115 protein-coding genes, 1 tRNA gene, 4 pseudogenes and 1 riboswitch (2 of these 121 only partly in view) are annotated in these 113306 nt (G+C 54.6%); of the genes and pseudogenes, 43 read left to right on the top strand and 77 right to left on the bottom strand.

Features of this window, described 5'->3' with window-relative positions; genetic code table 11:
- The 3 genes in view from PUZ33_RS04955 to PUZ33_RS04945 are tightly spaced (each overlapping or abutting the next) and all read right to left on the bottom strand, a layout consistent with a single transcriptional unit that may run on beyond the window.
- Positions 1-250: the beginning of a hypothetical protein gene (locus tag PUZ33_RS04955; protein ID WP_017384059.1), read on the bottom strand. The gene continues 1868 nt to the left of window position 1, outside the view; only the first 250 of its 2118 coding nucleotides appear in the window; its start codon is at positions 248-250; its stop codon lies beyond the left edge, outside the window.
- A complete protein-coding gene (locus PUZ33_RS04950) occupies positions 238-2004 on the bottom strand; it encodes a hypothetical protein (protein ID WP_007897920.1) in 1767 nt (588 codons plus the stop codon). The genes PUZ33_RS04955 and PUZ33_RS04950 overlap by 13 nt, the downstream gene beginning before the upstream one ends.
- On the bottom strand, positions 1991-3238 hold the full coding sequence (locus PUZ33_RS04945) for a tyrosine-type recombinase/integrase (RefSeq protein WP_007897923.1): 1248 nt from the start codon (positions 3236-3238) through the stop codon (positions 1991-1993). Before PUZ33_RS04945 ends, PUZ33_RS04950 begins: the two co-directional genes overlap by 14 nt.
- 613 nt (positions 3239-3851) lie before the next feature.
- Here PUZ33_RS04945 and PUZ33_RS04940 point away from each other — a divergent pair.
- Positions 3852-4487 carry a hypothetical protein gene (locus PUZ33_RS04940; protein ID WP_012477419.1) on the top strand — a complete coding sequence of 212 codons (636 nt, stop codon included), beginning with the start codon at positions 3852-3854 and terminating at the stop codon, positions 4485-4487.
- A gap of 135 nt (positions 4488-4622) precedes the next feature.
- Here PUZ33_RS04940 and PUZ33_RS04935 read toward each other — a convergent pair.
- A pseudogene (locus tag PUZ33_RS04935) lies at positions 4623-5798 on the bottom strand (YgiQ family radical SAM protein); the annotation flags it as partial.
- A gap of 200 nt (positions 5799-5998) precedes the next feature.
- On the opposite strand from PUZ33_RS04935, the gene PUZ33_RS04930 reads away from it, so the two are divergent.
- Complete coding sequence (locus tag PUZ33_RS04930; RefSeq protein ID WP_013098720.1) at positions 5999-7474, top strand: TrkH family potassium uptake protein; 1476 nt, start codon at positions 5999-6001, stop codon at positions 7472-7474.
- 30 nt (positions 7475-7504) lie between these two features.
- Here PUZ33_RS04930 and ftsP read toward each other — a convergent pair whose 3' ends face one another.
- The 4 genes from ftsP to PUZ33_RS04910 all read right to left on the bottom strand — a co-directional run bounded on the left by ftsP (position 7505) and on the right by PUZ33_RS04910 (position 12657).
- Positions 7505-8917 (bottom strand): cell division protein FtsP, encoded by a 1413-nt coding sequence (ftsP, locus tag PUZ33_RS04925; protein ID WP_013098721.1) that lies wholly within the window; start codon positions 8915-8917, stop codon positions 7505-7507.
- Between the two features lie 59 nt (positions 8918-8976).
- Positions 8977-9714, bottom strand: coding sequence for a 1-acylglycerol-3-phosphate O-acyltransferase (gene plsC / locus PUZ33_RS04920; protein ID WP_013098722.1), 738 nt, complete (start codon positions 9712-9714; stop codon positions 8977-8979).
- 164 nt (positions 9715-9878) lie between these two features.
- Positions 9879-12137, bottom strand: a complete 2259-nt coding sequence (parC, locus tag PUZ33_RS04915; protein WP_274205302.1) for a DNA topoisomerase IV subunit A — start codon at positions 12135-12137, stop codon at positions 9879-9881.
- Positions 12138-12255: 118 nt separating this feature from the next.
- Entirely contained in the window at positions 12256-12657 is a 402-nt protein-coding gene (locus tag PUZ33_RS04910) for a YgiW/YdeI family stress tolerance OB fold protein (protein WP_020689494.1), read from the bottom strand.
- A 139-nt stretch (positions 12658-12796) separates the two neighbouring features.
- Here PUZ33_RS04910 and qseB point away from each other — a divergent pair, with 139 nt between their 5' ends.
- The 5 genes from qseB (at position 12797) to lysM (ending at position 16348) form a co-directional block, all read left to right on the top strand.
- Positions 12797-13456: a quorum sensing response regulator transcription factor QseB gene (gene qseB, locus PUZ33_RS04905; protein WP_020689493.1), complete on the top strand. Its 660-nt coding sequence runs from the start codon at positions 12797-12799 to the stop codon at positions 13454-13456.
- On the top strand, positions 13453-14790 hold the full coding sequence (qseC, locus tag PUZ33_RS04900; RefSeq protein ID WP_023621849.1) for a quorum sensing histidine kinase QseC: 1338 nt from the start codon (positions 13453-13455) through the stop codon (positions 14788-14790). Before qseB ends, qseC begins: the two co-directional genes overlap by 4 nt.
- A gap of 105 nt (positions 14791-14895) precedes the next feature.
- Positions 14896-15477 (top strand): NAD(P)H-dependent oxidoreductase, encoded by a 582-nt coding sequence (locus PUZ33_RS04895; protein WP_013098727.1) that lies wholly within the window; start codon positions 14896-14898, stop codon positions 15475-15477.
- A gap of 30 nt (positions 15478-15507) precedes the next feature.
- Entirely contained in the window at positions 15508-15822 is a 315-nt protein-coding gene (locus PUZ33_RS04890) for a putative quinol monooxygenase (protein ID WP_013098728.1), read from the top strand.
- 85 nt (positions 15823-15907) lie between these two features.
- The gene (gene lysM / locus PUZ33_RS04885) at positions 15908-16348 is read left to right on the top strand and encodes a peptidoglycan-binding protein LysM (protein WP_013098729.1); all 441 of its coding nucleotides are present in this window, start codon (positions 15908-15910) and stop codon (positions 16346-16348) included.
- A gap of 30 nt (positions 16349-16378) precedes the next feature.
- On the opposite strand, the gene PUZ33_RS04880 is transcribed toward lysM, so the two are convergent.
- Genes PUZ33_RS04880 through PUZ33_RS04870 form a run of 3 tightly spaced genes read right to left on the bottom strand, consistent with a single transcriptional unit; the run spans position 16379 to position 20684 of the window.
- Entirely contained in the window at positions 16379-17566 is a 1188-nt protein-coding gene (locus PUZ33_RS04880; protein WP_058680870.1) for a glycoside hydrolase family 88 protein, read from the bottom strand.
- A gap of 17 nt (positions 17567-17583) precedes the next feature.
- The gene (locus tag PUZ33_RS04875) at positions 17584-18849 is read right to left on the bottom strand and encodes an oligosaccharide MFS transporter (protein WP_023621853.1); all 1266 of its coding nucleotides are present in this window, start codon (positions 18847-18849) and stop codon (positions 17584-17586) included.
- A gap of 32 nt (positions 18850-18881) precedes the next feature.
- On the bottom strand, positions 18882-20684 hold the full coding sequence (locus tag PUZ33_RS04870) for a DUF2264 domain-containing protein (protein ID WP_058680869.1): 1803 nt from the start codon (positions 20682-20684) through the stop codon (positions 18882-18884).
- Positions 20685-20850: 166 nt separating this feature from the next.
- Here PUZ33_RS04870 and PUZ33_RS04865 point away from each other — a divergent pair, with 166 nt between their 5' ends.
- A complete protein-coding gene (locus PUZ33_RS04865; RefSeq protein WP_047351846.1) occupies positions 20851-21690 on the top strand; it encodes a helix-turn-helix transcriptional regulator in 840 nt (279 codons plus the stop codon).
- Between the two features lie 23 nt (positions 21691-21713).
- Here the strand turns inward: PUZ33_RS04865 and PUZ33_RS04860 are convergent, their stop codons facing one another.
- The 5 genes from PUZ33_RS04860 to PUZ33_RS04840 are packed head-to-tail and all read right to left on the bottom strand — an operon-like array spanning position 21714 to position 26387.
- Positions 21714-22601 carry a MurR/RpiR family transcriptional regulator gene (locus PUZ33_RS04860; protein WP_058660681.1) on the bottom strand — a complete coding sequence of 296 codons (888 nt, stop codon included), beginning with the start codon at positions 22599-22601 and terminating at the stop codon, positions 21714-21716.
- Positions 22598-23548 carry an iron-siderophore ABC transporter substrate-binding protein gene (locus PUZ33_RS04855; RefSeq protein WP_045293715.1) on the bottom strand — a complete coding sequence of 317 codons (951 nt, stop codon included), beginning with the start codon at positions 23546-23548 and terminating at the stop codon, positions 22598-22600. Before PUZ33_RS04855 ends, PUZ33_RS04860 begins: the two co-directional genes overlap by 4 nt.
- Positions 23549-23557: 9 nt before the next feature.
- On the bottom strand, positions 23558-24598 hold the full coding sequence (locus PUZ33_RS04850) for a FecCD family ABC transporter permease (protein ID WP_058680868.1): 1041 nt from the start codon (positions 24596-24598) through the stop codon (positions 23558-23560).
- Positions 24595-25578, bottom strand: a complete 984-nt coding sequence (locus PUZ33_RS04845) for a FecCD family ABC transporter permease (protein ID WP_058680867.1) — start codon at positions 25576-25578, stop codon at positions 24595-24597. The genes PUZ33_RS04850 and PUZ33_RS04845 overlap by 4 nt, the downstream gene beginning before the upstream one ends.
- Positions 25575-26387: an ABC transporter ATP-binding protein gene (locus PUZ33_RS04840; RefSeq protein ID WP_058680866.1), complete on the bottom strand. Its 813-nt coding sequence runs from the start codon at positions 26385-26387 to the stop codon at positions 25575-25577. Before PUZ33_RS04840 ends, PUZ33_RS04845 begins: the two co-directional genes overlap by 4 nt.
- A 381-nt stretch (positions 26388-26768) precedes the next feature.
- Here PUZ33_RS04840 and PUZ33_RS04835 point away from each other — a divergent pair, with 381 nt between their 5' ends.
- Positions 26769-28910, top strand: coding sequence for a TonB-dependent siderophore receptor (locus PUZ33_RS04835; RefSeq protein ID WP_058680865.1), 2142 nt, complete (start codon positions 26769-26771; stop codon positions 28908-28910).
- 59 nt (positions 28911-28969) lie between these two features.
- Here the strand turns inward: PUZ33_RS04835 and parE are convergent, their stop codons facing one another.
- Genes parE through nudF form a run of 5 tightly spaced genes read right to left on the bottom strand, consistent with a single transcriptional unit; the run spans position 28970 to position 33378 of the window.
- Positions 28970-30862 carry a DNA topoisomerase IV subunit B gene (gene parE / locus PUZ33_RS04830; protein ID WP_013098740.1) on the bottom strand — a complete coding sequence of 631 codons (1893 nt, stop codon included), beginning with the start codon at positions 30860-30862 and terminating at the stop codon, positions 28970-28972.
- A 28-nt stretch (positions 30863-30890) separates the two neighbouring features.
- Entirely contained in the window at positions 30891-31472 is a 582-nt protein-coding gene (yqiA, locus tag PUZ33_RS04825) for an esterase YqiA (protein WP_058680864.1), read from the bottom strand.
- A complete protein-coding gene (gene cpdA, locus PUZ33_RS04820) occupies positions 31472-32299 on the bottom strand; it encodes a 3',5'-cyclic-AMP phosphodiesterase (protein WP_058680863.1) in 828 nt (275 codons plus the stop codon). The genes yqiA and cpdA overlap by 1 nt, the downstream gene beginning before the upstream one ends.
- A 27-nt stretch (positions 32300-32326) precedes the next feature.
- Positions 32327-32749 carry a DUF1249 family protein gene (locus PUZ33_RS04815; RefSeq protein ID WP_058680862.1) on the bottom strand — a complete coding sequence of 141 codons (423 nt, stop codon included), beginning with the start codon at positions 32747-32749 and terminating at the stop codon, positions 32327-32329.
- Positions 32746-33378: an ADP-ribose diphosphatase gene (gene nudF / locus PUZ33_RS04810; RefSeq protein ID WP_058680861.1), complete on the bottom strand. Its 633-nt coding sequence runs from the start codon at positions 33376-33378 to the stop codon at positions 32746-32748. Before nudF ends, PUZ33_RS04815 begins: the two co-directional genes overlap by 4 nt.
- Before the next feature lie 203 nt (positions 33379-33581).
- Between nudF and tolC the strand changes: the two genes are divergently transcribed.
- From tolC to PUZ33_RS04795, 3 genes are all read left to right on the top strand, one after another.
- Positions 33582-35048 (top strand): outer membrane channel protein TolC, encoded by a 1467-nt coding sequence (tolC, locus tag PUZ33_RS04805; RefSeq protein ID WP_045902679.1) that lies wholly within the window; start codon positions 33582-33584, stop codon positions 35046-35048.
- A gap of 190 nt (positions 35049-35238) precedes the next feature.
- Complete coding sequence (locus PUZ33_RS04800) at positions 35239-35904, top strand: DUF1190 family protein (protein WP_013098745.1); 666 nt, start codon at positions 35239-35241, stop codon at positions 35902-35904.
- Positions 35905-35906: 2 nt separating this feature from the next.
- The gene (locus PUZ33_RS04795; RefSeq protein ID WP_058680860.1) at positions 35907-37067 is read left to right on the top strand and encodes a glutathionylspermidine synthase family protein; all 1161 of its coding nucleotides are present in this window, start codon (positions 35907-35909) and stop codon (positions 37065-37067) included.
- An 83-nt stretch (positions 37068-37150) separates the two neighbouring features.
- Here PUZ33_RS04795 and ygiD read toward each other — a convergent pair whose 3' ends face one another.
- Positions 37151-37939 (bottom strand): 4,5-DOPA dioxygenase extradiol, encoded by a 789-nt coding sequence (ygiD, locus tag PUZ33_RS04790; protein ID WP_252107678.1) that lies wholly within the window; start codon positions 37937-37939, stop codon positions 37151-37153.
- Positions 37940-38135: 196 nt separating this feature from the next.
- Between ygiD and zupT the strand changes: the two genes are divergently transcribed.
- The 9 genes and pseudogenes from zupT (at position 38136) to PUZ33_RS04745 (ending at position 49415) form a co-directional block, all read left to right on the top strand.
- A complete protein-coding gene (gene zupT / locus PUZ33_RS04785) occupies positions 38136-38909 on the top strand; it encodes a zinc transporter ZupT (protein ID WP_013098748.1) in 774 nt (257 codons plus the stop codon).
- A 424-nt stretch (positions 38910-39333) separates the two neighbouring features.
- Entirely contained in the window at positions 39334-39909 is a 576-nt protein-coding gene (locus PUZ33_RS04780) for a fimbrial-like protein (RefSeq protein WP_013098749.1), read from the top strand.
- 78 nt (positions 39910-39987) lie between these two features.
- Positions 39988-42510 carry a fimbria/pilus outer membrane usher protein gene (locus PUZ33_RS04775; protein WP_058680859.1) on the top strand — a complete coding sequence of 841 codons (2523 nt, stop codon included), beginning with the start codon at positions 39988-39990 and terminating at the stop codon, positions 42508-42510.
- Positions 42511-42525: 15 nt separating this feature from the next.
- Positions 42526-43260, top strand: a complete 735-nt coding sequence (locus PUZ33_RS04770; protein WP_252107677.1) for a fimbrial biogenesis chaperone — start codon at positions 42526-42528, stop codon at positions 43258-43260.
- Positions 43261-43262: 2 nt separating this feature from the next.
- Positions 43263-44324, top strand: a complete 1062-nt coding sequence (locus tag PUZ33_RS04765; protein WP_058680858.1) for a pilus assembly protein — start codon at positions 43263-43265, stop codon at positions 44322-44324.
- A 214-nt stretch (positions 44325-44538) separates the two neighbouring features.
- Entirely contained in the window at positions 44539-45096 is a 558-nt protein-coding gene (locus PUZ33_RS04760) for a fimbrial protein (protein ID WP_058680857.1), read from the top strand.
- A 73-nt stretch (positions 45097-45169) separates the two neighbouring features.
- Positions 45170-47608 (top strand): annotated as a pseudogene (locus tag PUZ33_RS04755) (fimbria/pilus outer membrane usher protein).
- A 9-nt stretch (positions 47609-47617) separates the two neighbouring features.
- Entirely contained in the window at positions 47618-48373 is a 756-nt protein-coding gene (locus PUZ33_RS04750) for a fimbrial biogenesis chaperone (protein WP_058680856.1), read from the top strand.
- Positions 48357-49415, top strand: coding sequence for a type 1 fimbrial protein (locus PUZ33_RS04745; RefSeq protein WP_058680855.1), 1059 nt, complete (start codon positions 48357-48359; stop codon positions 49413-49415). The genes PUZ33_RS04750 and PUZ33_RS04745 overlap by 17 nt, the downstream gene beginning before the upstream one ends.
- 45 nt (positions 49416-49460) lie before the next feature.
- On the opposite strand, the gene ribB is transcribed toward PUZ33_RS04745, so the two are convergent.
- Positions 49461-50114: a 3,4-dihydroxy-2-butanone-4-phosphate synthase gene (gene ribB / locus PUZ33_RS04740; RefSeq protein ID WP_008502964.1), complete on the bottom strand. Its 654-nt coding sequence runs from the start codon at positions 50112-50114 to the stop codon at positions 49461-49463.
- Between the two features lie 106 nt (positions 50115-50220).
- Positions 50221-50371, bottom strand: a riboswitch (FMN riboswitch).
- Between the two features lie 121 nt (positions 50372-50492).
- Here ribB and ubiK point away from each other — a divergent pair.
- Positions 50493-50789 carry a ubiquinone biosynthesis accessory factor UbiK gene (gene ubiK / locus PUZ33_RS04735; RefSeq protein ID WP_014833304.1) on the top strand — a complete coding sequence of 99 codons (297 nt, stop codon included), beginning with the start codon at positions 50493-50495 and terminating at the stop codon, positions 50787-50789.
- A 79-nt stretch (positions 50790-50868) separates the two neighbouring features.
- On the opposite strand, the gene hldE is transcribed toward ubiK, so the two are convergent.
- From hldE to PUZ33_RS04720, 3 genes are read right to left on the bottom strand one after another with little or no spacing between them, the layout of a single operon-like run.
- On the bottom strand, positions 50869-52299 hold the full coding sequence (hldE, locus tag PUZ33_RS04730; RefSeq protein WP_013098758.1) for a bifunctional D-glycero-beta-D-manno-heptose-7-phosphate kinase/D-glycero-beta-D-manno-heptose 1-phosphate adenylyltransferase HldE: 1431 nt from the start codon (positions 52297-52299) through the stop codon (positions 50869-50871).
- Between the two features lie 40 nt (positions 52300-52339).
- On the bottom strand, positions 52340-55198 hold the full coding sequence (gene glnE, locus PUZ33_RS04725; RefSeq protein ID WP_114078616.1) for a bifunctional [glutamate--ammonia ligase]-adenylyl-L-tyrosine phosphorylase/[glutamate--ammonia-ligase] adenylyltransferase: 2859 nt from the start codon (positions 55196-55198) through the stop codon (positions 52340-52342).
- 18 nt (positions 55199-55216) lie between these two features.
- The gene (locus tag PUZ33_RS04720; protein WP_029883051.1) at positions 55217-56518 is read right to left on the bottom strand and encodes a CYTH domain-containing protein; all 1302 of its coding nucleotides are present in this window, start codon (positions 56516-56518) and stop codon (positions 55217-55219) included.
- A 238-nt stretch (positions 56519-56756) separates the two neighbouring features.
- Here PUZ33_RS04720 and PUZ33_RS04715 point away from each other — a divergent pair, with 238 nt between their 5' ends.
- Positions 56757-57377, top strand: coding sequence for a TIGR04211 family SH3 domain-containing protein (locus PUZ33_RS04715; protein WP_013098761.1), 621 nt, complete (start codon positions 56757-56759; stop codon positions 57375-57377).
- A 61-nt stretch (positions 57378-57438) separates the two neighbouring features.
- Positions 57439-58680, top strand: a complete 1242-nt coding sequence (locus PUZ33_RS04710) for a multifunctional CCA addition/repair protein (protein WP_023620520.1) — start codon at positions 57439-57441, stop codon at positions 58678-58680.
- A 10-nt stretch (positions 58681-58690) separates the two neighbouring features.
- Here the strand turns inward: PUZ33_RS04710 and bacA are convergent, their stop codons facing one another.
- Complete coding sequence (gene bacA / locus PUZ33_RS04705; protein ID WP_014833310.1) at positions 58691-59512, bottom strand: undecaprenyl-diphosphate phosphatase; 822 nt, start codon at positions 59510-59512, stop codon at positions 58691-58693.
- A 106-nt stretch (positions 59513-59618) separates the two neighbouring features.
- A complete protein-coding gene (folB, locus tag PUZ33_RS04700) occupies positions 59619-59987 on the bottom strand; it encodes a bifunctional dihydroneopterin aldolase/7,8-dihydroneopterin epimerase (RefSeq protein ID WP_013098764.1) in 369 nt (122 codons plus the stop codon).
- A gap of 107 nt (positions 59988-60094) precedes the next feature.
- On the opposite strand from folB, the gene plsY reads away from it, so the two are divergent.
- The 9 genes from plsY to ureG all read left to right on the top strand — a co-directional run bounded on the left by plsY (position 60095) and on the right by ureG (position 66884).
- Complete coding sequence (gene plsY, locus PUZ33_RS04695) at positions 60095-60709, top strand: glycerol-3-phosphate 1-O-acyltransferase PlsY (RefSeq protein ID WP_013098765.1); 615 nt, start codon at positions 60095-60097, stop codon at positions 60707-60709.
- 689 nt (positions 60710-61398) lie between these two features.
- On the top strand, positions 61399-62226 hold the full coding sequence (locus PUZ33_RS04690) for an urease accessory protein UreD (protein ID WP_058680853.1): 828 nt from the start codon (positions 61399-61401) through the stop codon (positions 62224-62226).
- A gap of 10 nt (positions 62227-62236) precedes the next feature.
- On the top strand, positions 62237-62539 hold the full coding sequence (locus tag PUZ33_RS04685) for an urease subunit gamma (protein ID WP_003862556.1): 303 nt from the start codon (positions 62237-62239) through the stop codon (positions 62537-62539).
- A gap of 10 nt (positions 62540-62549) precedes the next feature.
- Positions 62550-62864, top strand: coding sequence for an urease subunit beta (locus tag PUZ33_RS04680; RefSeq protein WP_013098767.1), 315 nt, complete (start codon positions 62550-62552; stop codon positions 62862-62864).
- On the top strand, positions 62857-64560 hold the full coding sequence (gene ureC / locus PUZ33_RS04675; protein ID WP_058680852.1) for an urease subunit alpha: 1704 nt from the start codon (positions 62857-62859) through the stop codon (positions 64558-64560). The genes PUZ33_RS04680 and ureC overlap by 8 nt, the downstream gene beginning before the upstream one ends.
- Positions 64561-64569: 9 nt before the next feature.
- Complete coding sequence (ureE, locus tag PUZ33_RS04670; protein WP_058680851.1) at positions 64570-65034, top strand: urease accessory protein UreE; 465 nt, start codon at positions 64570-64572, stop codon at positions 65032-65034.
- Between the two features lie 9 nt (positions 65035-65043).
- Positions 65044-65583 carry a HupE/UreJ family protein gene (locus PUZ33_RS04665; protein WP_020689458.1) on the top strand — a complete coding sequence of 180 codons (540 nt, stop codon included), beginning with the start codon at positions 65044-65046 and terminating at the stop codon, positions 65581-65583.
- Complete coding sequence (locus PUZ33_RS04660) at positions 65583-66257, top strand: urease accessory protein UreF (RefSeq protein ID WP_058680850.1); 675 nt, start codon at positions 65583-65585, stop codon at positions 66255-66257. Before PUZ33_RS04665 ends, PUZ33_RS04660 begins: the two co-directional genes overlap by 1 nt.
- 9 nt (positions 66258-66266) lie before the next feature.
- Positions 66267-66884 (top strand): urease accessory protein UreG, encoded by a 618-nt coding sequence (gene ureG, locus PUZ33_RS04655; RefSeq protein ID WP_058680849.1) that lies wholly within the window; start codon positions 66267-66269, stop codon positions 66882-66884.
- 33 nt (positions 66885-66917) lie between these two features.
- Here ureG and PUZ33_RS04650 read toward each other — a convergent pair whose 3' ends face one another.
- Positions 66918-68909, bottom strand: a complete 1992-nt coding sequence (locus tag PUZ33_RS04650; RefSeq protein ID WP_058680848.1) for a S8 family peptidase — start codon at positions 68907-68909, stop codon at positions 66918-66920.
- Positions 68910-69214: 305 nt separating this feature from the next.
- Between PUZ33_RS04650 and PUZ33_RS04645 the strand changes: the two genes are divergently transcribed.
- Complete coding sequence (locus PUZ33_RS04645; RefSeq protein WP_023620526.1) at positions 69215-69877, top strand: LuxR C-terminal-related transcriptional regulator; 663 nt, start codon at positions 69215-69217, stop codon at positions 69875-69877.
- A 16-nt stretch (positions 69878-69893) separates the two neighbouring features.
- Here the strand turns inward: PUZ33_RS04645 and tsaD are convergent, their stop codons facing one another.
- On the bottom strand, positions 69894-70907 hold the full coding sequence (gene tsaD, locus PUZ33_RS04640; protein ID WP_023620527.1) for a tRNA (adenosine(37)-N6)-threonylcarbamoyltransferase complex transferase subunit TsaD: 1014 nt from the start codon (positions 70905-70907) through the stop codon (positions 69894-69896).
- Between the two features lie 236 nt (positions 70908-71143).
- Between tsaD and rpsU the strand changes: the two genes are divergently transcribed.
- The 3 genes from rpsU (at position 71144) to rpoD (ending at position 75234) form a co-directional block, all read left to right on the top strand.
- Entirely contained in the window at positions 71144-71359 is a 216-nt protein-coding gene (gene rpsU / locus PUZ33_RS04635) for a 30S ribosomal protein S21 (RefSeq protein ID WP_001144069.1), read from the top strand.
- Between the two features lie 116 nt (positions 71360-71475).
- Complete coding sequence (gene dnaG, locus PUZ33_RS04630) at positions 71476-73221, top strand: DNA primase (protein WP_014833324.1); 1746 nt, start codon at positions 71476-71478, stop codon at positions 73219-73221.
- 165 nt (positions 73222-73386) lie between these two features.
- Positions 73387-75234 (top strand): RNA polymerase sigma factor RpoD, encoded by a 1848-nt coding sequence (gene rpoD / locus PUZ33_RS04625; protein WP_013098777.1) that lies wholly within the window; start codon positions 73387-73389, stop codon positions 75232-75234.
- Between the two features lie 102 nt (positions 75235-75336).
- Here rpoD and mug read toward each other — a convergent pair whose 3' ends face one another.
- The gene (gene mug / locus PUZ33_RS04620) at positions 75337-75843 is read right to left on the bottom strand and encodes a G/U mismatch-specific DNA glycosylase (RefSeq protein ID WP_020689452.1); all 507 of its coding nucleotides are present in this window, start codon (positions 75841-75843) and stop codon (positions 75337-75339) included.
- 125 nt (positions 75844-75968) lie between these two features.
- Here mug and PUZ33_RS04615 point away from each other — a divergent pair.
- Positions 75969-76044, top strand: a tRNA-Ile gene (locus PUZ33_RS04615).
- Between the two features lie 136 nt (positions 76045-76180).
- Here PUZ33_RS04615 and PUZ33_RS04610 read toward each other — a convergent pair.
- The 26 genes from PUZ33_RS04610 to PUZ33_RS04485 all read right to left on the bottom strand — a co-directional run bounded on the left by PUZ33_RS04610 (position 76181) and on the right by PUZ33_RS04485 (position 93851).
- Positions 76181-76399: a DNA-binding transcriptional regulator gene (locus PUZ33_RS04610; RefSeq protein ID WP_024146528.1), complete on the bottom strand. Its 219-nt coding sequence runs from the start codon at positions 76397-76399 to the stop codon at positions 76181-76183.
- A gap of 69 nt (positions 76400-76468) precedes the next feature.
- Entirely contained in the window at positions 76469-77569 is a 1101-nt protein-coding gene (locus tag PUZ33_RS04605; protein ID WP_057057191.1) for a phage late control D family protein, read from the bottom strand.
- The gene (locus PUZ33_RS04600) at positions 77566-78051 is read right to left on the bottom strand and encodes a phage tail protein (protein WP_001528562.1); all 486 of its coding nucleotides are present in this window, start codon (positions 78049-78051) and stop codon (positions 77566-77568) included. The genes PUZ33_RS04605 and PUZ33_RS04600 overlap by 4 nt, the downstream gene beginning before the upstream one ends.
- On the bottom strand, positions 78048-81497 hold the full coding sequence (locus PUZ33_RS04595; RefSeq protein WP_274205301.1) for a phage tail tape measure protein: 3450 nt from the start codon (positions 81495-81497) through the stop codon (positions 78048-78050). The genes PUZ33_RS04600 and PUZ33_RS04595 overlap by 4 nt, the downstream gene beginning before the upstream one ends.
- Positions 81490-81609, bottom strand: a complete 120-nt coding sequence (locus tag PUZ33_RS04590) for a GpE family phage tail protein (protein WP_023206368.1) — start codon at positions 81607-81609, stop codon at positions 81490-81492. Before PUZ33_RS04590 ends, PUZ33_RS04595 begins: the two co-directional genes overlap by 8 nt.
- Positions 81610-81623: 14 nt before the next feature.
- Entirely contained in the window at positions 81624-81926 is a 303-nt protein-coding gene (locus PUZ33_RS04585) for a phage tail assembly protein (protein ID WP_058671282.1), read from the bottom strand.
- Between the two features lie 54 nt (positions 81927-81980).
- Positions 81981-82496 carry a phage major tail tube protein gene (locus tag PUZ33_RS04580; protein ID WP_024552851.1) on the bottom strand — a complete coding sequence of 172 codons (516 nt, stop codon included), beginning with the start codon at positions 82494-82496 and terminating at the stop codon, positions 81981-81983.
- A 9-nt stretch (positions 82497-82505) separates the two neighbouring features.
- A complete protein-coding gene (locus PUZ33_RS04575; protein WP_045334072.1) occupies positions 82506-83678 on the bottom strand; it encodes a phage tail sheath protein in 1173 nt (390 codons plus the stop codon).
- 133 nt (positions 83679-83811) lie between these two features.
- Complete coding sequence (locus tag PUZ33_RS04570) at positions 83812-84411, bottom strand: tail fiber assembly protein (RefSeq protein WP_058671284.1); 600 nt, start codon at positions 84409-84411, stop codon at positions 83812-83814.
- Positions 84411-85550, bottom strand: a complete 1140-nt coding sequence (locus tag PUZ33_RS04565; protein ID WP_058671286.1) for a phage tail protein — start codon at positions 85548-85550, stop codon at positions 84411-84413. Before PUZ33_RS04565 ends, PUZ33_RS04570 begins: the two co-directional genes overlap by 1 nt.
- On the bottom strand, positions 85547-86152 hold the full coding sequence (locus PUZ33_RS04560) for a phage tail protein I (RefSeq protein ID WP_045415214.1): 606 nt from the start codon (positions 86150-86152) through the stop codon (positions 85547-85549). Before PUZ33_RS04560 ends, PUZ33_RS04565 begins: the two co-directional genes overlap by 4 nt.
- Complete coding sequence (locus PUZ33_RS04555; RefSeq protein WP_058671288.1) at positions 86145-87053, bottom strand: baseplate assembly protein; 909 nt, start codon at positions 87051-87053, stop codon at positions 86145-86147. Before PUZ33_RS04555 ends, PUZ33_RS04560 begins: the two co-directional genes overlap by 8 nt.
- Positions 87040-87399: a GPW/gp25 family protein gene (locus PUZ33_RS04550; protein WP_058671290.1), complete on the bottom strand. Its 360-nt coding sequence runs from the start codon at positions 87397-87399 to the stop codon at positions 87040-87042. The genes PUZ33_RS04555 and PUZ33_RS04550 overlap by 14 nt, the downstream gene beginning before the upstream one ends.
- Positions 87396-87974, bottom strand: a complete 579-nt coding sequence (locus PUZ33_RS04545) for a phage baseplate assembly protein V (RefSeq protein ID WP_032636616.1) — start codon at positions 87972-87974, stop codon at positions 87396-87398. Before PUZ33_RS04545 ends, PUZ33_RS04550 begins: the two co-directional genes overlap by 4 nt.
- Before the next feature lie 68 nt (positions 87975-88042).
- Positions 88043-88489: a phage virion morphogenesis protein gene (locus PUZ33_RS04540; protein WP_058671292.1), complete on the bottom strand. Its 447-nt coding sequence runs from the start codon at positions 88487-88489 to the stop codon at positions 88043-88045.
- Positions 88482-88913 (bottom strand): phage tail protein, encoded by a 432-nt coding sequence (locus PUZ33_RS04535; protein WP_058111945.1) that lies wholly within the window; start codon positions 88911-88913, stop codon positions 88482-88484. Before PUZ33_RS04535 ends, PUZ33_RS04540 begins: the two co-directional genes overlap by 8 nt.
- Positions 88876-89124 carry an Rz1-like lysis system protein LysC gene (gene lysC / locus PUZ33_RS04530; RefSeq protein WP_223151184.1) on the bottom strand — a complete coding sequence of 83 codons (249 nt, stop codon included), beginning with the start codon at positions 89122-89124 and terminating at the stop codon, positions 88876-88878. The genes PUZ33_RS04535 and lysC overlap by 38 nt, the downstream gene beginning before the upstream one ends.
- Positions 89009-89437, bottom strand: coding sequence for an Rz-like lysis system protein LysB (gene lysB / locus PUZ33_RS04525; protein WP_195892755.1), 429 nt, complete (start codon positions 89435-89437; stop codon positions 89009-89011). The genes lysC and lysB overlap by 116 nt, the downstream gene beginning before the upstream one ends.
- A complete protein-coding gene (locus tag PUZ33_RS04520) occupies positions 89434-89811 on the bottom strand; it encodes a DNZ54_00345 family protein (RefSeq protein ID WP_058671295.1) in 378 nt (125 codons plus the stop codon). The genes lysB and PUZ33_RS04520 overlap by 4 nt, the downstream gene beginning before the upstream one ends.
- Before the next feature lie 4 nt (positions 89812-89815).
- Positions 89816-90325, bottom strand: coding sequence for a lysozyme (locus PUZ33_RS04515; protein ID WP_001069919.1), 510 nt, complete (start codon positions 90323-90325; stop codon positions 89816-89818).
- A complete protein-coding gene (locus tag PUZ33_RS04510) occupies positions 90306-90521 on the bottom strand; it encodes an HP1 family phage holin (protein ID WP_000171565.1) in 216 nt (71 codons plus the stop codon). Before PUZ33_RS04510 ends, PUZ33_RS04515 begins: the two co-directional genes overlap by 20 nt.
- 3 nt (positions 90522-90524) lie before the next feature.
- On the bottom strand, positions 90525-90728 hold the full coding sequence (locus tag PUZ33_RS04505) for a tail protein X (protein ID WP_000868184.1): 204 nt from the start codon (positions 90726-90728) through the stop codon (positions 90525-90527).
- Positions 90728-91192, bottom strand: a complete 465-nt coding sequence (locus tag PUZ33_RS04500; protein WP_058671297.1) for a head completion/stabilization protein — start codon at positions 91190-91192, stop codon at positions 90728-90730. Before PUZ33_RS04500 ends, PUZ33_RS04505 begins: the two co-directional genes overlap by 1 nt.
- A gap of 93 nt (positions 91193-91285) precedes the next feature.
- A complete protein-coding gene (locus PUZ33_RS04495; protein ID WP_058671299.1) occupies positions 91286-91936 on the bottom strand; it encodes a phage terminase small subunit in 651 nt (216 codons plus the stop codon).
- A 3-nt stretch (positions 91937-91939) separates the two neighbouring features.
- Positions 91940-93001, bottom strand: coding sequence for a phage major capsid protein, P2 family (locus tag PUZ33_RS04490; protein WP_013098795.1), 1062 nt, complete (start codon positions 92999-93001; stop codon positions 91940-91942).
- Positions 93002-93017: 16 nt separating this feature from the next.
- A complete protein-coding gene (locus PUZ33_RS04485) occupies positions 93018-93851 on the bottom strand; it encodes a GPO family capsid scaffolding protein (protein WP_052939296.1) in 834 nt (277 codons plus the stop codon).
- Positions 93852-93993: 142 nt separating this feature from the next.
- Here PUZ33_RS04485 and PUZ33_RS04480 point away from each other — a divergent pair, with 142 nt between their 5' ends.
- A complete protein-coding gene (locus PUZ33_RS04480; RefSeq protein WP_058671301.1) occupies positions 93994-95760 on the top strand; it encodes a terminase ATPase subunit family protein in 1767 nt (588 codons plus the stop codon).
- Positions 95760-96800 carry a phage portal protein gene (locus PUZ33_RS04475; RefSeq protein WP_058671303.1) on the top strand — a complete coding sequence of 347 codons (1041 nt, stop codon included), beginning with the start codon at positions 95760-95762 and terminating at the stop codon, positions 96798-96800. The genes PUZ33_RS04480 and PUZ33_RS04475 overlap by 1 nt, the downstream gene beginning before the upstream one ends.
- Before the next feature lie 37 nt (positions 96801-96837).
- Here the strand turns inward: PUZ33_RS04475 and PUZ33_RS04470 are convergent, their stop codons facing one another.
- The 14 genes from PUZ33_RS04470 to PUZ33_RS04405 all read right to left on the bottom strand — a co-directional run bounded on the left by PUZ33_RS04470 (position 96838) and on the right by PUZ33_RS04405 (position 105221).
- Complete coding sequence (locus PUZ33_RS04470) at positions 96838-97686, bottom strand: hypothetical protein (protein ID WP_013098799.1); 849 nt, start codon at positions 97684-97686, stop codon at positions 96838-96840.
- A 9-nt stretch (positions 97687-97695) separates the two neighbouring features.
- Positions 97696-98358 carry a hypothetical protein gene (locus PUZ33_RS04465; protein WP_024552869.1) on the bottom strand — a complete coding sequence of 221 codons (663 nt, stop codon included), beginning with the start codon at positions 98356-98358 and terminating at the stop codon, positions 97696-97698.
- Positions 98359-98377: 19 nt separating this feature from the next.
- On the bottom strand, positions 98378-99187 hold the full coding sequence (locus tag PUZ33_RS04460; protein WP_044593269.1) for a TIGR04255 family protein: 810 nt from the start codon (positions 99185-99187) through the stop codon (positions 98378-98380).
- Positions 99188-99303: 116 nt separating this feature from the next.
- A complete protein-coding gene (locus PUZ33_RS04455) occupies positions 99304-99453 on the bottom strand; it encodes a hypothetical protein (protein ID WP_013098802.1) in 150 nt (49 codons plus the stop codon).
- Positions 99454-99548: 95 nt separating this feature from the next.
- Positions 99549-99782 (bottom strand): DinI family protein, encoded by a 234-nt coding sequence (locus PUZ33_RS04450; RefSeq protein WP_001217561.1) that lies wholly within the window; start codon positions 99780-99782, stop codon positions 99549-99551.
- A gap of 11 nt (positions 99783-99793) precedes the next feature.
- Positions 99794-99982, bottom strand: coding sequence for a hypothetical protein (locus tag PUZ33_RS04445; RefSeq protein ID WP_001154443.1), 189 nt, complete (start codon positions 99980-99982; stop codon positions 99794-99796).
- A gap of 161 nt (positions 99983-100143) precedes the next feature.
- Positions 100144-102552, bottom strand: coding sequence for a replication endonuclease (locus PUZ33_RS04440; RefSeq protein ID WP_274205300.1), 2409 nt, complete (start codon positions 102550-102552; stop codon positions 100144-100146).
- The gene (locus PUZ33_RS04435; protein ID WP_024552872.1) at positions 102543-103403 is read right to left on the bottom strand and encodes a DNA adenine methylase; all 861 of its coding nucleotides are present in this window, start codon (positions 103401-103403) and stop codon (positions 102543-102545) included. The genes PUZ33_RS04440 and PUZ33_RS04435 overlap by 10 nt, the downstream gene beginning before the upstream one ends.
- Positions 103400-103627: a TraR/DksA family transcriptional regulator gene (locus tag PUZ33_RS04430; RefSeq protein WP_013098805.1), complete on the bottom strand. Its 228-nt coding sequence runs from the start codon at positions 103625-103627 to the stop codon at positions 103400-103402. The genes PUZ33_RS04435 and PUZ33_RS04430 overlap by 4 nt, the downstream gene beginning before the upstream one ends.
- Entirely contained in the window at positions 103627-103860 is a 234-nt protein-coding gene (locus tag PUZ33_RS04425) for a DUF2732 family protein (RefSeq protein ID WP_274205299.1), read from the bottom strand. The genes PUZ33_RS04430 and PUZ33_RS04425 overlap by 1 nt, the downstream gene beginning before the upstream one ends.
- A gap of 67 nt (positions 103861-103927) precedes the next feature.
- A complete protein-coding gene (locus PUZ33_RS04420) occupies positions 103928-104269 on the bottom strand; it encodes a DUF5347 domain-containing protein (RefSeq protein WP_013098807.1) in 342 nt (113 codons plus the stop codon).
- Positions 104233-104433, bottom strand: coding sequence for a phage filamentation protein Fil family protein (locus PUZ33_RS04415; RefSeq protein WP_015386352.1), 201 nt, complete (start codon positions 104431-104433; stop codon positions 104233-104235). The genes PUZ33_RS04420 and PUZ33_RS04415 overlap by 37 nt, the downstream gene beginning before the upstream one ends.
- A gap of 7 nt (positions 104434-104440) precedes the next feature.
- A complete protein-coding gene (locus PUZ33_RS04410; protein ID WP_023206291.1) occupies positions 104441-104950 on the bottom strand; it encodes a phage regulatory CII family protein in 510 nt (169 codons plus the stop codon).
- Positions 104951-104984: 34 nt separating this feature from the next.
- Positions 104985-105221 (bottom strand): regulator, encoded by a 237-nt coding sequence (locus tag PUZ33_RS04405; protein ID WP_075606845.1) that lies wholly within the window; start codon positions 105219-105221, stop codon positions 104985-104987.
- 100 nt (positions 105222-105321) lie between these two features.
- Between PUZ33_RS04405 and PUZ33_RS04400 the strand changes: the two genes are divergently transcribed.
- The 3 genes from PUZ33_RS04400 to PUZ33_RS04390 are packed head-to-tail and all read left to right on the top strand — an operon-like array spanning position 105322 to position 107533.
- Positions 105322-105945 (top strand): phage repressor protein CI, encoded by a 624-nt coding sequence (locus PUZ33_RS04400; RefSeq protein WP_058671318.1) that lies wholly within the window; start codon positions 105322-105324, stop codon positions 105943-105945.
- A 23-nt stretch (positions 105946-105968) separates the two neighbouring features.
- Positions 105969-106514: a hypothetical protein gene (locus PUZ33_RS04395; protein ID WP_058671311.1), complete on the top strand. Its 546-nt coding sequence runs from the start codon at positions 105969-105971 to the stop codon at positions 106512-106514.
- Positions 106515-106519: 5 nt separating this feature from the next.
- Positions 106520-107533, top strand: a complete 1014-nt coding sequence (locus tag PUZ33_RS04390; RefSeq protein WP_023206295.1) for a phage integrase — start codon at positions 106520-106522, stop codon at positions 107531-107533.
- A gap of 272 nt (positions 107534-107805) precedes the next feature.
- Here PUZ33_RS04390 and PUZ33_RS04385 read toward each other — a convergent pair whose 3' ends face one another.
- The 6 genes and pseudogenes from PUZ33_RS04385 to PUZ33_RS04360 form a co-directional block, all read right to left on the bottom strand.
- On the bottom strand, positions 107806-109257 hold the full coding sequence (locus PUZ33_RS04385; RefSeq protein ID WP_058680847.1) for an ATP-dependent nuclease: 1452 nt from the start codon (positions 109255-109257) through the stop codon (positions 107806-107808).
- A gap of 198 nt (positions 109258-109455) precedes the next feature.
- Positions 109456-109647, bottom strand: coding sequence for a hypothetical protein (locus PUZ33_RS04380; RefSeq protein ID WP_136484985.1), 192 nt, complete (start codon positions 109645-109647; stop codon positions 109456-109458).
- Positions 109648-109655: 8 nt separating this feature from the next.
- On the bottom strand, positions 109656-110006 hold the full coding sequence (locus PUZ33_RS04375) for a hypothetical protein (RefSeq protein WP_103142694.1): 351 nt from the start codon (positions 110004-110006) through the stop codon (positions 109656-109658).
- Positions 110003-110218 (bottom strand): annotated as a pseudogene (locus PUZ33_RS04370) (tail assembly protein); the annotation flags it as partial. The gene PUZ33_RS04375 and the pseudogene PUZ33_RS04370, both read right to left, overlap by 4 nt.
- A gap of 34 nt (positions 110219-110252) precedes the next feature.
- Positions 110253-111626, bottom strand: a pseudogene (locus tag PUZ33_RS04365) (two-partner secretion domain-containing protein); the annotation flags it as partial.
- Between the two features lie 9 nt (positions 111627-111635).
- Positions 111636-113306, bottom strand: the 3' portion of a protein-coding gene (locus PUZ33_RS04360; protein ID WP_274205303.1) for a ShlB/FhaC/HecB family hemolysin secretion/activation protein. 3 nt of this gene lie beyond the right edge of the window; the window shows 1671 of its 1674 coding nt (coding positions 4-1674); its start codon lies off the right edge, out of view; its stop codon occupies positions 111636-111638.

Raw genomic sequence — 113306 nt, 5'->3', positions numbered from 1 at the left:
TGACATAGCGATTGGTCCAGACATCATCCCTGAAATAAATATTCAGCGTCTCCTCATTGATAAAACGCATATCATGTTCATCTGAGCTGGCGATAACCAGGCAGTTATTCAGACGTTCAAAGCTTTTGTTTTCTAGTGCCTCACAGATGATATCCTCAGTCGGAAACTCATCCCCTGAACGAAGCGGCGTTCCGGCAGGAAACTCCGCCATTCGACTACGGCTTACCTCTTTTTTCTTCAAATCTGCCATACCGGAGCCACACCTTCTCGCTGAAGTTTAACGCGCGCTTTTTTCAGGGTCGCCTCATCTACCAGCCCAAGCCGTAAATCAATCTTCAGGAGTAACGTTTCATAACGCTCCACAGCATTGACCGAACCGATGTACAACGGTTTTCCATACTCGATAGCATGCCTGAATGACAGCAGGAGCCATACAGACTCCAGCGTTTCCACAACGCAACTTTTTGAACATTCGACACAATGAGAAAAATCCGCACAAGCCTTTGGTGTCCGGCCAAATCGTTTTTGCTTTTTTATAAAGCGCAATTCAATATCTGTAGGCGGCTCCTGCGATCGACATCCCAGGCCATTCAATAAAAGATCCACACCCTCATCGCTTCCACGCAGATCGATCCCCAGCTCATCAGCAACTTTTACCCGCTCGGATAACGCACGTGTCGCAATCCCCTGATTCATAAGCGTATCAAGTGCAGCACTGAAGTTTTCCTTCGCCCCCTGTGGGTTACCTGCAGCATAATTCCGCCTGTAAGTGCCCCAGTTATGCTGTGCTTTTTCCGCCGTAATCAGACCATTCTTTAATGTTCTGTCCGTATACTGCTCAGACGTTTTGCGCAAGCCAGAAACGGTAATTGATGGAAGCGAGGGATTAAGCTGCCGCATCGTGGCCCACGCCCCCTCAGAGTTAGAAAATTTAGTCAGATGACTGGGATTAAGAGAATAAAGCTTACGGAATTTCACCTGCGGCTCACTCAGAAACAGCGCCTGTACCGGAGGGAAGTTATCTGCGGAAACCAGATAGTTAACGATGTCGTCCCTGAGCCTGATAAAAGACAGAAACCAGTAATAGCCCGCACGTTTGGTCACATACTCCGATTTACCTATCGTCAGACGTATATACTTATTCGCTCTCCCCTTATAAACATAATCAGTGCTGATACCCTTTTCATCCAGATGTATATCATCCCGCGTCAGACCCAGAACCTGAGAGGTGTTTCCCCATGTGTGGTAACAGAACAGAAAAAAAGAAGTAAGAAAGTAATTTTCCAGAACGTCCCTGATGATGATCTCTGCCCTGCTGACCCCGTTCTCTCCCGGATACCGGAAATACGCTTCATAAACAGGTGCCAGCAAAGACGGTGAGAAATGCCGCACCCCTTTTTCCGATTTAGCGATATGCTCCCGGATACATCCCGCAAGGAACTCATTCATGGATGACAACTGCCTCAGGATCTCGGAAAGTTCATTCCTGGTATAGCTATCCCTTCCCTGCTGCTGATACGTTCCTTTCGGTAAGAATTCATATTCATACCGCCTCTGAATCTGCCCGCCCGTAAGCAAAAACCGGTTGACCACGGACAAGTAGTGTCTTGCCATCCTGACTGAAATTTTTCGCCGACGAATATCGTTCATGAGATGTTTAATATACATTTCAACGCCTTCAGCCGTGCCATAGTCATACTGATTGACTGACTGCCATATAAAAAACATATTGAGATAACGGAAAATGGTTAACCTTCCGGCGGGACGGTAAGACAGAAGAAATCGTTTCAGAGAGGCAATAAAATCGCGTTTTTCAGGGCGGGCAAGATGCGAATGTTCACTAAACCATCCGGGGAGCAACACATAATCTGAAAAATGAGCCTGAAGATAAACGTCAAGTAAATAATATCGGTTCAGATCCCGCTGAGTGATGTGTCCGCTGACCGTCTCCCATGACAGCACATTTTCGGCCATCCACGTTATCTGCGTTTCACTCCGGCTCATATATGGCTCCATCGCGACCTGCAGCACCGTCAATCAATGCGTCCATGACCCCGGCGACTGCATCAGAAATCTGGTTTTGCTGAAGAAAGACGATGTATTTCATCGTCGTATTTTCGCTTTTATGGCCCATCCAGTATTTTACTGTACCCAGCGCATTTGCGGCCTGATCGGGATAGCAACTCAGTGCCGAGCGTAAAAAATGGGTCGCAAACGTTGCCCGCAAATCATGGGGTTTATGTCTGAACACATTTCCCGGAGCAGACCGGGCCAGGCGATGGCGAAAACTGTACCAGCGGGAGTAAAAGGCTTTTTCAGACATCCGTTTCCCGTTTGCCATTAAAAATAAAGGCTCGTGCCGCCCTTCCCCACCCTGTCGTGCACGCCATTTTTGGATCTTCTTTTCATACTCCTCATCCGCCAGATAATCCAGAACCTGCTCGTACAATCGTCTGGTGATGAAGAGTTCTCGCGTCATCCCAAACTTCGTATGAACTCCGCATCTCGGACCAATATGAAGCCCCCTGATGGTCAACTCAGATACAGGGACACTGGCAAGGTACTCTTCAGTAAAGAGTGACGACGGCAGGGTCAGCATTTCATCCAGCCGTAGCCCACAATTTTTCATCAGCACAATCATTAAACTGAACAACCCGGACTCAGATTTCAGTGCCTCATCCAGGATATGAACCTCTGCATCATTCAGTGGGTTGATTGTCCTTTTTGTTGTGCTGGTTATCCTGATGGCAAGATCCGAACTTATCACCTTGCGTCGCCCGTCAACGACTTTTTCGACCAACGTAAAAAATGAGCTGGCAGCCAGCTCACCACACTTGCCCAGAAATACGTAAAACCGTCGGATAACGCTGATGTACACCGCCGCGGTGGATGAGGCGATGCGCCCCTGCCTTACGGCCCCCAGAAGATACTCCCTGAAGCCATATGTAGGGCTTTGGTATTTCAACGTTCCCGGGGTGAAAGGGTCAAGTCCGTTATCCTCCAGCCACCTTATCCAGCGTAAAAATGCCCGGGCTAAAGGCTTTAAATCCCTGGCCTGCAGGATAGCTTTATCCATAAGATAAAAGTGTACATATCGGCTCAGTTTTCGATTCTGGATGCCGCTAATATAAGGTATTTCAGCATACAGAAATCCGGGTTCAAATTTCAGTTTCGGCTCTGTTGCATCCAGTTTGCTGACACGCCCATAACGCGCATGAATGTTAGTGATTATCCTCACAGTCTGTCGCCCTGAAACGCCACCTCATGCCTACACTATAAATCCGGAAGAAGAAAAAACAAACAACCAGGTTGCCGGGAGTGAATATGCAAATCAGGAGGAAAGTAAAAGATGTAACGACACCATCACGATGCAATACATTGACCTCAACACGTTACCCGGACCATACGTGATAAACATCACAAATCCTTTGAGTGAAGAACTTAAGATGTGATTTTCATTTCCCGGCACAAACCGTGCCCTTAAAAAACAGGCAACGGATACATCTTAATGCCAGAAGTAAACCTTAATTGATTGAATACAGCCTGAGTCCATTGCAAAAATAACACACAGGGTAAATTCGCATATACAGAACCCAACGAAAAGCAAAAGAAACCTGTAACACATTTCGTTTACCTGTCACTTTCAATTGTAAAAGCCAGCAGAAAAAGCGCATATAACTATATTTATCCCTGCGGGGACTTTTGTTTGTGCTATATATTTTTTACAGAGAACCGCAACGCGTCCAAACACAAGAATATATTTACCTCTGGAAAATGGTCTGACTCCCTTTCACGTGGTTGTAGTGACCTGTTCTGTGATTCATGTAATGTCTTTTCTGGATGAGGAAAATATGTCATCACTGATATTTTATACAGACGAAGCACAAGCACTGATTGTAACAGATACCCTTGCCGTCACCGATAATGGGGAGCCGTTATCTTTTGTTTCCAAAGCAGGTTACATCCCCCAGCTAAGAACCATCATAGCAGGAACGGGGGCAGGTGGATTTTCTAACACCTGGTTGCTTGAAGCATCAACCAGAATGGTCGTATCAGGTATACAAAATCTCAATTATCATACATCGGCCTGTCTAAGGAGGCTGTGGAAACAATACAAGCATGACCATGCAATTCCCTCTTCTTCAACGGTGACAACCAGTGTTTATCAGTTCGCAATTTGCGAGGAAACAGGAAATATCGTTTCGTTCGCCTATCGCTCAGTCCATGATTTCGAATCAGAGCAATTACAATACGGAACAGGAGTAAAACCTGAGTGCCAAATCTTGGATGGGGATTTGTTGCAGACAATTCCTGTAATGATGAATGAACAAAGGGCTATACAGGCGACATACCCACACCCGGAACGGATCCATATTGGCGGTGAGATGATTGCGCATTATCTGACATCATCTATGTATCAATGCTTTAAGATTGGGGAATTTGAGGATTTCAGAACTCAGGGAGAGTATATATTGAGCAGGATTTAGGCAAAACGCGGTTCAGATAAAGTGCTTTTAACAGGCTTGCTGAACATTAAAAGGATATCTCTCAATTACGATGAATAGCTTGAATTCTAAAAATAGAAAAGTAGAGTTTAACTCTAAATACATAAAAACAAGAGTAAAGGAACAGCCGCCGAAGCAGCCGCGCATGATGTTGATCGAGAAGCGGATCATCTCATACGCCGGGATACGGGCGTTGCCGTACGCCGGGTGCGGCACGCGTTTGTACGGCAGCGCAAAGACGCTGTCCATCTCTTCGGTGGAGAGCGGGATCGCCGGTGGGTTGATCCAGATAAAACGCTCGCCGTGCTTCTGCATCAACGCACGCGCACAGCCGGGGTTGGTTTCATGGTGCAGAATACGGGACGCGTGGGCGTAGAGCACCTTATCGGCTTTCACCTTCTCGTAGGACGGCAGCAGCACATAGGTCTTTTCCCACGGTTTCGGGCGCGGCGGCTGCACGACGATAGCCTTCGCTTCCGCTTTCTTTGGCTCAACCGGTTTGTTATCGGCGCACGGCAGATCTTCGCCATACGGGTGCGGGATAGGATCGATTTTGCCCGGCATATCGATGATGCGGGAATCCACCCCGCGCCAGCCCGGCAGCGCTTCTTTCACCATGATGGCGGTGTTGCGCACGTCGCGGATGCTGCTCACCGGCTCGCCCTGCGACAGACGGTGCGCCACTTCTACCAGTGGACGCTCGCCGTTACCGTAAATCAGCATGTCGGCTTTGGAGTCCACCAGCACCGAGCGGCGCACGGTATCAGACCAGTAATCATAGTGCGCGGTACGACGCAGGCTCGCCTCGATGCCGCCCAGGATCACCGGCACATCTTTCCAGGCTTCTTTACAGCGCTGGGTGTAGACCAGCGTGGCGCGGTCAGGGCGTTTGCCCGCCACGTTATCCGGTGTGTACGCATCGTCATGGCGCAGCTTACGGTCGGCGGTATAGCGGTTGATCATCGAGTCCATGTTGCCGGCGGTCACGCCGAAGAACAGGTTCGGTTTACCCAGACGCATAAAGTCGTCTTTGCTGTTCCAGTCTGGCTGGGAGATGATCCCCACGCGGAAGCCCTGCGCTTCAAGCATGCGGCCGCAGATGGCCATACCGAAGCTCGGGTGGTCAACGTAGGCATCGCCCGTGACCAGAATGATATCGCAGCTATCCCAGCCCAGTTGGTCCATCTCTTCCCGGGACATCGGCAGGAACGGCGCCGGTCCAAAGCAGGCCGCCCAGTACTGGGGCCACGAGAAAAGGTCACGATCCGGCTGGATCAGGGAAATTGCGCTCATAATGCTTCCGAAGAAAAAATAGACAAAAGGAGCCGGATTATACGCTGTTCATCCGCCAGATTTGAAGAAAAGGATGCAAGAGGCAGACAGATATTCACAGAAGTCGTTAAAATACAGCGCCCTGATTATTTTGGCTCATAATATTCACTCAAACTTCCGGTGATTTTCCCCCGGAACAGGTTCTTGCGCGGAGTTCTGTTGTGAAGTTCAACGATTCGTTACATGTCTCCCAGCTGCGGGTTGTGCTTCATCTCTGCGGGTTTCTGGTTCTTCTGTACAGCCTGTCTATGCTGCCGCCGATGGTTATCGCTCTGCTGAATAAAGAGCGAACCTATTTTGCTTTTTTGACCACCTTTTTGACTTTTTTCAGCCTCGGCGGCCTGGCCTGGCGGGCAACCCGTCACGCCGGTATACAGCTACGCACCCGCGACGGATTCGTGATTATCGTCCTGTTCTGGCTGCTGTTCTCATTAATCAGCGCCATGCCGCTCTGGATGGACGATGGTCTGCAACTCTCCTTTGCTGACGCACTTTTTGAAGGCGTTTCCGGGATCACCACCACGGGCGCAACGGTGATCGGCGACGTCAGCGCCCTGCCCAAATCGTACCTCTATTATCGCGCGCAGCTCAATTTCATTGGCGGGCTGGGCGTCATCGTGCTGGCCGTCGCGGTCCTGCCGCTGCTGGGCATCGGTGGCATGAAGCTTTACCAGTCAGAAATGCCCGGCCCGTTTAAAGAGGAGCGTCTGACGCCCCGGCTCGCCGATACCGCACGCACCCTGTGGGTCACCTATCTGGCGCTGGGGATAACCTGCACGCTGGCGTACTGGCTGGCGGGGATGCCCTTTTTTGATGCCGTTTGTCACGGGCTCTCCACCGTATCCCTGGGCGGCTTTTCAACCCGCAGCGAGAGCATCGGTTTTTATGACAGCCACGCGATTGAGCTTGTCGCCGGCACCTTTTCGCTGCTTTCGGCGTTTAACTTTACCCTCTGGTATGTCGCCCTTGTCAGACGCACGCTGAAGCCGATTCGCCGCAGCCCGGAGGTGAGATTCTTTCTGGCCGCTGCCGCGGTGCTTATCGCCATTACCGCCTGGCAGGTCTGGCACGCGGGAATGTATAACCCTCTCGACAGCCTGGTGCACGCCTTCTTCCTGGCAAGCTCAATGATGACCGATAACGGCCTTTCAACGGCCGATTACGCCCACTGGCCTGCCCACACTATATTCCTGCTGCTGAGCGCCAGCTTCTTTGGTGGCTGCGTGGGTTCGACCTGCGGTGGGATTAAGGCCCTGCGTTTTCTGATGATGTTCAAGCAGAGTATTCAGGAGATGAATCAGCTGGCGCATCCGCGGGCGCTGCTGACCATCAAGGTTGGCAACAGCGTGGTGAATGAGCGCGTCCTGCGTTCAGTATGGAGCTTCTTCTTTCTCTACGTGATGATCACAGGCTTTTTCGTCTGGGCGCTCAATCTGATGGGCTATGACCTGTTTACATCATTTGCGACGGTGGCTGCCTGTATCAACAATATGGGTCTGGGCTTTGGCGAAACGGCATCAACCTTCGGGACGTTAAAGGAAGAAGCCAAGCTGTTGATGTGCGCGGCGATGATCTTAGGACGTCTGGAAATTTATCCGGTGTTGATCCTGTGCTCGCGCTTTTTCTGGCGGGCATAACGCATTCCCGGCGCACCGGGAATGATGTGCTTACGGCGCCGGGTTAACCAGCATTTGCCCTACGGAGCCCCTGTCCATCATCTCCAGCGTCTGGCTGTGGAACAGGAACGGGAAGTGCGGCCAGGAAGGCTGGCCGTAGTAGACAAGCAGTTCAACCTGACCATCCACCCAGACGGTGTCTTTCCAGCCCCTGTCTTCCGGGAACGGCATCGCGCCGTTCACGTTGCGGATCAGGAATGACACACCTTCAATATGGAACGACTGCGGCATGTCGGAGCGAACGGTCCAGCGCTCCCAGGTGCCCTGCTGGGCGGTAATGTCGATACGGTTAACGTCCCACAGCGCGCCGTTGATGCCCGGGTCGTCGCCGAGGCTGATATCACGGCTGCGTACCGGCGAACCGCTCATGATCTCCTGCGGCAGCAGGCGCATGGGCAGGCTGTCGGTCACCAGCGGCAGCAGGCCGGTTGGGCGCAGGGTCAGCACCAGCGTGGAGACCAGAATGCTCGACGGCTCAAAGAAGCCACGAATGCGATCCACAATGCTCGCCGCTTCGCCGCAGGTCACCGAGACTTCATCGCCGTTGGTCATATCCACGAGGATTTCACGGCGTTCACCCGGGGCAAGCGCCAGCTGTTTAACGGACACCGGCGCCGGTAAAAAGCCCTGGTCGCCAGAGATCACATGCAGCGGGCGGCCATCGCTCATCTGCAACAGATAGCGGCGCGAGTTAGAGGCGTTCAGCAGACGCAGGCGAACCCAGCCGCGCGAGACTTCGACATACGGACTTTGCGCGCCGTTGACCAGCAGCGTGTCGCCAACAAAGCCACCGCTACCCGGCTCGCTGTATTCCGGTGTGCCAAAGTTATCCAGACGCTTGTCCTGGATAATGACCGGGAAATCATCCACGCCGTAGTGGTTTGGAATGGGCAGAGATTTACTGACTTCGTCTTCTATCAGCCACATCCCGGCCAGGCCGTTATAAACCTGCTGGGCAGTGCGGTTAGGGGTATTAGCGTGATACCACAGCGTCGCCGCGCTCTGACGGATTGGCAGTACGGGAGCCCAGTCGGCGTTAGGCGACATCATGCGCGCGGCCCCGCCAATCAACGGGCCGGGAACCTGCAACCCGCTGATGGTCATCGCCACATTTTCAGGCGTGCGGTTGCTGTAGATGAGCTTTACGTCATCGCCATTCCACACGCGGATGGTCGGCCCAAGGTAGCGCCCGTTAATGCCCCAGACCGGCGCGCGGGTTCCCTGGGTAAACGACCAGTGGCTTCGCTGTAGCGTCAGGAATAGCGGCTGCCCGCGACGGGATTCAATCAACGGCGGAATGGGCAGCGGCTGTTGCTGCCCGGCGGCGCTGGCTGTCAGCGGCATCGCACCCGCACAAAGGGCGATCCCTGAAGCCTGAATAAACTGACGCCGACTGAGTGACATATAAGCTCCATCTGAAACGACTAACAACGCGGGAATTCGTTTTCCCTTTTAACGCCGGATTAGATCTTCCCGGCGGCTTCTCTCTCTGCGACTTCTTTGTCGAGCTGAGCAATATGCTGAACCATCAGTTCACGGCAGTGCGCTGCCAGCTCGCGCACCTGATCTTTACCGTATTTGCTGGTATCAACCGGCGGCAGCATCTCGACAATCACCAGCCCGTTATTCAGGCGGTTAAGATTAATCTTATTCGATGTATTGGAAACACACACGGGAATAATTGGAACGCCCGCCGCAATTGCGGCATGAAACGCCCCAGTTTTAAACGGCAGCAGACCGCGACCGCGGCTGCGCGTGCCTTCCGGGAACATCCAGATAGAAATGCGGCGCTTTTTGAAGTGGTTCACCACTTCCGCAATGGTACCGTGCGCTTTTGCGCGGTTATTACGGTCAATCAGCAGGTTACCCGTCAGCCAGTAGAGCTGGCCGAAAAAGGGGATCCACAGCAGGCTCTTCTTACCCACCGTCACGGTCGGCGGCAGCACGATGTTAGAGGCAGTCACCATATCGTAGTTATTTTGATGGTTTGCGATATAGATGGCGTTACCAAAATTCTCTGCCCCTTCCGGCAGACGCTTTTCAACCTTCAGGCCAAACAGCGGCGCAAGACGACCAAACATGTGGCCGAAGGTGGCGACATGCTTCGGGTTACGCGGGCTGAACAGGCAATAAATGCAGCCGAAAACACAGACCAGAATGCAGTAGATAACGGTAAGAATAAGACGAACAATGTATAGCATAGCGACCTCTGAAGCCCTGACAGCTGACAATTATACTTCACCTGTGGCCAGGTAAGGACTTTATTACGAGCGCGTATTGTTAATCGCAACGCACGAATTAACAACGGTTTTACGGGAAATTTTATTGGATATCCCCCTCCGGAACAGAGGGGGATCGAAACGCGTTACTCTTCGCTGTCGCCCGCGCTGCTGCGTGCAGGAGAATCGATCTCCACGCGGTCGATACGCTGCAGGCCGCGCATCAGCGAACCGCGGCGTCCGCGCTCGCCGACCACCTTCTGCAACTCTTCCGGACGCAGCTTGATTTTACGCTTGCCGACATGAATGGTCAGCGTGCTCTGCGGCGGCAGAATGAAGAGATGCGCCAGGCCATCTTCACCTTTCGCGGCTTCCGCCGACAGGATGTTGATGATCTTATTGCCCTTCCCTTTTGACAACTCCGGCAGGTCGCTGACCGGGAACATCAGCATGCGCCCGGCAGATGTAATGGCCAGCAGCATGTCGCTCTCGTTCTCGACCACCAGCGGCGGCATAACGTGCGCGTTATCCGGCAGGCTGATCATGGCTTTACCGGCACGGTTACGTGACACGAGATCGTTAAAGGTACAGATAAAGCCGTAACCCGCATCAGAGGCCAACAGCAGTTTCTGGTCGTCGGCTTCCATCAGCATGTGGTCAACCGTCGCCCCAGGCGGCAGCGTCAGCTTGCCGGTCAGCGGTTCGCCCTGACCGCGCGCGGAAGGCAGCGTGATCGGATCGATGGCGTAACTGCGGCCCGTGGAGTCAATAAACGCCACCGGCTGGTTGCTCTTGCCTTTCACGGCCGCCTTGAAGCTGTCGCCCGCTTTGTAGCTCAGCCCCGGCGCATCGATATCATGGCCTTTGGCGCTACGCACCCAGCCGCTCTGGGACAGGACGATGGTGACCGGCTCTGAAGGCTGCATGTCATGCTCGTTCATCGCCTTCGCTTCTTCGCGCTCATGCAGCGGAGAACGGCGGTCGTCGCCGAAGGCATCGGCATCGGCCTGCAACTCTTTCTTCAGCAGGGTGTTCATTTTGCGTTCGGACGCAAGGATCGCCTGCAGCTGATCGCGCTCTTTTTCCAGCTCGTTCTGCTCACCGCGGATCTTCATCTCTTCCAGCTTAGCGAGATGGCGCAGCTTCAGTTCGAGGATCGCTTCAGCCTGGGTTTCACTGATACCAAAGCGCGACATTAACGCGGGCTTCGGCTCGTCCTCGGTACGGATGATCTCAATGACTTCATCGATATTGAGGAACGCGACCAGCAAACCTTCGAGGATATGCAGGCGCTTAAGCACTTTCTCCAGACGGTGGTTCAGACGACGGCGCACCGTATCGCGACGGAAGGTCAGCCATTCGGAGAGGATCTCCAGCAGGTTTTTCACCGCCGGGCGTCCGTCCAGACCGATCATGTTCAGGTTGATGCGGTAGCTTTTTTCCAGGTCGGTGGTGGCGAACAGGTGGTTCATCACCTGCTCCATGTCCACGCGGTTAGAGCGCGGCACGATCACCAGACGGGTTGGGTTTTCGTGGTCGGATTCATCGCGCAGGTCGTCCACCATCGGCAGCTTTTTATTGCGCATCTGGGAGGCGATCTGCTCCAGCACCTTGGCGCCAGAGACCTGATGCGGCAGCGCGGTGATCACCACGGCGCCGTCCTCTTTGGTCCACACGGCGCGCATGCGTACGGAGCCACGGCCGTTCTGGTAGATTTTGCGGATTTCCGCACGCGAGGTGATGATCTCAGCTTCGGTCGGGAAGTCCGGCCCCTGAACGATATCCAGCAGCTCGTCCAGCGAGGTTTTCGGCTGTTCAATCAGGGTGATGGCGGCTTTCGCCACTTCACGCAGGTTGTGTGGCGGGATGTCCGTCGCCATACCGACCGCGATACCGGTGGTGCCGTTCAGCAGGATATTCGGCAGACGCGCAGGCAGCATTTTCGGCTCCTGCAGCGTGCCGTCGAAGTTTGGCACCCAGTCCACCGTCCCCTGGCCGAGTTCGCCCAGCAGCACTTCGGCATATTTAGACAGGCGGGATTCGGTATAACGCATCGCCGCGAAGGATTTCGGATCGTCCGGTGCCCCCCAGTTGCCCTGACCGTCCACCAGCGGGTAACGATAAGAGAACGGCTGGGCCATCAGCACCATCGCTTCATAGCAGGCGCTGTCGCCGTGCGGATGGTATTTACCCAGTACGTCACCGACGGTACGGGCGGATTTCTTGAACTTGGCGGTGGCGTTCAGCCCCAGCTCGGACATCGCATAGACGATGCGACGCTGAACGGGCTTCAGGCCATCCCCGATAAACGGCAATGCCCTGTCCATGATGACGTACATGGAGTAGTTCAGGTAGGCGTTTTCCGTGAATTCATGTAGCGCGAGGCGCTCTGCCATATCGCTCATTACGTGTGATTCCTCAACTCAGAAACCGATGGGTTTCAGGCAATATTGCCGCAGATACTACCCTATCTGGCGAGTTGAGTCACAAAGAAAAAGGGCCGGATAAGCGGCCCTTTCTGGGTTATTTCGTCAGCTTGATAACCTGCTTCACATCGATTTCAAATTCGTTCCAGTCTTTATCGACCTTACCCTGCAGCTCGACTTTATCTTGCGGGGACACGGTCACACCGTTCCAGCGCTTATGATCAATCTCAACCACCACCGTGCCAGTCTCGTCGCGGAAGGTGTAGCGGTCATCGGACAGGCGTTCGGTGATGTTCCCACGCAGCTTCACCCAGGCGTCGTCCTTAAGGTCTTTGACTTTCGCGGCCGTGGTCAGGTTGGCGTTGTTATCAACAAAACCGCCTGCCTGCGTCTGAGTCTGGGGTTGGGTAGCTGATGGGCCCGTAAAACCGCCCTGAGCAGCGAAGACCGGTGCGGTGGTCATCATCATGATAGCAGCCATTGCAGCGAATTTTTTCATATTCATCTCTCCCTTTAATGTGGTGTCGCAATCCATTAAACAGGGTAATCCTTAACAACTTCTTAAGGGGAAAATTTATATTTTTTTACTGTACAGCAGGCGGATCCAGAGGGTTTACTGACGCCATCAAGGAGGGGATATGCGCATATTACTGGTAGAAGACGACAAGCTGATAGGTGATGGCATCAAAGCGGGCTTAAGCAAAATGGGCTTCAGCGTGGACTGGTTCACCGACGGAAAAACCGGCCAGGCGGCGCTCTGTTCTGCCCCTTACGATGCGGTAGTGCTTGACCTGACGCTACCGGAGATCGACGGTCTGGCGATCCTGCGCGCCTGGCGCGAAAGCGGGCGCAGCGAGCCGGTGCTTATCCTGACCGCGCGGGATGCGCTGAATCAGCGCGTCGAGGGGTTACGCCTGGGGGCCGATGATTATCTCTGCAAACCCTTCGCGCTGATCGAAGTGGCCGCCCGCCTTGAGGCGCTGGTGCGTCGCAGCCACGGTCAGACGCGCAGCGAGCTGCGTCATGGCAAAGTGACGCTCGACCCGACAAGCCTCGTCGCCACGCTGGAGGGGGAAACGCTGGCCCTCAAGCCCAAAGAGTTCGCCCTGCTGGAGTTACTGATGCGCAATGCGGGCCGCGTCCTGCCGCGTAAAGCGATCGAAGAGAAGCTCTATACGTGGGACGATGACGTCTCCAGTAACGCCGTGGAAGTTCACGTCCATCATCTGCGGCGTAAGCTGGGCAGCGAGTTTATCCGCACGGTTCATGGCATCGGCTATACCCTGGGTGACGCATGAAACTGAGCCTGAAACTCCGTCTGACGCTTCTTTTTCTGCTGCTGTCGCTGACGGCCTGGTTTGCCGCAAGCCTTGTCGCCTGGCAGCAGACGACCCACAAGCTCGATAAGCTGTTTGATACCCAGCAGATGCTGTTTGCTAAACGGCTGCTGACGATGGATCTGGATGAGATCCGCGCTCCGGAGCGGATGCGCGAGATCCCCAAAAAAGTGAAGCACGGTCGCCTGGACGACGATGCTCTGGCCTTCGCCATTTACGCTACCGACGGCACGATGATCCTCAATGACGGGGAAAACGGCCGCGACATCCCGTATCACTATCGCCGCGATGGGTTTGATGACGGCAGGCTCAAAGACGACAACGATGACTGGCGTTTCTTATGGCTGACCTCGCCGGACGGGAAGTACCGCGTGGTGGTCGGTCAGGAGTGGGAATACCGGCAGGAGATGGCGCTGGATGTGGTCAGCTCGCAGCTGACGCCGTGGCTGGTGGCGCTACCGGTGATGCTGCTGTTGCTGATTGTCCTGCTGAGCCGGGAGCTTAAGCCATTGAAAAAACTGGCTCAGACGTTGCGCCTGCGCTCGCCGGATGCCACCGACACCCTGCCGACACAGGGCGTGCCATCAGAAGTGCGCCCCCTTCTGGACTCCCTGAACCACCTCTTTACCCGAACCCAGGAGATGATGAGCCGCGAGCGCCGCTTTACCTCCGATGCCGCCCACGAATTACGTAGCCCGCTGGCGGCGCTGAAGGTGCAAACCGACGTGGCGCAACTCTCTCTGGACGACCCGCAGGCGCAGGAAAAAGCGCTCTCGCAGCTCCACGCGGGGATCGACCGGGCATCCCGGCTGGTGGATCAACTCCTCACTCTCTCGCGTCTGGACTCTCTGGAAAATCTCGACGATGTCGAACCGATAAAGATGGCCGATTTGCTGCAATCAGCGGTTCTGGACATCTGGCATCCGGCGCAGCAGGCGGGTATCGATGTTCGCCTGAACATCAACGCCCCGCAGGCTGAACGCACGGGTCAGCCGCTGCTGTTGAGCCTGCTGGTGCGTAACCTGCTGGATAACGCCGTGCGTTACAGCCCGCACGGCAGCGTGGTTGACGTTACGCTGGACGCCCGTTGCTTCTCCGTACGCGACAACGGACCGGGGATCGCCCCCGAGGCGTTGGCCCGTATTGGCGAGCGTTTTTATCGTCCACCCGGCCAGGATGCCACGGGCAGCGGGCTGGGGTTATCAATTGTAAAACGCATTGCTGCCCTGCACGGTATGCGCGTTTCACTGGATAATGCTGCGGAAGGCGGCGTTGATGTGAAGGTGTGCTGGTAAGGGATTATTGCATTTAACGCAAAAGACTTTGCACATTTTGCTCATTTTACCGTATCGCCCTCGCGCGTAGAATACTCGCCATACTCTCATCGACGAGGACAAATAATGAGCAACATTCTGATTATCAACGGTGCGAAAGAATTCGCCCACTCTAAAGGCCAGTTGAATGACACCCTGACCGAGGTCGCGGACGGCTTCCTGCGCGACGCCGGGCATGATGTTAAGGTTGTGCGCGCAGACAGCCATTACGACGTGAAAGCCGAAGTGCAGAACTTCCTGTGGGCTGACGTGGTTATCTGGCAGATGCCGGGCTGGTGGATGGGCGCACCGTGGACCGTGAAAAAATACATGGATGACGTGTTCACTGAGGGCCACGGTTCACTGTATGCCAGCGACGGCCGTACCCGTTCAGACGCGTCTAAAAAATATGGCTCTGGCGGCCTGATTCAGGGCAAGAAATATATGCTCTCCCTGACCTGGAACGCCCCGCTGGACGCGTTCACCGATAAAGATCAGTTCTTTGAAGGCGTAGGGGTAGACGGCGCATACCTGCCGTTCCACAAGGCTAACCAGTTCCTCGGCATGGACCCGCTGCCGACCTTTATCGTCAACGACGTGATTAAAATGCCTGACGTCCCGCGCTATATCGCAGAATATCGCAAGCATCTGGCTGAAATTTTTGCTTAACTGGTAACCTGGAATTAGAAGGAGTTAATTATGCTTACCGTTATTGCTGAAATCCGTACGCGTCCTGGCCAACATCACCGCCAGGCGGTGCTGGATCAGTTCGCGAAAATTATCCCAACCGTACTGCAAGAAGAAGGCTGCCACGGCTATGCGCCGATGGTTGACGCCGCAACCAACGCCAGCTTCCAGGCCACCGCGCCGGACTCCATCATCATGGTTGAGCAGTGGGAAACCGTGGCGCATCTCGAAGCGCACCTGCAGACAGCACACATGAAAGCGTGGAGCGATGCGGTAAAAGGTGACGTGCTGGAAACCCACATCCGTATTCTGGAGCAAGGGGTGTAAAACCTGCCTTCCCTCTCCTTTCGGAGAGGGAAATATCTCTGACCTGCTATGCTTATTCTGACTTCATGATTAACAGGAGGATGGAATGGGACTTTTTAACTTCGTAAAAGAAGCAGGCGAAAAGCTGTGGGACAACCTGACCGATCATAAAGGCCAGAGCGACAAAATCACCGAGCATCTCAAGAAACTCAACATTCCCGGCGCGGATAAAGTGCAGGTCAACGTTACCGACGGTAAAGCCAGCGTAACGGGCGACGGGCTGACCCAAGAGCAGAAAGAAAAAATCCAGGTCGCCGTCGGCAATATTGCGGGCGTCAGCGAGGTGGAAAACAACATCACCGCCACTGATGCCAAAGATGAAGCCACCTACTATACGGTGAAATCAGGCGACACCCTCAGCGCCATCTCCAAAACCGTGTACGGGGATGCCAACCAGTACAACAAGATTTTTGAGGCGAACCGCCCGATGCTCTCCAGCCCGGACAAGATTTATCCCGGCCAGACGCTGCGTATTCCTAAGGCGTAACCCACACGTCGGGGGCGCGCCCCCGACCTTTTACCAGTACGGCTTCCAGCTCTGGGTGAACCGCACCAGCGCCTCAACGTAGAAGTAATCGCCCCAGCTCGCACACTCATCCACGCCTTTGTTGCTCGCCAGGTGATAGACAGCGTGCTTAAGCAGCCCGTTCCCCTTCTCGTCTTTGCCCATCAGATAGTACTTTGTCAGTGACGACATAATCCCTTTAGCCCAGTCCAGATAACGTTCACGATCCGGATCCGTGACCGGCAACTGTTTTACCAGTTCCAGCAGCCCGCAGACGGCAATGGCCGCCGAGGAGGAATCCCGCAGCGCATCTGTCCCCAGCAGCGCCAGATCCCAGTGGCAGACATAATCCTCCGGCAGACGATTAAGAAAGTAGTTTGCCAGGCGTTTTGACAGCACAATCATCGTCTTATCGCCGGTATAGAGATAGCTCAGCATAAAACCGTAGATCCCCCACGCCTGCCCGCGGGACCAGCAGGAGTCGTCCGCGTATCCTTGCTGCGTGTTGCCGTAACGAGGCGCGCCGGTAACCACATCCATGTAGTAGGTGTGGAACGTCGAGGCATCTTCACGAATCAGGTACCTGGCGGCCTGCATCACGTGGGCTTTTGCGGCGTCAGCAAAGCGCACGTCGCCGGTTTGTTCCGTCGCCCAGTAGAGCAGCGGCAGATTCATGTTGCAGTCGATAATCATCCGCCCGGCCTGCTCCGGGTCTGACAGATCGCCCCAGGCCTGAATAATCTTCGCCTTCGGGTGAAAGCGCTCCAGCAGGGCTTCAGCCGCCAGCAGGGCGAACCCGCGCGCCTCGCGGTTGCCGGTCAGTCGCCAGGCCGCCACGCAGGAGAGCGTATACAGGAACCCCAAATCATGAGTGTTGGTATCATTACGCCCGGCGATGCGCAGGCCAAACGAGCGCACGTGTTTTTCAGCCATCTCGCGGAACGTTGTCTCACCGCTCATCTCCCACGCCAGCCATAGCTGACCGGTCCAGAAGCTGGTGGTCCACTCCACATTCTCCGTCAGCTGATAAACCCCGTTCTGGCAGGTTTCTGCCGGGAATCGGTCACCAAACGCCACCAAATGACGGCTAATCAGCTCAAGCACGTGGCTGCGGGCAGAGCTGAGTTCATCACGTAATGTCCGCGATTCAACGGGGACAGGAATAGCCTGCAGGTGTTCCTCTTTGATACGACTTAACATGTTTCGAGTCCTTTAAATTACCGGGATGAGGGTTCTGCTGCGTTCAGCAAGCGGGTACCGCGCCATTTGCTCTGGCAGGCGGATAACGTAAAGGCAGAGATAAACGTAAAGGTCAGCGCCGTGGCTCCCATAATGATATAGGTGTGCTCAAAGCCGATGCGGTCATACAGATAGCCGGCAGGCGAAGAGACAACCACGTTGCCCACGTAGAGCATGGCCTGATAGCCCAGCAGATACATGGTGGCGTTAACGCGTTTATCGAAATGCTCAGCAATATATTTAAAGACCGATACCAGCAGCAGACATATTTCCAGGCCATACAGCGGTTTCAGTACGGAAATTAACAGATGGGAATCGCACAGGCCGGAAATAATCAGTCGCGCACCAACCACCAGCCCGACAATTAACAGCCCACGCTTGGCACCAATACTATTCACCAACAGCGGGATCACCATATACATCACAAATTCCATACCCGACTGTACGGTTCCCAGATAACCGAACACCGCGTTACCCTGGTGAATATCATCAAAGAACGTGACGAAATAGCGTGAGAACTGCTGCTCGGCAATAAACATCATCCACGCCACGCCCGCCACATACAGGCAGAACGCCCAGAACTTGCGGTTACGCAGCAGGGCATAGACATCCGCAGGGGCGATTTTCTCTTTGGTCAGCACCTCGCTGGCGTGAGCGGAGTTAGTGTTCACTTTCAGGCTCACAAGGACGATCAGCATGATGATGGATGCGACGCTGCCCAAAATAAAGTTATACGCCGGAGAGAGATTAAACAGCAGACCGGAGAACGAGGACGCCACGGCCCAGCCAAGCGATCCCCACATGCGAATTTGCCCGAACTCCATACCGTTTAAACGGCTAAAGCGGTCAGAATAGGATTCACACGCCGCCACGCCCGCGTACCAGGCAAAGCTTAAATAGAGCGCGCCAATGATGATCCCTACCAGAGTATTGGACATCAGCAGCGGCTGATAAACATAAATAAAGAACGGCGCCATCAGCGCGGACATGGCAACCACAAAATAGAGCAGGTATTTACTCATGCCGATCTTATCGAGAATATAGCCGTAGATCGGTTTAAGAATGACTGAGAAGACACCGTTGACCGCAAAGACAGTGCCAATTACCGAGCCGCTGAGATTCGCCTTTTGGCCGAGCCAGATGGCTAATAGCCCAATACTGGCGGACCAGGTAAAGAAATAGAGAAATATAAAGCTGCTGATTTTGTAATATTCGGTTCTGTTCGTTGTAGATGCACTTTTCATATCATCCTCGCCGACGTGTAGGGTCAGATTTTTTATAATGTGAACGACAGCTTTCGTTCGCCTCCGGGTTCGCGGATCGCGACCTGGTCAGGGGTCATCTTCAGTTCAGGTGCCAATGCCGCGGGGGGTTTCTCGCTGGCCACGACGGCGCAACAGAGCCAGCTCTCTCCCTGAGGGAGATCGGTTTTTAACAGCGGAATGGATGCGCATTCCGGGAACATAATGCTGCTGTTCGGCGGCGTGACGATGCTGTCTGGCTCCCGGGCAATGGCCGGGGAGAGATCGACAATCACGCTGCTGCCGTTGCTGGCCGTCAGGTAACAGCCACGCTCATGAATGTGGTGTTCGGTTTTCATCACCGCAAAACCGCCCTCCACTGCCTGAAGGGTGCGAGCGCTGTTAATGCGGTGCAGACGCACGTGCCACTCGCCAAAGGGAATTTGCCAGGTTTCGACATGGACATCATGCCAGGGTGACCAGCGTGAATAGAGGTAGTTCTCATCCACCCGCACCTCCGCGCATTCACGACGCCCGCGGAAGTAGTTATCCCCCTCCGCCAGCAGTAACATCGAGTCGCAGGCGGCATGTTTCAGGCCAAAGCGTCCCCGTTCAAGGGTGAAGCCAAAGCGGCTTGAGTACGCAAATTTGGTGTATTTGGCTTCGGTGTTGACGTAGTTATTCAGCTCAAGCTGACCGGCAGTGAGCATCGTGACGTGCTGTGAGTAATCCGCATGCATCAGGATGTGCTGCGCTGGGTGGATCACACGTTTTTCCGCCAGCGAGGGGAGCGGCTGCTCTTCTGCCTGCCAGAACGGGTGTGACTCCGGCAAGGCCAGCATCAGGTACGTTTTCAGCGCCCAGTACGGCGAGCCGGGGGCGTTATAATCCTCGCACATCACCAGGTTGGGATATGTAAAACCGAGGGTCAAAATACCGTCGCGATCGGTCATCGGCTGCCGCTGCCACCAGCGAAGATGGCGCAGCACAATGCCCTTCACGATGCCCGGCGAGAAGACATTCAGCCCGGAAAAGGCCACGGCGCTCCAGAAAGCGACCATCGCGAAGCGATAGGTGAGGCTCCGGCCAAACGGTACCGACGCGCCGTCGGCGGCAGACCAGTAAATAAAATCTTCGGCGAACTGACGGGCACGCTCACGTAACACCTCCGCCCTTTTTTCATCACCGCTGAGGGTGGCATAAATCAGGCCGTAGAAGTGGAACGCCATTGAGATGTAGTAATCCTTCGGGCGGCCCGGACCGTCAGAATACCAGCCGTCACCCAGATAATACGCCTCCATCATCGCAAACCGACGGTCGATGGCGCGCGGATCATACGGCAGCCCGGCACATTTGAAACCAAGCTGCACCATAATTGCAAAGTAGTTCCAGTTGCTGTCCGGCATCTGCGCATCGGTGATCTGGTTGAGCCACGTGTGCAGGTTCATTACCTCACGTTCGCTGAAGCGGCGGGTGAGCTTATCCCCCAGCAGCGCCAGCCCCAGGCCGTAAGCCGCCATCTCCACCAGACGCTGGTCGTACGGGCCGGTTTCCCCCCAATAGCCCGGGCTCTGCGGATCGGTGCCGAGCTTAATGGCGGTCAGGAACTTCTCACTAAACGGCTCGTCCCCGCCGCCCGCCATCAGCGGAAACAGCCCCCACAGCGCACGGGATAGCCCTTCCATCTGCGCAATCTCCGTGGGGTAGTGCGCACAGGTTTCTCCCAGCGAGAACCGGGAACAATCCTGCGGAAAGGACTTATCCAGCGCGCCCAGCAGGTCATGTAACGACGCCACTACCTCCTGGCGCGAAGACAATGGATTTGATTTTTTAGACATACGCTCGCCCTCGTCATCAACTGCGACGAAGGATAGTGAATCCGCAAGGGGGATAAATGTTAGCCACGTCACAGCCGTGAAGGCTAAATAAACCTCCAGTTGAGAAAATTTAAAAAGGTGGTTTATAACGAGAAGATAACGGCAGAAAATTGAGTTTTATTGCACTATGCGCGACACGCCCACCTCCGACCGGCTGGAACTGATCACCTTAAATGACACCGTCGTGTCATTCAGCCGTCTGTTTGCCAATACCGTGCGTTACCATCACTGGCATCAGTGTCTGGAGATTCTGTATGTAGAAGAAGGATTTGGCGTCGCCATTGTCGATAACCGTCACTACACCATGCGCCCCGGGCGGCTGTTTTTCTTTCCGCCGTTTACCCTGCATAAAGTGAGGGTGGATGAGCAGGCAGAAGCGATTTACCGACGTACCATTATTCATCTCGACCCTCACGCGGTGCTCACAGCCCTGCGCGATTTTCCCCACACGCAGCAGCGGCTGCAGAAACTTTCCGCCCGCGGCGCCGGAGCGTGGGTCGCCGATCTGGCGCACTGTCATCACCATGTCGATCATCTGCTCGGCTGTTACCCGTCGCCTTTAACCCGCGAGGGAATAGCCGCGCTGTTGATTGGATTATTCGCCATGCTCCCGGACGATAATGCCAGTGCGCCGGGCAGCAGCCTTGGGCTCGCCAGCCAGGTGATGTTCTGGCTGGACGAACATTACCAGGAGAAATTTCGCCTGGATGCACTGGCAGAAACGCTGGGGAAATCCCGCAGCTACGTATCGCGAAAATTCCATGCGGAAACGGGCGAGAAGATCCATGATTACCTGAATACGCTAAGGCTGCGCAAGGCCTGCGAGCGCCTGCTGCACAGCGAGGCGAGCGTACGCGAGATTGCCACCCAGGTGGGATTTTCCGACGTGACGTGGTTTATCAGCGCGTTTAAGAAGGGAATTGGCGAGACGCCGTTGCAGTACCGGAAGAACCATGCTGACCGATGAACGGCGTGAGCGCCCGGCATGCTTTAACCGCTCTTCTTCCCTGGCTTTAACCCACGATGAAACTCGTTGATGCGCTTCATGGATTTGATGGTGCGCTGCGGCTCGGTGGAGGCGACGGACAAAATAATCATCTCCAGGCACAGCAGCACCGTACCGTGCAGCGGGATTTTGCCCTTTTCTCCGCCGCGCGGCACATGGATCACCACGCTGGCCTCTTTGCTGAAACGTGAGTCCAGAGCGTTGGTCAGCAAAATCGTCGGGATCCCCAGACGTTTGGCTTCCCGCAACGTGGTTTGTCCTTCCCGGTGTGCAGATTTTTGCGCCATCATCACCAGCACATCGCCGCGCTGGAGCGCAATCAACTGTTCGGCAAGGCCTATCCCGGTGCGGTTGAGCGGCATAGCGGGGAGCCCCATCCGGCTGAATAATCTGGCGGTGTACTCGGCCAGAATGCCGGAGGCACCAATGCCGAAGATCGCCACCTGCCTGGCCTGTGCCAGCAGCGACACCGCCTGCGCCATCGCATAACGGTTGTGCGGTTGCGACAAGACCTCACAGGTGTGCTGATGCCCTTCCAGCACAAAATCGATGCTCGCGTTAACGTCGCTGGTGAGCGTGTTAACCGTCGAGGAGATTTTTTCGCTGGATGTCACCACCGGACCAAACCACTGCTCCAGCGTCTGCTTCAGATCGCGCAGCCCGGCAAAACCCAGCGCCTGGATCGCGCGGACCACGGTGGCGTCCGAGGTTTTTAGCAGCGTGGCGATCTCCATTGCCGTCTGCTCCATCACCGCTTCCCGGTTCTCGTTGATGTAGCGCGCCACCTGCAGCAGACGCGGCGTCAGGTGATGCGCACGTGCGCGAAAGCGCTCCCCGTAAATATCCACGCGCCCTTTCTCTTTACGGATCACGGTGATACCTCCGGCAATGGCCGCCCGGCAATCTGCGACTGTACCTGCGCGGCCATCAGCCCTAAAGAGGCGAAGGAGTTCGAAATGGCCTCTTCGCGTGAAATCAGCACGTAGTGGCCGGTCCGACAGGCGTTCAGGAACTGGCACCAGCCCGGCATCACCGCCTCCATCGCCGCCAGCTCGTCCTGCGGTTTACCCCCGGTGTCGCCGCGCCAGGTGGCAAAGACAAAATCGGCGTCCAGCTCCGGCAGACGTTCGGCGCTGACGTCAATCCGTCCCCCTTCCGGGATACTCTCAATCAGCGGCGGGAAGGTAAATCCGGCGTCACGCAGCACGCGGCCTAAAGAGTGATAGCTGTGCATGGCATTGATTTTTCCCTGGTTAGCCTGAATCACCGACACGGTGATTTTGCGCGTATCGATGGTCGCCTTCAGCGCCTTGATTTGCTCCTGATAGCGGCGCTCCAGGATTTTCAGCCGCGCCTGCGTACCGGTGAGCTGCGCCAGCTTGCGGTAGATCTCCGGTGCACCGCCGTCGAGATGGTCGATACTCACCGTCGGGGCAATCTTTTCCAGCTGTTCCACCGGCGTGTTGCGGGTCGGCTCAGTGATGATCAGATCGGGTTTGGCGGCGGCAATGGCTTCAATGTCGATATCCGCCGTGCCGATGAATTTGATGTCGGAATTATCGAAATCCACCCCCGTCAGCATGCCGCTGGCGCGCAGAAAATGGCTGCCGTCCGGGCGCGTGCGGCCGTGGCTGGCGACGGGCGGTACGCCAAGCTCAATCAGTGGAATGGTGATATCCAGGTCGTGCAGCGAGACGATCCGCTTCGGGTGAAGCGGCACCTCCACCTTACGCCCCAGATCGTCAGTGAACGTCTGCGTCGGCTCCGCCGCACCCACCGCAAACCCTATCAGCAACAGCATCGAAACAAGTACGCGCATCTTAGTCCTCTAAAATCTGTCCCGACGCTGCCAGAGCAGCAGCAGGAAAAACGGTCCGCCAATCAGTGAAATCACAATCCCCGCCGGTAACTGCAACGGCAGGAATGCCAGCCGCCCGACGGTATCCGCCAGCAGCACCAGCAGCGCCCCCAGCACGGCACTGCCCATCAACAACGCGGTTTGCCCACCGCGCATCACCAGACGCGCCATATGCGGCGCAATCAGCCCCACAAAACCAATACTCCCCACGCAGGAGACACAGGCCGCCGTGAACACCACCGGCGCGAGAACGCGCAGTAGCGCTAATCGTGCGGTGCGAACCCCGAGCCCCGTTGCGGCGTGGTTACCCAGCAATGCCACGTCAGCCGCGCGGGCAGTAAAGAGCAGCAGCGCAAACGCCGGGGCCGCCCAGGCTGCGGCGATACCGACCAGCGTCCAGTTTGCCGCGTGCAGGCTCCCCGCCAGCCACAGCATCGCCGTCTGCACATCGCGCACGTCGGCGGTGGTCATAAAGATCCCCATTGCCGCAGAGAAAGCCCATGACACGCCAATCCCAATCAGAATAAAACGCGGACGCGAGATATCGCGGGCCAGCGCCACCACCAGCAGCGCGGTAATGAGACCACCGGCCATCCCGACCAGCGGACGCCAGGCCAGCCCCAGCGCCGGGAACTGAAAAATCAGCAGCAGCACCGCCGCGCTGCAGCCTTCTTTCACGCCAATAAGCCCCGGATCGGCCAGGCCATTGCGGGTGATGGACTGCATCGCCGCCCCCGCCATGCCCAGCATCGCGCCGCTTAAAATGGCCATCAGCAGCCGTGGCAGGCGGATATCCATCACGATATAGCGCGCATCCGCCTCCAGGGGTTCTCCGGAGAACAGCGCGCGCCCGATGGCGGAAGTGGGAATGGGAAGCGAACCGTGCGTCAGGCCAAACCCCAGCAGGAGAATGCCCATTAGAGCGATAAGCGTAACGCGCGCCACTGCCGCCGGGCGTACCTGCCCGGAAAACGGCCCGACACGCCATGCACGCAGTCCGGCCCGGCTCATTTGAACATCCTTGATGCCATCAGGATAAAGAGAGGAGCACCCACCAGCGCGGTCATGATCCCGGTCGCCAGCTCATACGGCGTAAACAGCGTACGGGCCGCGATATCCGCCAGCAGTAACACCAGTGCCCCGCACAGGGCAGAAAGCGGCACCATCACGCGTAAGTCCACCGACACCAGACGGCGGATAAGCTGCGGCACGACCAGGCCAATAAAACCAATCGGCCCGGCAATGGAGACGGCTGCGCCGCAAAGCAGCGCAATCGCCAGCAGAGCCAAAAGGCGAGTTTTGAGCAGCGACACGCCCAGCCCCTGCGCCATCTGGTCGCCCAGGGCCAGCATATTGAGCGATGGCGACAGCCAGAGCGCCAGAGCGACCCCCACAGCGGCAACCCAGGATGCGCTGCGAACGATTTCCGCGTTAAGCCCGGCAAGATCTCCCGCCAGCCAGGTGCGCATGGCAAGCAGCGTCTGTTCATCCAGAATCAGCACCGTGGCGGTAATCGACGACGCAAACGCCGACATCGCCACGCCGCATAAGGTAATTTTCATTGGCGTGAGGCCGGTTCGCCCTGAAGAGGAGAACGTCAACACCAGCATAAACAGCGCGGCGGCACCCACAGCGGCAATCAGCGGGCGGCCAAACGGCAAGGTAAACCCGAGCGCGCTGGTCAGCACCACGGCCAGCGCCGCCCCCGCGTTAAGCCCCAGAATATGCGGCTCGCCCAGCGGGTTACGGATCACCGACTGTAACAACACGCCCGCCACGCCCAGCGCCGCCCCGGTGACCATGGCGGCAGCCAGCCGTATCAGGCGTAATCTGACAATCACGTTGTGATCGAAATTGCGCGGGTCGAAATGAAGCAAGGCCTGCACCACCGTCTGGGGAGCAATGACACGCGCACCGATACCCAGGTGGGCAATCGCGCCCATCACCAGCAGCAAGGCAAACAGCAGGAAAGCCAGTGACGTTCGCATCATAATTTTTCCGCCGCCTGGCGGAATGGCATAAAGAACGGCTTACCGGTCAGGGGATTAACCGACATATGGACATCGACATCAAACACCGCTTTGATGAGTTCCGGCGTGCAGACGTCGCCTTCATGCAATACCCCCTCGACTTTGCCCTGGCGTAAAAAGACCAGGGAATCGCCATAGTTAACGGCGAAGTTGAGATCGTGGAGCACCACCACCACCGTACGGTCATGCTGGCGGGTCAGGGTATGCAGCAGCTCGAGGATCTCCACCTGATAGCGAAGATCGAGAAAGGTTGTCGGTTCATCCAGCAGGATATAGGGCGTTTGCTGGGCCAGGGCCATTGCGATCCAGCAGCGCTGGCGCTGGCCGCCGGAGAGGCTTTCGACGGGCTGATGTGCAAACTCTGCCGTACCGGTCAGGTGCAGAGCCTCTTCAACGGCCTGCTCGTCTTCATCGCTCCACTGGCGCATAAAATTTTGCCAGGGAAAACGGCCGCGTGATACCAGCTCAAACACGGTCAGCCCTTCCGGCAGCAGCGGAGATTGCGGCAGGATCCCCAGCTGGCGGGCTACCGCTCTGGTTGGTTGCTCGTGAATGGCTTTGCCATCAAGCAGTGCGGCCCCGCCAAGCGGTTGCAGCAGACGCGCGATAGTGCTCAGCAGCGTGGATTTTCCACAGCCGTTCGCCCCTACCAGCACGGTCATTTTCTGCCGGGGGATCGCAAGGGAGATATCATCGACGATGATTTTTTTCTGGTAGCCCGCGGAGAGGTTCTCCAGAACCAGCCCCGGTTTATGGGTGTTGTGCGCCACGTGAATGCCAACTTAATAAAAATCGAACAAATAAAAATAAAACTCATTCTCTTTTGAGAGTTTGCCGCTGCGCCATGTAGTAGTCAAGGGGATAAACACCCTGATAAAGCCAGGGTTAAATAACAGGTACTACAGCGGCGGTTTTAGTTTTTATTTTAGCGTTTTCAATGAATTATATGGAATCTACTTATATCAGGACGGGAGGTTTCAGGCTGTAGCCGATTTTTGCTTTTTTCCATTTACTACTACATTGCCGCATGATTGAATGATTCTCAATTACATGTTCGATGCCACGCGGCTAACGAGCAGACAATTAAGGGCAATGACTCATACATTCTTCCGCGCCCTTCATGCGCGGGATCTTTTGGGAAAACAGATGTAATGGCTACGTTCACACCTTCTCTCTCTGGGGTAAAAGGGCGCGCGCTCTTTTCACTGCTGTTTATGGCACCGCTGGTGCAGGCAGCCGACACCGCAACGGCTAACGACGGCGAAACGCTGACCGTCACCGCCGATCCCCATGCCGTGGCTGAGGCCACAAACGGCTATCAGCCGCTTAACACCTCTACCGCCACGCTAACCAACATGCCAATGCTGGATATTCCGCAGGTGGTGAATACCGTCAGTGATAAAGTGCTGGAAGATCAACACGCTACTTCGCTTGATGAAGCCCTTTATAACGTCAGCAACGTGGTGCAGACCAACACCCTGGGCGGTACGCAGGATGCGTTTGTGCGCCGGGGATTTGGCGCGAACCGCGACGGGTCAATAATGACCAACGGTCTGCGCACCGTGCTGCCGCGCAGCTTTAATGCCGCGACCGAGCGCGTGGAGGTGCTGAAAGGGCCGGCCTCAACGCTGTATGGCATTCTCGATCCTGGCGGCCTGATCAACGTGGTTACCAAACGCCCGGAAACCCGCTTCGGCGGCTCAATTTCCGCTACCTCCTCAAGCTTTGGCGGCGGCACCGGGCAGATTGATGTCACCGGCCCGATTGACGGCACACGGCTGGCGTATCGCCTGACGGGCGAGTATCAGGATGAAGATTACTGGCGTAATTTTGGCAACGAGCGCAGCACCTTTATCGCCCCGTCGTTGACCTGGTTTGGTGATGATGCCACCGTGACCGTGCTCTATTCACATCGCGACTATAAGACGCCGTTCGATCGAGGAACCATTTTCGATCTCAGCACCAAACAACCGGTAAACGTAGATCGTAAAACCCGCTTTGACGAGCCGTTTAACGTTACCGACGGGCAGTCCGATCTGGCGCAGCTTAACGCCGAATACCGTCTTAACAGCCAGTGGACCGCGAAGTTTGACTACAGCTTTAGCCAGGATAAATACAGCGATAACCAGGCGCGCGTGATGGCCTATGACGCCAAAACGGGTAACCTGACCCGCCGCGTGGATGCAACCCAGGGCTCGACTCAGCGTATGCACAGTACGCGTGCGGATCTGCAGGGGAACGTGGATATCGCGGGCTTTTACAATGAGATCCTGACCGGTGTGTCGTATGAGAATTACGATCTGCTGCGTACGGACATGATGCGCTGTAAGAACGTTAAAGATTTCAACATCTACCATCCGACCTACGGCAATCTCAGCAAATGCACCACCGTCTCCGCCGCTGATAGCGACCAGACGCTCAAACAGGAAAGCTACTCCGCCTACGCGCAGGACGCCCTGTATCTCACCGATAAATGGATTGCCGTTGCCGGGCTGCGTTACCAGTATTACACCCAGTATGCGGGCAAGGGCCGCCCGTTCAATGTGAATACCGACAGCCGCGACGAACAGTGGACGCCGAAGCTGGGGCTGGTCTACAAGCTCACGCCATCCGTCTCGCTGTTTGCTAACTATTCCCAGACGTTTATGCCGCAATCATCCATTGCGAGCTACATTGGTGACCTGCCGCCGGAAACGTCTAATGCTTACGAAGTGGGGGCTAAATTTGACCTGTTCGATGGCATTACCGCCAACATTGCGCTGTTTGATATTCACAAGCGCAACGTGCTGTACAACGAAAGCGTGGGGGGTGAAACCATCGCCAAAACCGCTGGCCGCGTACGCTCGCAGGGTGTGGAGGTGGATCTTGCCGGATCGCTGACTGAGAATACCAATATTATCGCCAGCTACGGCTACACCGATGCCAAAGTGCTGGAGGATCCAGACTACGCGGGTAAGCCCCTGCCGAACGTGCCGCGTCATACCGGTTCCCTGTTCCTGACTTACGACATTCATAACGCGATCGGCGGGAATACCCTGACGCTTGGCGGCGGTGGGCACGGCGTGAGCCGTCGTTCAGCGACCAACGGTGCGGATTATTATTTGCCGGGATACTTTGTTGCCGATGCCTTTGTGGCCTACAAAATGAAGCTGCAGTATCCGGTGACGCTGCAGGTGAACGTGAAGAACCTGTTTGATAAAACCTACTACACCTCGTCCATTGCGACCAACAACCTGGGCAACCAGATTGGCGACCCGCGCGAAGTGCAGTTTACGGTGAAGATGGCGTTTTGATGTAAAAAAGCCCGGTGGCGCTAGCGCTTACCGGGCCTACGATTGCTATGGCTGAGGCATCAGGCCTCAATATCCGCCATATCGCCTTTCTCCTGCAGCCAGTTGCGTCGGTCTTCTGAACGTTTTTTGGCCAGCAGCATATCCATCATGGCGTTGGTTTGCTGTTCATCTTCATCGCTGATGGTCAGTTGAACCAGACGACGAGTGTTAGGATCCAGCGTGGTTTCGCGCAGTTGCATTGGGTTCATCTCGCCCAGCCCTTTAAAGCGCTGAACGTTTGGTTTGCCCTTCTTGCGCTTGAGCTGCTCCAGCACACCCGCTTTCTCTTCTTCCGTCAGCGCGTAGTACACCTCTTTGCCGAGATCGATACGGTAGAGCGGCGGCAGCGCGACGTAGACGTGGCCGTTTTTCACCAGCGTGCGGAAGTGCTTCACGAAGAGTGCGCACAACAGCGTGGCGATGTGCAGACCATCGGAGTCCGCATCCGCGAGGATACAGATCTTGCCGTAGCGCAGTTGGCTAAGATCTTCGCTGTCCGGATCGATACCGATCGCAACAGAGATATCATGCACTTCCTGCGAGGCCAGCACTTCATCAGACGAGACTTCCCAGGTATTCAGGATTTTACCTTTAAGCGGCATGATCGCCTGGTATTCACGGTCGCGCGCCTGCTTGGCCGATCCGCCTGCCGAGTCCCCTTCCACCAGGAACAGCTCGGTACGGTTAAGATCCTGCGCGGTACAGTCCGCCAGCTTGCCCGGCAACGCAGGACCGCTGGTGAGCTTTTTACGCACCACTTTCTTCGCCGCACGCAGACGACGCTGCGCGCTGGAGATCGCCATTTCCGCCAGCATCTCTGCAGCCTGAACGTTCTGGTTCAGCCACAGGGTGAAGGCATCTTTGACCACGCCGGAAACAAAGGCCGCGCACTGACGCGAGGAGAGACGCTCTTTAGTTTGCCCGGCAAACTGCGGATCCTGCATCTTCACGGAAAGCACGTAGGCGCAGCGATCCCAGATATCTTCCGCCGACAGCTTCACGCCGCGCGGCAGAATGTTGCGGTATTCGCAGAATTCACGCATCGCATCCAGCAGCCCCTGACGCAGCCCGTTAACGTGCGTACCGCCGAGCATGGTTGGGATCAGGTTGACGTAACTTTCGGTCAGCAGCTCACCGCCTTCCGGCAGCCACAGCAGCGCCCAGTCCACCGCTTCGGTGTCACCAGTGAAATTACCGACGAACGGTTTTTCCGGCAGCGTCGGCAGGCCGTTTACCGCTTCGCACAGGTAGTCGTTCAGGCCGTCGGCATAGCACCAGCTCTGCTCGGTATTGTTGACGTTATCTTTAAACGTGATTTCCACGCCAGGGCACAGCACCGCTTTGGCTTTCAGCAGGTGCGTCAGGCGAGAAACGGAGAAACGTGGGCTGTCGAAGAAGCTTTCGTCAGGCCAGAAGTGGACGCTGGTGCCGGTGTTGCGTTTACCGCACGTGCCGACAACCTGCAGATCCTGCACTTTCTCGCCGTTTTCAAACGCGATGTTATACACCTGGCCGTCGCGGCGAACGTTTACTTCCACGCGCTTAGACAGGGCGTTAACCACGGAGATCCCCACGCCGTGCAAACCACCGGAGAACTGGTAGTTCTTGTTGGAGAACTTACCGCCCGCATGCAGTCGGCAGAGGATCAGCTCAACGGCCGGTACGCCCTCTTCCGGGTGGATATCCACCGGCATGCCGCGACCGTCGTCGATAACTTCCAGCGACTGATCGGCATGCAGGATAACGTCGACGCGTTTGGCATGGCCTGCCAGCGCTTCGTCGACACTGTTATCAATAACTTCCTGGCCCAGATGGTTTGGGCGCGTCGTATCGGTGTACATCCCCGGGCGGCGGCGAACCGGCTCAAGCCCGGTGAGTACCTCAATGGCATCAGCGTTATAGGTTTGCGTCATGATTTAAACTAGCAATTCGCATTGATTGTCAGAGGCTGTGCAGTCCAAGAAAATCGACAATCTGGGTGAAATGATCTTCAAAGCCCGTGAAAGCATGGTTTCCGCCCTCTTCTATAGTCTGGCGGCAGGAGGCGTAATACGCCACTGCCTGGCGGTAATCCAGCACTTCATCACCCGTTTGTTGCAGCAGCCAGATCAGGTCCGGTGCTTCAAGCGGGTCGACCTGCATAACTTTGAGATCGTAAATATGGCGTGACTCTAGCACATATTGTTGGCCGGTGTAGGGGTTCTCGTTTTCGCCAAGAAAGTCCCGCAGCAGCTCAAACGGTCGAATCGCCGGGTTAACCACAACGGCGGGCAGCATAAAGCATTGCGAGAGCCATGTGGCGTAATACCCTCCCAGCGAGGAACCCACCACGCCGAAAGATTCGCCGCCGTGTTCCAGAACAATGGATTCCAGCATCTCCGCCGCCTCTGCCGGATAAGGCGGCAGCTGCGGGATAATCATCTCAACGTGCGGATGATGCTCGCTCAGCCACTGGCGTAACTGTGTCGCTTTGGCAGATCGCGGCGAGCTGTTGAACCCATGCAGGTAGAGGAGCGTAGACATCAATAGCCTTCTGAAGCGGTATCGGGGCGGAATTGCGCGCCTGCCAGACGGCAGACTTCCGTGGTCAGTGAACCATCCGCATGCAGTTCCAGCCAGCGCCAGCCCGGCGCGATGGTATCCAGGGTAAAGTTCGCGCAGTGCGGCTTAAACTGAACGCAGGTCGACGGCGTCGCCAGCAGACGGCGGCCATTCCAGTCGAGATCCTGTTCCTGATGAATGTGTCCGCACAGCAGATTCTTCACGCGCGGGAATTTCACCAGCACGCTATCCAGGGCGGCAGAATTGCGCAGGCTGTGTTGATCGAGCCAGCTACAGCCCGCCGGAAGCGGATGATGATGAAGCAAAAGCAGCGTATGTCGCGCCGGTTCGGCGGCCAGTTTGGTCTCCAGCCAGTCGAGCTGAAACTCGCTTAACTCACCGTGCGGGACGCCAAACACCTGGCTGTCGAGCAGCAGGATCTGCCACTGCTCACCGGCAAACACACACTTCGCCGAAGAGATCCCCGCCTCCTGAAGAGAGCTGTACATCGCAGGCTGAAAGTCGTGGTTGCCCGGAAGCCAGACGCACGGCACGCTAAAGCTCGCGATGCCTTCAGCAAAATGCTGGTAGGCCGCGGAGGATTGATCCTGCGCCAGATCGCCCGTTGCAACGATCAGATCGCAGGCACGATTTTCAGCGTGAATAGCGCTAAGTACAGCCTGATAACTCTCCCAGGTGTTCACCCCCAGCAGCGTTTCATGCTTTTCGGCAAAAAGGTGAGTATCGGTGATTTGTAATATCCTGACTGGTGCCCCACCAGCAACAGTCAGGTTCAACAGGCTTTCCAAATGGTGTCCTTAGGTAGGTTTATGACGCTAACAAACCGGAATCGCCATTGCTCCATGTGCTAAACAATATCTTAGCCAGTCGGCTAAAAACTGGTTAATTTGATGCTTTTCGTCGCGTTGATGCAACTTTTTATTCGGGTAATCATACCGCGCTTTAAAACGAAAGATCTGCTGACTTGAACACACTTCAGCGACCATCGCGTCGTGGTAGAGCCGCACCGTCATTGACGGCAGGCTCCAGTAGCTAATGCTGGGTGCCGTTTGTTCGATTTCCACCAGCGTAGTGTAGCGCGTTGATTCTGTTATCGTTAATCGATACTGCGCGTTGCTCACCTGATAGCTTACCGTTTCGCCGGGTACGTCGTTTCTCGGCAGCAGGCGGCGCAATTGTGCGAAATTGGTTTCGCACAGGCGCATCATTTCTGGGAAGTCAGGTGTATAACGCTTCATTTTTTCCACTCGTTTCGTAATGTCTGATAATGCAGTTGCAGCCATTGCAGGGCGATGACAGACGCTGCGTTGTCGATTTTCCCCTCTTCTACCCACTGGTAAGCCTGCTCCCGACTCACCACATGAACCCGAATATCTTCGTTTTCATCTGCCAGACCGTGGATCCCATCCGCGGTCGTGGCGTCCACTTCGCCCACCATGATGGACAAGCGCTCGCTGGTGCCTCCCGGACTGGCCAGATAGCTGAGCACCGGTTTTGTGCGGCCAACGATCAGCCCCGCCTCTTCCAGCGCCTCGCGGCGGGCAACGTCTTCAACCGACTCGCCCTCTTCGATCATGCCGGCGACCATCTCCAGCAACCACGGGCTTTCACTGACGTCATACGCCGCAATGCGAATCTGCTCAACCAGTACGACTTCATCACGCACTGGGTCAAAGGGTAGCAAGACTGCTGCATGCCCGCGCTCAAAAATTTCGCGCCTGATTTCGCCGCTCATCTCACCGTGAAACAGGCGATGCCTGAAACGGTAAAGTTCCATTGAAAAAAAACCGCTATAAAGCGTTTCTCGTGCAATAATTTCTACATCGTTTTTGGCGAATGTCACGGGCAACTTATCTGGTTTTTGCATGAGTCGAGTCCTGGTAGCAATGGTGATGAAATTATGAATTTCAAGGCTGTTTGGCTGCCGTTTGTAAGGCTATATGGTAGATTGGTGCAAATTAACGCCACATGGCACATTACGCCAACCTTTTGGTGTGGATGATTCTGTTAGAATCGGCAATTATTTTTAATTAGATCAGCGCTAATACTGCTTCACAACAAGGAATGCAAATGAAGAAATTGCTCCCCATCCTTATCGGCCTGAGCCTGACGGGCTTCAGTGCAATGAGCCAGGCGGAAAACCTGTTACAGGTCTACCAGCAGGCACGTCTGGGCAACCCTGATTTACGTAAATCAGCGGCCGATCGTGATGCTGCGTTTGAAAAGATTAACGAAGCGCGTAGTCCACTGCTGCCGCAGTTAGGTTTAGGTGCAGATTATACCTACAGCAACGGTTTCCGCGACGCTAACGGCGTTAACTCCAATGCTACCAGCGCCTCACTGCAATTAACACAGACGCTGTTTGATATGTCCAAATGGCGCGCCCTGACCCTGCAGGAAAAGAGCGCGGGTATCCAGGATGTGACCTATCAGACTGACCAGCAAACGCTGATCCTGAACACGGCGACTGCGTACTTCAACGTGCTGAGCGCGATTGACTCGCTCTCCTACACTGAAGCGCAGAAACAGGCAATTTACCGTCAGTTAGATCAAACCACCCAGCGTTTCAACGTGGGCCTGGTCGCCATCACTGACGTGCAGAACGCCCGTTCACAGTACGACAGCGTACTGGCCAACGAAGTGACCGCGCGTAACAACCTCGACAACGCGCTGGAATCTCTGCGTCAGGTCACCGGTAATTACTATCCAGAACTGGCTTCCCTGAACGTAGATAACTTCAAGACCGATAAGCCGCAGGCGGTGAATGCCCTGCTGAAAGAAGCGGAAAACCGCAACCTGACCTTACTGCAGGCGCGTTTGAGCCAGGACCTGGCCCGCGAGCAGATTCGTCAGGCGCAGGATGGCCACCTGCCAACCCTGAGCCTGAGCGCCTCCACCGGCGTGTCAGATACCAGCTACAGCGGTTCTAAAACCAACACCGCCCAGTATGACGACAGCAACCAGGGCCAGAACAAAGTCGGCCTGAGCTTCTCACTGCCGCTGTATCAGGGCGGGATGGTGAATTCTCAGGTGAAACAGGCACAGTACAACTTTGTTGGCGCAAGCGAGCAGCTGGAAAGCGCCCACCGCAACGTGGTGCAGACCGTGCGTTCGTCGTTCAACAACGTGAACGCTTCTATCAGCAGCATCAACGCGTATAAACAAGCCGTTGTGTCTGCCCAAAGCTCCCTGGATGCAATGGAAGCTGGTTACTCCGTCGGTACCCGTACCATTGTTGACGTGCTGGACGCGACCACCACGCTGTATAACGCGAAACAGCAGCTCTCCAGCGCACGTTACCAGTACCTGATTAACCAGCTGAACATCAAGCAGGCGCTGGGTACGCTGAACGAGCAGGATCTGCTGGCGCTGAACAATGCGCTGGGTAAACCGGTCTCAACCTCGCCGGACAGCGTGGCACCGGAGAACCCGGAGCAGGTTGCTGCGGTTGATAACTTCAACGCTAACAGCAGCGCGCCTGCTGCACAGCCAGCCGCTGCGCGTACCAACACCGGCAGCAATCCGTTCCGTCACTAAGAGTGTCATCAGGCCCACTGCGGCCTGATGCCTTCACCCCAGCCCTCTCCCACAGGGAGAGGGAGCATCTGAATCACATCCGAACGTAAGCCAACGTAAAGATCCCCCTGATTCCGACCCTCTTCGCTTCATTTTCAACCACTCATCCTCTATCCTGAGCGTTATAACCACTGGGTCCTGGAAGACAAATATGAAACGGACAAAATCCATAAATCACGCTTCGTTCCGCAAAAGCTGGAACGCGCGTCACCTCACTCCTGTTGCGCTGGCGGTTACCGCTGTCTTTATGCTGGCAGGCTGTGAGAAAAGCGATGAAACGGTTTCTCTGTATCAAAACGCAGAGGACTGCTCAGCCGCAACCGGTAACGCGGCAGAATGTAAGACCGCCTATAACAACGCCCTGAAAGAAGCGGAACGTACCGCACCGAAATATGCCACACGCGAAGACTGCGTGGCAGAGTTCGGTGAAGGCCAGTGTCAACAGACACCGGCTCAGGCGGGAACGGCGCCAGAAAATCAGGCGCAGGCTCAGTCCAGCGGTAGCTTCTGGATGCCACTGATGGCCGGCTATATGATGGGCCGCCTGATGGGCGGCGGTGCGGGTTACCAGCAGCAGCCGCTGTTTAGCTCGAAAAACCCGGCCAGCCCGGCCTACGGCCAATACACCGATGCCAGCGGCAAAGGCTATGGCGCAGCAACGCCTGGCCGCACCGTGACCGTACCGAAAACGGCGATGGCTCCGAAACCGGCTACCACCAGCACCATCACCCGCGGCGGGTTCGGTGAATCTGTGGCGAAACAGACCAGCATGCAGCGCAGCGCGACGGGCACGTCAACTCGCTCAATGGGCGGCTGATCATGGAACGAGTCAGTATCACCGAGCGCCCGGACTGGCGCGAAAAAGCGACCGAATACGGTTTTAACTTCCACACCATGTATGGCGAGCCGTACTGGTGTGAAGACGCTTATTACAAACTGACGCTCGCCCAGGTGGAAAAACTGGAGGCGGTGACGGCAGAGCTCCATCAGATGTGCCTGAAGGTCGTCGAGAAAGTCATCGACAGCGACGAGCTGATGGCAAAATTCCGCATTCCGAAGCACACCTGGAGCTTTGTGCGCCAGTCGTGGAAAACCAGCCAGCCCTCGCTCTATTCTCGCCTTGATCTGGCGTGGGACGGCGTGGGTGAACCTAAGCTTCTGGAAAATAACGCCGATACGCCAACCTCTCTGTATGAAGCGGCCTTCTTCCAGTGGATCTGGCTGGAAGACCAGATGAACGCCGGAAACTTGCCGGAAGAGAGCGACCAGTTCAACAGCCTGCAGGAAAAGTTGATTGAGCGTTTCGCCGAGCTGCGTGAACAGCACGGTTTCAACCTGCTGCATCTCGCCTGCTGCCGTGACACGGAAGAAGATCGTGGAACGGTTCAGTATCTGCAGGATTGTGCTGCCGAAGCGGAAGTCGCCACCGAGTTTCTCTATATAGAGGATATCGGTCTGGGTGAGAAAGGTCAGTTTACTGACCTGCAGGATCAGGTGATCAGCAACCTGTTCAAGCTCTACCCTTGGGAATATATGCTGCGTGAGATGTTCTCCACCAAGCTGGAAGACGCTGGCGTGCGCTGGCTGGAACCGGCGTGGAAGAGCATCATCTCCAACAAAGCCCTGCTGCCGATGCTGTGGGAAATGTTCCCGAACCACCCGAACCTGCTGCCGGCATACTTTGCGGAAGATGATTACCCGCAAATGGAAAAATATGTCGTGAAGCCAATCTTCTCCCGCGAGGGGGCAAACGTCTCCATTATCGAAAACGGTAAAACGCTGGAAGCGGTTGAAGGGCCTTACGGCGAAGAAGGGATGATCGTCCAGGCGTTTTATCAGCTGCCGAAATTTGGCGACAGCTATACGCTGATTGGCAGCTGGCTCATCAACGATCAGCCTGCCGGGATTGGCATCCGCGAAGATCGCGCGCTGATCACGCAGGATCTGTCACGGTTCTATCCGCACATCTTCGTCGAATAAGGCTTGCCCGGTGGCGCTACGCTTACCGGGCCTACACGCGAGATGTAGGCCGGGTAAGGCGAAGTCGCCACCCGGCATGTTTTTTACCCCACCTGCACCGACAGCATACTCAAACTTCCCATCTCAATACCGTCGACCGGGATTGTCAACGGTTCCTGACCATCCCACGCGCCCAGAACGTACAGCAGCGGCAGGAAGTGTTCCGGCGTTGGGTTAGAGAGCGAACCGCCTTCGTGATCCAGATAGTTCACCAGCGGATGCTGCTCAACCGGGCCTTGCCAGGTCAAATTGTCTTTGACGTAATCGTTAAAGGACGTTGCCCATGGGTAAGGTGTATTTTCACCGTGCCAGCGCGCCGTACGCAGGTTGTGTACCACGTTACCGCTTGCCACCAGCATAATGCCTTCATCACGAAGCGTAGCCAGCTTGCGGCCCATCTCCATGTGCCAGGCTGCCGGTTTAGTACTGTCGATACTCAACTGCACCATCGGGATGTCGGCGTCCGGGTACATTTTTATCAGCACGCCCCATGAGCCGTGGTCAAAGCCCCAGGCCTCTTTATCCAGCGCGACCGGGACAGGTGCCAGCAAATCCACCAGCTTCTGTGCCAGCTCGGGCGAGCCGGGGGCCGGATAGTGCGTGTCGTACAACGCCTGCGGGAAACCGCCAAAATCATGGATTGTTTTTGGCGCCTCCATGGCAGTTACGCCAGTGCCACGAGTGAACCAGTGTGCAGACACCACCACAATCGCCTTCGGACGCGGCAACGTCTCGCCCAGGTGACGCCATGTGCGGGTGTAGACGTTGTCTTCCAGAACGTTCATTGGGCTACCGTGGCCTAAAAACAGTGCTGGCATACGTGAAGAAGTCATGGTGATATCCTTACAGAAGGTGTCAATTTGATGGTGCTACATTACGCTTAACACGACAAAGATGAACGCAGATAAGCGTGAAGATCATCATCAGGAAATTTGAATGTAAGGAATATGTAAAACAGAGGTTCCCCTCTCGCTTTGGCCAACGTGAATTATTAGTATTAATGAGAATCATTATCACAAGGAGCATTGCATGTCCGTCCCCTTGATCCTGACCATCCTGGCGGGTGCCGCCACCTTTATCGGTGCGATCCTCGGTGTGCTTGGTCAAAAGCCGTCTAACCGCGTGCTGGCCTTTTCACTGGGATTTGCTGCCGGCATTATGCTGCTCATCTCTCTGATGGAGATGCTGCCTGCCGCACTGGGCACAGAAGGCATGTCTCCGGTACTGGGTTATGGCATGTTTGTTTTTGGTTTGCTGGGCTATTTTGCCCTCGATCGCATGCTGCCCCATGCACATCCGCAGGATTTGATGCAAAAAAGCGTCGCGCCGGTGCCGCAAAAGATTAAACGTACTGCCATCCTCCTGACGCTCGGCATCAGCCTGCACAACTTCCCGGAGGGTGTCGCGACCTATGTCACCGCCAGCAGCAATCTGGAGATGGGTCTGGGTATCGCCCTGGCGGTGGCCTTACACAATATTCCTGAAGGGCTGGCCGTTGCCGGGCCGGTTTATGCCGCCACGGGATCAAAACGCACCGCCGTGTTCTGGGCCGGGATATCGGGAATGGCAGAAATTCTCGGGGGCGTACTGGCGTGGCTGATACTGGGAAGCCTGGTTTCACCGGTGGTGATGGCCGCCATTATGGCCGCGGTTGCGGGGATTATGGTGGCGCTGTCGGTTGATGAACTGATGCCGCTGGCGAAAGAGATCGATCCTAACAACAATCCGAGTTATGGGGTGTTGTGCGGAATGTCTGTAATGGGATTAAGCCTGGTGTTGTTACAAACGGCGGGTATTGGCTGAACGGTTGCGCTTCCTTATTTGAGGGAGCGCAATTTCTTTTCATGTCAGTGAATACCAACTATCAGTATTAATGATATAAAGTCCGGCACCATACTTTCTAATCGCCATAGAATTCACTTAAGAAATATTATTTATAACTATTCCCCGTAAAATAATTACCGCTTCGTGTATTTAAAAAAACTCAAAAGATTGATGTTAATCACTATTTAAACCGAGCATTCTGGCTGTAGAGCAACAGCATTTTTCCCATTTATAACTTCAAATGATTTATTAATAGCCTCTAAATTCCCTATTTAGAAATACTCACGAGATGAATCATATTGCGACTGGTATATTTCGACCGCTTTAATGAAATAAAAGTGTTGCAATATTAATTCATTAAAATTATTGCGCCATCCACTCTTAGATAAAGGATTATATCTTCATGTTTAACAAGACTATTCTGGCAGTTGCGACAACTGCATTGCTTTCTGGTCTGTCATTTACTGCTATGGCAGCAGATAACCAGGGCTCGGGGAAGATCACGTTCACCGGTGAAGTTATCAGTGCGCCTTGCTCTATCACCCCGGGAGATGAAAATCAGACTATTGAATTAGGAGAAGTCGCGGATAGCGTGCTGAACAGCGGTAAAAACTCGCTGCCGGTTGACGTGAATATCCACCTGCAGGATTGCATTCTCTCTTCTACCACCGGACAAACCACCACCACGATCGACAAAGTGAAGGTCACCTTTGCCTCCGCAAGTACCGATTCGACCGACACCAGCCTGATGAAAAACACGCTTGACGGCAACATCGGCGGTGCAACAGGTGTGGGCGTTCGCTTGCTGGATAGCGGCAGCAATAAAGTCACGCTGGGTACGCCGATTGAAGTGTCATTCCCTACCACAAATGCCTATCAGGAACTGAACTTCAAAGCCCGCATGGAACCGGTAGCTGGCAGCCAGGCTACCCCGGGTAACGTTCAGGCCCAGGCGAACTATATCCTTGAATATAAGTAATTTAATTGCCGTCTGAAAACGTAGCCGATGAAGGACTCATCGGCTTTTATGCCTTCTTTTTAAAAGCGAAACGGATTTATGCTAAAACACTCAGCGCATCAACTCTCCCGCCTCTCTGCTTTTATAAAGTATTCGCTGAGTGCCACACTTTACTCAGCTTTATTCGTGTTGCCTGTCTCCGCGGTTGAATTCAACACAGATATGATTGACGTTGAAGACCGAAGTAATATTGATATTTCCCAGTTTGAGAAAAAAGGCCACATCGCGCCGGGTAGCTATCTCGTCCGCATTCAGGTCAATAAAAACACGTTGCCTCAATCCGCAACAATGGAGTGGATCGCAACGGAAAACGAAAGCGGTTCGCAAATTTGCGTGAATGCCGGGCAGTTATCCGCTTTCGGGCTGAGCACCGATTTTATTTCGCGGCTCCATTATTCTCAGGGCGGACGTTGCCTTGATCTTTCGGCTGTCCCGGAACTGGGCTTTTCCCTTAATAAAGGGACGATGGTGCTTTCCGTCACCGTTCCCCAGGCATGGATGAAATATCAGGCGAAGAACTGGACGCCGCCGGAATATTGGGATGAAGGCATTGCGGGTGCTTTACTTGATTATAATCTCTATGCCAGCCAGTACGATCCCCACGGGGGCGACGACAGCCAGAATATCAGCGCCTACGGCACGCTCGGGTTTAACCTCGGCGCGTGGCGTCTGCGTTCAGATTATCAGTATAACCAAAACTTTCGTCACGGTGAGTCTACAGGCAGCGACAGCAGTCTGGCACGGACCTATCTCTACCGCCCTATCCCTTCGCTGTCATCAAAAATGACGCTGGGGCAATATGATTTAAGCTCAGATATTTTTGATACCTTCCACTTTACCGGTGCATCACTGGAAAGTGATGAAAGTATGCTGCCGCCTGATTTACAAGGTTATGCACCACAAATTAACGGCATCGCGCAGACCAATGCCAAAGTGACCGTCTCCCAGTCTGGCCGCGTTCTTTATCAAACAACCGTCGCGCCGGGCCCGTTCACCATTTCAGACCTGGGTGAAACCTACCAGGGACAGCTGGATGTTGTAGTCGAAGAGGAAGATGGGCGCAAAACCACCTTCCAGGTGGGTTCATCCTCAATCCCCTTCCTGACCCGAAAAGGCCAGGTGCGCTATAAAACATCCATCGGTAAGCCCACCGCTACGGGCCATAACGACATCAATAACCCGCTTTTCTGGACAGGTGAACTCTCGTGGGGCTGGCTGAGTAATGTGTCACTGTATGGCGGCACCCTGCTGACGGCGGATGATTATCAGGCCATGACCACCGGTATCGGCTTCAACCTGGATTCGTTCGGCTCGATCTCTTTTGATGTGACGGGCGCCGAGGCCACGCTCCATCAGGGAAAAAATGAGACACAGCGTGGGTACAGCTATCGCGCCAACTACGCAAAACGTTTTGAGGCGACCGGCAGCCAGATCACCTTCGCAGGTTATCGATTCTCGGATAAAGAATATGTCTCAATGAGTGAATATCTCGCCTCCCGGGACGGAGATACCTCAACGACAAACGAAAAAGAGAGTTACGTTATCTCCTTCAACCAGTACCTTGATTCGCTGGCATTAAATACCTATCTCAACGTCACCCGTAACACCTACTGGGACAACAGCAGCAACACAAACTACTCCTTTTCGCTGAGCCGCAATTTTGATATCGGCAATTTAAGAGGTTTATCCGCATCGCTGGCGCTAAGCCGCGTGCGCTGGGATGACAGCGACGAAAACCAGGTCTATTTCGCCTTCACCCTCCCGCTGGAGCAAAGTCGTAGCATTATGTACAGCTACCAGCGATCGGGCGGCGACAGCGCGTCTCATATGGCTTCTTACTATGACGCCTCCGATCGCAACAATACGTGGAATCTCTCGGCCTCTACGACGGAAGACGATTTGCACGAAGGCGAACCGTCATTGCGCGGCGGATACCAGCACTATTCTCCTTACGGACGCCTCAATCTTTCAGGAAGCGTTCAGCCCAATCAATACCGTTCAATCAGCGCGGGCTGGAACGGCTCAATCACCGCCACGCGGCATGGCGTAGCCCTGCATGATTACAGCCCGGCCAATAACGCCCGCATGATGATCGATGCCGATGGTGTTGACAGAATTGAGGTCAACAGTTCGCGCACGCGTACTAACGCATTCGGTATTGCTGTCGTCCCCTCACTCAGCAACTACACCACCTCCACGGTGCGCGTTAACAGCAACACGCTGCCTGATGGCGTGGATATAGCAACCTCCGTTATTCGCACCACGCTGACGGAAGGTGCCATTGGTTACAGCAAGCTGAACGCCACCACGGGTTACCAGATTGTCGGCATTATTCGACAGGAAAACGGTCAGTTCCCTCCTTTGGGCGTCAGTATCGTCGACAGCGCTACGGGTAAAGAGGTCGGTCTGGTTGCCGAAGAAGGGTTCGTTTATCTCAGCGGGATTCAGGAAAACAGTACGTTACGTCTCACCTGGTCTGACAAAGCGTGTGAAATCACGCCGCCGAACCAAAGTAACCTTAACGGTGACGCTATATTTTTACCTTGTAAAACAGTGCATTAATTCAGGATGAATAAAATGAACATCACGATGATTTCAAAAGGACTTATCTGTTTCCTTGGCACGTGCAGCTTTGCCTGGGCCACCGTATCGCCCGACAGAACACGCATCATTTTCAACGCCTCCGCAAAAAGCGTGTCGATCAGACTGATAAACCAGAGTAAAACCGATCCTTATCTGGCTCAGTCGTGGATTGAGGATAAAGAGGGTAAAAAAACGCGCGAGTTTATCTCTCCTGTTCCGCCACTGTTGCGTATCGAGCCGGAGGAACAGGCGCAGGTTCGCCTGATGGCGCAGCAAAACCTCAGCCGACTTCCAGCCGATCGAGAGTCGCTGTTTTATTACAACATGCGGGAAATCCCCCCCAAAGCCGAGCAGAAGAACGTGATGCAAATTGCCATGCAAAGCTGGCTTAAACTGTTCTGGCGGCCAAAAGCCATTGAGCTGAAGGAGGGCCAGTTTGTCCCGCTGGATAAGGTGGTTATATCCCGCGCCTCGGGTACGCTGCAGTTTAAAAACAGCAGCCCCTATTACATCACCGTGGGCTATATCGGCCTGAACGGTAAAACCTTATTGCCGGGCGCAGAGAGCGTAATGATTGAGCCGTTTGGTCAGGCCAGCCAGTCACTGGCTAAGCTGCCCGCTGAATTTCAGGTCGGCTATATCAGCGATTATGGCGGTCTGGAAATGTTTAAGGTGAGTTGTAACGCGGTGCAGCCTGCCTGCCAGAGCAAACCGGTGAATAAGGGATAATGATGAAAAAAATATATCTCGCGGTGATTGCCCTTTTATGTTTGTTCTCATCCTCCGCATGGGCGATGGACTGTTACAAAGATTCAATGGGCGGCCAAAGTCTGGTCACAACAACGCTCCCGACGTTCACGGTCCCAGCCAACGCCCCAGCCGGACAAAAAATTTGGGAAAGCGGCGATTTGCTGGTGACGGTATATTGCGATCACGCCACCCGCGACAGTACAAAACCTGTCTCGCAGGATCCCTGGAGTGAACACGTTTATGCCTATATCCTGGACAGTTTTCATAACACCGATAGCCTGATAACCAACAATCCCTATCTGGCGTTTGGCGTAACCTATAACGGTATTGACTATGATATCCCCGATATCAAAATTGATACGGGAGCCTGCCTTGATAAGCAGGATGATAAGTGGGGTGACTACAAGGAAGCAGCCTGCAATGGCGTCACAATTCAGAAAAACGTCACGTTTAGCGTGCGCTTTCGTCTCTACGTAAAGCTAAAAGCGATACCAAAAGAGCAGTTTGACTATACCTTTCCCTCCGTCACCGTGCTGACGTTTGACGGTTCAGGCGGAATCAACACGCTTTCGAATGCAAAAAACCTGCATTACGACATTACCGGGCTGTCAAATATTCACTTCCTGGACTGCGGTGTGGATATCCGGATCTACCCTGAAAATCAGATTGTGAATTTTGGCCAGTTTACGGAGAGCGCAGTCAACGCCAACGCCGTCACCTCACCGTTTAGCATTTCGACAATCCGGGATGCCACTGCTGGCTGTTCAGAACAATTTGACGTAACGACCAGCTTTTACACCACCGATACGCTCTACGATGATACGCATCTGGACATGGGAAATGGTTTACTCATGCGTCTCATTGATAAAACCAACGGTGACGTGACGTACAACCAGTATCTTCCTTTTGCAACCTATCATCCTGATGATACGGAGACGACGCTGACGCACGACTATACGGCGGAGCTAACCCGTAAACCTGGTGAAGCCGTTATTCCTGGACCATTCAGTAAAGACATTATTGTCAAAATCAATTATCAATAATTGATCAAAAAGCAGACCAGCATCTTCTTTTGGTCTGCTTATTTAGCCCCTCGCCCTCTTTTTTCTATGTAAGCCATTCACTTCAATAATTAATAAACGCATACTTAAAGAGTCTTTAATTATTTTTTAATCACTCATTGTTACAATTAGCTTTAGAATACAACCGCCTCAAACATCAATATCTCTTAAATATTATTCATAACAAGGATATTTCATGCGAAATATTTCAAAAACACTTTTGGCGGTTGCTTTAGGCTCTTTTATCTCTGGCAATGCACTGGCAAGCGATCAGGGCTCCGGTAAAATCACCTTTAAGGGCGTTATTATTGACGCACCATGCAATATTGCACCAGACAGTATTGATAAAGAGATTGAACTTGGCCAGTTCACCACGGCGGTGATGAATGTGAATAAAAAGTCCACGGCGGTACCGGTTGATATCAACCTGGAAAACTGCCAGCTTGACGCAACGGATGAAACCGCAACGCCCGTCACCAAAGTGGACGTAACCTTCAGCAGTACCGCTACCGACGCAACCGATACCAGCCTGATGAGCAACACCTATGCGGGCGGCGCGCAAAACGTGGGCGTTCGTCTGCTGGATAATGCGGAGTCCCCTATCACGCTTGGTACGGCACAAACTGTCGATCTTTCTGCGGGTTCAACGACCCAGACGCTGCACTTCAAAGCGCAGATGGAAGTGGTTGATGGTAAAACAGCAACGGCAGGCCAGGTCGAATCTACCGCGAATTACGTCCTGTTGTATAAATAAGCCCATACCGTTAATTATATTTCGGCTGGCAATATATTTGCCAGCCATTGCCGTAATTTTATTTGAGAGCTGAATGATGAAATACAGTGCATTCTCGATCATCATTGCTGGCTTTCTTACGCCTCTTCCACTGGCCGCCGTTGAATTTAATATTAACGCTATCGATAAAGATCAGCGCGGCAATGTTGATTTATCCCAGTTCAAAGATAAGAACCACGTTGCGCCGGGTCATTATTTCGTTAACGTTGCAATTAATAATACGCCACTCGCTAACGGCTGGCAGTTAGCCTAGTATAAAAAAGGCGATACAACGGAAGTCTGCATTCCGTCCGATCTGGCGGACACTTTTGGTCTGGACGATAAATACCGCAGCATGCTGACGGTTAACGCGGGCTGTGTCGACTTTTCCCCGCTTCCGCAGGTTCGTTTCGAGTTTATTCAGGCGACGCAAACGCTGGAAGTCACCCTACCTCAGGCCTGGCTACAGTACCGTTCCACCAACTGGATGCCGCCCGCGACCTGGGACAACGGTGTCTCAGGCGTGCTGCTGGATTACAATCTGTTTGCCAGCCGCTATCAGCCAGATGAGGGGGCAAGCAGCGATAACGTCAATACCTACGGGACCGCTGGCGCCAACCTGGGCGCCTGGCGACTGCGGGGAGATTATCAGTACGCCCTTAACCGTACGGATGGGAGGTCGCAGAGCGACGGGCGCCTTTCTCGCGCCTACCTTTTTCGCCCTCTGCCTGCACTTGGCTCAAAGTTCACGCTGGGTGAGTCAGATTTTCAGTCGGATATTTTCGACGGATTTTCCTACACCGGAGCCTCACTTATCAGCGACGAGCGTATGCTTCCCTGGTCTCTGCGCGGCTACGCGCCACAAATTTCTGGTATTGCTCAGACGAATGCCACCGTGACCGTCAGCCAGGCAGACAGAATTATCTATCAAACCAAAGTCCCACCGGGCCCTTTCGTTATCCAGGATATCAACCAGTCCGTACAGGGAACGTTGGACGTCACCGTCGCCGAAGAAGACGGTCACACCAGCACCTTTCAGGTTTCTGCTGCCTCTGTGCCTTTCCTGACGCGAAAAGGCCAGGTTCGCTATAAGCTGGCGGGCGGTAAACCCCGTCAGGACAGCTCGCATCAGGTCGAAAGCGAGGCCTTTTTAAGCAGCGAATTCTCCTGGGGCGTACTGTCCCGGACCTCCCTGTACGGTGGGATCCTGAACAGCGGTAATGATTACCGCGCGCTGGCGGCAGGTATCGGGCAGAACATGGATATGCTGGGCGCGTTGTCATTTGATGTCACCCAGGCCAGCAGCCAGCACGAGGGGGAAGCAAAGCAGACGGGATACAGTTACCGCATCAACTACAGCAAGCGTTTCGATACCACCGGGAGTCAGCTCACGCTTGCCAGCTACCGCTACTCCGACAGCCGCTTTCTCAGCTATGCCCGCTTTCTTGAAAAAGACCAGGAGCACGCGGAAACGGAAAAACAGACGCTAAGCATCACTGCCAGCCAGTACATCCCCGCCCTGTCGCTAAACCTTTACCTTGGTCTGCTGCGCCAGACCTGGTGGGACAGAGCCCCCTCCACCACCGGCACGCTCACGGCAGGATACAACTTCGACCTTGGCCGCTGGAAAAATCTTGGCGTGACGGCCTCATGGAGCAAAACACATTATCAGGATCAAGGCGATGACACGCAGGTTTACTTCTCTTTAAGCATCCCCCTCGATCCGGTTCATCGCCTCAATTACGATCTGAGAAACAGCGACACGACGCGTCAAACGCTCTCCTGGTATGACTCTTCAGACAGTAACAATACCTGGGGGATATCCGCTGGTACCGAGAGCGAAAAAACTGACGCCGGGGCGCAAGTCAGCGCCAATTATCAGCACTATGCCGGGATGGGAGATCTGCACCTGTCCGGAAGTTACAAGGCCCATGACTACCGTTCCGTCAGCGCGAGCTGGAACGGCTCGTTTACCGCAACCGCCCACGGGGCGTCGCTTCATCGCCGGAGCTACGGCAACGAACCGCGCGTGATGGTCAGCACGGAAGGGATCGGCAATATACCGCTGAATATGTCCCGCGATGCCACCAACATGTTTGGTATTGGCGTCCTGCCCGCCTTTTCGAGCTATATGCCCGCCAGCGTACAGGTCAATCTGAATAACCTGCCAGAGGGTGTCGATGTCGATAACCACGTCATTCGCTCCACCTGGACCGAGGGTGCAATCGGTTATCGGCTGATTGCCTCCCGTCAGGGTCAGGATGTTGCCGGGATCGTGCGTACCGCCAGCGGCACGCCGCCTCTCGGCGCCCAGGTGCGTGAGCAGGATTCAGGCAAAGAGGTGGGCATTATCGCCCAGGACGGACATATCTGGCTGGGGGCGGTAAAAGCTGAACAGCACTTTATCGTCACCTGGGGAGACGATCAGCAGTGTCATTTCTCCCTGCCAGCCTCTCTTGACAACACCACGCAGCTGATGCTGCCCTGCCAGTAACTTATCACTATGAAATCATACGTTTATTTAGCAGCATTCCTGTTTTGTGGCTCCAGCGTCTCGCAGGCGGCAATTAACCTGGACAGGACGCGCATCGTCTTTGCCGAAAGCGATAAAGCCAGCAGCCTGACCATTGAAAACCAGAGCAAATCGCTTCCCTATCTTGCCCTCGCCTGGGTGGAGGATCGGGACGGGCGCAAAGAGGACACCCATTTTATGGTCCTGCCGCCTATTCAGCGCATTGAACCCGGCGCCTCGTCACAGGTGCGGATCGTGAAACAGGCCGCGACGCAACAGCTGCCTGAGGATCGGGAAACGCTGTTTTATTTCAATCTGCGTGAAGTGCCGCCCAAAAGCGGGAGCCTGAAAGAGGAGCGCAGCGTCATGCAGGTGGCAATGCAGAGCCGCATAAAGTTGTTCTGGCGGCCGGAAAGCATTCGTAAAAAAGCAGGTGAAGAGACGGAGATGCAGCTGTCGGTGACGCTGTCGGGCAAAACCATGCACCTGAAAAACCCAACGCCCTATTTCATTACGCTGGCGTGGCTGAGCAATAACGGAAAAACCATGATGCCAGGCTTCGACAGTCTGATGATTAGCCCGTTTGCGACCAGTACGCTGACGCTGAGTGAAACAGAAGGAACGGGCTACAGCATAGGTTATATTGATGATTATGGTGCGCTACGCAAGGTCAATTTAACCTGTACCGGGTCAACACCATGCACGCTAACGCCGCGCAAGGCAGGGCAAAATGCGACATCTCGCTAAGCTTTTCCTTTTTATGCTGGTGATGTGCCCCCTTAAGCAGGCGCTGGCGCTGAACTGCTACCTTGGCACACAAAATGGTCCGGTGGAGCAAACCAAAACGGTGTCAGAATTCTCAATCCCCAGCACAGCAAAAGTTGGGCAAAAGATTTGGGAATCCAGCGATATCAAAATCCCCGTGTATTGCGACAGAAATACCGCGTCAAATCATGAGAACGAAGACGTCTTCGCCTGGGTGAACCCTTATCCGTCAATGTCGGATCCTTACTACGAGCTCGGTGTGACCTACGAGGGTGCAGATTACGATGCCATCGGGCAAACCTACGGCGTGGATACCCGTCAGTGTCTGGACAACAACAGCCTGAGCAAATACACGGCCGAACAGCTAAAAGCGATGGGCTGGGAGAAATACATCTGTTCGGGGAATGCGTGGGATGTACATACCTCACGAACCTTTGCGGCACGCTTCAGGCTGTACGTTAAGCTCAAAGCGATACCGCCTCAGGGCTACGTCAGCACGCTTGGTGATTACATCGTCGTGCAGTTTGACGGCAAAGGCGGCGTAAATGCGCTTCCTGATGCCAAAAACCTCAAATACCACATTAACGGGCTGGAAAACATCAGGGTACTGGACTGCGGAGCGACGTTCAGTATTTACCCTGAGAATCAAGAGATCGACTTTGGCACCTTCAGCGCACGTGACATCGTCAATCAGGGCACGCGTACGCGAACGTTCTCGGTTAAAACCAGTAAAGTACAGGATGCGCAGTGTTCAGACGGATTTAAGATCGACTCGTCGTTCTATACCGATAGCGAGCTGACGGCCAGTGATACGGCGTTGCTGATTGGTAATGGCCTGAAGCTGCGCATTCTTAACGGCACACAGCCCTACACCTTCAATCAGTATGATGAGTACGCTGATTTTACCGGTTCGGTGCTGCATTTCGAGACCACGTACACCGCTGAGCTTTCACGTGCAGAGAGAAAGGGTATCGATTCTGGTCCTTTTGAAACGGTCGTGCTGTTTAAAATTAACTACCACTAGAGACAAAAAAGCCGGGTTTCCCCGGCTTTTTCATTCATGCACCGTTCAGCTGGCTTTACGCTCGTGCGCCTGACGGTACTCGATCAGATCTTCAATCGTCACGACCGGCATGTTGTGCAGGCGTGCAAAGGTGATGCACTCTGGTGCACGCGCCATGGTGCCGTCATCGTTGGTCAGTTCACACAGTACGCCTGCAGGTTTGAAGCCTGCCAGCGTCACCAGATCGATGGTCGCTTCAGTGTGGCCACCACGGGTCAGCACACCACCCGCCTGCGCACGCAGCGGGAAGACGTGGCCAGGACGGTGCAGGTCGGATGGCTTTGCGTCATCGGCAATTGCTGCACGGACAGTAGTCAGACGGTCAGCCGCGGAGACACCGGTAGTCACGCCATGCGCGGCTTCGATGGTCACGGTAAAGCCGGTACCAAAGGCGCTGGTGTTGTTTTCGACCATCATCGGCAGCTCGAGCTGCTTACGGCGGTCTTCGGTAATACACAGGCATACGATGCCGCTGCCGTGACGGATGGTCAGCGCCATCTGCTCAACGGTCATGTTTTCGGCGGCGAAAATCATGTCGCCTTCGTTTTCACGGTTTTCATCGTCAAGCACCATCACGCCGCGGCCTTCGCGCAGGGCATCCAGTGCATGTTCAACACGTTGAGTTGAAGTGCCAAAAGAGGAAAGTAGCGTCTGATTCATGGTAAAAAAACCTCATTAACATTATGGTTACCAGAATCAGGGCAGTCTTAGGAGCGCCGTATAAGCGGCAAAAAGATAACGTGAGCGGGCCCATGCCCGACTGGATCGTTACTCTCTCCCATCCGGACTTTAACCGTCGGCCCCGGAATTACACCGGATCTGCTGACCTTTGAGAGTTCACCCAAAGCGCTCGCGGGCTTTCAGCATGACGCTGATTTACCGCCGGTGGGGAATTTCGCCCCGCCCTGAGAATAAGCGAGATAACTATAACGCTATTGATTAACCTGGGCAATGCATAAGCTTCAAACAAATCTGCTTTATCCTGGAGCATGACGCGCTACAATGTTCATCAACACCGTCTTATCAAGGGAAGCCACTATGATTGACCCGAAGAAAATTGAGCAAATTGCGCGTCAGGTTCATGAGTCCATGCCAAAAGGCATTCGTGAATTTGGTGATGACGTTGAGAAGAAAATCCGCCAGACGCTGCAGGCGCAGTTGGTTCGCCTTGATTTAGTGAGCCGCGAAGAGTTTGACGTGCAGACACAGGTTCTGCTGCGCACCCGTGAAAAGCTGGCGCTGCTGGAACAGCGTCTTACCGAGCTGGAAAACCGGAATACGCCAGCGGAAGTGAAACCCGCACCGGCGATTCCACCTGTGGATGACCAGGAGTAAGTGCGGCCTGTTGTGCCCTCACCCTAGCCCTCTCCCACGGGGAGAGGGTAAAAAAAACGGGCCAACTGGCCCGTTTTTTTTACTGACTGTCTTTCTGGATCTTCTTGATGATGTTGGTGGTTGAACACCCGTCCTCAAAGTTGAGCACCATCACTTCACCGCCGTTGGCCCAGACCTCTTCGCTGCCCGCGATTTGCTCCGGTTTATAGTCGCCGCCTTTCACCAGCAGATCCGGCAGAATGCCTGCAATCAGGCGCTGAGGCGTGTCTTCTTCAAACGGCACCACCCAGTCCACCGCTTCCAGCGCGCCGAGCACAATCATACGCTGCTCCAGCGGATTCACCGGACGCGTTTCGCCCTTCAGACGTTTGGTCGAGGCATCGCTGTTCACTGCCACAATCAGACGATCGCCCAGCTTGCGTGCATTCGCCAGATAAGAGACATGGCCCGCGTGCAGAATGTCGAACACGCCATTGGTCATCACCACTTTCTCACCGCGTTTACGCGCAGCGGCAACGGCCACTTTCAGCTCTTCTTCCGTCATGACGCCAAAACCGGTATCGGCGCGCCCGCGCACGGCGTTTTCCAGTTCAATTGGCGAAACGGTAGAGGTCCCAAGTTTACCGACAACCACGCCCGCCGCGGCGTTCGCGAAGTAGCACGCTTCTTCGAGGGAGTTACCCGCCGCCAGCGTTGCCGCCAGTACGCCAATCACCGTATCACCGGCACCCGTCACGTCATACACTTCCTGCGCCTGGGTTGGCATATGCAGCGGCGCCTTGCCCGGCTGCAGCAGCGTCATTCCCTGCTCGGAGCGGGTCACCAGCAGTGCAGACAGCTCGAAGTCAGCGATGATCTTCATACCGCGCTCGACGATCTCCGCCTCCGACTTGCACTTGCCCGCCACCGCTTCAAACTCAGAGAGATTTGGCGTCAGCAGCGTTGCGCCGCGATAGCGCTCAAAGTCAGTGCCTTTCGGATCGATCAGTACCGGCACATTGGCTTTACGCGCCAGCTGGATCATCTGTTGTACGCTTGCCAGTGCCCCTTTGGCGTAATCAGACAGTACCAGCGCGCCGATATTGCCCAGCGCCTGATTAATGCGCTCGTGCAGCGGCTCAGGATCCACACCCTCAAACCCTTCTTCAAAGTCGAGGCGGATCAGCTGCTGGTTACGCGACAACACGCGCAGCTTGGTAATGGTCGGGTGCGTCGGAACAGAAACGAAATCGCACTTCACGTTCACGTCCGCCAGCGACTTGCTCAGCGCGCGCGCCGCATCGTCGATACCGGTGAGGCCCACCAGACGCGAATGCGCGCCCAGAGAAGCAATGTTCATCGCCACGTTTGCCGCGCCGCCAGGACGCTCTTCAATGGTATCGACCTTAACGACCGGTACCGGTGCTTCCGGGGAGATACGGCTGGTCGGCCCATACCAGTAGCGATCCAGCATCACATCGCCGACAACCATAACTCCAGCACGTTCAAACTCTGGCAGTGTTACTTTCATTCCTGACTCCAGAAAGATTCACAATTTGCGCGCGATGATATCACACTTGTTTTGTTACGCACGGTTCCACCAGCCACTTCTGCCAGCTCGCTTTCACCTGGTCGCGTTCATGGGTAAAGCAGTCGAGCGCCACGTGGCCCGGCTGTTCCTGCAAGGCGAGGTGGTGCAACTCATCGCGCAGCGTGGTGTAGGCGCGGGTTAAGGCCAGCGCTTCCTGCTCATCCATGATGTCGTTTTGCGCAAGCAGCTCCAGAATGCGCACATTATCCGACCAGCGGGTCAGCTTCGGCTTGTCATGCGCGTGCAGGAGCACCAGATACTGGGTGATAAACTCAATGTCGGTAATGCCACCCTCATCGGCTTTAATATCAAACCGATCGCGGTGTTTATTGCCCAGATGCGCACGCATTTTTTCACGCATTTCGCGCACTTCGGTCTGCAACTTACTGCCTTCACGCGGGGTGGTCATCACCGCTTTACGAATGGCATCAAACTGCGTTTTTAACTGCGGATCGCCATACACCACGCGGGCGCGCACCAGCGCCTGATGCTCCCACGTCCAGGCTTCGTTTTTCTGATAATCGGCGAAGGATTCCGTTGAGGTCACCAGCATACCAGCCGCGCCGGACGGGCGCAGACGGGCATCCACTTCGTACAGAATCCCCGATGACGTGCGGGTGCTGAACAGGTGCATAATGCGCTGAGCCAGACGCAGATAGAACTGGCGTCCGTCAATTTCTCGCTCGCCGTCGGTCATCACGTCTGCCGGGCAGTCGTGCAGGAAGATTAAATCCAGATCGGAGCTGTATCCCAGCTCCCACCCGCCGAGCTTGCCGTAGCCCACCACGGCAAAACCGCGGCCTTCTCGTTCAGCAAGATGTTTTGGCTGACCGTAACGCGCCACCATCTGGATCCACGCCTGATGCACCACCGCATCGATGATCGCTTCCGCCAGCCAGGTTAAGTGATCGCTCACTTTCATCACCGGCAGCGTTTCGGCAATATCCGCCGCCGCGACGCGCAGCATCTGGGCCTGTTTGAACTGGCGCAGCGCCTCCAGCTGCTGCTCTTCATCTTCTTCCGGCACGCGCAGCAGATACTGGCGCAGCTCATCGCGGTAGGCATCGGTCGCCGTCGGCTGATAGAGGGTATTGGGATCGAGCAGTTCATCCAGCAGCAGCGGGTAACGCGCCAGCTTGTTGGCCACCATCGGTGACGCCGCGCAGAGCGTAATCAGGTGCTTCAGCGCCCCCGGGAATTCGCTCAGCAGTTCAAGATAGGTGGTACGCGTAATGATGCCGCTCAGCAGCGGCATCATGCGGGAAAGCGGCACCGGGGCGTCGGCACGGGAACAGACATCGCTCAGCAGGTGCGGCATCAGGTGATCCAGCACCTGGCGACCACGCGGACCAATGGCACGCTTGTTGAGTTCGAGGCGGAAATCGGCGATCAGCGCCACCACCCGATGGCGATCGTCGTCGCTCAGGTGCGCCAGCACGGGCGTGGTGTCATCTTCCTGCAGGGCATCCTGCCACAGTTCACGCCAGTGTTCAGAGAGCGTATCGTCCTGCGATTCGCTTTCATCATCGCCAATCAGCTCGTTAAAGATACGGCGCACGCCTGCCATATGCGCCTCCAGCCGTTCGGTCAATGCGGCCCAGTCGTCCACGCGCATGCCCCAGGCCAGACGTGCCCGGTTCAGGTCATCCCCCGGCAGGGTCTGGGTTTGCTCGTCATTGATGCTTTGCAGGAGATTTTCCAGACGACGCAGGAACAGGTATGCCTCACGCAGGGTTTGCGCGTCCCCCTCTGGCAGGAGATGGAGTTGCTCAATCGCCGACAGCGTCGGAAGCAACGAGCGGGATTGCAGCGACGGCTCGCGACCACCGCGGATAAGCTGGAAGACCTGGACAATAAACTCGATTTCACGAATGCCACCCGCGCCGAGCTTAATGTTATCTTTCAGCCCACGACGGCGTACCTCACGGGCGATCATCCCTTTCATGTTACGCAGGGACTGGATCACGCTGAAGTCGATATAGCGACGGAACACAAACGGGCGCAGCATGGCGCGTAGCTCGTTGGCGTAAGCGTCGTCGCTGTCACCCATGATCCGCGCTTTGACCATCGCGTAACGCTCCCAGTCGCGCCCCTGCTCCTGGTAGTAATCTTCCAGCGCCGCAAAGCTCAGCACCAGCGGGCCGCTGTCGCCAAACGGACGCAGACGCATATCCACGCGATAGACAAAACCGTCCTGCGTCGGCTGATCCAGCGCCTTGATCAGACGCTGGCCAAGACGGGTGAAGAACTGGGCATTGTCCAGTTCACGACGGCCTCCGCGCGTGGAGCCGTTCTCCGGCCAGGCAAAAATCAGGTCGATATCGGAGGAGAAGTTCAGCTCGCAGCCACCCAGCTTGCCCATCCCCAGAATCAACAGCGGCTGAGGAACCCCTTCCTCGCTGCACGGCGTGCCCCACTCTTTACAGCAGGCGGCGTAAAGCCAGTCTCGCGCAGCGACAATCAGCGTCTGCGCCAGCTCGCTCAACTGCTGGAGCGTGCTCTCTTCGCTGACCAGCTCAAGCGCCTGCGCCCAGGCAATGCGCACCATCACCCGGCGGCGAAACTGGCGCAAAACGCGCATCAGCGTGGCTTCATCCGCCACCTCAGCCAGCGCGCTTTGCAGCCAGCCTGCATAATGCCGCCACTCGTCAGCCTGCGGCGGGGCGTTTTCAAGCTCCACCAGCCAGTCCGGGTTAGTAGTAATACTTTCCTGCACAAAATCACTGAACGTGAGCACGCACTTTGCCTGCTCGCTTAACGATGACGCCGGTAATGACTCAGGCAGACGTTCGCAAACGGTCTGCCACTGCTGCTGTAACTGCGAAGAAAGCGGCATTATAGGGGTTCCTTGCCAGAGTTAACGTTTTCCGCTGTGCAGCCAGAATGGCTCCTGCGAAATGGCCTCGTTGCGGAAATGCTCAATCTCAATATGCTGACGGGTTTCGATGGCATGTTTCAGCCCCTGCCAGTTTTCCAGCCATGCCTGCGTTTTGACGTCATCATAGGCACCCGACAGCAGTAGCATGCAGTCGATGTTGCGCGTCAGACGGATCAGCTGGTCGCCGTACTGGTCACCCAGCGGATAAGCAAAGGTGGTTTTCAGCTCTGCGGCATGGCGGGAGAGGTGGATATCCGCGAAACGTTTAAAGTTTTCTGCGATTTTTGTCTGGGCTTTCGCGTCCAGGAAAGTGCGCCAGCCGCGCGTCACCAGAAACTCGGTCAGCGCCAGTTTGGCGGCCGCGGTTTGCGGGCTGTAGATCGCCGTTTGCGCAGACACATCAGAGAGCATCAGCGCTTCAGTTTGCGTCAGCAGATCGCGTAAGTGAGCACTTGCTTTGCGAGGCACGATGCCGCCAAACAGCATCAGAGTATGACGAACCAGACCGATGGCGGCCAGGACGTGGGCTTTTGCGTTTTTCACATTACGCACCCAGAGCTCTTCGTGGTACTGCCACTGCGAAAGCGCCAGCTCCAGAGCCGCCTCCATGCCCTGCTCAACGCTGGCTTTTGGGGCTACGCGTAACACAGGGGTCTCTTTCAGCGCCCGTGGCGCATTGCCGGCGGCCAGATGATATCCGCGGGCGGCTTTGCTGAGGCTGCCCTGACGTAAGCCTGACTGACTCACTAGCTTACGCGCCAGCTTCAGCACATCGTTCGTCTCGCCTTCCAGCAGTTCAAGCTCCAGTTCGCAAATTGGCTCCTGGTATTCCCCCGCTTTCACCTCGCCCAAATCAAGGGCGATTTCAATGCGGCTTTTGCCTTCCGTTACCAGCCATTTCTCGCGCCAGAAATCGGTGCTGAAGAGCGGCTGCACCTCAGCTGCCAGGGTGGATGGCAGTTCGCCGTTTGGCCACACTTCTGCCGGAAAACGTTCCAGCTCAAGTTCTGGCTGATTGATGTCGATATTGTATTCGGGGCGCTGATGCAAACCGCCCACAACGCGACCGGCGATTTTCATCGTCATCTCGTAGCGCCCGTTCGCGCCGCGGATGCGCAAGCCCATATCATGACGACGCAGCCAGTTGTCCGGCGTTTCGTAATAGATATTGAGCAGCTGTACGGGTTCATGGTGTTCGCCGGACAGCGTTTGCAGATGCTGGCGGAGCGCGTCAACGCTGTCTTTTTCGACGATAAACTTTAATTCGATCTCTTGTGCCATAGCCTTGTACTTTTGCGTGCGTCACAGACGCGTCGATGAAGGCGAACTTCCTCGCCATTTGTTTGTCAGTACATAGTATTTTGCGCCAAATTGCCACGCAATGAGCAATTTGACGGGCGTAAAAAGTTTGCAGTGGCGGCGATCGGGACACAGATGATTCTGATTGATGACGAATCCTTTGCGTAGAGACACTGATGCCACTACTATCGTTCCACTATTTATGAAAATAACGACTGATATGCTTAAATTACGCCTGATTGGACTTACTTTACTCGCTTTTAGCGCCGCGACTGCGGTCCACGCTGAAGAAAAGCGTTACGTTTCTGACGAACTGAACACCTGGGTACGTAGCGGCCCCGGAGATAATTATCGCCTCGTGGGTACGGTAAATGCCGGCGAGGAAGTCACCCTGTTACAGACCAACACCGAGACCAATTATGGTCAGGTTCGCGACAGTTCCGGCCGTACCTCCTGGATCCCCCTGAAAGAGCTGAGCACCGTGCCAAGCCTGCGCACCCGCGTGCCGGATCTGGAAAACCAGGTGAAAACCCTCACCGACAAGCTGAACAACATTGACGGTACCTGGAACCAGCGCACCGCTGAAATGCAGCAGAAAGTCGCGCAGAGCGACAGCGTGATTAACGGTCTGAAAGAAGAGAACCAGAAACTGAAAAATGAGCTGATTGTGGCGCAGAAGAAGGTGAATGCCGCTAATCTGCAGCTCGATGACAAACAGCGCACCATCATCATGCAGTGGTTTATGTATGGCGGCGGCGTGCTGGGCGTCGGCCTGGTGCTGGGTCTTGTTCTGCCACACCTGATCCCAAGCCGTAAACGTAAAGACCGCTGGATGAACTAATTCGTCTTCTCTGCCAGACTTACGTATTATCTTGCCAAAAGAGAAAACGGGAGTGTAGGGCGTGAAGAGTTATCTGGTCGGTGGTGCGGTACGTGATGCGTTGTTAGGTCTGCCGGTCAAAGATAAAGACTGGGTGGTGGTAGGCGCCACCCCCGAAGAGATGCTTAACGCGGGCTACCAGCAGGTAGGCCGTGATTTTCCTGTGTTTCTCCATCCGCAAAGCCGGGAAGAGTACGCCCTGGCGCGTACGGAGCGTAAATCCGGTTCCGGCTATACCGGCTTCACTTGCTATGCCGCGCCCGACGTCACGCTGGAGCAGGATCTCCTGCGTCGCGATCTCACCATCAACGCGCTGGCGCAGGACGAGAACGGCCAGATCGTTGATGCTTATGGCGGCCAGGACGATCTGCGCAACCGTCTTTTACGTCACATCTCCCCGGCGTTTTCGGAAGATCCGCTCCGGGTGCTGCGCGTGGCGCGCTTTGCCGCACGTTACGCCCATCTCAGTTTCCGTATTGCCGATGAGACGATGGCGCTGATGACCGCCATGACCGAGGCGGGTGAGCTTGAACACCTGACGCCAGAGCGCGTCTGGAAAGAGACGGAGAACGCCCTCACCACCCGCAATCCACAGGTCTTTTTCCAGGTGCTGCGCGACTGCGGCGCCCTGAAGGTGCTGTTCCCGGAGATAGACGCGTTGTTTGGTGTACCCGCCCCGGCGAAATGGCACCCGGAAATCGACACTGGTGTGCACACCCTGATGACGCTCAGTATGGCGGCCATGCTCAGCCCGGAGGTGGACGTGCGCTTCTCGACGCTGTGCCACGATCTCGGTAAAGGCTTAACGCCAAAAGAGTTCTGGCCTCGTCACCACGGGCACGGCCCGGCTGGGGTGAAGCTGGTCGAGGGGCTGTGCCAGCGCCTGCGGGTGCCGAACGAGATCCGCGATCTGGCGAAACTGGTGGCCGAATTCCACGACCTTATCCACACCTTCCCGATCCTGAAACCGGCCACCATCGTTAAGCTGTTCGATAACATCGACGCCTGGCGTAAACCCCAGCGCGTCGAGCAGATCGCGCTCACCAGCGAGGCTGACGTGCGCGGGCGCACCGGGTTCGAAGCGTGCGACTATCCGCAGGGGCGTTTGCTGCGCGCCGCGTGGGAGGTGGCCAAAGCCGTGCCAACCAAAGAGGTCGTCGAAGCAGGATTTAAAGGCCCGGAAATTCGCGAAGAGCTGACGAAACGGCGGATTCAGGCGGTATCAGAGTGGAAGGAAAAGCATTGCCCTCAGCCAAAAGACTGAGGGCAGCCGGTCAGAAGAAGACCACGTAAACCGCAGCCGCGACGATAAAGCGGTAGATCGCGAACGGGATAAACGAGATACGCTTAATCAGTTGCAGGAAGGTTTTAATGGCAATCAGCGCCACGATAAAGGCGGTGATAAAGCCCACGGCGAACATCGGAATATCGCCCGTGGTGAGAAAACCAATGCTTTTGTAGAGGTCCAGCGCGGTGGCGCCCATCATCATCGGCACCGCCAGCAGGAACGAGAACTCAGATGCCGCGTAACGGCTTACACCCATCAGCATCCCGCCGGAAATCGTTGCTCCTGAACGGGAGAAGCCCGGCCACAGCGCCAGACACTGGAAGCAGCCAATGATAAAGGCCTGGCGATACGTCATATCGTCCAGACCTTCTGCGCGCGGCGTTTTTGGCTTCAGCACTTCCGCCGCAATCAGCAGGAAACCACCGACCACCAGCGCGTACATCACGTTAATCGGGTTAAACAGCGATTTGATGGTGTCGTGGAAAACCAGCCCCAGCACCACCGCCGGGATCATCCCGAGCAGGATATGAATCAGCGTCAGGCGGCCCTTGCTCTCTCCTTCACGCTGTGGCAAACGCCCGAAGTGGATGCCGATCAGCCCAAACAGACGACGCCAGAACATCACGACCACAGCCAGAATGGATCCCAACTGAATGACCACCTCGAACGTCTTTGCGGTATCGCCTTCAAAGCCCAGCAGGTGGCCAACAATAATCATATGGCCCGTACTGGAAACCGGCAAAAACTCCGTCAATCCTTCGACCACACCCAGAATTGCCGCCACCAGCAGCGAGTGCATATCGCTCATCTATAAACCCCTAAAAAAATATAAAAAAAACGGTCGCCCCAACAGCTACCGTGAAAGATACAGCTTTAAGACCGATATAACCTAAAATGGTTTAGCTATTATGACGTTAAATCTTTCCTTTCAGATTTGTGCCACGCTCAATGATGACCCCTACATTGGCGGCACGCGCCACCGCGCCCGGCTTACTCAGCTTAATGCGCACCCACGGCGAGTTGAATTTGGTCAGCAGTAACTCTGCCACCTCTTCCGCAACGCGCTCCACCAGCGCAAAACGCTGCCCTTCAACGTGGGCGATGACCGTTTCACTGATGTCGGCATAGCTCAGACAGTCATTCACGTCGTCACTTTTTGCCGACTTGCGGTTATCCCAGCCCATTTCGATATCGAACACCAGCTTCTGCTCGATGGTCTGTTCCCAGTCGTAAACACCAATAGTGGTGATTACCGAAAGTTGCTCTATAAATACAATATCCATCACGACCTGCCTGCTTTTTGGCTAAACCGGATACCACTTCCGGTGAATTATGCGTATTATCCACAGATGCTGAGAATACAGATACATTTTCAAAACGGAACAGCGTTATGAGTGCAATCGCGCCTGGAATGATTCTCCTCGCCTACCTTTGCGGCTCAATCTCCAGCGCCATTCTGGTCTGCCGCATTGCCGGGTTACCTGACCCGCGCGAAAGTGGCTCCGGGAATCCGGGAGCGACCAATGTACTACGAATTGGCGGCAAGGGAGCAGCCGTAGCGGTTTTGATTTTTGACGTTCTGAAAGGGATGTTACCCGTCTGGGGCGCGTATGCGCTGGGCGTGACCCCGTTCTGGCTGGGGCTTATTGCCATCGCCGCCTGTGTCGGCCACATCTGGCCCGTATTCTTCGGTTTTAAAGGCGGCAAAGGCGTCGCGACGGCCTTTGGTGCCATCGCGCCCATCGGCTGGGATCTCACCGGCGTGATGGCAGGCACCTGGCTGCTGACTATTCTTCTGAGCGGCTATTCGTCGCTGGGCGCCATTGTCAGCGCGCTGATTGCCCCGTTCTATGTCTGGTGGTTTAAACCCCAGTTCACCTTCCCGGTGTCGATGCTCTCCTGCCTTATCCTGCTGCGTCATCACGATAATATTCAGCGTCTGTGGCGACGTCAGGAGACCAAAATCTGGGCGCGGTTAAAGCGGAAGAAGAGAGAGACGCGGTAGGGTTTTATTTACTTTTAGTGGAATTGTTCCGTTCACTTTATGACCAACAGAATATGACGTTCCGGAACCCGTGAACGTGATAAGGGGGCCACCGCGGCCCCCTTATCAATCCCCGCGGCCCCGCGACGAAATCGGTGCTTCGCACTGCGCTCACCTCACGACCCGCTGCCTGCGGTCGGCTCAACTCGACATCCTGTCTCGATTCGCCTCTGGCCGCCATCCCTGGCGTCCAGCCCTTGTCATCCGGTCTCCGGTTCGCCGATTTCAGCGGGGACTCAACACCCGTGCCACATTCAAACTGCTGAGAAGGTTGAGGAAACGCCTGATCCGGCTGAAAATCGCTGAGGCGTTGACCGCAGGCCGGGGCGAGGCGCATGGATGCGCCAAGAGGGCGTGACCTACATGGATGTAGGATCACGCCCGACCCGATAGCCGGAGGGAATAAGCCGAAGGGACCGCGCAGCGGCGATTTTCTTTGCCGGGAGCCGGGATTGTTAAGGGGGCGGCGGGAGCCCCCTTAACACGTTCACCGCAGCGGGATACCCATAAAGCAGAAAAGCTATAGTGAACGGAACCCTTCCACCGCAGCCCCAAAATACAGGCCCCATCCATAAGCGACTCATATGACAGCCTTCATTTCCGCCAGGGCATACTGAAACGTATCTCCCGGGCGCGCGAATGGAAGCACCATGTTAGCAACTCAGGTCACTGATAGTTCGTACAAAGGCTGGCAGGCCTCGCTTGACCTGCGGTTTTGCCACACGCCTGAGAAAACCCTCCTCCATGCCGCGCACCACGTCGGGCCGCTCACGGTACAGCGTCCGTTCTACCCCGAAGGGGAAACCTGCCACCTTTATCTGCTGCACCCGCCGGGTGGTGTGGTGGGCGGTGACAGGCTGGATATTACCGTAAGTCTGGACGCCAATAGCCACGCGCTTATCACCATGCCCGGCGCCAGTAAGTTCTATCGCAGCAGCGGCCCACAGGCCCGCCTTAACCAGCACTTTTATCTCGATGAGGCGTCCACGCTGGAGTGGCTGCCGCAGGACACCATTATCTTTCCCGGCGCCAGTGCCGCGCTGCGCTCCGTCTTCCACCTGAAGACCTCCAGCACGCTGCTGGCGTGGGAGCTGTACTGTCTGGGTCGCCCGGTGATCGGCGAGACCTTCAGCCACGGCACGCTGGAGAGCCGCCTTGAGGTCTGGGTGGATGACGAGCCACGTCTGATTGAGCGTCAGCATATCAGCGACGGCGATCTTACCCCTGTTGCCGGGCTGCCGTGGCTTGGCACGCTGCTGTTCTATCCGGCCGGAGAAACGCACCTCGACACGGCGCGTGAGCTGCTCGCACCACTGAATACCTTTGCCGGGGCGACGCTCACTGACGATCTGCTGTCGGTGCGTTTTCTCTCCCACAACAATCTGATTTGCCAGCGGGTGATGCGTGATATCTGGCAGTCGCTTCGCCCGCTTCTCACCACCAAAACCGCCTGTTCGCCGCGTATCTGGCAGACATAAGAGAAACGTTATGGAACTGACCCCCAGAGAAAAAGACAAGCTGTTGCTGTTCACCGCCGCGCTGGTTGCCGAACGCCGCCTTGCGCGCGGGGTAAAGCTCAATTACCCGGAATCGGTCGCGCTGATCAGCGCCTTCATTATGGAAGGCGCGCGCGATGGCGAAACCGTCGCCTCGCTGATGGAAGCGGGCCGTCACGTCCTAACGCGTGACCAGGTGATGGAAGGCGTACCGGAGATGATCCCGGATATTCAGGTGGAAGCCACCTTCCCGGACGGGTCAAAACTCGTCACCGTGCATAACCCGATCGTGTAAGGAGCGCGTGATGATCCCAGGCGAATACCAGATCCAGTCCGGCAATATTGCCCTCAACGTCGGGCGAGAAACCCGGCTTATCATCGTCGAAAACCACGGCGACCGACCTATCCAGGTAGGGTCGCACTATCACTTTTACGAGGTGAATCCGGCGCTGAAATTTGACCGGGAAGCCACCCGGGGCTTTCGACTGAATATCCCGGCAGGCACCGCGGTGCGGTTCGAACCCGGCCAGAAGCGCGAAGTGACGCTGGTGAAGGTCACCGGGGCGCAACGCATTTTCGGTTTCCGGGGTGACGTGATGGGAGAAGTGAAAAATGGCTGAGATTTCGCGCCAGGCTTATGCCGATATGTTCGGCCCCACCACCGGCGATAAAGTGCGTTTAGCCGACAGCGAGCTGTGGATCGAAGTCGAAAACGATCTCACCGTCTACGGCGAAGAGGTCAAATTCGGCGGCGGGAAAGTGATCCGCGACGGTATGGGCCAGGGGCAGATGACCGCGGATGACTGCGTGGATCTGGTGCTGACTAACGCGTTGATTGTCGATCACTGGGGGATCGTGAAAGCGGATATCGGCGTGAAGAACGGGCGGATCTTCGCCGTTGGCAAAGCCGGTAACCCGGACATTCAGCCCGGGGTGACGATCCCGATCGGTGCCGCCACGGAAGCGATCGCCGCCGAAGGGAAGATCGTTACCGCTGGCGGGATCGACACTCATATCCACTGGATCTGCCCGCAGCAGGCCGAAGAGGCACTGGTTTCCGGCGTCACGACGATGATCGGCGGCGGTACAGGTCCCGCGGCAGGGACCAACGCCACCACCTGCACGCCGGGGCCGTGGTATATCGCCCGCATGCTGCAGGCTGCAGATACCCTGCCGGTGAATATCGGCCTGCTGGGTAAAGGCAACGGTTCTAACCCGGATGCCCTGCGCGAGCAGATAGCCGCCGGGGCCATCGGGCTGAAGATCCACGAAGACTGGGGCGCAACGCCTGCGGCCATCAACTGCTCGCTGGAGGTGGCGGAAGAGATGGATATTCAGGTGGCGCTGCACAGCGACACGCTGAACGAATCCGGTTTCGTCGAAGACACGCTGGCGGCCATCGGTGGGCGCACCATCCATACCTTCCACACGGAAGGGGCCGGTGGCGGCCACGCGCCGGATATTATTACCGCCTGTGCGCACCCGAATATTCTGCCCTCCTCCACCAACCCGACCCTGCCCTATACGGTCAATACCATCGATGAACATCTCGATATGCTGATGGTCTGCCACCACCTCGACCCGGATATCGCCGAGGATGTGGCTTTTGCCGAATCGCGTATTCGCCGGGAAACCATCGCTGCGGAAGATGTGCTGCACGATATCGGCGCATTCTCGCTGACCTCCTCTGATTCCCAGGCGATGGGCCGCGTGGGCGAAGTGATTCTCCGCACCTGGCAGGTGGCGCACCGCATGAAGGTGCAGCGCGGCGCACTGCCGGAAGAGACTGGCGATAACGACAACTTTCGCGTGAAGCGCTACATCGCCAAATACACCATTAACCCGGCGCTGACGCACGGTATCGCCCATGAAGTGGGCTCCATCGAAGCGGGTAAGCTGGCGGATTTAGTGGTCTGGTCCCCGGCGTTCTTTGGCGTGAAACCTGCCACCATCGTCAAGGGCGGGATGATCGCCTGCGCGCCGATGGGCGATATCAACGCCTCGATTCCCACGCCGCAACCGGTCCACTACCGCCCTATGTTTGGTGCGCTGGGTGCCGCACGCCACGCCACCCGGCTGACGTTTGTCTCGCAGGCTGCTGACGCGCTGGGAATGGCACAACAGCTCAACCTGCAGAGCGCCACAGCGGTGGTCAAAGGCTGCCGGACGGTGAAAAAAGCCGACATGATCCACAACGGCCTGCAGCCAAATATCACCGTCGATTCGCAAACCTATGAAGTGCGCGTCGACGGCGAACTGATAACCAGCGAACCGGCTGACGTTCTGCCGATGGCGCAACGCTATTTCCTGTTTTGAGGAGTGATGATGATCTATTTAACCCAACGCCTGGACCATGCGCATCCGATTACCGCCAGCGTCACGCTGCCGATTGACGTGCGGGTGAAAAGCCGCGCCCGCGTGGCGCTGAACGACGGGCGCGAAGCCGGGCTCATGCTGCCGCGCGGTTTACTGTTGCGCGGCGGCGACCTGCTCTGTAACGAAGACGGCAGCGAAGTCATCGAAGTGATTGCCGCCCCGGAGTCCGTCTCCGTGGTGCGCTGCGACGATCCGTTCCTCCTCGCCCGTGCCTGCTATCACCTGGGCAACCGCCACGTGCCGCTGCAAATCATGCCCGGCGAGTTGCGCTATCACCACGATCACGTCCTCGACGACATGCTGCGCCAGTTTGGGCTGGCGGTAACCTTCGCCAGCCTGCCGTTTGAACCTGAATCGGGGGCCTACACCAGCGAGGCCCACAGCCATAGCCACTCTCACGCTCATTCACATTAAGGATTAATCATGCGTAAGTACTTACCCCTGTTACTGCTGGCCTTTTCCCTGCCTGCGCTGGCACATCCGGGACACGGTGCCGACAGCTTCCATGCTGGTTTTTTCCACCCGCTGACCGGACTCGATCACCTGCTGATGCTTGCCGGTGCGGGCGTGCTCTCCGCGCTGAGCGGCCGCAAGCTGCTGCTACCTTTTGCCACCCTCGGGATGATGCTCGTCGGTGCCATTGCGGGCAGCCTGCTCGGCGGCTTTAGCGGCATGGAGATGCTGATTATCGCCTCGCTGGGTGTGTGCGGCGTGATGATGTTTAAAACTGAAAATCGTCTGCTGCTGGCGGTGCCTGCCCTGGCAATGTTCCACGGCTGGGCGCACGGGGTGGAGATGTCCGGCCACAGCTTCTGGCTCTTCACCAGCGGCTTTATGCTGGCCAGCGCCACGGTGCTTTGCGCCAGCTTCGCCGCCGGGTTACTGCTGCGCCGCCACGACGGACTGCGTAAAACCTTTGGCGGTGGGCTTATCGTCTCTGCCCTGCTGGCGCTGATGAGCTGATGGACCTCGCCCGCCAGCGGCTGCGTCTGATGCAGCTCTCCAGTAGCAGCCTGCCGGTCGGGTCGTTTACCTGGTCGCAGGGGCTGGAGTGGGCCGTCGAGACAGGCTGGGTTACCGACGCAGAGGCGTTCAAAAACTGGCAAACCCTGCAGATGGAGCAGAGCTTTTTCTGCGTCGACCTGCCGCTTTTTGCCCGGCTCTACCGGGCCTGTGAAGAGGGCGATCTGGCGGCAGCAAAACGCTGGACGTCATACCTGCTCGCCTGCCGGGAAACCCGTGAACTGCGGGAAGAAGAACGCAATCGCGGCGCCGCCTTTACGCGGCTCATCAAAAGCTGGGAGCCGGACTGCCCGCCCCCCTGGCAGCCTCTGTTTATGCAAAGCCAGCTCAGCGGCATGGCGTGGCTTGGCGTGCGTTGGGGTATTAGTGCGCACGAGCTGGCCCTGAGTCTGGGCTACAGCTGGATTGAGAGCGCGGTAATGGCCGGCCTCAAACTGGTACCGTTTGGGCAACAGGCCGCACAGCAGCTGATTATCGAACTCAGCGACCATTTTGCCGCCGGGTTTGAACAGGCATTTTTACGTGACGATGAGGCGCTGGGCGCGGCGACGCCACTTTCCGCCATCGCCTCTGCCCGCCACGAAACACAATATTCACGGTTATTCCGTTCCTGAGGATGCAACATGGCTGATTACAAACATCCCCTGCGCGTTGGCGTGGGCGGCCCGGTCGGTTCGGGCAAAACCGCGCTGCTGGAAGCGCTCTGCAAGGCGATGCGCGACACGTATCATCTGGCGGTAGTGACGAACGATATTTACACCAAAGAGGATCAACGCATTCTGACCGAAGCGGGCGCACTTGAGCCGGATCGCATTGTGGGCGTAGAGACGGGTGGCTGCCCGCACACCGCCATTCGCGAAGATGCCTCGATGAACCTGGCCGCGGTGGAAGCGCTCAGCGAGAAGTTCGGCAATCTGGATCTGATCTTCGTCGAAAGCGGCGGCGATAACCTGAGCGCGACCTTCAGCCCGGAGCTGGCGGATCTGACGATCTACGTGATCGACGTCGCCGAAGGGGAGAAGATCCCGCGCAAGGGCGGGCCAGGGATCACCAAATCCGATTTTCTGGTGATCAACAAAACCGATCTCGCGCCGTACGTGGGTGCCTCGCTGGAGGTGATGGCGCGCGACACCAACCGCATGCGTGGCGAGCGTCCGTGGACCTTTACCAACCTGAAGGCGGGTGACGGTCTGGCAACGATTATTGCGTTTCTGGAAGAGAAAGGGATGCTGCGGATCTGAAAAAAGGCCTGGCGCAATGCCAGGCCGTGAGGGTTATTTACAGCTGTTACTGGAAGAACCTTGCTCGCGCCACGCGCCCCACTGGCCGCCGGTTCCCGGGGTTTCCTGACCCGGGTTGACATACCACTGGTTGAACCAAATTTTACCGTTGTAAGAGACTTTGGTGCATTTGGTCGGATAAGCGATTTTGGCGTTATAGGCCGGTGCGGCAGGTTTTACCGGCGTATCGTCTTTTGCCGGGGTGTCGTCTTTCGCGGGTACCGCCGGCTTAGTGACCTTAATGGTCATGCTGTCCGTCGCGGTCCGGCCATCCGCGCCGGTTGTGGTCAGCGTGAAGACCGCTTCTCCCTCGCTGTTGGCAGGAATAACGGCATAGGCATGCGCGCTATCCACGCTCTTCACCAGCGTGCCGTTCAGGTTCGCCTCCAGCGAGAAAGTTTCCGCCCCTTTTGTCACGCTCCAGTTATACGATTTGGCATTCAGGCTCTTGCTGCCGTCCAGCGGGTAGGTGCTCACGCCCGTGGTCGGGGAAACCATGGTGTAATCCGCGCCTGCCGCAGCGGTTGGGGCTGGGATCGTCATATCTCCCCCATCTTTTAGCGCCAGAATGCGGGCGACCGCGCGCTCCATATCGGGCTGCGTACCCACTTTCGCAGAGTCACCGTTAGCGATCGGCGTACCCGTTTCAGCAAGAATTTGACGCATCTGCCGCGGCGTGACCGTAATTCCGTGAGCTTTGGCAATGCCCGACAGGCTGGCCACTACGCCCGCCACAATTGGCGTGGCTGACGATGTCCCGCCAAAAGTGCTGGTATAGGTTGCATTAGTCCTGTTATAGAGGTTGCCATAGCCGGTTGTGGTGACATCATTACACCCCCTTGAGGAGCTGGTCACGCGCGAACCGTAGGTGCTAAAACTCGCTTTTTTACCGTCTTTTGAGCAGAATGCCCCGGCGATAATCGCACCGGAATCCCGGACGTTAAGATCCCACTTGCCGTTAAAGGCTGGCGAATCCAGGTTGATGTTTCCGTTGGCTGCGGAGGTAATAACAAACACGCCTTTATCGGTCAGCGCCTTAATGACGTTATAGTAACTGTCCAGCCATTCAATGGGGATATAACAATTTTTGGTACAGGTTCCTGCGATTTCACCGCCGTAGGTCTGCATGTTTAGCGAGACAACATCCCCCGCTTTTAATAGTGGAATAACGTTATAGAGGTTGGATGCCGGCCAGGCCGCATAACCTATCTTACTTTTATCACTTAACCCACGAACGCCGCTGCCAATATCCCGCGCAGCGAGGATCCCGACAGAAGCTGTATTATGTTCCCGTTCACTGCAGGTAACCTCATTGGGCCCCTTCACGAACGCCATTGGCGGTAAATTCACATGGTTAGTATTCCAGCCGCAGTTTTCAGAGGAAACAATGGTGATGTCTTCACCTTCATTGCCTTTATACTGATTTACACTGTCGCGGTTTACCCCACCCATATAATAACCCACACGCTTATCTGTAGGGGCTTTTAAATAATCCTGCTGATCGCGAAAATCGGGTACTGATACCGCACCGAGATTATTATTTACCGTTGACTTCAGTTTAGCCGAAGTCTGCTCAGTTTCTTGAAATACGGGCAACGCTTCTGGAGAAACAGACTCGACATCCTGATTCTGTTCAAGCGCGGTAATAATATTCTCGATATAGTTTCGATCCTGCTTTTTGTCCGCAGGCAAAGTAATACGCAGATAGCGATCAAAACCATAGCGCTCGTTCAGTTTGGCCAGTTCGGCGGCACGTTCACTACTTAGGTTCTCCGCATGATACATACGGGTGGCAACCAAAGCGGGATCATGAAGTTTCAGCTGATAGGTTTTGGCTTTTCCTGGCTTGAGCTTAACGACAATGGCATCATACGAAACGCCCTGCAGCACCTGCGGTTGTTCCTGTTGTACGGATGGTCCGGTTTGCGCATACGCAGTGCAGGTAATGGCTGCACAGACTAATATTGATAAGATACTTTTTTTCATTTTTGTCAATATTCCTTTATGACATGGAGAGTAGATTTTCATTTTCAAAAATAAATTAAAATGCCAACAGGAACTATTAGAGAACTCTTTTAATTAATAAGACAATTCTGCATAGCGATATTCTTCAATCAGAAACATTTACGATCGCATGTCAATAAACAAAAAGAATAAAAATATCCTCAATACTATTTTGAGATTTCAACGAGAAGCATTCGCGAATATTTTAAAATTAAAATATCTTTTAAAGGACAATCAATATCCGCGAGCGGTTTGTACACTATCCCTCTTTTACACTGGAGATTGCGATGTTAATAAAGATTGTCATAGCCGATGAGCATCCTCTGATTCGTCGGGGCATTCACGCAATGCTTGAGGGTATTGGCAATTCCGATGCAGCTCCAGCCTATTTGCTGGCAGGAGAAGCCGGGTCGACACACGCGCTGTTCACGTTACTGACGCAGACAACGCCAGAAATCCTGCTGCTTGGTTATACGCTCAACACCTCACAGACCTTAGGCCGCGCTGGGGAGGTAAGCGGGCTGGAACTGGTTAAAGGGCTTAGCCAGAAATACCCCGCGCTAAAGATTGTCCTGGTGGCGTCGTATAAAAGCCCACAGCTTATTCGCATGGCGATAGAGGCAGGTGCGAAGGCCTATATTAGTCACACCATAAGCGAGAAGACATTACAGGATGCGCTCGCGTGCGTGATGAAAGATGAAGTTTATATAGAGCCCACGCTAGTGAAAGGGTTTCTTCAAAGCGAGGCGTCGCTTTCAGCCCGAGAAATTGAAGTGCTGCGTTTACTCTGTAAATGGGGAAACCTGACGGATGTTTCGCGTCAGATGCACTTAAGCATCAAAACCGTCAGCGCACATAAAATACGGGCAATGGAGAAACTGCAGGTAAAAAATGATTGTCAGCTTTACTACCTGCTTGCGAGAACCCGGATGTTTGAGATTGTTTTCTGACATCCGGGATAACGACTCAGGCTGCAGGTAATTCCGCCAGCGGCCAGCGTGGACGTACGGAGACGCTCAGATCCGCCGTTGCGCCAGCATTCAGGCGCACCATCCCGGCGTAGGCGATCATCGCCCCGTTATCGGTACAGAATTCCGGGCGCGCATAAAACACTTCCCCACGACGTTTTTGCATCATCTCCGCCAGCTTCGCACGCAGCGTACGGTTAGCGCTGACGCCACCCGCCATCACCAGGCGCTTAAAGCCGGTCTGATCCAGCGCGCGTTTACACTTGATCATCAGCGTATCGACCACCGCATCTTCGAATGCGCGAGCGATGTCAGCACGGGTCTGCTCGCTGTCATCGTTATTGCGGATGGTATTGGCGGCGAAGGTTTTCAGGCCGGAGAAGCTGAAATCCAGCCCCGGACGATCGGTCATCGGACGCGGGAAGACAAAACGCCCTTCCGTGCCCTGCGACGCCATTTTCGAGAGCATCGGGCCGCCCGGGTAATCCAGACCCAGCAGCTTAGCGGTTTTGTCGAAGGCTTCTCCGGCGGCGTCATCAATCGACTCGCCCAGCAGCTCATACTTGCCAATACCCGTCACGCTAATCAGCTGGGTATGGCCGCCGGAGACCAGCAGCGCCACAAACGGGAATTCGGGCGGATTCTCTTCCAGCATCGGTGCCAGAAGATGCCCTTCCATATGGTGAACCGGAATGGCAGGAACATCCCACGCGAAGGCCAGGGAACGGCCCACCGTCGCACCGACCAGCAGCGCGCCGACCAGACCCGGGCCTGCCGTGTAGGCGACGGCATCAATATCAGTTGAGCTCAATCCGGCCTCTTTCAGCGCCGCCTGAATCAGGGGAACCGTTTTACGCACGTGGTCACGAGAGGCCAGTTCAGGCACGACGCCGCCGTAGTCAGCATGCAATTTCACCTGACTATACAGTTGGTTGGCCAGAAGCCCTTTTTCGTCGTCGTAAATGGCGATGCCGGTTTCATCGCAGGATGTTTCAATACCCAGTACACGCATGACTTGTTTTACCTCGTTTCAGTACCGCGCAGTGTAGAGCCTGGGCGGGTTGATGTAAAACTTTGTTCGCCCCAGGACATCCGCTCGTGTATACTCTTCCCCCTTATAAAAGTCCCTTTCAAAAACGCGTCGGTGCTTTACAAAGCAGCAGCATTTGCAGTAAAATTCCGCACCATTTTGAAATAAGCTGGCGTTGATGCCAGCGGCAAACCGAATTTATCAAAGGTGAGAGTTACATGCCGGTAATTAAAGTACGTGAAAACGAGCCGTTCGACGTAGCACTGCGTCGCTTCAAACGTTCATGCGAGAAAGCAGGTGTTCTGGCTGAAGTTCGTCGTCGTGAGTTCTATGAAAAACCAACGACTGAACGTAAGCGCGCTAAAGCTTCTGCAGTGAAACGTCACGCGAAGAAACTGGCTCGCGAAAACGCACGCCGTACTCGTCTGTACTAATCCGTTGAGGGCGACAGTCCTCAATTGACAGACAGAGTAATAGTCGTAAGGCCGTGCTTCCGGAAGGAATGCGCGGCTTGTTTTCGTTTATGAGTTGCTAAAAACTTTTGGGGCATATGGCCGGACGAATCCCACGCGTTTTCATCAATGACCTGCTGGCAAGAACCGACATCGTCGATCTTATCGACGCGCGGGTAAAGCTGAAAAAGCAGGGCAAGAACTACCATGCGTGCTGTCCTTTCCATAACGAAAAAACCCCCTCCTTCACCGTCAACGGTGAAAAGCAGTTTTACCATTGCTTCGGCTGTGGCGCACACGGTAATGCCGTCGATTTTTTAATGAACTACGACAAGCTCGAGTTCGTTGAAACCGTCGAAGAGCTGGCGGCGATGCACAACCTTGAAGTGCCGTATGAAGCGGGCAGTGGACCAAGCCAGATAGAGCGCCATCAGCGTCAAACGCTGTATCAACTGATGGATGGCCTGAATTCGTTTTACCAACAGTCTCTTAAGCACTCTGCGGCTGAGCCTGCGCGTCAGTATCTGAACAAGCGCGGACTGAGCGACGATGTCATTGCGCGTTTCGCTATTGGTTACGCCCCGCCCGGCTGGGACAACGTGTTAAAGCGTTTTGGCGGCAATAGCGAAGATCGTAAATCGTTGATCGACGCAGGTATGCTGGTCACCAACGACCAGGGACGAAGCTACGACCGCTTCCGCGAACGGGTGATGTTCCCGATCCGCGACAAGCGTGGCCGGGTGATTGGGTTTGGTGGTCGCGTGCTGGGTGATGCCCTGCCCAAGTACCTCAACTCCCCGGAAACCGACATTTTCCATAAGGGCCGCCAGCTTTACGGCCTTTATGAGGCGCAGCAGGCAAATGCGGAACCTCCGCGCCTTCTCGTCGTCGAAGGGTATATGGATGTCGTTGCGCTGGCGCAGTATGACATCAATTACGCGGTGGCCTCGTTGGGCACGTCCACCACAGCCGATCATATTCAGTTGCTGTTTCGGGTGACCAACAACGTCATCTGCTGCTACGACGGTGACCGCGCAGGGCGCGATGCCGCCTGGCGTGCGCTGGAAACTGCGCTACCTTATATGACCGACGGGCGGCAGTTACGCTTTATGTTCCTGCCCGACGGTGAAGACCCGGATACGCTGGTGCGTAAAGAGGGCAAAGCGGCGTTTGAAGCGCGGATGGAGCAGGCTCAGCCGCTCTCCACGTTCTTGTTTAACAGCCTGATGCCGCAGGTTGATTTAAGTACCCCTGACGGGCGCGCGCAGCTCAGCACGCTGGCGCTGCCGTTAATCAGCCAGGTGCCCGGCGAAACGCTGCGCATCTATCTGCGTCAGGAGTTAGGCAACAAGCTCGGCATTCTGGATGACAGCCAGCTTGAACGTTTAATGCCAAAACAGGCTGAAAACGGCACGGTTCGCCCCGCGCCTCAGCTAAAACGCACAACCATGCGTATACTGATAGGGTTACTGGTCCAAAACCCCGAACTTGCCCCGCAAGTGCCATCGCTGGCGGGTTTGAACCACGAAAAATTGCCCGGACTTGGCTTATTTTCAGAACTGGTCAACACATGTTTGTCTCAGCCAGGTCTGACCACCGGACAACTTTTAGAACATTATCGCGGCACAAAAGAGGCCGCTACCCTTGAAAAATTGTCGATGTGGGACGATATAGCAGATAAGGACATTGCAGAAAAAACGTTCACCGACTCACTCAACCATATGTTTGATTCGATGCTCGAGCTGCGCCAGGAAGAGTTGATTGCTCGCGAGCGCACACACGGTTTGAGCAGCGAAGAACGCCGGGAGCTCTGGATGATAAACCAGGAACTGGCGAAGAAATAAGCAAAAAGACAAAAGTATTTAACGGCTTAAGTGCCGAATATCGATCGGGAAGCCCCCGGCAGCCGCACTGAGAGGCAGCGGCAAAAATATAAGTACGCCCTCGCTTTAAAGGTTGGCAAACCATCGCCGACACCAATCAAACGAATTAAGTGTGGATACCGTCTTATGGAGCAAAACCCGCAGTCACAGCTGAAACTTCTTGTCCAACGTGGTAAGGAGCAAGGCTATCTGACCTATGCCGAGGTCAATGACCATCTGCCGGAAGATATCGTCGATTCAGATCAAATCGAAGACATCATCCAAATGATCAATGACATGGGCATTCAGGTGATGGAAGAAGCACCGGATGCCGATGATCTGTTGCTGGCTGAAACCTCCAACAACACTGACGAAGATGCGGAAGAAGCTGCTGCACAGGTACTGTCCAGCGTGGAATCTGAAATCGGGCGTACCACTGACCCGGTCCGCATGTACATGCGCGAAATGGGTACCGTTGAACTGTTGACCCGCGAAGGCGAAATTGACATCGCAAAACGCATCGAAGACGGGATCAACCAGGTTCAGTGCTCTGTTGCTGAGTACCCGGAAGCGATCACCTATCTGCTGGAGCAGTACGATCGTGTTGAAGCGGAAGAAGCGCGTCTGTCCGATCTGATCACCGGTTTTGTCGACCCGAACGCTGAAGAAGATATGGCGCCAACCGCCACTCACGTCGGTTCTGAACTGTCTCAGGAAGAGATGGATGACGACGAAGACGAAGATGAAGAAGAGAGCGACGACGACAGCGCCGATGATGACAACAGCATCGACCCGGAACTGGCACGTGAGAAGTTCGCCGAACTGCGTACCCAGTACGAAGTGACGCGTGACACCATCAAAGCCAAAGGCCGCAGTCACGCTGCTGCTCAGGAAGAGATCCTGAAACTGTCTGAAGTCTTCAAACAGTTCCGCCTGGTGCCAAAACAGTTCGACTACCTGGTGAACAGCATGCGCGTGATGATGGATCGCGTACGTACCCAGGAACGCATCATCATGAAGCTGTGCGTTGAGCAGTGCAAAATGCCGAAGAAGAACTTCATCACCCTCTTCACCGGCAACGAAACCAGCGAAACCTGGTTCAACGCGGCTATCGCAATGAACAAACCGTGGTCTGAAAAACTGCACGACGTGAAAGAAGACGTGCATCGCGGTCTGCAGAAGCTGCAGCAAATCGAAGAAGAGACCGGCCTGACCATCGAGCAGGTCAAAGACATCAACCGTCGTATGTCCATCGGTGAAGCGAAAGCCCGTCGTGCGAAGAAAGAGATGGTTGAAGCAAACTTACGTCTGGTTATCTCTATCGCCAAGAAATACACCAACCGCGGTCTGCAGTTCCTGGATCTGATTCAGGAAGGCAACATCGGTCTGATGAAAGCGGTAGATAAGTTTGAATACCGTCGTGGTTACAAGTTCTCCACCTATGCGACCTGGTGGATCCGTCAGGCAATTACCCGCTCTATCGCGGATCAGGCGCGCACCATCCGTATTCCGGTGCATATGATTGAGACCATCAACAAGCTCAACCGTATTTCCCGCCAGATGCTGCAGGAGATGGGTCGCGAGCCGACGCCGGAAGAGCTGGCTGAACGCATGCTGATGCCGGAAGACAAGATCCGTAAAGTGCTGAAGATCGCCAAAGAGCCAATCTCCATGGAAACACCAATCGGTGATGATGAAGATTCGCATCTGGGTGATTTCATCGAGGATACCACCCTCGAGCTGCCGCTGGACTCTGCCACCACCGAGAGCCTGCGTGCTGCCACGCACGACGTTCTGGCTGGCCTGACCGCCCGTGAAGCGAAAGTACTGCGTATGCGTTTCGGTATCGATATGAACACCGACCACACGCTGGAAGAAGTGGGTAAACAGTTTGACGTTACCCGCGAACGTATCCGTCAGATCGAAGCGAAGGCGCTGCGTAAACTGCGCCATCCGAGCCGCTCTGAAGTGTTGCGTAGCTTCCTGGACGATTAATCCAGGTAAACAGCAAAAAGCTCCCAATCGGGAGCTTTTTTTTTGTTTATGCCCTCTCCCTGTGAGAGAGGGCCAGGACGAGGCATCAGGTCGCAGAGCCCCCTAAAGCCCCCGCACCACCAGCGCCTCGTCGAGCTCCCTGTAAGCTTCCACCAGTTTATCCAGCGTTGCCCTGTTAAGTCCGCTCGGGTTTGGCAGCACCCATACCTGCGTCACACCGATGGTGATGGCCTGTTTACCCCATTTCACCCCGCGCTGGCTGAACGCCTGCTCATAGGCCTGTTTCCCCAGAATCGCCAGCGCGGCAGGCTGGTAGTCTTCGATCTTCTTAATCAGTTCCCGCCCGCCAGTGCGCAGCTCATGCAGGTTGACTTCGCTCGCCTGCACGGTTGGTCGCTCCACCAGCATGGTGATCCCGCAGCGCGTATCCAGCAGATGCTGCTCCTCTTCAGGCTTGAGTAACCGGTCGGTAAACCCGGCCTGGTAGATCACTTTCCAGAAGCGGTTCCCCGGATGAGCAAAGTGAAAACCGGTATGCGCCGAGGATTTACCGGGGTTGATCCCACAGAACACCACCCGTAATCCCGGGGCCAGAATATCGTTGATCATATTTACTCCCGATTGATACATCATCATGGAAGTATAAAGGATTGATTATGCGTTGTTTATAAAAACAGCAGGCGGGTGTGAATGGCTGGATTGCTGCGGGGAGTTACATTATAATCCACCGCCACGGCCCCTTAGCTCAGTGGTTAGAGCAGGCGACTCATAATCGCTTGGTCGCTGGTTCAAGTCCAGCAGGGGCCACCAAATTTTAGCTGTAAAATCATATAATTAAGCCACTCAAACGAGTGGCTTTTTTGTTATCTGGATATTTGTTGGCAGCAAAATGGCAGCAGGATTTCAGCTACCATCAACAAAAAACCCGCCTAAGCGGGTTAATTTGTTAGAAATTCATGTGTCCCTGACCACTATTTAATGGGTGTGGCGGAGCATGATCGACAAGTCCAGGGGTAACAATGTAGCGCACGACGGTTTCATGGGTAACAAAAGTGGTGCCACAATTAATATTTTGGCACTGGCAGTAGCGTTCTTTTGTGTTATCAGACACCCGAAAGCTACTACGAGTATGTGCAGCATGTCCGCATTTCGGACAATTCATCATATCCGTCTCTCCCCACCGATTCCTCGCAATCACATAATGATACACTACACATCCATTTTGTGAACAAAATCATTCCATTTCTAAATCATCAATTTTTACTTCAAGCTCCAGACTGGTAGTAAAACCATTATCCGGGCTGACCGTATGCGTCAAAGTTGTAATGGTCCATTCGGCATCGTCGATAGGCTGCTTAAAGCCGCTCACCTTTACCGGCATTTCGGTGTAGAGATCTGCCCGGCCCTCAGCGAGCTGCAGGGAGAAAGACGCAACACCACGCTGCAGGCGCTCCCATTGCATTTTTGCCGCACGCTCAGCATTGCTGCGGTTTGCGTAAGTACGATTAAGAACCAGCACGTTTTCATCCGTTCCCACCAGATAATCACCCTGTTTTGCTTCCGGCTCTTTGGGCGCGGTGGTTTTCTTCCGGCGGCGCTTAACCTTGGTTGTTTCTTTTTTCTTGGGTTCGCGAGTATGCAGCCAACTGGCAATTACACCGGTATAAGCACCACGATCAGCCAGGGTAAAACGATGACCGTCACCGGCTTTACGTTCAATGGTGATAACCGGCAACGGCTTACCGCTCGCTGTTCTTCCCTGCCCCTGCCTGATAAACAGCAGGTTTCCATCCTTAACGGAAGCAATCGCCCCATACTGGCGCGCCAGCTTCATCAGGAAACTGGCATCGCTTTCATTGGTCTGGTCCATGTGATCCAGCGCCTTATCCGTCAGGTCTTTACCCAACGCCATTTTGAGGTCATGCCGTGCTGCGATTTCCTTTACCACATCGCCAACGGTTGTCTGGTGCCATGACTTTTCGCGCCGGGTATTGAGGGTTTCACGAAAATCAGCACTACGTGCGCGAATGGTCAGGCGGTCAGGGGCACCGCTATGCTCAATCTCATCCACCGTGAATGCCCCTTTTGGGAAAAGTGGCTGGCCCTTCCATCCCAGCGCCAGCTGAATAACGGCACCACGTCGCGGCAGAACGATCTGCCCGTCGGCGTCGTCCAGCTCCAGATCAAGCTGGTCAGCCTCAAAACCCCGGTTATCAGTCAGCGTCAGACTCATCAAGCGCGCATCCAGCGCGGTAGTCACGTCCTTACCTTCAATGGTGATACTGAAAGCCGGGCTTTTGCTGTTCAGGTCAAAAAGATCAGAGCTAAAATTCACTGCAGCAACCCTCCAACCGTATTTTTAATATTACCTATCGCAGATGTTGCAGAGTCCTGCAGGTTACTGAGCTGATCGCTGAGACTGCCGAACATATCAGACAGCGACTCATCAACCCTTTTCAGGGTCAGCGTAAACTCAATACGGCGAGGCATTCCGCTTTCAAAAAACTCTGTTTTTGTCTGACTCAGACTCTCGATCACAAACATGCCGTAAATGGTCCCGCTTCCCTCAATCAGAGGCCATGCTTTGCCCAGCTCTGCCATTTGCTCCAGCGCGAGCAATGACAGCCTGCCCCCGGTGACTTCCGGCAGCAGTACGCCAGATAACGTCAGCGGGTCATTATCCGGGCCAAGAAACTGCGTTGATGGTCGCCGGTTCACCCGACTGTTGGCGGCGTGTCGCCAGCTTCGCTGATACTGCAGCTCCTGATATGGCACTGTACGCAGCATGAAGACATATAACCCCAGCACCATCATCATGATTCATATCCCCCTTGATCACTGAAATTACTCCGCGCTTTAGCCCTGGCTTTGCGCTCGCGCTCGTCAAGCTGCCGCGCGACTTCGCGGGCAATATCCTGCGCACTCTGCCCAGGCTGGGCAGTGATATGAATCGGCGCGTTAATCTCATAACGGATCACTGGCGGTACGCTGGCAGATTTCGCAGGTTGACTTTGTTTGTATGCCATTGCCGGTAGGCTGTACGGATGCAGTGGAGCAGCCTCCGCAGGTGCTGCCGCTACGCCCATTACGCCAGCTATGACGGAAGCCAGAACCTTCTGACTTAAAGTCTCCGGATCAGCCCTTTTCGCCGTGATTTCCGTAACGGCCTGTGTCGGCATGACGGCTGCAGCGATACCAGCAAGCTCAACAGAGCGATCTCTACTCGGAACTTTTACCGGGGCGTTAGCGATTTCAGACAGCAACATTAACCGGCTTTCAGCCCGTTGCTCCCGGCTGGATGTTACATCGTGAGAGGGGCTTACCTTTGCCGCCAGTTTCGTCAGTTCAGTAGCACGATTGTTTACAGGAAGGTTTGCTGGGCCATTCACGCTATCAGGCGGCAAAATAATCCTGCTTTCAGGACGCCGTTTAGCGCTGGCTGGTTCCGCTTGTGAAGGATTGAGCGTTGCCGCCATCCTTGCCAGCTCAGCAGTGCGTTTTCGACCGGTGACATTTGCGGGACCGTTCACTATTTCGGGGCCGTTCTCCCCAACGATGCCAAACTGACCTCGCGGGATTGTGCCACCGCTGTCATACATGCCTGCAAACCCCATCGACGGAAATCCGCCAGGTGGCAACACCACCTTACCGTCACTGTTCACCGTAGCAGGCTGCTGTCGTGTAACCTGTTCAGGTAGTTTTGCTTTTGCCGCTTCCTTACTGACGATGCCGAGTTTTTCCAGCAACCACGACACGCCTGACTTGAGAGACTCAAGCGGGTGCATCACCATATTCAGACCTTCCGCCAGTGCCTCACCAAACCTGCGGCCCATTGCAGCTGCGCTGTTCAGTTCTTCGGAAGTGGATTTAACCGGCGTAAGCAAATCAGTGAACCACCCCCACAAAGCCTGCACCTTGTCGCCAATCCACTGAAAAACAGGCCGCAATGGCTCAAAGGCAGCACTGATCGGTGCAGCAGCGGCTTTGAATCCCTCCACCACACCACCCAAAAATGCGCTGATCGGCTGCCAGTATTTCCAGACAACCAGCGCCACGCCAGCCAGCGCAGCCACAACCAGCCCTATCGGACTAAGTAACGCACCCAGCAGACCGAAAATGCCATATAGCGCGACACGAAGTAATGCCAGTGGGCCGGATACCAGAAAACGCAGCACGCCACCGGCAGCAGATAACCCACCCCGCAGCGCCGCCAGCGGATTCATCACCATACCAATAACATTACGAATGCCTGACATTCCCGCGCGTAGCATTACAAGCGGCGCACCTGCTACAGCTTTCAGTGCATTGCCAGCCAGCCCGGCAGAACGGCGCAAGGAATTAAGGGGAGCGCTCAGCAGCCCGGCACTGCCGCCGGATGAGGCCATACCACGACGCAACAGGGAAAGTGGAGCACCTGCCAGCCATGACAACGCACTTCCAGTTCGGGTAACTGCGGCAGTAACAGAAGGTAAAGTTTTTACACCCAAGACAGACAGGCCAAACCGGATCACCGCTATCGGCCCCAGCACTGCAGCCACCGCCACTACAAGCATACCGAGCGCAACGGTGATCGCGGCAGTCGCTGCAGCAACTTTCATCAACGTGCCTGCCAGCTGCGGGTTGGCCTCTATCCAGCCACGTAATGCGCCAGTGACACTTTTTACGGAATCCATAATATCCATCAATGGCTGGCGCAGCGTTTCGCCCAGGCTACTGAAAGCATTCTGCGCCCCTGTTTTGACTAGCAACCACTGTGCAGATAAAGAGTCTTTGTTGATATCAGATTCTTTCTGCATGGAGCCGTTCGCTTCATCGCCTGCAGTAAGGCTAAGCTGGCGTTTCAGCTCTGTAAGATTGTTTGCAAGTTTTGCCGCATCATCACCAAATTCATTTCCAAAGACTAAAGACATCACGCCTAATCGTTTATCTTTCGGTAGACTATTGACCTTCTCAAGTACACTCTGAATAGTCCCCATCGCGTCCTTGGTCATTTGTTTTTCAAGCTTTTCAGGATCGAGCTTTAATATGCCCACCCCTTCTTGAAAACTTTTTCCCTGAACTGTTGCGGCAGACAATTTACGCACCATCGCATTAGCTGCGGTTGCGGCTACTTCTGGGGCAGCCCCCAGAGTAAGCAGCGTAGAGCCAAGCGCAGCCGCTTTACGATAGTCCAATCGATCAGCCACACCCCCCATGCGCTGCAGCACGTCGATAATATCCGCGCCTTTTGACATAGCGTTATCATCTAAATAGTTCAGTGCATCGCCCAACTGCTCGATATTACGGGTAGGCACCTTATAAAGTTGCGCCACCTTTCCCAAACTTTCAGCTAATTCATCGGCGGGTAGCTCAAACGCCGTTGCCGCTTTTGCCGCCGTGGATGCAAAGGCCAGCAGGTCACGCTTCTGGTCTTCGTAAGGATCGTCCTGTTTAGTCACGCCCATGCGCGCACCACCTTCAACCAGTGCGGCATAGTCTATAGCGCCGTTCTCCATCGGCAGCTGTTCGCTGGCGGCCTTGATAGCATCCTGCATGTCATAAAACTGTTTCGTGCGGTTGCCGTTATCGTCCCGCAACCCGTTTACCTGCTTTGCCACGCCTTTCATGGCATCTTCCATGCTGGAGTAGCTTTTCACCGCTGCCATGACCGGCGCACCCATTGCCAGCCCCGCTGCTGTGGTGGTTGCCCCTGCTCCGGCAATGCGATCCCTCACCTCAAGACGGCGTGAATATTGCTCACGTGCGGCATTCATTTTCGCTTGCTGTTCGCCCAGGCGTTTCAGGGATTTCTGCTGACGTTCCATCGCCTGCCGGGTTTCGTCGGCATTTTTACGCAGTTCCCGCTGGGCGCTACTGAGCTGTTTAGTATCAATGCCGGATTCTTTCAGCGCTTGCCGCTGCCGTTGTACCGAACCCAACAGGCCGTTGTAAGTCTGCTGCAGTTCCTGCACACGGTTTTTTGCCTGACTAAATAATCTAGCCTGAGCATCAGTTGGGCGATTTGTTGCAGCAAACTGCGTGGCAAGTTTTGCGGCTTCTTCGCGCGCAGCACTGAGATTTGTTGCAGTGATTGCAAGCTGTGATCGGGTTTTACGGAATTCATCAATACGCCCGGCCTGTTTATTCAGTTCTTTCAAACTGTTCCGGGTAGTTTGAAGCGCAGTAGCCAGCTCTTTTGAGCTGGCCTGCGCGGATCGGAATGGGCGGGTGAGCTTGTCAACCGCATTAAGAATCACCTGCAGGCGCAGGTTGTTGTCACTCATCGCTGGCCCCGCTTCTCTGAATCGCTTTATGCCGCCACTCCAGCACATCAGTCAGCGGCATAACGTCAGTGGTGGACGGCGACCAGTGAAAGATGGTGGCAATATCTGCCACCAGATCATCAACCGTCAGGCTGTCGGTAAACCGGCAAGCACCGACTTCTTCAACAAAAAAGTGACCACCTCAACCGACAGCGCGGTGAGATCGGCGGGGTCCATTTCAGCCATTTCCTGAGCGGTCAGCGCGGGCGTAGAGATGCGGGGAATAATCGTCATCATCGCGCCGACGTCCATATCCATGATCGCCTGCAGACGGGTACCACGCAGCGCGCCGGACTGCGGCTTGCGCAGCACAATTTCGGTAATTTCAGTTTTACCGCGCTTGATCGGGGTATCCAGTTGCACAGTCTTTTCAGTCAGTTTGTCGCTCATGTTCGTTTCCTGTTAATGAAATACTGGCGCGGCTGACCGCGCCGTTAAGGTTAATCAGAGGCCGAGTGCATTACGGTGTTCTTCCATCAGGTCCACGCCATCAACGATTTCTACCATGTTGACCAGATCGACCTCATAGAGCACCTCACCGTTAATGGTCAGCTTCGCGTAGCTGTTGGTGCTGCTGACTTTGGTTGTGCTGCTCTCGCCGGTTTTCCACTCGCCGGAATCCACTTCTTTATGACGCCCGCGCACAACCAGCTCAACGGCCTGCACTTCGCCGGTATCGTCACGCTGAATGGAGCCGGTGAAACGCAGCTGGATTCCGTCAACCGTGGCCTTGCCCATCTGCTTAAATAACAGCAGTTCGGTGCCGCCGATTGAAAATTCCGTGTCCAGTGCGCCGTCATCCAGCCCCATGTCCACATCCACCGCGCCCGGCATACCGCCGCCGCGATACTTCTCAAACTTGCGGGTGAATTTCGGCAGGGTCAGAGACTCAACGATCCCCTGCCAGTTGTTCCCGTCGTTGAACAGGTTCAGGTGTTTTAACTTACGTGGTAAAGCCATGGTGTCCCCTTACGCGCTGACCTGGCTGGAGAAATCCAGCAGGTACTGATCGGTGATGCGCTGGCGCAGCATCAGGTTTTCAAGCGGCGGCACCGGCGTGTAGTCGTAGTCGATGGTGAGCTTCCCGGCTTTCAGGGAGTCTTTATCGTTCACTGACTCATCCAGCCAGCAGTCTGCGCCGATGATGTAGCCCTGCGTTTTCAGGCTGCGCAGCTTGGCGCGAATACCTTCGATAATGTCACGGGCCAGCGACGGGTTAAGCACGCCATCTACCGCCCACATGTGCGCTTCTGCAATGGTGTCAGCCAGCACCTGCGCCGTGCGGGTGTAGTTCTCAAAAGCAAAAAGCGGATCGTCACTGAGGCAGCGGGACCCCCAGAAGCGGAAGCCGTCTTTGCGTATAAGCGTCGTGACGTCGTTCTGGTTGAGCAGCCCCGCATCGGTTGCCGGGTCCTGCAGATCCCAGAACACATCAGCGGAAATGCCGGTGACGCCGTTCACGCCCACGTTTGACAGGGTTTTGTGCCAGCCTGTCTGTTCGTCAATTTTGGCGCGCAGGCCGAGCGCGCGGGCGGAGGCGTAAGCCGTCGCATCTGCATTCAGCACGGTGTCAAAGTTGATGAAGTCAGGCCAGATCAGCATCCCCTCGCGCTGACTGAAATTGTCACGGTAGGCAATCGCTTCTTCCACCGTTTTGCAGCCGTAGGCGGACAGATAGGCAAACCCGCGCAGGCTCTGCGCTACGCTCAGCAGCTCAGTGGCAACCGCCTGCGTGTCATGCCCCGGCACGCCGAGAATGCGCGGCTTGACGCCCAGCTGCGACTGCGCCGAAAGCAGCGCTTTCATTCCCGTTTTTTTACCGTCAGCGGTCACGCCGCCGATAATGTTGGAGGTGGTTTCCGCTTCAGTTTCGCCCTGCGCCACGCGTACAACGACGGTCACGGGTTTAGCCTGGTCGGCAATAGCATCCAGCGAGCGGGCCAGCGTGCCGGACTCGCCTGCTTTACCGCTGGCAGTCAGCACATCGGTCAGCAGGACCGGCTTATTGAGGGGAAACATGGACGCATCAGCATCATCGCCGGTGCAGACCATGCCCACGATGGCGGTGCTCACCGTGGTAATGGATCGGGTGCCCTCGTTGATTTCAACAACGCGCACCCCGTGGTGGTAATCCTGAGCCATAAGGCAGTCTCTCCGGTTTACAGGGGGTGTGCCTATGTTCTGGTTGATATGCGCGCGGCGCACGCGCCGGACTATGTGTGGGGAATGGCACAATGGAAGGGGCAAAAAAATCCCCGCAGGCGCGGGGACATAATTAATCTTCGGGAGGTACAGGCCAGTTAATATCCGGGGCTGTAGCCGTATCCACTTTCTGCAACGCCTGAATGTATTTCATCCAGGCTATCAGTTTAACTTTATCCTCATCGCTGATGATGCCGAGCTGCAGCTCCGTCTGCCACAAACTGATGGTGCTCTGCGCTTCGGCAAGTAATGCGGCTTTTTTCTGGTCAGCTTCCAGTACCAGCCCCCGCTGCAGCGCATTTTCATCCGTTACCCATTCTTTACCGTTCCACTGGTCATACGGTGTTGTTGGTGCAATGGTGGTCACATTGTCAGGATAATCACCCGGACGTGTAACTTTTACTGGTTGCCCGGTTTGCGTATCAAAAACCAGTTCACCCCGGTGGTCTACAACATATTCCCATCCAGTCCGATCAGCCATTCGGCAGATGGCAAAACCATCCTTTTCATCCAGAGGGGCATCTGTGCAGGAATGCGCGGGAAGCCCAACCCCTACAGCAAGATATTCGACTGTAGCTGATAAATATTCTCCGGTATCACCATCAAAGTTATACACCGTAATATCGCCAGCTTTAGTGGCAATCATATTTTTGTTTAACGTTGCCTTTGCCATTAAGCAGCCCTCACAATGAAATTAAATGCAATATTACGGGGGCGGGTCTCCGTAGCGGTTTTAGGAACATTCATTCCCGGATTATTCCAGCCCGTACTTGCCCTGTATGTGCGGATAAAAGAATAAGGAGCATCCACACTGCTCACCATACCATTATTGTTGCCTACTGGTTTTCCATCGCTACGAACGTATATTTTTGATTGGCTACCGTCAGTCCATTGATCATTGCTACCCTGAGTACCGATATAAGCCATACGGTCAGAAAATGCTGCGTAAATATCTTTTTCGGTGCTGCCGTATTCCACTCCTGCATAGCCCTGATTTGTTGGTATTGATAAGGCGTGGTCTTCAAAGGCAAATCCCTGAGCGCTCAGTAATGCTCGTCCTGCGTCCACACCGCGCCCGTCATCCCATCCACGCAAAAACTCACCACGTAAATCGGGCAAATTACCGGAAGGATAGGCCGCCGCCAGCTTTGGATATTTCGCCTTATCAAAAGCAGCACCGTTGCATTTTAGCCAGCCATCTGGCGGTGTTGCCTGAGGCCACGGTAGCGGAAAGCCAACCGGAATATATTTATCAATATCCGCCGTTTTGAGGTACTGCGTATGCGGATCGCTGGCGGCGGTATGTTTTGCCATCAGGTCATCCACATACACCTTCAACTCCAGCACCTTGTCATCCACGTATTTGCGGGTTGCCAGCACTACTGCCGGATCAATTTTCAGAGTGATGTTATCAGTGCTGCTGGTAATCAGCACCATGCGCACGGTCTGCGTTCGTCCGCTCCCCTCTGCCAGCTGCGGCTTGTAGCTCTCCGGGCAGTTACCGACAGCAATCAGCGCGCCGGTTTCATCAAACAGACCAACCTCACGAATCCACCAACCGCCCTCCGTTTCGGGTATCACCTGCTCAGCGATCACCTGGCTGCTGTTCTGCGGATCGATATACAGCATATTCAGAGCTGCACGGCGTTTTTCACCGACCAGCTTTGTCTGTTGTGCGTTTGGCGTTGGCAGCACGCCGCCACCGTCGCCCACCGCCATCTGGGTAATTTTCAACGGCACACCGAGCGCGGCGGCGCTTGCCAGTTTCGCCGCGCCGATATCCGTCAGCAGGGTATAAAATTTTGCGCTCATGGATTCACTCTCATTGTGTCAATAACATGGACCGCCCCGCCCTCGTAAGCGGTACCGCCGGAAATAATGGTTTCGTTGATATACGGGTAGATCGTGATTTCTTCGCCGCTGTAGGTAGCTGCGCCCACAAAATAGGTGCCGCTGGTCTGCAGGTTGATGGACATGCCGATCAGATGGCGGCTGCACGGCTTTGCGTCACCGATCAGGCGCTCCAGCTCCAGATAGGTTTCTTCCGTAATCCCCTGGTCCTGCACGCCAATGTCCAGGCGAAACGTGCCCGGTTGCTCGCCGGTCTGCCACCACTCAATGATGCGGATCAGGAAACCGAACGGCTCCACCACGCGCCGCACTGCACTGGTCGTCCCCTTGTGCTGATGAATATAGAAAGCATCCTGCACCACACGGCGCTTAACGCTCTCCGTCCAGCTTTCGTCCCAGCGGTCAACGGAAAATGCCCACGCCAGATACGGCAGAAAGCTGACCGGACACGTTGCCGGGTTCCATAAATCGCGCAGCGGCACCTGCAGATCGGAAATCCCGCTGCAGGTCTGCGCCAGTCGGCGCTCAAGCGGCGATGAACCGGGCGGCAGCAGGCTATTCATCCGTGCCCCCGTTGGTTACGCTCCATTCCGTACAGGACGCCGCCTGCGTCTTATCCAGCACCACATCAGCCAGCGGGGACGCCAGCTCCACACGCTGGACGCCCTCAACGTGCAGCGCGGCATAAATGGCGCTACGACGGATATCACGGCCCAGCCGCGTCTGACTGGCGATGTACTTCTGCAGGCTGGCTTTTGCTGCCGCCATCACCGGCTCAGCTTCCGGTCCCGGATAAAGAAAAATCGTCGCATCCACGCTGTACGGGATTATTTCGGCACTGCGCACTGTCAGGCGGTCTGCCACCGGGCGGACGTTCTCACTGTTAAGCGCCTGCTCCACCACCGCCAGCAGTTCAGCCTCCGCTGTACCGTCACCCTCACGGCTCAGTACGGTAAGCACCACTTCCGCCGGTGCCGGGCTGATTGCGCTGGCATCCGCCACGCGCCCGTCCGCGCTTTTGGCATGAAACTCATAGGCCGCTGTCGGTCCTGCAACGGACAATCCCTCAAACGCAGCCGGAACACGCAGGCGCAGAGCCTCGTCACTTTCCATAACGGCAGCGACCGGCGGTACCGCATCGCTGTCGGCAGGCGTTACAGTCAGGCGTTTCACGTTGTAGTTGGCTGCCAGCTGATCGAGATCGCCGCCGATGGCATACGCCACCATGACCGCCTGCGCGGCCTCATTAATACGCTGGCGCAAAAGGATTTCACGGTAGGTGCTTTCCTGCAGCAGCTTGGTGACGGGTTCAGATTCCAGCGCCAGCGTGCGCCGCACCGCGTCCTGCTCATCCGCCGGATAAAGGGCCACAAATGCGGCCTTGCGCTCAGCCAGCAGCGTCTCAAAATCCGGCACGTCCACTATCTGCGGCGCGGGCAGCTGGGAAAGGTCAATCACTGCCATTTTCTGCTCCTGTTGATACCGAAAGTGAAACCGGCGCGCCGTTGTTGCGCTGCCCGGTAAGCTCAACCACCATGGAACCGTCAAAATTGCTGCTGATGGTGATGGAATCCAGCGTAAGTCGTGGCTCCCAGCGACTCAGGGCCACATAGACCGCAGACATGACCTGCAGGCGCAGCGCCGGGTTCTGCGGCTGGTCAATCAGGGCGGACAGCAGGGAACCATATTCCCGACGAGCAATCCGGCTGCCCTGCGGCGTCAGCAGAATATCTCGCACTGACTGGCGCAGATGATCCGTATCAGTAATGGCCTTGCCGTTACCCTGGCTCATGCCGATATACAGCGTCATACCGGGCCTCCTGACGTATCTCCGCCGGATTTCACTCCGGTATGACCGTGTTTATCCACCACGATCCCGTTGGAACTCATCGCGCCGCCGCCCTGGGTGACGCCGCCATTGATCACCACCTCGCTGTTAATGCGTGTGGTGTCAGCCTCCACCACAAACTCACCGGTTTTAAGGGTGATATTGTCAGCCGCCTCGATCACCATGGATTTGATACCCCTGACATGCCACCGCCCGGTGGCGGGTTCATACTCAAACCAGCCTCCGTCCGGGTACTCTGTCACGCAACCGTCCACGGAATCCGACGGCGGCGCAAACTGATTGGAGTAGATGGCAGGCAACGCAAAAGCAGTTTCCAGATTGCCGCCCATGCTCAGCACCACCACCTGCTCATCCGGCGACGGGCACCACCATGTACGGGCACCACCGGCACGCAGCGTCAGCCAGTTAATCCAGTTGGTTTCAAGCTCGCCCACTCTCACCCGGCACAGCCAGTTTTCCCGGTCCACTTCGGTCACGGTGCCGGTGCGGATCAGGTTGGTGATAAGGCGCATGATTTCGGTCAGTTGTGCATTCATAACGAAAGGTTGCCATCAGAGGGAAAAGGGAGGCAGTGCGGGCGCTTGTACCAGCGGTGGCACAAAGATCACCCCGCCAGCCAGCGCAGCAGGGTGTCACGGGTGACGGTTTCCACTTCTTCATTCACGCCCAGCAGGCGGCGCTCTGCGTAGCGGACCTCCGGGCCTTTTCGGCTGACGCGATCCCGCAGGCCGTAATGGTGAACACGGGCAATGCGCTGCACCTTGCCATCAAACTGCACGCTGGCGGAGTCCGCACTGGCGGTAGTTTTCAGGTATTTTGTGGTGCGAAGCTTTGCAAACATCTGGCGTTTGATGCGTCCCTTCTTGCTGCGGGCAGTCACCCGGCGCGGTTCATAGCCGCTGCCGTCAGGATTACGCTGCAGCCTGATGTTCTGCTGCTGCGTCCGGCGCAGCTGTTGCGCCAGTTGCCGCATCATACGGCTGCGCGCGGCAGGCTCCAGATTCGCCAGTAGCGCCGTCATCCAGTCATCCATCCTCTGCAGTTCATCCACGTTTCACCGTCCACATTTCTTCGGGTTCGTCCGGCTCCGGCACCGCTTCAACGCTTGACACGCTGCCGTCAGTGCTGACCAGCACGCGCTCCGTCAGCTGCAGGTTCAGGCTGATATCGCACACATCGTTGCGCAGAATATCCACTTCAAAGGTGAACAGTTTTTCGCGCAGATCCGGGTTATTGATGGCGTCCGGCTGGCTGGTACTGAGCCACAGCAGGACTGGAGCCATCAGCAGATTCTGGTCGCCGCTGAAATCCTCGATCACCACGTTCAGGGTGTAGCGGTATTCCCATGACATGGAACTGGCTCCTGTTGCCACCAGTGATCCGTTATCAACGAAAAGGTGCAGCTTGTCCGGGTTGTCCCGGACATAGGCAACCGCTTTATTCAGGGCGCTGCGTAAGGACTGCGGTTTGTTCACTGTCTCGCTCCTGACACGCAATAATTGTGTCCACTTTGTCAGCACAGACCGCCCAGGCGGCCTCGGTTTCATCCAGCACCGCATTCAGATCGCCGTTACTGCGCGGCGCTGACCTTTCCAGGCGGCACTGCGTCACTCTGGGACAGCCACTCACGGTAAGCTGCACCTCCGGCGAGGGCCGGACGCTCCCGCAGCCGGATAATGTCAGCAGGCAAAGGAGTGTCAGCCCAGCGGCGCAAATCCTCGTTTTCACGTTTCAGTTCCTCGATCCGGCGCTGACGGCTTCGCAGCAGTGCGGTGGTCTGTTCCGCTGCTGCATAAAGCCGCGTCTGCTCCCGGCTGTTGGTTTCGGTCAGAATGGACAGGCCGATCAGCTGGCTGTTTTTCCTCGTCAGCTCCTGCGTTTTGCTTTTCAGCGCCGCGCCCTGCGTTTCGATGGTGTGGCTGGCATTGTTTAACCGCCACGACTGCCAGCCCAGCGCCGCAAGTGCCAGCGCCAGCACTACCGCCAGCGCACGCATCAGGCCGCCATCGGCTCATGAAGCTGCGCGCGGGCAATCTGATACAAAACCAGCGTCAGCAGGTAAAACACCAGGGTGATCACCCATCCCGAAAACGCCAGGCACAGAACAATAAGCAGCCTGATAGCCCATGTACGCACGGGTTTTATGGGGTGCGCCCTGAATTTGATTAATGCCGCCCTGACCTCATCGCGCGCCCGATCTCCGGCCAACCACCCGACAGCGCACAGCGCAGCAAGCAGCCAGGCGAGGAAGCATGACACCCAGACAGACGCACCAACCAGAACCGGCGCACCGCTGCGCGGATACAGCAGGCTGATTACCAACAGCGCAGCCCATGCCAGCTGGAAAAAAACGCTCATGACTTTCTTTTTCATTCCGTTATGCTCCTTTTAAGCACCAGGCCATTTCCCGCGCGCGGCGGTTGTCCAGCCCCTGATTAAACACACCTTTGACATATACCCAGCGCGGCAGTTGATGGCAGGCATCCGCCCAGCGCCGCTGGTTCAGCAACTTAACCAGCGTGGAGCTGCAGGCGTTGCCGGTGCCCACGTTGAAAGCAAACGACACCACCGCGTCATAGACCTTTTGCGGCATCGGCTGCACCACACATTTATCCAGTGCCCGCTCCACGCGCAGCACATTGGTGATAAGTCCCTGCGCCGCCTGCCGTTCCGTGATAGTTTTGCCCGGCACCACACCGGACGTATTGCCGATCCCGTCGGTCCACACGCCCGCGCTGCACTGATAAGGCTGCAGGCGGCATCCCTCGTAATCGGCGATCAGTTTCAGCCCCTCAACGGAGGTATGAAGCGACTGGAAACCGGGCAGCGTGGCGGCGATAGCCAGCACCGCCCCGACAAGGCAGCGCTTAACGATTGAAGGATTCATATTCCCCCCGCGAAATTTTGCCGCCACGTAACAATTTGAAAGACTGGTGTTTGTAGTACCAGTTGATAGCCAGCATCAGCACACCAATCAGTACGCCGCCAACCGTTGACGCATCCTTGAGCGACAGATCGCCCAGCCATGCCAGCAGCACGGCGATGCAGTAAGTGATAAAGGCGCTGATTCGTTCAAGCGTCATAATTCAGTCCCATAGCTGGACGGTCTGCGCCGTGGTTGACGCCGTAATGTCCGGCAGCTCCACCTGCAGCCCGTGCGGTAAAAATGGGCCGTACTCAGCCAGCCCCGGATTTGCCTGCAGAACCTGCTCAGTGACACCCTGCGTGCGCCCGTAATGACGCCAGCAAAGCGCATCCACCGTGTCATACTGATGCGCACGCACTTTCATCAGATAAGCTCCACCGTACAGTGCGGGGCATCCTGCACCCGGCTGATAGCCCATCGGGCATCACGCCACAGATCGCCGCTGGCCTCCGCCAGCTCCTCCCCTCGCTTCACGCCTGACGACGTGGCGTCATAGTCCTGATAACGCTCATTGAGCACGGCGCGCGCCCAGCAAAAAACGGCGTTGTGGTAGTGCCGGATACGCTCGCTTTTACCGTCCAGCATTTCTGCGGGAACCTCAGCAAGTGTCCGCCAGCCCAGCATCTGCTGACGCTTGCGGAAGTCGTACAGCTCAGCGTTAACCTCAGAGATCGCGGTCAGCACGACCTGCTTTAAACGCGGCTGAGTTACCGTGCCATCAGTGCGCATCACACTGCGAAATTCCGACAGGTCCACATCAGGCCAGAACGGCGTATTTTTGATGACCTCCGCCTGTTCCGGTGCCTGTTCGGGCGCAACAAACTTCATGCGGCTTTCTCCTGAATAAGTGGGCGGTGGACGGGGTTTTGATGTGGCAGTGCCTTTCGCCACCCCGTGCCGCCCGTGCGCGGGGCACGTTCTTTAGCGGCTGTCATTGCGCAGTCTGCGCTCCAGCTGCTGCTTTTCTTTTTTAACGCCACAGCGGGGATCGAGCTGCAGCGCATGGGTAAGGTGATTCAGGGCAGATGCCGGGTTGCTTTCGCTCAGTACAGCGCCGATGGCTTTATGCAGTCGCGCCCGCGACTGGTCCGGCATATCCAGATCGGTTGTCAGGTCCAGCGTCTGCAAAAGCAGATCGGCATCAAAACCGACAGCGGCTAGCAGAGCGCTTTGCGCCGCGTCTGCCATTTCTTCTGCCAGCACGGTCTGCACGTTACGGTTGCCCAGCGGCATCACCCAGCCATGGCGCAGCGCATGACGCCCGATTTCCAGCGCACCGGCATAATCACCGGCGTCGATACGCCACAGCATCACGTACATCAGCACGTCATCCTGCTGCGCACCTCCGGCAGCCAGCACGCCCTCCGCCCAGGCGGAATATTTCGGCAGCAGTTCCACCTTGATTTCCGCCTTTTTCACCGTGGACTGGACGCCCTTGAGGCGGCGGCGGTCTTCTGCCAGCTGCAGCAGCATCAGGTCATAGCCCGACGCATGGCGAACACTGCCGCCCTCACGGGCGGCCTGTTCGGCCTGAATGCGCAGGCGGTGCTGCCGTGCGGGACTCAGGCTCATGCGTTATTCCCCACCTTCCGGTGCGGCAGGCGCACTGAAATCACCGATTTCGATGTTTTCAACCAGCGCCGCGCAGCGGTAGTCCTCGACCACATACGCCTCGTTGACGGATTCAAAGTTTTCAATCCGGTCACGTTTCGGGTTGTCGATAACAGAACGGCGGCGGGTATCTTCCTGCCAGTAGATGGACAGGTTATCCAGACGGGTGATCAGCAGGGCATTTGCCGGGAAGTAAGGCGCACGCACGGCCTGCAGGCCGCCCATACGTTTCTGGCTGATGATCAGATCGGCGGCGATTTTCTCGCTGTTGTCCTGCTCTTTGTTGACCAGCGGGAAATACTTGTCAGACAGCAGTTCACGTCCGCAGACGACAACCAGATCGTCATCATCCTGATAAACCGCGTCGATCAGCTCGTTGACGGCATCCATCACCACGGCGTCCAGGTTGGCATAGTCGCCGCCCTTGCCCACCTTGACCGCGCCTGCAGTCGTTGCACCGTCTTTCGTGGTGCTGCCCATGACGTGATCCGGCGCGTCTTCGCGGATTTTCTGCAGCCAGCCTTTATTGACGTCCTGCAGCAGCGGGTTTTCAGCACGGTTGGAGGTTTTGGCACGCTTCACGCCGTTAAAGCCGATCATGATGCGGTCCAGCGCCTGACGCTTGACGATGGCGTTGCGGATACGCACCTGGAAGTCCTGGAATTTCGCCCACAGGTCCAGTTTTGCGTAGGTCAGCACCGTATCAAAGTTGGTCTGCTCGCATTTGTATTCCACGTCTTCCATCAGCGTCGGATCGGTAGGCTCGCGCTCTTTGGTGGTGGTATCGGTGGTTCCGGCAATGGTGCTGCCAACGCCCAGCCCCAGCAACTGACCGGACTGCTCAGTGACCGGCGTGATGTTAATCAGCGTCAGGAAAGCGGCGGACTGCTGGATCTGGTCTTCCAGCGTCTGCTGCACGGACGGCTCTACGGTGAACTTACTGGAGAGTTCTTCAATCTCCACACCGTTCAGGCGCGCCAGCTGCTGCAGGTAAGCGTTAAAGGCAAAGCGGGTTTTCTTTTTCATCGGGTTTTATGCTCCATCAGCAATTGGTCAGGGTGCCTGCCGGTGCGTCACCGCCCGGCGCGCGCTGGCGGTAGTCTTTACGGCTGTCTTCGCTGCTCAGCTTTTGCTCAAGCTCGGCAAAGGCCGCCTGCTGCTCCTGCAGGGAGGACTCCAGCTCAGAAAGGCGCTTGTCCTGTTCTGACAGGGATTTATCCGTGCGCTCGCTCAGGTTCTGCTGCTCGGTGGCGACCAGTTCCACGGCTTTATGCACGTCGGAGAAACGCGCCTCATCGGTCTGCTCTTTTTTGGTGAACAGCGCGGTGACGCGGGCAAAGAGGGACGGCTTTTCGTCCTGGGCTTCTTCCAGTTCGATCAGCGTTTCAACAGCTTCCGAAAACAGGTTTTCAGGGTTCTGCTTACGGTTCGCCAGCGGGTTATGCGCGGCGCTGGCGCTGAATGCCAGCATTTCGGTGCCAAGGCTCGCCGGATCGTCCGTCGCACCCAGCCCCACAAGGTAGGCTTTGCCGGTGTCGGCAAACTTCGTGCTGACCTCCATGGAGGTGAAAAGCTTCTGGCCTTTCTTCACCAGTTCCACCAGGGCGTCCGTGGGTTCGATATCGGCATAAAGCGCCATCTTGCCCGCCAGCGGCCCGTCCTTGATTTCTTCTGCAACCAGCCCCGTCACCCTGCCGTAGCGGTTAAAAGTGCTGTCCGGCAGATAAGACTTGATGTGCTCAAGGTTAATCAGCGCGGTATAGACCGTCGGGTTGTAGCTGGCAGCCATCTGTACCAGCCATTCACGCTGGATTTCGCGCCCGTCAGTGGTGGCACCTTCCACCCCGATACGGAAACGCTTTGCTTTCACTGTCATGAGCCGTGCTCCGTTAGAAAAAACTTACTGGAGCCTTATGTTTGCGGTGATGGGGGGAGTGAAACAACGCGCGGCACTTGTACGGTAAACCACACAAACCGCAGCCGGGGAAAGCCGTCAGGCAAGGCCGTATGTTTGGGCCATGAACACGACACTGACCCCCGCAGACCTCGATCCCCGTCGGCAGGCCATGCTGCTGTACTTTCAGGGATACCGCGTAGCCCGCATTGCTGAAATGCTGGGCGAGAAAGTTGCAACCGTTCACAGCTGGAAGAAGCGCGACAAGTGGGGCGACTATGGGCCGCTGGATCAGATGCAGCTCACCACCGCCGCACGTTACTGCCAGCTCATTATGAAGGAGCAGAAAGAAGGAAAAGACTTCAAGGAAATTGACCTGCTGGCGCGACAGTCAGAGCGCCACGCCCGGATCGGTAAATTTAACGATGGCGGGAACGAAGCAGACTTAAACCCGAACGTCGCCAACCGTAACAAAGGGCCACGCCGCCAGCCCGAAAAGAATGTTTTCACTGATGAACAGACCGAAAAGCTGGAGGAAATCTTCCGCAACGGCATGTTTGAATATCAGCGCCACTGGTGGCAGGCAGGCGTAAAACACCGCATTCGCAACCTGCTTAAATCACGCCAGATCGGGGCAACATACTTTTTTGCCCGTGAGGCGCTGATTGACGCCATCACCACGGGGCGCAACCAGATTTTCCTCTCAGCCAGTAAGGCGCAGGCGCACGTCTTTAAGCAGTACATCATCGACTTTGCAAAAGAGGTGGATGTTGAGCTGAAAGGCGACCCGATGACCCTCAGCAACGGCGCGTGCCTGTACTTCCTCGGCACCAACGCCCGCACGGCGCAGAGCTACCACGGCAACCTGTACCTTGATGAATATTTCTGGATACCGAAATTTCAGGAGCTGCGCAAGGTTGCCTCCGGCATGGCCATTCACAAGAAATGGCGACAAACCTACTTCTCCACGCCGTCCAGCCTGACCCACAGCGCCTATCCGTTCTGGTCCGGCGCGCTGTTCAACCGGGGCCGCGCCAAAGCGGACAAGGTGGACATTGACCTGACCCACAGCAACCTTGCGCGCGGCGTGCTCTGCCCGGACGGACAGTATCGCCAGATCGTCACCGTGGAGGATGCGGTGCGCGGCGGCTGTAATCTGTTCGACCTCGACCAGCTGCGCATGGAGTACAGCCCGGACGAATACCAGAACCTGCTGATGTGCGAATTTATTGACGATCTGGCGTCTGTATTCCCGCTCAGCGAGCTGCAGGCGTGCATGGTGGACAGCTGGGAAGTATGGGCAGATTTTCAGGCGCTGGCGCTGCGCCCGTTTGGCTGGCGCGAAGTCTGGATCGGATACGACCCGGCGAAAGGCACGCAGAACGGTGACAGCGCCGGGTGTGTGGTTGTGGCACCACCAACTGTACCGGGCGGCAAGTTCCGCATTCTTGAGCGGCACCAGTGGCGCGGGATGGATTTCCGCGCCCAGGCTGACGCCATTAAAAAACTGACGCAGCAGTATAACGTGACCTATATCGGCATCGACTCGACCGGCGTCGGTCACGGTGTCTACGAGAACGTGAAAGCGTTCTTTCCTGCCGTGCGGGAGTTTGTCTACAACCCTAATGTCAAAAACGCCCTGGTGCTCAAGGCATACGACATTATCAGCCACCGCCGTCTGGAGTTCGACGCCGGGCACACCGACATTGCGCAGTCCTTTATGGCTCTCCGCCGGGCCACCACCGCCAGCGGCAACCGCCCTACCTACGAAGCCAGCCGCAGCGAAGAAGTCAGCCACGCAGATTTGGCCTGGGCAACGATGCACGCACTGTTTAACGAACCGCTGCAGGGCGAGGCCGCCAATACCAGCAACATTGTGGAGATTTTTTAATGAGTGAACACGACGCCCAGACCAGCACCGCGCCAGTGCAGGAAACTGCGCAGCAACAAAACACCACCCGCGCGGAAGCATTCAGCTTTGGTGATCCGATCCCAGTGCTGGACCGCCGCGAATTACTGGACTATGTGGAATGCGTGCAGATGGACCGCTGGTATGAGCCGCCGGTGAGCTTTGACGGACTGGCGCGGACCTATCGCGCCGCTGTGCATCACAGCTCACCGATTGCCGTAAAGCGTGACATTCTCAGCAGTACCTACATCCCGCACCGCCTGCTCAGCCAGCAGGCTTTTACCCGTTTCGTCCAGGACTATCTGGTGTTCGGTAACGCCTATCTGGAAAAGCGCACCAACCGGCTCGGCGGCGTTCTCTCGCTGGAGCCAGCACTGGCGAAGTATACACGGCGCGGCGTGGACCTCGACACCTACTGGTTTGTGCAGTATGGCATGACCACGCAGCCCTATGAATTTACGCAGGGCAGCATCTTTCATCTGCTGGAGCCGGATATTAACCAGGAGATTTACGGGCTGCCAGGCTATCTCTCCGCCATCCCTTCAACCCTGCTCAACGAGTCCGCAACGCTGTTTCGCCGGAAGTATTACATCAACGGCAGCCACGCAGGTTTCATTATGTACATGACCGACGCAGCACAGAACCAGGAGGATGTGAACAATATCCGCCAGGCAATGAAAAGCGCCAAAGGACCGGGTAACTTCCGCAACCTGTTTATGTATTCGCCCAACGGCAAAAAGGACGGCATCCAGATCATCCCGTTATCAGAGGTTGCGGCGAAAGACGAGTTTCTTAACATCAAGAACGTTAGCCGCGATGACATGATGGCAGCGCACCGCGTGCCACCGCAGATGATGGGAATTATGCCGAGCAACGTTGGTGGGTTTGGAGACGTGGAAAAAGCTAGTCGAGTATTCGTTCGTAATGAATTGATTCCACTTCAAAAAAGATTAATGGAATTAAATGAATGGCTTAATGACGAAATTATTCGTTTTGACGAATATAAATTAGGCGATGCTTGATTAAAGCCTGTTTAAACTGGCTGTCGAAACAGCCAGTTTAAACACCGGCACCAATGAAATCGCCATATGAATCTTCTTCAAGGCTGATGTATTCCACCCTCCATTGATCCATCCGCCTCAATGCATACAGGGAGAAATGAGTATCGGCAACAGCAATACACGTATTCAATTCTATAAGCTCTGAATGTCCCAAGATTGGATCACCATAAAACTTATAAAACAATGCCTTTAGATCAGAACAGGTTTGTTCAGCCGCCCCTCTGGCATCGGGGCCACCTTCAGTTGCATCATAAACAACATTGATAGAAAGCTCATATGGTATGCCTTCCTCAAGATCGTTAAATCTTTCTTCGCCCAAATCGAAAAAAACTCCGATCAAATGCTCTGCGTTTGTGGCGATAATGTCCGCAACTTCTTTTTCGAAAATAAACTTTTTATCCTCGTCGTAAGCCCGCAAGCGCTCTTCAAACGAGTTAGGAAACGCTGGACGACCATACTTAGCTGCTAACCATTGCTTAAGAGCTTGTTTCTCTTCTGTGCTAATGGAGAATGCCGGATCGTTTTCCTCACAACGGAAAGCTTCTTTAGAAATGATGACTTTTCTTTCATGCCGAAGCTCTACTGCGTTCTTCTTAGCACTTTCTGGGTTTTCAAAGCATAGATCGAGGATTCTCGGATGCTTAGCTCTTTTCATCTTGCTTGACCCCTTTTTCAAGGGGCCAAACATCAGTTCCACGTTTTTTTCAGAATTACTCTGTAAATCACAATCATGCGTTATAACTACAACTTTATGGTTCGTTTCATCAGGCTTCAGAAGTCCAAGTGAAACGGCATCATCATGTTTAAGAACATGCCCCTGACGCCATGATGTTCCTCGTACCAACATAAATGTGATTTATTCCTCTACTGTTCCAGGAATTGAAATAGATGACTTCCAATCATCTGTCGGTTTCGCCTTGCTTGCTAAGTAATTGGTCGATTCAGCAGCTGCATTCATCGCTTTAGCTTCATCAATCAGTACCTGAACTGGCTTGTTCCAATCCTCACCTTCTTTTATTAAGTCCATCAATGACCTACCATTGAATGCTTTCATTTTCACCAATAGCTTCGCATCATTGAGTCCAGCTTTGGAAAAAGAGTCAGCAACATTACTGAGGTTGGTAATGAATTGGACTTTTGAAGCATCATCAGGCTGGTTCTCCCCTGACAACCATTTATAGAGAGCCTGCCGAGTTATCCCCAAATCCTTAGCCAGTTCTGACATTGATGGAGACAGCACTTCTCGAATATTAGCCAAATGTTGGGCAACATTCCTGACATCAACCTCAGGAGAAATTGCAGGCGTGTACGTTGACTCTATGGAATCAAATGCAAACTGAACCCTTGGCTGAACATACTGACGCCATTGCTTATAAGCATTTACAGGGTATGAAGCCCCCGTACCAACTAATAGTAAAGATGCGGCGACAGCAACAACACCTGATACACATGAGCTTGACTGCGAATCTGGAGTATACCGATCTACAGAGCCTATGCTTCCAGTAGGAATTGCATACATTTTAGTCACCTCCGTTGTTTCAGTGCCATTTAGCACGGGCAAAATCTGAAACCATGCCTTCAAATGCTTCTTTAACTTTACTATGCAACGAAAGAATCTGTTTTTCAATTAACTGCAAATCAGTTGACATGTTGCCTTCAACATAATGATCTGTATCAATTATTGCGTGCATACGATGCTCTGTATTACTAAATCTCGGCAGCGGCAGTAAACCATTAGGAATCATATCTGGCGGAAAACCTAGCTGACCATTCATCTTATGTATGCGTGAAACCATAAATCCATTAGAGATCAGTGGCTCAACACATGTCTGATATACAGACTCTTGTATGGACTGTATTGGCGTCCATCCAAAATCAACACCATGAAGTTCCTTTACAAGATACTGCTCAATTGTTTCGCTTTTCTCAGGAAACACAGCATCCAAATATCGAAGCCCAATCCTGCTTACCAACGATGGCTTAGCAAATTCAAGAACTTTGCTCAGACCAAGTATTAATGACGAGATGAAAGGTACATGATTATCATAATCTGTTGTATGGAACGTAATGAAATCGTTGCCTAAAACAAAACCAGACCTTCTATCTGCATCAATCATCAACCAACTTGTCACAGGCTCAAATGAATGTACCGGTGGCTCATTGGGGTTTTTCATTTCAAATTTCAGCTGAGTTGTATTGGAAACTTCAAATAAAGGAAATCCTTCAACTCTTAGCGCATCTTGTATGTCTGGAACATACTTACTCATTGCAGCTACTGGAGTAAACTTTACTTGCACCAATGCGTAGTAAACGGGCGCATTGGACATACGTTCGCTGTTAGTACTCATGCCGCCCTCCTTGAAGTTGTTTCATCTCATATCTCTCTATCTCACTAACTGTAGTTTACACATAGGTTGACACTTTCTCCATCATTAAGTTCACTATGACATCAATAGCCAAACTCTTACATAATCGCTTCGGCGCGCGCTCGTATCCCCGCCACGCCTGCCCGCTTTGTGTAGTGGTTTTCATGCACCTGCATGACATAAGCAAAAGCCCGCCAGTTCTGGCGGGCCTGAGCAAAAACGATCCTCAAACGATCATGCGATTTCATGCGGCATAGACATGCACAACAGCACTAACGCCTCGCGTGGCTCGTTGTTCAACGTTGCGGACGGTAAAAAACAGTTTTATCGTCCGCAACGTTCGCTAATGTAACCAGCTGTCGTCCTCCCAGACCTGCTGCATTATTTCCATCACTCGCTTTTTATCTTCATCCAGTTTTAACCCGCTCAGCTCAACGCCGTTGGCGCTGCCCTTACGGATACGAATTGCTGTTTTGGGATACAGAGGGCGCAAATTACGGTAAAGCTCGGATTCAAGGGCGTCCAGTGTAGCCTGGCTAATCTTCTGCTCTTTATCGATCATTATTTCAATGCGCATACAGATTCCCCTTAACTGGTTACGTCCATCGACCGGCAGTATTCATGGCTGCGGATTTTCGCCATCAGCTCGTCGGTCAGTTCGGACACCCACTGGATAGCCAGCCGTTTTTCTTCATCGCTGCACTCACTAGCCGCTACAAGCTTGATAAAAAAATCAATGCGCTGGAGCTTCAACGACTCCAAAAGATAATCCTGCATTTTCCCTCCTATCACTACCTCGGACACACAACAACTGTATATATATCCACTGTTTATAATTACAGTATAGTAGGGATTTGCGAATGTAAACCGTTTTTTATCTGTCAATTAGATCGCTCTGATGCGGATCAATAAGAGCAAGAATTGTTAAAGCGGCGGCATCAGTACCACTGACGCCATTTGTCATCTTCCTGCAGACGGTGGTTGCGGTAAAAAATACGCAGCCCGGCACCTGACGGAATACTGCCGCCGCGCAGAAGCAGGTCAATCTCTGACTCGCTACCATCGAACCCTCTGAAACTCAGTTCTGCCTCAAGCTGCAGGCGCTGCTGATCCGAAATAGTCTGTTTATATGCTTTTTTCCGCTTCGGTTTTACCAGCCTTAACCTGGCTGTCAGCTCCCGCCGTTCCTTCTGGCCCATGCTGTGGAGATATTCCTGCAGCTCCTTCTCATCCATGGTTTTTATATCGGTTAAATCACCCCCTGATTTGCTCAGATTTTCAACAGGGGGACAGTTATTGCCACGAGTCCAAGGGGCGCAAGCGCCCTGGTCGGCTGCCGCCTCCTGAACATCAACGGCCTTACGAACCTTTTTCCACTTCACCGCGTGCGTGCAAATCTTGCCCTCTGCAATCGGGGACCAGATTCCATAGATACGGATACCGTGATCGCCGTAGGTGCTCGGCTCGTCGTTAAGCTCATAAGCCGTGCGGACAAGGTGATGTTTGCGGGGAACCAGCACACCGCCCTGCTTCATGATGTAGGTGGCAAAGCAGCCCGCATCAGCTGCCGCCAGTACCGCATCCAGACGCGGGTTATCCAGTACCGGTGCGCCCGCTTTGCGTTCGCCCTGCACTCTCGCCGCCTGACCAGCCAGCAAGCGCAGCTCGCGGTATGCCTGACGCCCCGGAATACCAAAGAAACGAAATTGCTGGACACGGTGCAGTGACGCCCAGGCGCTGACATGCTCGGCGCTGTCACGCAGTGATCTGCCGGTTTCTTTGCTGATTTCTTTAGCCAGCCCGCGCCCATCGATGTTCTTGCTGATGTATTTAGCGATATAGCTGGTCGGTGTGCCCTTGCGCGGGTTGATAAGCTCGGACTTGAAACGCGGCCCCGTATTGTTGCCCAGCTCCTCGCGGTCTTCGCGGATGGCAAACTTGCGCAGCATCGCAGTGATGGAACGGCGGTCTTTTTTGCGCATAAAGCACAGAAGATGCCAGTGCACGGTGCCGTCATGGTGCGGCTCTGCCACACGGACGCCATACCAGCGAAGACCCGCCTTGTGCATTGCCTTGCGGAAAGCGGCGAACGTATCAACCAGATAATCACTGCTCTGCCGGACGGTGGCGCTGGTCCACTTCGGATTAGGTCTGCCGTTGTTGAGGGTTGCGTGGAAGCGTGACGGGCAGGTGATGGTATAGAACACTGCGCAGTCTCCGCGCATTTCCGCTATCAGCTCCAGTCCCTTAACACAGGCCATCATTTCATTACGGCGGTGTGCCGGATTGCTGTTGCTGGCGTTCACCACGTCTTCCATGTCCAGCGTGTCGCCGTCTTCGTTAACCAGCTCATGTGAGCGGAAGAACTCCAGCGATTTGCGGCGCTGCTCGCGTTTGTGGATCACGGCTTCGTAGCTGACATACGGGGATGCTTTTTTGTTGACCAGGCAGACGGCGCGCAGTTGTTCCTCGCGCCACTCGCAGCGCATCTGCCACAATTTGCGATACCACCAGTCCGCGCACAGCATACGCGCCAGCGATGGTGGGATCAGTTCATAGGGCACCGGCTTGCGGCGGCGCTTTTTGCGGCGTAACTGCTCAAAGGCAGGCGGGATGACCTCAAGGCGCATCGCCTCTGCGGCAACCCTTTCCCATGCCTGGCGGATTTCTTCTGGTTTAACATCATCGCTGACAAACAGATCACCACAGGCCGCATCGAGACACATGCTCATATGTGCCGCAACCAGCGTGGAAAGACGCTTGACCTGATCCTGATTCATTTCAGGCAGTACCAGCAGCCCCTCCAGCCCGTCATGACTCGCCATGAACCGGAAAGAGGCAGACACCTGACTGTCACGCACGCGCTCCAGCCGCTCAAGACACGGCCTGATTGTTTCACGCAGGTAGCGGGAATAGGCTTTTGCTCTGCCCAGACTATGGAAATATTTAATCCGCTCCAGCAGAGGCTTGCTGATATGGGACGGCATGGCGTTAACGTCAGCCAGAATAACCAGATCGGGATTAAAACGCTGCTGCTCGCGCGCCATTTTGGCACGACTAATCAGCCGGTCCTGCTCCATTTCACGCTGGACAGGATCACGGGATTCATTGAAGAAATAGCGTTCCCAGACCTCATCGCTCAGCGCCTCACGGCGCAGCTGCTCCTGCTCGTTATCCGCAGCGTAAAGAGCGATCAGGTTTGAGAGCGCAGACTCCGGCGCGACTTCCGCCGGGTCCAGATATGGGTTAACCGCTTTTTTGGGGTTATTCCATGAAAAGGCCACGGCGGCCTCATTCGAGCCGCCGGTGGTTGGTGCATTATGTAATGTGAATTTACTCACTGCCACGCCCGCACCTCAGTTTCCACCGAGATATCTGGACCGGACGCCAAATCGACATCAAACCAGCCTGCTGATTTTGTGGCGATGATTTCTGATGCAGATTTACCATCACCTGCAGCCACACCCATGCTGCGCTTTGCGGTGATACGGTGGCGGTTGAAATTACGATAAAGGGAGCGTGTCATGGATGTGTCGCTGTTGGACACGATAACCGGATGACCTTCTGATGACCGGCGTTCAAGAATAGACGCCAGATGATACTGGTCGTCCTCTGTAAAACCGGCAGTGTGATAACCGTTAAATGTGCCATCGTATGGCGGATCACAATAAACCACATCACCCGTCTGCAGCATCGCCAGTGTTTCGTCATAGCTGGCACAGATAAACGTTGCGTGTTGAGCCTTTTCTGCAAAAGTGCGTATTTCTTTTTCAGGGAAATACGGATTTTTATAATTACCGTAAGGGACATTAAAATGACCGCTCAAGTTATAGCGGCACAGTCCACGATAACCATGACGATTGAGATAAAGGAAATATACTGCTTTCATGAAATCAGTAATTTCAGAGGAATGATTAAACTCATGTCTAATGTTGTAATAAGCAACTTCTCTATTCGCTATCGCAAAAATATTTTTTGCACGTGATATGAAAGCCTCACAATCGAGGGCAATTTTTTTATAGAGATTGATAAGATCGGGATTAATATCCGCGACAAGATAATGAGGATAGTCTGTCGCCATCATTACAGCGCATGAACCCGCGAAAGGTTCAACCAGTCGCGGGCCAGCAGGAAGGTGCTTAATCAGTTCCGGCATGATGGCGGTTTTATTTCCCGCCCATTTCAGGATAGTGCTCATACAGCACCCCCGTTGTAGTGTTTGCCTTTCAGCTCTGCAATTTCCTGACAAGTGACGCAGCACTGCACGCCCGGAATGGCGCGGCGGCGAGCTGGCGGGATCGGCGCATCGCAATCAATGCAGAGAACACGGGAAACGCCCGGTGCCTTATTGCGGGCGGTGTGGATGTGGCGCTGGCGTTCTTCTTCAACGCGCTGCTGTACGAGGTCCATTGAATCAGCCATCAGTGGATCTCCTGCGCTTCGTTCTGAATCTTCACAGCTTCCTGACGCAGCAGCTCAGCCGCTTCCGTGTGGTTAAGCTGACGTGACACGATACGGGCAGCTAAAGAATCCAGACGCGCAGCCATCACATCTGCGCGTCCCCGGCGTTCTTCTTTGCGTGCCTCAGTCAGCAGCAGGTTGACTTCAGCATCATCTGGTCCTGTTTGAATGGTACGGGTTTCAATATTTCGCATAGTTGTTTCTCCTGAATTTGGGTAATAAGAAGCCCGGCGGGTTTACGCCATTAATTTCTGTTGTGGGTTAATTCGGCATGGTTAGCCGCTTTGGAAATAAGCTCACCACTGCACGAAAATGATTCATTGCTTTCACCAGTTCCCGCTTTTCGTCAGTAGTCAGATCACTAATATTGACGCCGTGACGTTCTGCCGGAATTTTTGCCATATAAAAAATGGCTGCCAGTGCCCGCTCATTCTGTTTATTATTTACGTCGCGTGGATCGCGCATATCTTTAATAAACCTTTCAAGCTCCGGCTCAATATTCAGACCAAACACTTTAGCCCTCAATTCCGCAATATGGTTCAGTCCGTCCAGGCGTTTACCGGGGCTTAATGGAACAGTCGCCGTAGCGCCTTCAATAGCCATGATTTCCCCTGTTTGGTTGTGGACAGGTCAGCCAGCAGTTCATCCTGAGAGCGGCACGGGTGCCAGCGTTTGCCATCCTTCCCCATGATCCAGCCATGACCGTAGTGCATTGCCGGGCTTTGCTTTATGAGAAGTGACGCGAAAGATGGTTCTTTAGTCAGCATAACCACCTCAGATCAGACCGAACGAAGCGCCGAGGCCCGTCACGGTATCCACCGCGCTTGCCATCGCCGGGTTAGCTTGCAAACGCGCCTGCATCGAAACGGCAGCCAGTGCCATCAGACGAGTAACAGAGTTTATGCTGCTGATAACATCGCGGCGGCCTGCAGTGGTTTTCACATCGCCCGATACGGCACCGGCAGCAACACGTCCGATTTCAGCAGTAGCGCTCATGACGTAATGCGGTAGCTTCTCTTTTGCCACTTCGTTCATCGGTACGCATGGCAGGCAGTGAATCTGAGCCAGAAAACCGTCAACCAGCGTGGAGTCCTCAGTAAGATCGGTAAGCATCCAGATTTCCGAAGGGGTGAGCTGATGCGGTTGCTCCGGGTTCAGTTTGTTACGCAGCGTCTGGACGTTCATTCCTGCACGTTCTGCCAGCTTCGCCATGTTGTGACGCAGCGCAAAAGCCCGGCAGGCTTCGTCAAAATGCGGATGTTTGGAAACACGATAATCAAACATGATGTAAATCCTTTTCTATCCCAAAATGGAACTATCAGGCTTGCATTGTGACTTCGCAGCCTTGGGCTGCTTCCATCGTCAATGCGAACATGTTGATTTCGATAAGGCTGTTAACTCCGGCTTTTTTCCTGATGGGCAGGCGGTTTTCACGGATCATTTGGCGGGCATAGCTTTGCTTGTAACCAGTGCGGCGGCAAAACTCATCCAGAGTGATGAATGGCTCTGATACCACAAGGTTAATGCTGGGGCGCATTGAAAAATTACGATTCATGATGCACTATTCCTCAGTTTGAGCGACGAACTCACTATTCGTCACTGTTTAACACTATTCAAAACATCTTGAATCGAGATATTAGGATCACTAAATGAACATGTCAACACGAAACTTAACGAATAAAGATGACACTCGCTTGATTCGAGATTTCATCTCACAAAATAGAGGTGGGAAAGAGGTTATTGCTCGCATACTCGAAGCATATGGATTTACCACACGAATCACGCTGTGCAAGCAGCTTGGCGTGTCTCAGAGCACTATGGCTAACAGATATGCTCGCGATACTTTTCCAGCTGATTGGGTCATCGTCTGCCATCTCGAAACGGGGGCATCGTTAACCTGGCTTAGCACCGGGGTTGGCAGCAAATTCGTAGATGGGCGGGATGACCAGGCGGTACATCTAAAGCGCATCGACATCACAAATGGGAACTTAACACCCCAAAATGATGTAGTGGTTGATGTTTCAACCATTCCAGAAGGTTTACATTCACCATTCATTTTGACGTCTGATAAAACTACTTACATGGCTGACAGCTACGACGGCGAGTTAGTAGATGGCTTTTGGTTCATTGAGATCGATGGGATTGCAAGCGTACGCGAGGTATATCGATTTCCTGCCGGGCGTGTGCGGATAGAGAACGGGAAAGCATCGTTTGAATGCGCCGTTAAGGACGTAAAAGTTTTAGGCAAAGTAATTAGTAAAACTGAGTTCATGGATTAACAAATATTTGTAAGGAAGATCATATGAAAAAAATCATATCAGCATTATTGATAAGCGCTTCGTTCACTGTATTTGCAGCACCAGAGCAATACAAAAGCGTCAGTGAATTAATGGATGATTATAACGATTACTCATCTTACAACGTCAAGGGAGTTGAATACCCGGCATTTAAGGTTTTAGCGCAAAATCCTTTGCATATTCAAATATCACCAAGCATCTATTCTAAAGATTCAAAAGAAATAAAATATGAGTCAGATAAAGCGTCCGTTTACGCTGTATACCGTACTCTTTTTCAGACTCCAGCTAAAAGCGTGAAAGTTACAGTCCTACCTTTATCCATTGACCTCCAAACCAAAAAATTTGAATACCTAACTGCGGAAAAATTCGATTTTTCCATAACCAGAAAGCAAGCGGAAAATCTGTTGCGTAAGTACGGCAACATCCGTAACCCTGACCAATTAATGACCGCAAGCGGAAGCTGGAGCGATAACTTCAAAAATTGCTGCTATCTGGAAGAGGGTAAGCCAGGCTTGACCAAATTTGCTCAAGACCTCATTTCTCAAAGGTAAAATAATTGGCTGTAACAAAACTATCTAATGGTAAGTGGCAGGCTCAGGTCTTCCCCAACGGTAGGGATGGGCGGCGCATTCGTCGTCAATTCGCCACCAAGGGGGAAGCCATGGCCTTTGAGCGCCACATTAAGGATCAAGCGCAGGACAAGCCCTGGCTGGGAGAAAAAGCAGATAAGCGGCGAGTTACTGACCTTGTTGAAACCTGGTTCAACGCTCATGGCGTTACACTCTCTGATGGCCTCAAGCGTAAGGGCGCAATGGAATTTGCCTGCTTTGCTATGGGAAACCCTCTCGCTACTGAATTTAACGCCAAACTTTTTGCAACCTACCGTGAACAACGTTTAAGCGGGAAAATTACACGTTCTGATCGGGTAAAAGCAGTGACTCCCCGTACCGTTAATCTTGAGCTGGCGTATTTCCGCGCCATGTTCAACGAACTGAAAAGACTGGATGACTGGAGTGCGCCCAATCCGCTCGAAAACGTCCGGGAATTTAAAATTGATGAGGCAGAGCTAGCCTGGCTGACAGTTGAAGAAGTTAAGCAGCTTCTGGCTGAGTGCGAGAAAAGCAAGGCGGAAGATTTAGTGACTATAGTAAAGATATGCCTTGCAACCGGCGCACGATGGGGCGAGGCGGAGTCACTGACAGGCAAGCAAATAAGCCCCGGCAAAATCACTTATATCAAAACCAAGGGCAAGAAAAACCGCGCCGTTCCAATAAGTGATGAGCTTTACGAAATACTCCCAAAAGTAAGAACATCGAAACCAGTCTTTACGGGGTGCTATTCTGCGTTTCGCGGGGCAATTAAGCGAGCGGGGATTGAGCTACCTGACGGGCAGTTGTCACACGTTCTACGGCACACATTTGCAAGCCACTTTATGATGCGCGGGGGTAACATTCTTGTACTGCAGCGTATCCTTGGACACACTGATATTAAGGTGACGATGCGTTATGCTCATTTCGCCCCAGACCATCTGACAGAAGCAGTGGAGTACAACCCCTTAAATCTGATTTGATGGCAGCAAAATGGCAGCAAACCTATTCACTATGCTTTCATATTCCCCACTATTCGACGGCGCAAGGCGTTGAAAATAAAGTAACTTATTGTTTTATAAGCCTTAAGTTTGGGACTCATAATCGCTTGGTCGTTGGTTCAAACCCAACAGGGGCCACCATAAATCAAGGGCTTGCGATGATTCGCAAGCCCTTATTACTTTCCAGGATACCTATAGGATACCGCCACTGAGTATTTATAGGTAATCCTGCATATCTTCAGATAATTTAGTTGCTAAACTATTTTCTCGACAATTTTATCAACCAAGCTATCAAACTGATCCCCAAGAACATCTATGTATTTTTTAATAGCTAGTATTCTCACCACTTCCTCCTCGCATTCCACTTCTTCTGAAATTGTTTTTGTATACAAGTGATGATCTTCAACGCCTTTTCTTTGTATTAGCCAATCAAAATCAATTCCATATTCTTGCTGTAAAAATTCTTTAACAGCAGCATGTTGGTAAACCTCAACTTCCGGAGGACGATTGCCAGGAAAAGAAAATAAGTTCCCTCTAGGATCCTCACCTACATCAGCATCCCTAACTGCAATAGCATTTAGTCCAGATTTACTCAAAATCTCTACTGCCTTTCTTACGGCAGTTTTATCACCAACATCAGTAATCTGAATGGATTTGAGGATGTCTCGCCTTTTCAGCCTTATTACTTGGCTAAGTAGTACCTTAGCAAAATGATCCTCAACACAAACATGCAGCCCTTTAAAATGACCGTCTGAGAGTATTGATCTTATGTGCGTTGTTGAAATGCCGTCTTTTATATCCACGCCAGTTTCATCACGAATCAATAATTTACGAGCCTCTGGAGGCAATGCATTTAAAATAACACTAGAATGAGTAGAAAGAATAATTTGATGTTTTCTCCGCTCACAAACCTCCATAAGATATTTCGTAAATTCATATTGCGCACTTTCATGAAGAGACGTTTCTGGCTCTTCTAAAACAAATAAGCTCTGTTCCGGGGATGTTTCTAACATATCAACGGTATAAAGCACCCGACCTTCGCCAAAGCCCATGTTATTTTCTGAATATGAATATCCAAGTCTTTCAACCATCCCTATTTCTGTCTCTCGTTTTCTATGCGATATTCCCTGAAATGCAACATCGTCATATGGATGACCGATAATTTTAGCCATCCTTGATATTATCTCTTGGTCAACATTCCTTCTCACTGTCAAATCGAAATCCCTTCCCCCATAGACACTGAGATCACGACGCTCAACTTTTGGAATGTATACAGTAAAACCTATATAATAACAATGTCTCTCCGGCTGACGTTTATATCCAGACCAAGAAGATTTTATACGTGAAACGGTTACATCTTGAGTTCTATTAGGGTCATTGGTTTCATATTTATAAATGACACTTGAATCCATTTTAAATGGACTCGGATCAGCTTTTGATACGGGGAAAAAGTCTTTTATATAAAGCCGTTTATAATCTTGTGCTGTTACCGGTTTTTTATATGCACAAATAGCTAATTGACCAAGAGTACTTTTACCTGCGCCATTTAAACCAGAAATTGCCGTCACAGGAAAATCCAAGCTCAGAGTAATATCCTCTATACCTCGAAAACCTTTAATATCTATACTTCTCAGAGCCGAGCCAAAATTAGCATATTTATTTCTTTGAGAGTACTTACTTTTCAATTTACTTCTTATATCAGCCATACAAATCCCTATTCTGCTGTGTAATAGCCTAAATTAAAAACATTTTTAGACTATCAGATCCTTTTTAAGCTTTCTATGCTTGATTTTGTAGTATGTAAACCCAAGTAACCTCAAGATGCAGCATGATAGTACTCAAACAAGTTACCCCGGCTGCGGCCCTAAGTACAGGCTCCTGCAACTTGAAGCATCAATGGTTGTTTATCGTCTGGGGTTTTCCGGTTTACGCCACTGATAAGGTGGAGACTTCATGCGTTGGCGGTGCCGCTGTTTAGCCCCCAACACCATAGCTGTTTTTGTGCGGATTAATAGCCTATCTTGCCCGTTAAGTTTATGGCCCTGTAGTTCGGCCGAGACCATTATTGCTTTCTCTATTACTGCCCGATCCAGCATACGCCCCCTCAGTTGATTGACTGGCTGCAACCTGTGAAAAGCTGCTCATTTACCGTCATAACTTCTTTCATATGCTCATACCATCCGGCAAAAATAGCTTCATCTGTACCGGGGTAAGCTGTCAGAAAGCACATAAGTATTTCGTCGGTGAGTTTGTCCTGCTGATCCCAGTCAACAATGAATTGTCTAAACAGAGCGTAAGCCTTAGCTGGGTCTCTGTTCTGCCACGTTTCGACAACGATCTCGAAAGGAGGAACGGTGTAAGTGACTTCAACTGGTAGTGGCTCGTACTTTGTCGGTATCAATACCTCTCTGGTAAATACCTCACCTTCCGGCCAGAGTTGTGCATGAGTTGTCAAAGTTGATCCTCCACATAGATACCTGCTGAAATAATTGCACCGCCGATACGGCGCTTACCGTAAAGCAATGGTACCGGATAGCCCTGCGCGGCAGTATTAGTTACGCCTCCAAATGCGTATGAGGCTTTATTATCAGCGCCTTGTTTACTTGCAAGCCCCGTAGCCTGAGGGGAAAGAAGTTGAGCTACCCCTCCTACAGTCATCGCAGTACCAGCAGCAAACATCATATTACTTGCGGCAATTCAATTGTCCGGCGGTTGTGCTGCCTTTCAGTTGGCTGTGGCCAGACGTGGTGAGCGTGATATTCCCGCTGGCATTTGTTGTGCTGCGGCTCTCTTGGGTCAACGTCTGCGCGTTGAGGGCAATCTCGGAAGCACTGAGATTTCCCTGCTGCACCAGTTCGCCACCCTTAACCGACAGCTGCTGCCCCGCCACAACAGAACCGTTAAGCGCCGCGTTTTTCTCAGCATTTACGGCAAGATGACGACCCGCGCTTGCCTGGGCATCTGCGCTCTGGATCAGGGTGGTCGCGGCAAGCGTAGCGTCATTTGCCGCCGTGAACGCACCGCCGTTTTGCGTCAGCGTGCCGCGGGTTGTTAACTGAAGGTTGTTATCCGCGGCAACGTGAGCCTGGTCAAGCGTCAGCGCCGTCTGGCCGGAGACCGTGACGTTGCCACCCGCTTTATGGTCCCCGCGTAACGTTACGTCCGCCGCGCTGACCGTGGTGCTGCCGCTGGCAAGGGTGTTTTTCAGCACCACTTTTCCCGCACTGCTGAGCGCAATATCCCCCTGTCGCGCGTTAAGGTTGCCCAGGTTTACGCCCACCCCCGTTTCACTGGAGACCAGACGGATCCTGTTAGCGTACATGCCGCCCAGCGCGCCGGTGTCTACCGCGACCTTCGGGGCTGTACCTTCACCTTTTAACGCACTGACGCTGCCATCCGCCGCTACGCGGTTCGCCCCTGCAACGACACGTAAATCTTTCGCATGCAGTTGCGCGTTGATCTCCGTCGCACGGGAGATGATCGACACCGCATCGCTCTGCGAGCCATTGAGGCCCGCGCCCTCGATGGTGACCGCACCTTGGGTAACATCAAGAGATTGCAGCTTACCGCTGGCATCAAGCACCGGTTTACCGGTGGTGAGGGTCACATTCGGCGTGTTGATAAATCCGCAGCCGTTACAGGTGATACCGTAGGGATTCGCCACGATGACGTTCGCCGCCTTGCCGGCCACTTCGGTATAGCCCTGCAAATTTGAGCGGTTAGCGCCGGTGACTTCGTTGATGATGCCTTTGGCTTCCTGCCCGGCCTTCAGGTTGGGGTTATTCTGGATAAGCCCGCCAAGCTGGGTCTGGTTAAGCTGCCCGGTCGCGTTATTGAGGATCAGCCCCTCTTTCCCGACGTTGTAGTCGTTGTATTTGTTATGGGAAATACCGGACTGGTTCGGCGTGGCGATGTTCACCACCGGCACGCCGTTAGCCGCCTTATCCATCTGCGTATTGCCGGACGGGGTGATGGATGCCGCCACCGCGGGTAACAGCGGCTGCGTCGCCAGCAGAACGCTCAGTAACGCGCTCAGCGCGCGCTGTGAAAAACGAACCTGATCCTGTTTCATCATCCCTGTCCCTTAGAAAGCCACTGATACGCGGTAGTAAATCGTGAGGTGATCCGGTGCCAGCCAGTCCGGATACGCCATCGGTGTGCCAACGGTAAACTGGCTTGAATAGCCGCGATGAGCCGTCGTCAGACCAAACGCGGCGCCCCACAGTGTGCCGGAGGCGTAACGGTCAAATCCGTCCTTCTTCAGCCAGCCACCGTCAACTGCTGCCAACAGGCCAACATCCCCCACCCACGGCAGCGTAAAGAGCGAATAATTGAGTTCATTTCGCCAGTAACCGCCGTTATCACCGGAGAGGTACTGCTCTTTGAAGCCGCGCACGGAGGTCTCTCCCCCCAGCGTCAGGCGCTCGCTGCCGTATAGCCGGTCCGGCGACCACTGAAAATAGACGCTGGTCAACCACCACAGCCCGTCAGCAACCGGGCGCTGAAAACTGCCGTTGACGCTCCATTTGCGGAACTCGGCTTTCGGCACATCGCCATGCTTGTCGTTATCATCTTCGGCGCCGAACCACGGCACACCCTGAGTGAAGGTCGGGTTCAGGGTCACCACGCCGGAGGCGATTTTTTGCGTGTGGTTAAGGCCCAGGGAGAAACTTGAAAGTTTGCGGCTGCTGGTAGCCAGCAGAACATCGTCGAGATAGTTATGGTTGATGCGGTGGGTGATGCCCGCCGACACGCCGGTTTTGATATCGCCATTGCGGAACAGCACCCAGGAGCCATTCAGACGGTGGGTTTCGGTGTCGCCCGTCGAACGCCAGAGCCAGCCGTTATTATCGATGGTGCTGAGGTAGTTGCTCCAGCTGTAGCTGTAGTCCAGCAAGCCGTAGCCATAAGGCACGCTGACCCCGGCGGCAAAATTCTGAGCATCATGGCTGTTCGAAAAATCACTGCTGCGCCCGCCGCTGATAAACCACTTATCCGCCAGCCCCAGCAGGTTATTGCCGTACAGCGCGCCATTGAGTTGTCCGGTACCGGTACTCTTTTGCCCGCTGTTATCGAAACTCACTGAACCGCTGAGCGGGAATTCAGGCGAAGCCGTCAGATTGACGATTGAATAGCCCTGTCTGTCGCCGGGCAAAATTTCTATTTCAACCGGCGTCTGGCGCACGCGATTAAGCTGCTCCATGCCCTGTTCGATATCGCGCAGGTTAAGAATTTTCCCTTCGAGGCCGGGAAAGGTCATGCTCAGCGTGCGGGCGGGAACCCCTTCAAGCCGGATTCGCTGGAGTTTGCCTTCCAGTACCGCGAGATGCAGTACGCCACCAGAGAGATCCTGCTCGGTTAAAAATGCGCGGCTGGTGATATACCCCCGGCTGATATACCAGTCAGAGACGGCGTTGGTCAGGGCGTTGAGACGCGCCATATCAAGACACTGGTTCACCCACGGCGCAACCAGGCGATCTTTGGCTAACGGAGAAAGAAGTGTGGTACCCGTCAGCTCAATGCGCGAGATAACAAAACAGGGACCTTGCGGAGTCGCAGCACTGTCGGGCTGAACAGGACGCGGTAATACCACGCTGCGCTCCAGCTCTTCACGCTGGCGCTGGTTTTCATCCAGCAACTGCTGCTGTTGCTGCTGAATAGTATTACGGTCGGCCGGAGGCAGGGGGGCCGCCTGCGCAGCACCTGCCAGCAAGGCCATGCCAGCCAGCACCTGTAGTATCGACGTTTTCCCTGT

This window comes from Enterobacter cloacae complex sp. 2022EL-00981 (genome assembly GCF_028737495.1).
In the GTDB taxonomy this organism is placed as follows: domain Bacteria; phylum Pseudomonadota; class Gammaproteobacteria; order Enterobacterales; family Enterobacteriaceae; genus Enterobacter; species Enterobacter cloacae.
This window is presented reverse-complemented; position numbering and strand designations above follow the sequence as displayed.

Excerpts from the sequence above, each read along its gene's own strand:
- PUZ33_RS04950 (WP_007897920.1), bottom strand. The coding sequence starts at position 2,004 with ATGAGCCGGAGTGAAACGCAGATAACGTGGATGGCCGAAAATGTGCTG.
- PUZ33_RS04940 (WP_012477419.1), top strand. The coding sequence starts at position 3,852 with ATGTCATCACTGATATTTTATACAGACGAAGCACAAGCACTGATTGTA.
- ftsP (WP_013098721.1), bottom strand. The coding sequence starts at position 8,917 with ATGTCACTCAGTCGGCGTCAGTTTATTCAGGCTTCAGGGATCGCCCTT.
- plsC (WP_013098722.1), bottom strand. The coding sequence starts at position 9,714 with ATGCTATACATTGTTCGTCTTATTCTTACCGTTATCTACTGCATTCTG.
- parC (WP_274205302.1), bottom strand. The coding sequence starts at position 12,137 with ATGAGCGATATGGCAGAGCGCCTCGCGCTACATGAATTCACGGAAAAC.
- PUZ33_RS04910 (WP_020689494.1), bottom strand. The coding sequence starts at position 12,657 with ATGAAAAAATTCGCTGCAATGGCTGCTATCATGATGATGACCACCGCA.
- qseB (WP_020689493.1), top strand. The coding sequence starts at position 12,797 with ATGCGCATATTACTGGTAGAAGACGACAAGCTGATAGGTGATGGCATC.
- qseC (WP_023621849.1), top strand. The coding sequence starts at position 13,453 with ATGAAACTGAGCCTGAAACTCCGTCTGACGCTTCTTTTTCTGCTGCTG.
- PUZ33_RS04895 (WP_013098727.1), top strand. The coding sequence starts at position 14,896 with ATGAGCAACATTCTGATTATCAACGGTGCGAAAGAATTCGCCCACTCT.
- PUZ33_RS04890 (WP_013098728.1), top strand. The coding sequence starts at position 15,508 with ATGCTTACCGTTATTGCTGAAATCCGTACGCGTCCTGGCCAACATCAC.
- lysM (WP_013098729.1), top strand. The coding sequence starts at position 15,908 with ATGGGACTTTTTAACTTCGTAAAAGAAGCAGGCGAAAAGCTGTGGGAC.
- PUZ33_RS04880 (WP_058680870.1), bottom strand. The coding sequence starts at position 17,566 with ATGTTAAGTCGTATCAAAGAGGAACACCTGCAGGCTATTCCTGTCCCC.
- PUZ33_RS04875 (WP_023621853.1), bottom strand. The coding sequence starts at position 18,849 with ATGAAAAGTGCATCTACAACGAACAGAACCGAATATTACAAAATCAGC.
- PUZ33_RS04870 (WP_058680869.1), bottom strand. The coding sequence starts at position 20,684 with ATGTCTAAAAAATCAAATCCATTGTCTTCGCGCCAGGAGGTAGTGGCG.
- PUZ33_RS04865 (WP_047351846.1), top strand. The coding sequence starts at position 20,851 with ATGCGCGACACGCCCACCTCCGACCGGCTGGAACTGATCACCTTAAAT.
- PUZ33_RS04855 (WP_045293715.1), bottom strand. The coding sequence starts at position 23,548 with ATGCGCGTACTTGTTTCGATGCTGTTGCTGATAGGGTTTGCGGTGGGT.
- PUZ33_RS04850 (WP_058680868.1), bottom strand. The coding sequence starts at position 24,598 with ATGAGCCGGGCCGGACTGCGTGCATGGCGTGTCGGGCCGTTTTCCGGG.
- PUZ33_RS04845 (WP_058680867.1), bottom strand. The coding sequence starts at position 25,578 with ATGATGCGAACGTCACTGGCTTTCCTGCTGTTTGCCTTGCTGCTGGTG.
- PUZ33_RS04835 (WP_058680865.1), top strand. The coding sequence starts at position 26,769 with ATGGCTACGTTCACACCTTCTCTCTCTGGGGTAAAAGGGCGCGCGCTC.
- parE (WP_013098740.1), bottom strand. The coding sequence starts at position 30,862 with ATGACGCAAACCTATAACGCTGATGCCATTGAGGTACTCACCGGGCTT.
- yqiA (WP_058680864.1), bottom strand. The coding sequence starts at position 31,472 with ATGTCTACGCTCCTCTACCTGCATGGGTTCAACAGCTCGCCGCGATCT.
- PUZ33_RS04815 (WP_058680862.1), bottom strand. The coding sequence starts at position 32,749 with ATGAAGCGTTATACACCTGACTTCCCAGAAATGATGCGCCTGTGCGAA.
- nudF (WP_058680861.1), bottom strand. The coding sequence starts at position 33,378 with ATGCAAAAACCAGATAAGTTGCCCGTGACATTCGCCAAAAACGATGTA.
- tolC (WP_045902679.1), top strand. The coding sequence starts at position 33,582 with ATGAAGAAATTGCTCCCCATCCTTATCGGCCTGAGCCTGACGGGCTTC.
- PUZ33_RS04800 (WP_013098745.1), top strand. The coding sequence starts at position 35,239 with ATGAAACGGACAAAATCCATAAATCACGCTTCGTTCCGCAAAAGCTGG.
- PUZ33_RS04795 (WP_058680860.1), top strand. The coding sequence starts at position 35,907 with ATGGAACGAGTCAGTATCACCGAGCGCCCGGACTGGCGCGAAAAAGCG.
- ygiD (WP_252107678.1), bottom strand. The coding sequence starts at position 37,939 with ATGACTTCTTCACGTATGCCAGCACTGTTTTTAGGCCACGGTAGCCCA.
- zupT (WP_013098748.1), top strand. The coding sequence starts at position 38,136 with ATGTCCGTCCCCTTGATCCTGACCATCCTGGCGGGTGCCGCCACCTTT.
- PUZ33_RS04780 (WP_013098749.1), top strand. The coding sequence starts at position 39,334 with ATGTTTAACAAGACTATTCTGGCAGTTGCGACAACTGCATTGCTTTCT.
- PUZ33_RS04775 (WP_058680859.1), top strand. The coding sequence starts at position 39,988 with ATGCTAAAACACTCAGCGCATCAACTCTCCCGCCTCTCTGCTTTTATA.
- PUZ33_RS04770 (WP_252107677.1), top strand. The coding sequence starts at position 42,526 with ATGAACATCACGATGATTTCAAAAGGACTTATCTGTTTCCTTGGCACG.
- PUZ33_RS04765 (WP_058680858.1), top strand. The coding sequence starts at position 43,263 with ATGAAAAAAATATATCTCGCGGTGATTGCCCTTTTATGTTTGTTCTCA.
- PUZ33_RS04760 (WP_058680857.1), top strand. The coding sequence starts at position 44,539 with ATGCGAAATATTTCAAAAACACTTTTGGCGGTTGCTTTAGGCTCTTTT.
- PUZ33_RS04750 (WP_058680856.1), top strand. The coding sequence starts at position 47,618 with ATGAAATCATACGTTTATTTAGCAGCATTCCTGTTTTGTGGCTCCAGC.
- PUZ33_RS04745 (WP_058680855.1), top strand. The coding sequence starts at position 48,357 with ATGCGACATCTCGCTAAGCTTTTCCTTTTTATGCTGGTGATGTGCCCC.
- ribB (WP_008502964.1), bottom strand. The coding sequence starts at position 50,114 with ATGAATCAGACGCTACTTTCCTCTTTTGGCACTTCAACTCAACGTGTT.
- ubiK (WP_014833304.1), top strand. The coding sequence starts at position 50,493 with ATGATTGACCCGAAGAAAATTGAGCAAATTGCGCGTCAGGTTCATGAG.
- hldE (WP_013098758.1), bottom strand. The coding sequence starts at position 52,299 with ATGAAAGTAACACTGCCAGAGTTTGAACGTGCTGGAGTTATGGTTGTC.
- PUZ33_RS04720 (WP_029883051.1), bottom strand. The coding sequence starts at position 56,518 with ATGGCACAAGAGATCGAATTAAAGTTTATCGTCGAAAAAGACAGCGTT.
- PUZ33_RS04715 (WP_013098761.1), top strand. The coding sequence starts at position 56,757 with ATGCTTAAATTACGCCTGATTGGACTTACTTTACTCGCTTTTAGCGCC.
- bacA (WP_014833310.1), bottom strand. The coding sequence starts at position 59,512 with ATGAGCGATATGCACTCGCTGCTGGTGGCGGCAATTCTGGGTGTGGTC.
- folB (WP_013098764.1), bottom strand. The coding sequence starts at position 59,987 with ATGGATATTGTATTTATAGAGCAACTTTCGGTAATCACCACTATTGGT.
- plsY (WP_013098765.1), top strand. The coding sequence starts at position 60,095 with ATGAGTGCAATCGCGCCTGGAATGATTCTCCTCGCCTACCTTTGCGGC.
- PUZ33_RS04690 (WP_058680853.1), top strand. The coding sequence starts at position 61,399 with ATGTTAGCAACTCAGGTCACTGATAGTTCGTACAAAGGCTGGCAGGCC.
- PUZ33_RS04685 (WP_003862556.1), top strand. The coding sequence starts at position 62,237 with ATGGAACTGACCCCCAGAGAAAAAGACAAGCTGTTGCTGTTCACCGCC.
- PUZ33_RS04680 (WP_013098767.1), top strand. The coding sequence starts at position 62,550 with ATGATCCCAGGCGAATACCAGATCCAGTCCGGCAATATTGCCCTCAAC.
- ureC (WP_058680852.1), top strand. The coding sequence starts at position 62,857 with ATGGCTGAGATTTCGCGCCAGGCTTATGCCGATATGTTCGGCCCCACC.
- ureE (WP_058680851.1), top strand. The coding sequence starts at position 64,570 with ATGATCTATTTAACCCAACGCCTGGACCATGCGCATCCGATTACCGCC.
- PUZ33_RS04665 (WP_020689458.1), top strand. The coding sequence starts at position 65,044 with ATGCGTAAGTACTTACCCCTGTTACTGCTGGCCTTTTCCCTGCCTGCG.
- PUZ33_RS04660 (WP_058680850.1), top strand. The coding sequence starts at position 65,583 with ATGGACCTCGCCCGCCAGCGGCTGCGTCTGATGCAGCTCTCCAGTAGC.
- ureG (WP_058680849.1), top strand. The coding sequence starts at position 66,267 with ATGGCTGATTACAAACATCCCCTGCGCGTTGGCGTGGGCGGCCCGGTC.
- PUZ33_RS04650 (WP_058680848.1), bottom strand. The coding sequence starts at position 68,909 with ATGAAAAAAAGTATCTTATCAATATTAGTCTGTGCAGCCATTACCTGC.
- PUZ33_RS04645 (WP_023620526.1), top strand. The coding sequence starts at position 69,215 with ATGTTAATAAAGATTGTCATAGCCGATGAGCATCCTCTGATTCGTCGG.
- tsaD (WP_023620527.1), bottom strand. The coding sequence starts at position 70,907 with ATGCGTGTACTGGGTATTGAAACATCCTGCGATGAAACCGGCATCGCC.
- rpsU (WP_001144069.1), top strand. The coding sequence starts at position 71,144 with ATGCCGGTAATTAAAGTACGTGAAAACGAGCCGTTCGACGTAGCACTG.
- dnaG (WP_014833324.1), top strand. The coding sequence starts at position 71,476 with ATGGCCGGACGAATCCCACGCGTTTTCATCAATGACCTGCTGGCAAGA.
- rpoD (WP_013098777.1), top strand. The coding sequence starts at position 73,387 with ATGGAGCAAAACCCGCAGTCACAGCTGAAACTTCTTGTCCAACGTGGT.
- mug (WP_020689452.1), bottom strand. The coding sequence starts at position 75,843 with ATGATCAACGATATTCTGGCCCCGGGATTACGGGTGGTGTTCTGTGGG.
- PUZ33_RS04610 (WP_024146528.1), bottom strand. The coding sequence starts at position 76,399 with ATGATGAATTGTCCGAAATGCGGACATGCTGCACATACTCGTAGTAGC.
- PUZ33_RS04600 (WP_001528562.1), bottom strand. The coding sequence starts at position 78,051 with ATGATGATGGTGCTGGGGTTATATGTCTTCATGCTGCGTACAGTGCCA.
- PUZ33_RS04595 (WP_274205301.1), bottom strand. The coding sequence starts at position 81,497 with ATGAGTGACAACAACCTGCGCCTGCAGGTGATTCTTAATGCGGTTGAC.
- PUZ33_RS04585 (WP_058671282.1), bottom strand. The coding sequence starts at position 81,926 with ATGAGCGACAAACTGACTGAAAAGACTGTGCAACTGGATACCCCGATC.
- PUZ33_RS04580 (WP_024552851.1), bottom strand. The coding sequence starts at position 82,496 with ATGGCTTTACCACGTAAGTTAAAACACCTGAACCTGTTCAACGACGGG.
- PUZ33_RS04575 (WP_045334072.1), bottom strand. The coding sequence starts at position 83,678 with ATGGCTCAGGATTACCACCACGGGGTGCGCGTTGTTGAAATCAACGAG.
- PUZ33_RS04570 (WP_058671284.1), bottom strand. The coding sequence starts at position 84,411 with ATGGCAAAGGCAACGTTAAACAAAAATATGATTGCCACTAAAGCTGGC.
- PUZ33_RS04565 (WP_058671286.1), bottom strand. The coding sequence starts at position 85,550 with ATGAGCGCAAAATTTTATACCCTGCTGACGGATATCGGCGCGGCGAAA.
- PUZ33_RS04560 (WP_045415214.1), bottom strand. The coding sequence starts at position 86,152 with ATGAATAGCCTGCTGCCGCCCGGTTCATCGCCGCTTGAGCGCCGACTG.
- PUZ33_RS04555 (WP_058671288.1), bottom strand. The coding sequence starts at position 87,053 with ATGGCAGTGATTGACCTTTCCCAGCTGCCCGCGCCGCAGATAGTGGAC.
- PUZ33_RS04550 (WP_058671290.1), bottom strand. The coding sequence starts at position 87,399 with ATGACGCTGTATATCGGCATGAGCCAGGGTAACGGCAAGGCCATTACT.
- PUZ33_RS04545 (WP_032636616.1), bottom strand. The coding sequence starts at position 87,974 with ATGAATGCACAACTGACCGAAATCATGCGCCTTATCACCAACCTGATC.
- PUZ33_RS04520 (WP_058671295.1), bottom strand. The coding sequence starts at position 89,811 with ATGAAAAAGAAAGTCATGAGCGTTTTTTTCCAGCTGGCATGGGCTGCG.
- PUZ33_RS04515 (WP_001069919.1), bottom strand. The coding sequence starts at position 90,325 with ATGAATCCTTCAATCGTTAAGCGCTGCCTTGTCGGGGCGGTGCTGGCT.
- PUZ33_RS04510 (WP_000171565.1), bottom strand. The coding sequence starts at position 90,521 with ATGACGCTTGAACGAATCAGCGCCTTTATCACTTACTGCATCGCCGTG.
- PUZ33_RS04505 (WP_000868184.1), bottom strand. The coding sequence starts at position 90,728 with ATGAAAGTGCGTGCGCATCAGTATGACACGGTGGATGCGCTTTGCTGG.
- PUZ33_RS04500 (WP_058671297.1), bottom strand. The coding sequence starts at position 91,192 with ATGAAGTTTGTTGCGCCCGAACAGGCACCGGAACAGGCGGAGGTCATC.
- PUZ33_RS04495 (WP_058671299.1), bottom strand. The coding sequence starts at position 91,936 with ATGAGCCTGAGTCCCGCACGGCAGCACCGCCTGCGCATTCAGGCCGAA.
- PUZ33_RS04490 (WP_013098795.1), bottom strand. The coding sequence starts at position 93,001 with ATGAAAAAGAAAACCCGCTTTGCCTTTAACGCTTACCTGCAGCAGCTG.
- PUZ33_RS04485 (WP_052939296.1), bottom strand. The coding sequence starts at position 93,851 with ATGACAGTGAAAGCAAAGCGTTTCCGTATCGGGGTGGAAGGTGCCACC.
- PUZ33_RS04480 (WP_058671301.1), top strand. The coding sequence starts at position 93,994 with ATGAACACGACACTGACCCCCGCAGACCTCGATCCCCGTCGGCAGGCC.
- PUZ33_RS04475 (WP_058671303.1), top strand. The coding sequence starts at position 95,760 with ATGAGTGAACACGACGCCCAGACCAGCACCGCGCCAGTGCAGGAAACT.
- PUZ33_RS04470 (WP_013098799.1), bottom strand. The coding sequence starts at position 97,686 with ATGTTGGTACGAGGAACATCATGGCGTCAGGGGCATGTTCTTAAACAT.
- PUZ33_RS04465 (WP_024552869.1), bottom strand. The coding sequence starts at position 98,358 with ATGTATGCAATTCCTACTGGAAGCATAGGCTCTGTAGATCGGTATACT.
- PUZ33_RS04460 (WP_044593269.1), bottom strand. The coding sequence starts at position 99,187 with ATGAGTACTAACAGCGAACGTATGTCCAATGCGCCCGTTTACTACGCA.
- PUZ33_RS04455 (WP_013098802.1), bottom strand. The coding sequence starts at position 99,453 with ATGAAATCGCATGATCGTTTGAGGATCGTTTTTGCTCAGGCCCGCCAG.
- PUZ33_RS04450 (WP_001217561.1), bottom strand. The coding sequence starts at position 99,782 with ATGCGCATTGAAATAATGATCGATAAAGAGCAGAAGATTAGCCAGGCT.
- PUZ33_RS04445 (WP_001154443.1), bottom strand. The coding sequence starts at position 99,982 with ATGCAGGATTATCTTTTGGAGTCGTTGAAGCTCCAGCGCATTGATTTT.
- PUZ33_RS04435 (WP_024552872.1), bottom strand. The coding sequence starts at position 103,403 with ATGAGCACTATCCTGAAATGGGCGGGAAATAAAACCGCCATCATGCCG.
- PUZ33_RS04430 (WP_013098805.1), bottom strand. The coding sequence starts at position 103,627 with ATGGCTGATTCAATGGACCTCGTACAGCAGCGCGTTGAAGAAGAACGC.
- PUZ33_RS04425 (WP_274205299.1), bottom strand. The coding sequence starts at position 103,860 with ATGCGAAATATTGAAACCCGTACCATTCAAACAGGACCAGATGATGCT.
- PUZ33_RS04420 (WP_013098807.1), bottom strand. The coding sequence starts at position 104,269 with ATGGCTATTGAAGGCGCTACGGCGACTGTTCCATTAAGCCCCGGTAAA.
- PUZ33_RS04415 (WP_015386352.1), bottom strand. The coding sequence starts at position 104,433 with ATGCTGACTAAAGAACCATCTTTCGCGTCACTTCTCATAAAGCAAAGC.
- PUZ33_RS04410 (WP_023206291.1), bottom strand. The coding sequence starts at position 104,950 with ATGTTTGATTATCGTGTTTCCAAACATCCGCATTTTGACGAAGCCTGC.
- PUZ33_RS04405 (WP_075606845.1), bottom strand. The coding sequence starts at position 105,221 with ATGAATCGTAATTTTTCAATGCGCCCCAGCATTAACCTTGTGGTATCA.
- PUZ33_RS04400 (WP_058671318.1), top strand. The coding sequence starts at position 105,322 with ATGTCAACACGAAACTTAACGAATAAAGATGACACTCGCTTGATTCGA.
- PUZ33_RS04395 (WP_058671311.1), top strand. The coding sequence starts at position 105,969 with ATGAAAAAAATCATATCAGCATTATTGATAAGCGCTTCGTTCACTGTA.
- PUZ33_RS04385 (WP_058680847.1), bottom strand. The coding sequence starts at position 109,257 with ATGGCTGATATAAGAAGTAAATTGAAAAGTAAGTACTCTCAAAGAAAT.
- PUZ33_RS04380 (WP_136484985.1), bottom strand. The coding sequence starts at position 109,647 with ATGCTGGATCGGGCAGTAATAGAGAAAGCAATAATGGTCTCGGCCGAA.